The following is a 110,877-nucleotide window of genomic DNA, read 5'->3' as shown; positions in this document are numbered from 1 at the left end:
GGGCGCGGTGGAGACGGACGCGTTCGGGCACATCACTGACTTCATCGAGTCGCCGCCCTCGCCGTATCTGATCAACGCGGGCGTGTACGTGTTCTCCCCGGCCTTCACGGGGATGCTGCCGGACCGGGGCGACCACGAGCGGACGACGTTCCCCCGGCTGGCCCGTGAGCGCCGGCTGGCCGGGTACCCGCTGCCCCACGGGGCGTACTGGCGGGCCATCGACACGGCGAAGGACCTCACCGAGGCGGCCCGCGAACTGGGGGCCCAGGGCGGCGCCTGATCGCGCCCACCTCCGCGCGCCATTCCGTACGGCACTCCGTGCGGCGCACCGCGCGGCTTTCCGTACGGCTTTCCGTACGGCTTTCCGTACGGCTTTCCGTACGGAAAGCCGTACGGGAGAAGCAGGAGCAAAGAGGCGGCCCCTCCCATCCGGAGTCCGGGTGGGAGGGGCCGCCCCTCTCGTTCTGTGCCGCCGGTCAGCCGAGGAGGCCGCCGATGGGGTTGCGGCCACCGCCGGTGGAACCGCCCGGCGGGGTGTCGCCGCCGCCTCCGGAGGCGGGCGGGGCCTCGGGCTCCGAGCCGCCGCCCGTGGAGCCGTCGCCGCCGGTGGAGCCGGAGGAGGTCGGGCCCGCGCTGGTGGCGGCGGGGGGCTGCTGGGGGGTGGTCTGCTGCGGGGGCTCCTGGCCGGTGCCCTGGGTCTGGCTGGGCTGGGCCTCAGCACCGGCGGTCTGGCCGCCGCCGGAGTCGCGGGTGGCGCCGGGGGTGGTCTGGCCGGAGGCCGGGGTGGTGCTGGCCTCGCCCGAGGGGGTGGGCTCGGGGCTGCGCTCCTGCTCCTGCGGGGTGCGGGAGGCCTGGCGCTCGCCGGTGGACTCCTGGGGGAGCGGCATGCCCGGGAGGCGGTTGGTGGGGTAGTCGTTGCGGCCGGGGACGGTGACGACCTCGGCGGAGCGTACGGCACCGCCGAGGATGGAGCCGATGAGCAGGGTGAGGCCGATGACGACGGAGGCCACGACCGCGCCGCGGCGCAGGACGCGGCGGCGCAGGTCCCAGATCAGGGAGCGCGGGCCGAGGGTGCGCCAGGCCTCCCCGGCGAGCCGCCCGTCCACCGAGTAGACCGGGGCACCCGCGATGATCAGCGGGCTCCAGGCGGCCAGCAGGATGATGTCGGGGGCGTCGTAGACGGGGACCGTACGCCAGCTGACCGTCACCAGCAGGGCGGCGGAGAGCAGGGCGCCGACCGAGGCGGCCACACGCTGCCAGAGGCCGAGGACGGTGAGGACGCCGACGACGACCTGGAGGAAGGCGACGGTGAGCCCGGCGCCGACGGGGTGGGAGAGGGCGAAGTCCCGCAGCGGTTCGGCCGCGGCCCAGGGGTTGAGGGCGGTCAGCCACTTGACCATGGAGCCGCGCTCGCCGCCGTCGAAGTAGACGGGGTCGCAGAGCTTGCCCATGCCGGCGTAGATGGAGATGAAGCCGAGCAGCACCCGCATGGGGAGCAGGACGACCCCGAGGTTCATCCGGTGGCCGGGGTAGTACGCGTGCCGGACGGGGTCGTTGCCGTGGCGGCGGGCGCGGGACTCGGCGGTGTCCTCGTAGTCGTCGTCACCGTCGGGGCCGGTGGCGGTCGGCGCCTCGTCGACGGAGTCGTACGCGCCGACGGCCTGGCGCATCGGCGGCAGGAGGGGGCCGGTCCGCCCGGGCTGGTGCGGTGCCGTGAGTACGGGGTTGGGCTGGGTCTCCTCCAGGAGCGGGATGACCTGGGTGGCGCCCGCCGCGTGGCCGTCGGCCGCACCGGCGGTGAGGGCCGGGTCGAGGTGGCCGGCGGTGGAGTTGCGCACGGCCTGGAGGAGGCCGGTGGCGCCCGGGTCGCCCGGGGCCGACCTGCCGCTCCAGACGACCGGCGCCCGCCTGCGGCCGGCTCCGGCGCGTGCACCGGCTCCGACTCCTGCGGCGGCGCCGGCCCCGCTCATGGCGGGGATGCGGGCCGTGTCCGCGAGGCCCCGCAGCCGCGCGCGCTGGCCCGGGGCGAGCTGCACCCGGAAGCTGGCGTGGTTGACGATGACCTGCGCGGGGTCGCTGTCCACCTTGGTCATGCTCAGGGCGGGTTGCTCGTCGAACCGAGGCGTTCTGGTGTCCACACTCATCTAACCGAGTGATGGGTGGTTAGGACACTGCCTTGACAGCCCTGATGTGTCCGAGACCCGTCAAGATCCGGCCAAACCCGGGCATCCTGGAACCCTGTTCGGCGTTCGCGCGTCAACTCGGTGAACGGAAAGGCCCGTTACCGGGGAGATGATCACGCGAACGCCGTACGGAGACGCGCTCGCCACCGGAGCCTAGGCGCGGCGGCGCGCCACCTCGTAGAGCACGATGCCCGCCGCGACACCGGCGTTGAGCGACTCAGCACCGCCCGGCATGGAGATCCGGACGCGGTAGTCGCAGGTCTCGCCGACCAGCCGGCCGAGCCCCTTGCCCTCGCTGCCGATGACGATGACGACCGGGCCGTCCAGCGCCTCCAGGTCCTCCACCGTGTGCTCGCCGTCGGCGGCCAGGCCGACGACGGTGAGGCCCGCCTTCTGGTAGCCCTCCAGGGCGCGGGTGAGGTTGGTGACCCGGGAGACCGGGGTGCGGGCCGCCGTACCGGCCGAGGACTTCCACGCACCGGCCGTCATCCCGGCCGCGCGGCGCTCGGGGACGACGACGCCGTGGCCGCCGAAGGCGGAGACCGAGCGGACGATCGCGCCGAGGTTGCGGGGGTCGGTGACCCCGTCCAGGGCCACGATCAGCGGGTCCTCGTGGTTGTCCTGCGCGGCGACGATCAGGTCGTCCGGGTGCGCGTACTCGTACGGCGGGACCTGGAGGACGAGGCCCTGGTGGTTCAGGCCGTTCGTCATCCGGTCCAGCTCGGGGCGCGGGGCCTCCATCAGGTTGATGTTGCCGCGCTCGCCCGCGAGCTTGAGGACGTCCCGGACGCGCTCGTCGTTGTCGATGAACTGCTGGACGTACAGCGTCACGGCGGGCACGCCGTCGCGCAGGGCCTCGTAGACCGGGTTGCGGCCGACGACCATCTCCGAGGTGCCCTTCACCCCGCCGCGCCGGGGCGCGGGCCGGCGGGCGGCGGCCTGCTTGGCCTGGGCGTTGGCGACCCGGTTCTTCTTGTGCCCCTTGCGGGCGGAGGCGGGCGGGGTCGGGCCCTTGCCCTCCAGGCCACGGCGCCGGTTGCCACCGCTGCCGACCTGCGCGCCCTTCTTGTTGGACGTGCGGCGGTTCCTGCGCTGGCTGTTCCCGGCCATGATCTACCTGTTTCGTTGCTTTCAGACGTACGTACGTATAGGGAAAGTGTGCCGCCCGGAGCGCCGGGCGGCACACCCGCGGGGTGCCGCCGGAGTACTCAGCGCGGGCCGAGCGTCCACCGCGGACCGCTCGCGCTGTCCTCGATGACCAGTCCGGACTGGTTGAGCTGGTCGCGGATGGCGTCGGCGGCGGCCCAGTCCTTGCGGGCGCGGGCCGACTGCCGCTGGTCGAGGACCAGGCGTACGAGGGTGTCGACGACGCCGTGCAGGTCCTCGCCCCGGTCCCCCTCGCCCGCCCAGTGGTCGTCGAGCGGGTCGAGCCCGAGGACCCCGAGCATGGCCCGGACCTCGGCGAGGCGGGCGACGGCGGCTTCCTTGTCGTCGGCGGCGAGCGCGCTGTTGCCCTGGCGGACCGTGGTGTGGACGATCGCGAGGGCCTGCGGCACGCCCAGGTCCTCGTCCATCGCCTCGGCGAAGGCGGGCGGCACCTCGGCGGCGGGGGCGACGGTCTCCCCGGCCTTCTCGGTGACGCGCTGGACGAAGCCCTCGATCCGCGCGAACGCGGACTCGGCGTCGCGCAGGGACTCCTCGCTGTACTCGATCATCGATCGGTAGTGCGGGGTGCCCAGGTAGTAGCGCAGGACGATGGGGCGCCAGTGCTTCACCATCTCGCTGACGAGGACGGAGTTGCCGAGCGACTTGGACATCTTCTCGCCGGCCATGGTGACCCAGCCGTTGTGCACCCAGTAGTTGGCGAACTCGTCGCCGTACGCCACGGCCTGGGCGATCTCGTTCTCGTGGTGCGGGAAGATCAGGTCGATGCCGCCGCCGTGGATGTCGAAGGCCGAGCCCAGGTACTTGTGGGCCATGGCCGAGCACTCCAGGTGCCAGCCGGGACGGCCGCGGCCCCAAGGGGTCTCCCAGCTGGGCTCGCCCTCCTTGGCCGTCTTCCACATGGCGAAGTCGCGCGGGTCGCGCTTGCCGGTCTCGCCCTCGCCCGAGGGCTGGCGCAGGTCGTCCAGATCCTGGTTGGAGAGGGAGAGGTAGCCGGGGAGGGACCGGACGTCGAAGTAGACGTTGCCGTCGGCCTCGTAGGCGTGGCCGCGCTCGATCAGGCCGCGCATCATCTCGATCATCTCGGTGATGTGGCCGGTGGCACGGGGCTCGTAGGTGGGCGGCAGGCAGCCCAGCGCGTCGTAGCCGTCGTTGAACGCGCGCTCGTTCTCGTACCCGATCGACCACCAGGGGCGGCCCTGCTCGGCCGACTTCTTGATGATCTTGTCGTCGATGTCCGTGACGTTCCGGATGAACGTCACGTCGTAGCCGCGGTACGTGAACCAGCGGCGCATGATGTCGAAGTTCAGCCCGGAACGGATGTGCCCGATGTGCGGTGCCGCCTGGACGGTAGCGCCGCAGAGGTAGATCGAGACACAGCCCGGCGTGAGCGGGACGAAGTCACGGATCTGCCGGGCGCTGGTGTCGTGCAGGCGAATAGTCACGCCTCAAGGGTAGTAGGCCGACACCAGTGCCCCGCGACCCTTGGACGATCGCGGGGACAACTTTCTGATACCGGCTGGTCCGGGGCGTCTCCTGAGGGGCGGTCGGGGGGCGGTTCTGTTGGATCGGGTGCTGTTCCGGTCGGGTTCAGGGAGCGTTCCGGGCGTGTTCCGGGGGCGCTCCCGGCGTCCTCCCGGCCTTCGGGCGCGGCGCTCGCGGTTCCGGGCCGCGCCCGAAGACGCCTGCGGGGGCTGCCGGCGTCGCGCTCAGATACGCCCGACGACCTTGCGCGGGGTGATCCGGACCACGACCCGGGGCGCGTCCTCGGCGGCGTTCGCGTTGAACTCCGCGTACCGCTTGCCGGTGTACTTCAGCGACAGGTCGTCGATCAGCTCCTGGCCGCCCTCGGTGGTCAGCTCCGCGCGGCCGCGGATCTCGGCGTACACGTACGGGTTGTCGGCCGGCTGGACGACGACGGTGACGCGCGGGTCGCGGCGGAGGTTGGTCTCCTTGCGGCGGCCGACCGTGGTGGAGATCAGGACGTCGTCGCCGTCGCGCTTCACCCAGACCGGGGAGACCTGCGGGCTGCCGTCCGGCTGGATGGTGGCGATGGTGACGAAGACCGGGGTGTCGAGTAGGTCCTTGAGCTCGGTGGAGAGTGCGGCGGTCATGACGTACGTCCTCCTGATGGCCGGGGTGGTGCGGTGCTCCTACCCCCAACCCCGTACCGACTCCGTTCCTTCCCGCCGCATCCCGCCGAACGGGTGAATGAGCGGGTGCGGACGGAGGCGGTACGGGGTGCGCCGCGTGGGCTGCGCCTTCCCGCGCCGGGCGGACCGCAGCAGGACGGCAGGCGGTCAGCGGGCCCGGTAGACCAGTGCCGTCGCGATCCCCGCGAGCCCCTCGCCGCGCCCGGTGAAGCCGAGCCCGTCCGAGGTGGCGGCGGAGAGCGAGACCGGGGCGCCCACGGCGGCCGAGAGCACCTTCTGCGCCTCGTCCCGCCGCTTGCCGATCTTGGGGCGTACGCCGACGACCTGGACGGCGACGTTCCCGATCTCGTACCCCTCGGCGCGGACGATCCGGGCGGCCTCGGCGAGCAGGGTGACGCCCGCGGCGCCGGACCACTCGGGGCGGCCGGTGCCGAAGTGCTGCCCGAGGTCGCCGAGACCGGCGGCGGAGAAGAGCGCGTTGCAGGCGGCGTGGGCGACGACGTCGGCGTCGGAGTGGCCGGCCAGGCCGGGGCCCTCGCCCTCCCACTTCAGCCCCGCGCACCAGAGGTCGCGGCCCTCCTCGAAGGCGTGGATGTCGGTGCCGATCCCGACGAGCGGGACGATCGGGGCGCCGGAAGCCACGGGGGGCGCGGCCGGGGTCTCAGAAGCCATCGTGGGCCCTCCTGCGGGCGAGTACCGCTTCGGCCAGCACCAGGTCGAGCGGGCGGGTGACCTTGAACGCCTCTTCGTGGCCGGGGACGACGACGACCGGCTCACCGAGGCGTTCGACCATGCCGGCGTCGTCCGTGGCGCCCTCGCCGTCCAGCGCCACCTCGGCGTGGGCGCGGACGAGGGTCTCCCGGTCGAAGCCCTGCGGGGTCTGCACGGCGCGCAGCCTGGCCCGTACGGGGGTGGCGAGCACCGGCTCGGGCTCTCCGGCCACCACGCCGGGCTCGACCTCCTTGACGGTGTCGGCGAGGGGCACGGCCGGAACGACGGCGTGCGCCCCGTTCCGTACGGCCCCGACCACCGAGTCCACCGTCTCCACGGGCACCAGCGGGCGGGCGGCGTCGTGGACCAGGACCACGGAGACGTCCTCGGGCAGCGCGTCGAGGCCGAGGCCCACGGACTCCTGGCGGGTGTCGCCGCCGGGCACGACCAGGTAGTCGGTGTGCTCGGGCAGGGAGTGCTCGTCGAGGAGGTGCTTGACCTCGGGCGCGCCGTCCGGCGGGGCGACGACCACGACGAGGGAGACGGCCCGGGAGGCCGCCATGGCGCGTACGGCGTGGATGAGCATGGGCGTGCCGCCGAGCGCCCGGAGGGCCTTGGGGGCGCCGGGTCCGAGCCGTATGCCCCGCCCGGCCGCGGGGATCACCGCGGCGGTACGGAGGGGGCGCGGCCGATCGGGCGGGGGTGGCGTCGAGGTCATCGATTGCACTCCGAAGGTCCGAGGGTTCGGCAGGTTTGTTTCCACGGGCGACGTGGGTAGGGGCCCAGCAAGCCGGGCGCGACGCCCTCTGGCTTGACCCGGGCCCCTTCCGTGACACCCGGTCGAGCGTGGAGCGGAGTCGCGGCGGCGATCAGCGTACGGGGGTGGCCGGTGCGGGCACACCGGTGGTGGGGCGGGTACGACCGTTCCCGTTTCCCGGCACGGCCGTCGGCCGCGACCGTCCCCGGAACGGACCGGAACCCTTGCCGGAACGTCCGGGCGTGAGCCGGAGCAAGCGTGAGCCGGAAATCGGGCTTCCGGGTCTGACCGGTCCAGCTCTGCGCGGTCCGGAGACGCGGAACCTGAACGGGCCCGGAGGTGCGAGCAGATCCGGCCGTGCACCCGGGTCCGAACATGCCGCAGCACCCGACGACGCACCGTGAAAACGGCTGGTCAGCGGGCACTGCGGCACATTCTTACGACCGGTCGTCCACCATCTACCGCGTGGACCGGTCCGCGATCCGGTTCAGGACGCGAGAACCTCGTCGAGCAGGGCCTCGGCCTTGTCCTCGTTCGTGTTCTCCGCGAGAGCCAGCTCGCTCACCAGGATCTGGCGGGCCTTGGCGAGCATGCGCTTCTCTCCGGCGGAGAGACCGCGCTCGCGCTCACGACGCCACAGGTCACGCACCACTTCAGCGACCTTGATGACATCGCCCGAGGCGAGCTTCTCCAGATTTGCCTTGTAACGCCGGGACCAGTTCGTCGGCTCTTCGGCATACGGTGCGCGCAGCACCTCGAAGACCCGGTCCAGCCCCTCCTGCCCGACCACGTCGCGCACGCCCACGAACTCCGCATTGTCCGCCGGCACACGAACCGTCAAGTCGCCCTGGGCGACCTTGAGCACCAAGTAGGTCTTGTCCACGCCTTTGATCTGGCGAGTTTCGATAGCCTCGATCAGCGCGGCCCCGTGATGGGGATAGACCACGGTGTCGCCAACCTTGAACGTCATGTGACAGGTACCCCTTCCGTGGCTATCCAGAGTAACACGAGAATCGACTCCCCTGAATGGCGTTTTCGCAGGTCAGGGCATATCTCAGGGCTTGACAACAGCAACACGGACGTGCTGCGGAAGGCTTGCGGAGGACGGTATCCGCAGGTCGGAGCGGCTGCACGACCGGAAGGAAACACTCCCGTCACACGGCCCGGAAGCCCCACAGAAGAGGGCGAAAGTCCCGTTTTGTCGGGTTCGGCGGGGTGAACTTTACCTACTCCGTACGATCCTCGATCACCCGTACGGAGGTAAGTGCGCGCGCCCAATGGAATTGATCAAGCCTCGCCCCTTCTCGGCACCTTCGGGACCTCTTCCGCGGCCCCTTTCCCGGGGGAACCGGGGGAATGCGCCGCGCGAGGAGGAATTGATCACCGGGATTATGTGAACAGCGCGTGACACGTACGCCACCGATACGCCCGCCGACCTGCCACGACCGCCCGGCGCACCCCCGGGAGGCGTGCGACACCCCCGTAGAGGCGGGTCGGGTGCGGGGCGGGAGCGGCGGCTCGGTAGCCTAAGGCCGCTGACACACCCTTAGGGCGGCTTTACGTCACCCCTTCCCGGCCGTCCTCGGGGGCGCTCAGCACCCGTACGACGCCCGACGTCCGAAGTCCGCAGTCCGATCGTTCAAGGAGTTGCCGCCGCCGTGAGCCGCAGCCTTCGACACGGCGCCCTCGCCGCCACTGCCATCGCGTTCTCGATCGTCTCCCTGTCCGCCTGCGCGGCGGGCAACAACGCCGAGACGCTCAAGGTCAGGCCGGACAACGCCGCCACCTCGGTGGGCACCGTCAAGGTCCAGAACGTCAACGTGATCACGCAGGCCGACACCGAGGCCGAGGGCCCCGCCGTGGTCGCCGCGACGCTGTTCAACGACGGCACCGAGAACGAGGTCCTGGAGAGCATCACGCTGCCCGGCACCGACGTCCAGGTGAAGCTGCAGGCCGCGCAGGGCAGCGGCCCCGTCGAGGTCCCGGCCGGAGGCCGGCTCGTCCTCGGCGGCGAGGGCAACGCCTCCGCCGTGATCGCGGAGGGCCGCGAGGCCGCCCAGGACGGCAACGTCCAGCAGATCGTCTTCAAGCTGAGCCGCACCGGCGACGTCGGCCTCGGCGCGACCGTCGTCCCCGCGGAGGGCTACTACAAGGACTTCGGCCCGAGCGCGCTGCCCGCGTCCCCGGCCCCGAGCGCCACCCCGGAGGCGACCGGCTCCCCGACTCCGGGCGCTTCCGAGACCCCGGCCGGTGAGACCCCGGCCACCGGCGACTCCCCGGAGACCGCGACGGCCGGGACGACCGGCTGACGCCACCCGCGTACGTACGCGGACAGGCACGCACACGAGAGGGGCGCTTCCCGGCCGGGGAGCGCCCCTCTCGTGTCGCCTTCTCGTGCGTGTCGCCTTCTCGTGTCAACGCCGTCCCCCGACGACGCCGGCCCGCGGTCTACGGCTCGAACTTGTACCCCAGGCCCCGCACGGTGACGAGGTAGCGCGGGGCGCCCGGGTCGGGCTCGATCTTGGCGCGCAGGCGCTTGACGTGGACGTCGAGGGTCTTGGTGTCGCCCACGTAGTCCGCGCCCCAGACCCGGTCGATGAGCTGCATACGGGTCAGCACGCGCCCCGCGTTGCGCAGGAGCATCTCCAGGAGGTCGAACTCCTTGAGCGGCAGGTCGACCTTGCCGCCCGAGACGGTGACCACGTGCCGGTCCACGTCCATGCGGACGGGACCCGCCTCCAGGGCCGCCGGAGTGACCTCCTCCGGCTCCCCGCGGCGGCGCAGGACGGCACGGATACGGGCGACCAGCTCGCGCGAGGAGAAGGGCTTGGTGACGTAGTCGTCGGCTCCTATTTCGAGGCCGACGACCTTGTCGATCTCGCTGTCCTTGGCGGTGACCATGATCACCGGGACGTTGGAGCGGCTGCGGAGCTGGCGGCAGACCTCGGTACCGGGCAGGCCGGGCAGCATCAGGTCGAGCAGGACCAGGTCGGCGCCGTTGCGCTCGAACTCGTCCAGGCCGTCGGGGCCGGTCGCGGCGATGGCGACCTCGAACCCTTCCTTGCGCAGCATGTAGGACAGGGCGTCGCTGAAGGATTCCTCATCCTCGACGACAAGCACTCGGGTCACGGAAGAGCCTCCGGGGCGGGGAAGGGGTCATAGGAGTCGGTCTCGAACGGGGGGCTGTCCTTGCCGCCGACGCCGTCGACGTCGTTGACGATAAGGAGTCCGCCGGTGGTGCGCTCCCTCACGGCGCCCGATTCGGGCAGCCGGAGGGTGAAGGTGGAGCCCTGTCCCTCGGAGCTCCAGACGGTGACCTCCCCGCCGTGCGAGGCGGCCACGTGTTTGACGATGGCGAGGCCGAGACCGGTGCCACCGGTGGCCCGTGAGCGGGCGGGGTCGACGCGGTAGAACCGCTCGAAGACCCGCTCGCGGTCCTTCTCGGAGATGCCGATGCCCTGGTCGGTCACGGCGATCTCGATCAGGTCCCCGCCCGGCGAGGCCATCCGGCGGGCGGCGATGCCGACGCGGGTGTGGGCGGGGCTGTAGTTGACGGCGTTCTCGACGAGGTTGCCGAGGGCGCCGACGAGCTGGCCGCGGTTGCCCCAGACCGTGAGGCCCTCGGCTCCCGCGGAGGCCATGGTGATCTGCTTGGAGCCGGCCTGCTGGCGGCAGCGGTCGATCGCCTCGGCGACCAGCGTCTCCACCTTGACCGGCTCGGCGTCCTCCAGGGGGTCGTCGTTCTGCACCCGGGAGAGGTCGATGAGTTCCTGTACGAGGTTGGTGAGCCGGGTCGCCTCGATCTGCATCCGCCCGGCGAACCGCTCGACCGCCTCCGGGTCGTCGGAGGCGTCCATGACCGCCTCGGAGAGCAGCGAGAGCGCCCCCGTGGGGGTCTTCAGCTCATGGCTCACATTGGCGACGAAGTCACGCCGGACCGCCTCTATGCGGCGGGCCTCCGTGAGGTCCTCGACCAGGAGCAGCACCAGGCGGGAGCCGAGGGGGGCGACCCGGGCGGAGACGGCGAGGGTGTCCCCGCGGCCGGTGCCGCGCCGGGGGAGGTCCAGCTCGACCTGCCGTATCTCGCCGTCCCGCCGGGTGTCGCGGGCCATGTTGAGCATCGGCTCGACGGCGAGGCGACCGCCTCTGACCAGGCCCAGCGCATAGGCGGCGGAGCTGGCCTTGACGACGCTGTCGCTCTCGTCGAGCACGACGGCCGAGGAGCTGAGCACGGAGAGGACGGTGTCCACGCCGGGCGGCAGAGCGGCGTTGCCGTCGGGCCGCAGTGACGTACGCGTGGGCCGTTTCAGGTCGCGCTCGCTCCAGCGGAACGCCAGCATGGCGATCACACCGGTACAGAGACCGGCGATCGCTGCAGCTGCGGCGACCGCCGCGTTCACGTCCATGCTTCAAGGTTATGCGGGTGCGCCGACACTCTCCCAGCCGTCCGAGTGCCATCTCGAACACTCGTCGCCCAGAGTTCACCGAGGGGTAGGAGCCGGTTCACTTAGGGGGCCGGATACGGACGCGTTCGACCCCCACCGTGTCACCGTGGGGGTCGGTCCGAGACCCCGGCCTCAGTTGGAACTGGAGAGGGACTTCCATGCGCGACGCTTACCACGAGGAACTCGACTCGATCGGAGAAGACCTGGTCGAGATGGCACGGCTGGTCGGTTCGGCGATCGGCCGGGCGACCACGTCCATGCTCGACGCCGACCTGAAGCTCGCGGAGAGCGTGATCGCCGGCGACCAGAAGGTCGACGACCTCCAGCACGACCTGGAGGCGCGCGCGATCGCCCTCCTCGCCCGCCAGCAGCCCGTGGCGACCGATCTGCGGATCGTGGTGACCTCGCTGCGGATGAGCGCCGACCTGGAGCGCTCCGGCGACCTCGCCCAGCACGTGGCGAAGCTGGCCCGGCTCCGCTTCCCGCAGTCGGCGGTCCCGCACGACCTGCACGCCACCATCCTGGAGATGGGCCAGCTCGCGCAGCGGCTGATGGCCAAGGCGGCCGAGGTCATCATCACCAAGGACGTCGACCTGGCGCTCCAGCTGGAGCAGGACGACGACGAGATGGACCTGCTGCACCGCACGCTCTTCAAGCACCTGATGGACGACCGCTGGAAGCACGGCATCGAGACGGCCGTCGACGTGACGCTGCTGGGCCGCTACTACGAGCGGTTCGCGGACCACGCGGTCTCGGTGGCCAAGCGCGTCGTCTACCTGGTGACGGGTGAGCACGCGGACGAGATCCAGGCGACGACCCCGGTGGAGGGCTCGTAGGACCGCTGAGGACCGCTGCGGCGCCCTCATCCCGCCCTTCTCCTCCGGGACCGACGCACGGCGTCTCTCCTCCGGGACCGACGCACGGCGTCCGGGCTCGCACGGGCCCACGCGCCCCTCACGCGCTCCCGGCGCACGCGAGTCGCACATGTGTTCCTGCACGTGTGCGCCGTTGATGCGCCGGGCGGGATGGGCATGCAATGGGGCGGGGACGGCACGCGCCTGGGCCGTACGCGGTGTGCGCCGGGCGGCGACGTCCCCGGCGGCGGCGCAGCGGCGCCGGCCGCCCAGCCGTACGCCCTGAGGAGGGACCATGGCCGATTCCCCCATGACCGAACCCCAGCTGGAGACCCCGACCGAAGTGGTGCACCTGACCGTGCTCGGCGCCTGCGGCTGCGGCTCGGGCTGCGGGTGCGGCTGCCAGTCCGGTGCTCCGTGCCAGTGCGGCGGCTGCTGCGGCTGACGCCGTAGCCGGTATTCCGCCCGGGGAGCGGTCCCCGTACAGCGCGATCCCCGTACGGACGGTTCGGTCGGTACGGGGATCGCGCTGTACGGGGAGGTCATGCGGGGCGGGACCTGTACGGAACTCCTGATACGGAACGGGTCAGCCCGCGCGTTCCACGGCCGTGGCGGGGTCCGGCTCGGCCTGGTCCGGCCGGGCCTGGACGGGCACGGGGGCGGGCTCGATGACGGGCTCCTCGCTACCGGGCACCTCCTCGCGGGGCAGGTTGCGCATCAGCAGCCAGTAGCCGAAGCCCGCGACCGTACCGATCACCGCGCACGCGCCCCAGAGCCAGACGGCGCCGTAGTGGTCGATCACGAACCCGGACATCAGGGGCGCGACGAGGGCCGCCACCGACCAGGACATCGTGTACATGCCCTGATACCGGCCCCGGCCCCGGGCCGGGGAGAGCTGGACGACGAGCCCGGTCTGGGTGGGCGCGTTGACGATCTCGGCGAGGGTCCAGACGCACACCGTCAGGGCGTAGACGGCGACGGACCCGGCGAAGGCGGTCAGCCCGAAGCCGTACCCGGCGAGCAGCGAGGAGATGATCAGCAGCCGGCGCGGGTCGCGGTGCTGGATGAAGCGGGTGACCGGGATCTGGAGGGCCACGATCAGCACGCCGTTGACGGCGATCGCGGTCCCGAAGTCGGAGCTGGAGAGCCCGTCGGCCCCCATCGCCACCGGCAGCCCCACGTACCCCTGCTGGAAGATCAGCGCCACCAGGAACGACAGCCCCACGACCCCCATGAAGCGCCCGTCGCGCAGCACGGTGGTGATCCGTACGTCGTCCTTGGCCCGCCTGCCGTCGGCGGTCTTCACCGGGGCGGCCTGCGCGGGCCGCGACTCCGGCACCTTCAGGAAGACGACGACGGCGCACGCCAGCACCATCAGGGCCTCGCCGAGGAAGCCGGCGAGATAGCTGTACTCGGCGATGAACCCGGCCGCGGCGGAGGAGACGGCGAACCCGAGGTTGATGGCCCAGTAGTTCAAGGAAAAGGCCCGCACGCGGTCCTTGGGGGGCACGATGTCGGCCATCATCGCCTGGACGGCCGGGCGCGAGGCGTTGCTCGCCATCCCGACGAGGAACGCGACGGCGGCGATGGCGACGGGGTGCTCCATGAACCCGAGCACCGCCACGGAGACGGCCATCGACAGCTGCGCGATCAGCATCGTGGGCCGCCGCCCGAGCCGGTCGGTCATCACCCCGGCGCCGAGCGAGGAGATGACCCCGCCGAGCCCGTGGAGGGCGGCGACGAGACCCGCGTACGACGCCGAGTAGCCCCGGTCCAGGGTCAGATACAGGGCCATGAAGGTGGCGACGAAGCCGCCGAGCCGGTTGACGAGCGTGCTCAGCCAGAGCCACCAGAACGCGCGGGGCAGCCCGGAGACGGTCTCCCGGGCTGCTGTTCTGAGACCGGCGACGGACATGTGCTTCCCCCCACGGGACGTACGAGAAGATCGCCGCCGGTAAGAGCCCCGACGACCGTCCGAACATTACGAACCCCGACGGCTCACCCGCCACCGGATTGACGCCCGCCGTCAATCGTCAGCGCGCCGGGCACCGCCCCGGGCTCTCCCCGAAGACCTCCGTCCGCCCCGCTCATCCGCCCCCTGTCCGCCACGCGGGCGGGCGCGCGGCGGGCGCACGGGTTCGATTACGCTCGGGCTCATGGCCGACGCACCGTACAAGCTGATCCTCCTCCGCCACGGCGAGAGCGAATGGAACGCGAAGAACCTGTTCACCGGTTGGGTGGACGTCAACCTCACCGAGAAGGGTGAGAAGGAAGCAGTCCGCGGCGGTGAGCTGCTGAAGGACGCCGGTCTGCTCCCCGACGTCCTGCACACCTCCCTCCAGCGCCGCGCGATCCGCACCGCGCAGCTGGCCCTGGAGTCCGCCGACCGCCTCTGGATCCCGGTCCGCCGTTCCTGGCGCCTGAACGAGCGCCACTACGGCGCCCTCCAGGGCAAGGACAAGGCCCAGACGCTGGCCGAGTTCGGCGAGGAGCAGTTCATGCTCTGGCGCCGCTCGTACGACACCCCGCCGCCGCCGCTGGCCCGCGACGACGAGTACTCCCAGTTCGACGACCCGCGCTACGCGGCCCTCCCGCCGGAGGTGCGCCCGGACACGGAGTGCCTGAAGGACGTCGTCGTCCGGATGCTCCCGTACTGGTTCGACAGCATCGTCCCCGACCTCCTCACCGGCCGCACGGTCCTGGTCGCCGCCCACGGCAACAGCCTCCGCGCCCTGGTGAAGCACCTGGACGGCATCTCGGACGCGGACATCGCGGGCCTCAACATCCCGACCGGCATCCCGCTCTCCTACGAGCTGGACGCCGACTTCAAGCCGCTGAAGCCGGGCGGCACGTACCTCGACCCGGAGGCGGCGAAGGCGGCCATCGAGGCCGTGAAGAACCAGGGCAAGAAGAAGTAGCCCATCGCGACCGTGCCCCCGTCCCGCGCCCACCGCGCGGGGCGGGGGCTTGTCCGTGCGCGGGGGCGCGGGGGGCTGTCCGTAGGGGTGCGGGAGGGCCGTTCGTGCCCGGTGGGCGGGGTCCCGGGCGCAGGGCCCAGGGGCGCAGGTTCCCGGGGCGGTGGACCGGGGCGGTGGACCGGAGGGGGTGCCGGGTCAGTAGATGATGACCCTCCAGCGTTCGACCCACCGCAGTGCCCCGCCCGGGCCGCGGACCTCGACGCGGTCCTCCTCCACCTGCCAGGCCTCCCCGTAGAGCGTGCCCTCGGGGAGGTCGACCCGGACGGTGTCGTGGACCACCAGGTCGTCCTCGACCGGCCGGGTCCAGGTGTGCGTGCACCGGTCGCAGGCGTAGGCGACGGCGGTGACCGCGCCGACAGTTGACGGTCCTGCCGCGGGCAGCGGCGTACCGGGGCGTACGGCCTCGGTGAAGCAGCGGGGGCACGGGTCGGCCGTGTGCGGGCCTGCTGTTCGGGACATTCTCCGGTCCTCTCCCGACTCGGTCTTCTCCTGAAAGGGCTGTGGGGTCCCGGCGCGGTGAGGGCTCCCGTTCCTCCGGTTCTCCGTGCAACGATGGGCGCGGATCAGAGGACTTGGGGGATGAGCTGTGGCCAGGTGGCGAGTTTTCGACGAGAAGCCCCGCCGCTACGACGTGCTCCTCATCGCCGCCGGCTTCTGGTCGGCCGCCAGTTCCGCGTCTCCGCTCTGGGTCCGGGTCCCGATGGGGCTGATCGCCGCCTACTTCACGGTGAACAGGATCGTCCACTGCTTCCGGCAGCGGCGTGCGCGTGCCGGCGCGGCCGTCGGGCACGGCGCCTGAACGCCCGTACCGCCGACGTCTCGTTCGTACATCGGTCGGCCTCCCCGATGCCGAACTCCCGCCCGTACGCACTACGGTGACCCCGAAGGGCAGCGGGCCGGGCACGGGCGAGGGGATCGGGGAGAGCGGTCATGGGCGAGTCTCTGAAGACCTTCGTCGGCGGCACCGAGGTCGAGGTGCCCAACAGCATCCCGGGCATCCGGGCCGCGCTGCCCGAGGAGAGACGCGAGGAGTTCGACCTCGCCATCAACGAGGCCGGGGTCCACGAGATCCAGGCGGTCATGCGGCACTGGATGCTGGAGGCCGTGCCCGACCCCGAGGCCGAGCGGATCCTGGACCGGCTGGCACGGGACGAGGCCGAGAGGCGGAGCGTCGCTTGAGCTTCCGCATCTCCTACGCACCGCCCGCCGACGACACCCTGGCCAAGATGCGCGACGGCCACTCCTTCCGCGACGAGATGGCCCGCACCCTGGGCAGGGAGCCGTACGGGCACGCCTCGTCCGCCGTCAAGAGCGAGCGGGACCGGCGTGAGGCCACCGTCTCCGGGGCGATCGTCCTCTACTACGTCTCGCGGTCCGTGCTGACCGTCACCGTCGTACGGCTCGTCCCCCTGCCCTGACACCGAAGTGCCGGGGCAGGGGGCCTGGGCAGGGGGCGTACGCCGGAGCGTCGGGCCGTCAGCCGAGCTTCTTCGCCTGCGCCGCCACGACCTCCGTCGGCAGGGTGAACTTCGCGCCGCCGTCCGCACCGGCCGCCAGGTTGAAGGAGAAGAAGGTCGCCACGGTGCCCGCCTTGCGGAGCGCCACGAGCTTGAACGCGGACTTCGCCCCGTCCTGCTCCTGGACGACCGTCCAGGCCGCCGCCTCGTCACCGCCGGTGATCTTCTCCTCGTCGATCGAGACGATCTTCTGCTGGTCGCCCGCGACCGTGACGGTGAAGCCGCCCGCGCACTCCGCGGCGGCCTTCTTCACGGCGGCGTACGCGTCCGGGCCCGCCGCCCCGTCGTACGTGTTCAGCGCCACGAAGGTGGACGTCAGGTCGAAGGCGGCCTTCATGGCGTCCTCGACCTCACCCTCGGACATGTCCTCGACCGACTTCTGGGCGCCCTTCGCCGGGTCGGTGACGACCTTGCGCTTGGCGGAGGCCTTCGAGCCGTCCGCCGCCACACCGAACATGGCGTGGACGACCGGCAGGCAGGCTTCCTTGTCGGTCTTCAGGCCGTCCGCCGGGACCTCGTCGTCCGGGCCCGCCTTGGTGATCTTGTGGCCCTCGACGTCACCCTGCGCGAGCGACGCGGTCTCCAGCTCGGCCGCGCTGAGGGCCTTGGCGTCGGCCTGGGCCTTCGGGGCCTGGCTGTTCGCGTCGGCCGCGCCGGCCTTGTCGCTCTTCCCGTTCCCCGCGTCGGCGTCGGACGAGCCGCCGCAGGCCGTGACGAGCAGGGTCAAGGACACCGCGCAGGCGGCGAGGGCGGTACGGCGTACGGCAGTGGCGCGCATGGATCTTCTCTCCGGGTTCGGGGAGCGACCGCCCCTCCCCCGTGCGGCACTTCGAGGCCGTCCGGACGGGCCGTCGCAGTGATCCACACCTTACGATCGAACCTCCGGGCGAGGATCTGCCGAGCGACCCCCGCCGCGGATCGTGATTCGGCTGTGATCATCCTGTGAACGCACTGTGCGGAGGCGCCGTACAACCCTCGCCGTCCGCGTCCCGGCTCAGCCGGACGAGCGCTCGATCAGGTGGCTGAACGCGTCGAGGTTCCGCGTCGACTCCCCGCGCGACACCCGCCAGGCGTACTCCTTGCGGATCGAACTCGCGAAGCCCAGCTCCAGAAGCGTGTTGAACGAGTCGTCGGCCGCCTCCAGCACCGTACCGAGCAGCCGGTCCAGCTCCTCGGGGGTGACCACGGAGAGCGGCAGCTTGCCCGCCAGATAGATGTCACCGAGGGAGTCGATCGCGTAACTCACGCCGAAGAGCCGGAGGTTGCGCTCCAGGAGCCAGCGGTGGACCTCGGCGTCGTTCTCGTCCGGGTGGCGGACCACGAAGGCGTTGAGGGAGAGGGAGTGCCTGCCGACGACGAGCGAGCAGGTCGTCGACAGCTTGCGGGTACCGGGCAGCGTCACCACGTAGGTGCCGGGGGAAGGGCTCTCCCAGGTGAGCCCGGCGTCGTTCAGGGTCGCCTCGATGACCTGGGCCGCTGCGGATTCCTCGGGTACGTCAGCCATGCGGCGAGCGTACGTCAGGGCCGGGGCCGGCGGGCGTACGGGAGGGCCGAGGGGGCGGGCGTACGGGGCACGGCGGAGCGGCCTGCGGGACAGGGCGCGGAGGCGTGCGGGGAGGCCTCAGCCGTGGTGGGTACGCGCCCGGCGGCGGTGGTCGGCCAGGGCCGCCGTGTAGACGTCCGCCGTCGCGGAGGCCGCCGTGTCCCAGCCGAAGGACTGCGCGTGCCGGGCGGCCGCCGCCCCCATCCGCTCGACCAGCTCCGGCGCGTCCGCGAACCGTTCCAGCGCGCGGGCGTACGCCTCCGGCTCGTGCCCGGGTATGAGGAAGCCGCTGACCCCGTCCCGTACCGCGACCGGCAGCCCGCCCACCGCGGCCGCGACCACCGGCGTACCGGCCGCCTGCGCCTCGATGGCCACCAGGCCGAAGGACTCGCTGTACGACGGCATGACCAGCACCGACGCGGCCCGGAACCAGTCCGCCAGCCGGTCCTGGCCCACCGGCGGGTGGAACCGTACGACATCCGCGACACCGAGCCGGGCCGCCAGCTTCTGGAGCCCCTCGGGCTTGGCCAGCCCGCTGCCGCTCGGGCCGCCGACCACCGGCACCACGATCCGGGAGCGCAGGGACGGGTCCCGGTCCAGCAGGACGGCGACCGCGCGCAGCAGCACGTCCGGGGCCTTCAGCGGCTGGATGCGGCCCGCGAAGAGCGGGATCAGCGCGTCCTGCGGCAGGCCCAGGCGGGCCCGCGCGGCGGCGCGGCCGTCGGCCGGGCGGAAGCGGTCCAGGTTGACGCCGGGGTGCACGACGGCGACGGACGAGGGGTCGGCGTCGTAGAAGCGGACCAGCTCGTCGGCCTCCTCGGCGGTGTTGGCGATCAGCCGGTCGGAGGCGTTCACGATCTGGGTCTCACCGATGACGCGGGCGGCGGGCTCGGGGGTGTCGCCCGCGGCGAGCGCGGCGTTCTTGACCTTGGCCATGGTGTGCATGGCGTGCACGAGCGGGACGCCCCAGCGCTGGGCGGCGAGCCAGCCGACCTGGCCGGAGAGCCAGTAGTGGGAGTGGACCAGGTCGTAGTAGCCGGGGCGCTGGCCGGCCCACGCCTGCATCACACCGTGCGTGAAGGCGCAGAGCTGGGCGGGCAGGTCCTCCTTGGCGAGCCCCTCGTACGGCCCGGCGTCGACGTGCCGGACCAGGACCCCGGGGGCCAGCTCGACGGCGGGGGGCAGTGAGCCGGTGGTGGCCCGGGTGAAGACCTCGACCTCGATGTTGATCGCGGCCAGGCGCTTGGCCAGCTCGACGATGTAGACGTTCATCCCGCCCGCGTCGCCCGTGCCGGGCTGGTGGAGCGGGGAGGTGTGGACGGAGAGCATGGCGATCCGGCGCGGCTTGCGGGAGGAGCCGGGGAAGGCACCGGGAAACCGCAGCCGGGGGCCGGTCCGGGTGGAACCGAGCCGGGAGACGTACTGGCTCACCTCGTCGGTCCTCCTCACTCAGGGCATGCCGCGAAGGGGCACGGGGCCCTTCCGAAGGGCGAGAACAGTGGAATCCGCCCTTTCATTTCCGCTTTGCCAAATCATTACGGAGGTGGGAGGCCGCGGCACCCCTGCCTGGACCCGGCCGGGCGCCACCCGGCCCGTCCCCGGTGTCGCCTCCCGGCCCACCCCGGTGTCACCGCCCGACCGTTGCGTGGTGCCACCCGGACCACGGCCGTCGGGGGCACGTCCCACAGCGTTCGGGGAGACGGCCCACGGCCTTCGGGGGGGCACGGCCCACGGCCTTCGAGGGGCACGGCCCGCGCCCGCCCCCTCAGCCGCCCGGGTACCCGCCCCTCCCCGTCGCATACGCTCACCGCATGCGCCAGCGCCCCATCGGCACCGCGACCCGCGGGACCACCAACCCGAACCGGCTGCGCCGCATGGACCGCTGGATCGCCGCCGCGCACGGCCCTGCCCTGCGCCGCGCCGACGCCCCCGTGGCCGTCGACCTCGGGTACGGGGCCGCGCCCTGGACCGCCGTCGAGCTGCTGGCCCGGCTCCGCACCGCCGAGCCCCGCACCTCCGTGGCGGGCATCGAGATCGACCCGGACCGGGTCGCCGCGGCGAAGCCGTACGAGCGCGAGGGGCTCACCTTCGTCCACGGCGGCTTCGAGATCCCGCTGCCGGTGCGGCCCACGCTCATCCGGGCGGCGAACGTGCTGCGCCAGTACGACGAGGACCAGGTGGCGGAGGTCTGGGCGCGGCTCCGCTCCCGGCTGGCCCCCGACGGGCTCCTGGTGGAGGGGACCTGCGACGAGATCGGGCGCAGGCACGTGTGGGTGGCGCTGGGGCCGGAGGGGCCGCGCACGGTCACGTTCGCGACCCGGCTCGGTTCGCTGGAGCGCCCCTCCGACCTCGCGGAGCGGCTGCCGAAGGCGCTGATCCACCGCAATGTGCCGGGCGAGCCGGTCCACGGGTTCCTGCGCGACTTCGACCGGGCCTGGGCGGCGGCCTCCCCGTACGCCTCGCTCGGCGCCCGGCAGCGCTGGATCGCGGCGGTGCGGGCGGTGGCGGCCGACTGGCCGGTGGTGGACGGCGTACGGCGGTGGCGCCAGGGAGAGGTGACCGTCGACTGGGAGGCGCTGCGGCCGGACGATCACCCGAGTGGGTGAAAGTATGCTCTTTCGGGGAACGGCGTCGGCGTGTCGTTCGTCCTGGGGGTGGAGGCAGGGGTGAGGAGGCGGACGTACTGCCTCTGTCGCTTTGCGGGACGGCATGGCACCATCGCGATGTCACCTGAACGTTACTGACGGTAAGTCAGATGCTCGCTATCCGACTTCTGTTGCTTTTGTCTGGTTTTGCCTTGCCTGAATCCACCGATCCGGACCAGCTCATGGATTCAGCACGGAGGGGGAGTTCGTGAATCGACGCCACTGTGCCGCCGCAGCCATCACGCTGGTCTGTGCGCTGGGTCTGCTGACCCTTCCGGCCCAGGCCGTGGCCGCGCCGACGCCGGACTCCTCGCCGTCCCCGGCCGCTTCGGCCCCCGCCGCCCCTTCCGGCCCTTCCTCCTCCGGCCCGTCCTCCGAAAGAGACCTGGAGAAGATCCGCCAGGAGATCGAGACGCTCTACCGGAAGGCCGGGGCGGCGACGGACGCGTACAACCTGGCGGAGGAGCAGGCGAAGAAGCAGTCCGGCGAGATCGTGAAGCTGGCCAAGGCGATCGTCGACGGGCAGGCGAAGATAGCCGAGCTGAAGGACCGCGCCGGCGCCCAGGCGCGCGAGCAGTACCGCAACGGCGGCCTGCCGCCCGGCGCCCAGTTGGTGCTCAGCGACGACCCGCAGCTCTTCCTGGACGGGATCAACAAGGTCCGCACCGGCCAGCAGGCGAACAAGACGGTCCTGGCCCAGCTGACCCGCACCCAGGAGGACCTGGAGACGTACACGCAGGACGCCAGCAGCAACTGGCAGAAGCTGGAGTCGAACCGGGTCAGGCAGGCCGAGGCCAAGAAGAAGATCAACGCCCGGATAGCCGAAGCCGAGAAGCTCGAATCGCAGCTGGAGAAGAAGGAGCTCGACCGGCTCCGCCAGCTGGAGCGGGACGCCGCGGACCGGGCCCAGTCCGCCTGGCTCGCCACCCGCCCCGCGCCCGGCGTCAGCGGCGAGGCGACCGCGGCCGGGCGGGCGGCGGTGGCCTTCGCGAGCGCCCAGATAGGCAAGCCGTACGTCTGGGGGGCCACGGGCCCTGGCTCGTACGACTGCTCGGGGCTGACCTCGCAGGCCTGGGCGGCGGCGGGCCGGCCGATCCCGCGCACCTCGCAGGAGCAGTGGCGGCTGCTCCCCCGCATCGACATCAGGGACATGCGCCCCGGCGACCTGATCATCTACCACGCCGACGCCAGCCACGTCGGGATGTACGTCGGCGACGGCGCGATCGTCCACTCCCCGCGCCCCGGCCGTCACGTCACGCTGGCGGGCGCGGGCTCGATGAAGATCCTCGGCGTGGTCCGGCCGGACAAGTAGGCCTACGGGGAGCGCCTCCGCCCCTCCCGGGCGTACGCGAGCGCCTCAGGCATCCGTGAACGTCCCGGGCGTACGCCAACACCTCAGGCATCCGTGAACGCCCCGGGCGTACGCAAGCGCCTCACATGCGTCCGTGAACGTCCCGGGCCTGTCCGAACGCCCCGGGTCCGGGATCAGGTGAGCGTCCCGGGCGTCCGGGGGTGTCCCGGCCCAGGCTTCCGCGAGCGCGCCGGGTGTGCGCAGACGCCCCGGCGCACACCTCGCGCTCCCGGCGCACGTGAGCGGCGCCACCCACCCCGGGCGCGCGCGGGTGATGTTTGTCATGGCCTCCACCCCGCCCCTGGCGCGCCCCATCCCTCCGGATCCGTGCCGGGAAGCGGCTTATGACGGCGCATATGACAGGGGCCGGTCCCGGTGCGCCATTCCGTTCCCCCGCCGGAGACCGCTATCGTCCCCGACTGGCGTTCGTCGATCGGCGGAGCGCCGTGCCCTCGGGGGGAGGGGAGGACCCGAACCGATGCCCGTGCCCGCGCCCATACCCGTACCGCCGCAACGTGACGTTCCCGCCGCGGAGACCAGCCCTGCCGCCGGGCACGCGGCCGACCTGACCGTGCTGGTGATCGAGGACGACCCGGCGAGCGGCATCACGGGCCCCGAACTCTCGGCGGCGGCCGGCACCCGGGTCCGTATCCGTACCGCCCGCAACCTCACCGAGGCCGGACGGCTGCTCACGGACGACGTCGACTGCATCCTGCTGGACCTCGCCCTCCCCGTACCGACCGCAGGCACGGGCACCGGCTCCCCCTTCGCGTCCGGCGGTGGCGGGGACCACCGCCCGGAGCCCGCCCCGCACCGGGCCGAGGAGCTGGCGGTGCTGACCCACGTACTGCGGATCGCCCCGCTCCACGCCGTCCTCGTACTGACCGCGCGGGACGACGCCGAGCTGGCGGCCGAAGCGGTACGGGTCGGGGCGCAGGACTACCTCTTCCGGGGGGAGCTGGACGCGCGCGTGCTGAGCCGGGCGATCCGGTACGCCGTCGAGCGCAAGCGCGCCGACATCGCCCAGCACCAGCTGACGGAGTCCGGGCTGCGCGCCCAGGAGAACGCCCGGCTGGAGCGCGGCCTCCTGCCGACCCCGCTCCTGGAGGGCTCCGACCTGAGCTTCGCCGCCCGCTACCGGCCCGGCCGCAGCCGCGCCCTGCTCGGCGGCGACTTCTACGACACCGTGCGCACCCCGGACGGCACGGTCCACGCGATGATCGGTGACGTCTGCGGGCACGGCCCGGACGAGGCGGCGCTCGGCGTCGAGCTGCGGATCGCCTGGCGGGCGCTGACGCTGGCCGGGCTCTGCGGGGACCGCCTGCTCTCCACGCTCCAGCAGGTCCTGGAGCACGAGCGGCAGAGCGAGGAGGTCTTCGCGACGCTCTGCACGGTCGACATCGCCCCCGACGGCCGCCGCGCCGGACTCTGCCTGGCCGGCCACCCGGCGCCCCTGCTGGCCCGCCACGGCCGCCCGGCGAGGCTGCTCCCGTACGAGGACGGCGGCCCGGCGCTCGGTCTGCTGCCGCACGCGCGGTGGCCGCGCCGCCAGGTGGAGCTGGGCGGGGAGTGGAGCCTGATGATGTACACGGACGGGCTGATCGAGGGGCGCGTCGGGGCGGGCAGCAGTCAGCGGCTCGGCCAGGACGGCATGGTCGCGATGGTCAACAGCCGGCTGGAGCAGGGGCTGGCGGGCGAGGAGTTGCTGGAGGCCGCGGTCACCGAGGTGCGGGAGCGGCACGGCGGCGAGCTGACGGACGACGTGGCGGTGCTGCTGCTGGGCCGCGACCCGGAGCGGATACGCCGACGGGGCCGGAGCGCCCCGCGCCCCGGCCCCGCCTCGACCGCTTCCGTCTCCGCGAGCGCTCAGCGACCGCCGTTGTAGGGGCCGTAGGGCCCGTCACTGCTGGAGCCGCCCCGCCGGCCGCCGCCGCCCGACACCTCCTTGAGCGCGGGCCGCACGTCGACCATGAACACGATCGACGCGACGACACCCGCGAGCTGGAGGAAGAGGAAGGGGACGAACAGGTTCACGGCGACGGCGACGCCGAGAATGATCAGCCAGAAGGACTTCTTCTTCTTGTCGGCGGCACGGTAGGCGTCCTCCCGGGCGGTCGCCGCGAAGACGAAGGCGACCACGGCCAGCACGAGCATCGCCAGATAGAGCAGCTGGAGGAGTGTGCCGAATCCTGAGAGCAACATGGTGTGTACCGCCTAGTGAGTGGATGAGCGCCCTGCGGCCGAGAGGGCCAAGGTACCGGGACAACGAACCGGCCACCGGTAAAGGTGCCCGTCCCGCACCCGGGTCACGCTTCGTGGGTGCGGGACATCGGTACGGGACATCACACTCCGTACGTACGGGGCCGGGCCGCCGGGGTCACTTCCCGGCGGGCGGGGTGGTCTTCCTGGCGGCGGGCTTGCGCGGGGCGGGAGCCTTCTTGGCGGCAGGCTTCGCGGCGGCGGGCTTGGCGGGCGCCGCCTTGGGCTCGCCCGTGACCGCCGGGGCCTTGGCCCCGGACTTCGGCGCGGCGGGCGCGGCCTTCGCCTCGGTCTTCGGCGCGGCCTTCGGCTCGCTCCTGGGAGCGGCCTTGGGCTCGGCCTCCACGACGGCGGCGATCTCGACGATCTCGTCGGCCGTCTCGCCGCGCCAGGTCCGTACGGCCTGCTCGCCGTGGACGGCGACCTTCTCGTACGTCTCCCGGGCCCGGACCGCGTACTCGGCGGCGATGCCCACACTGCGCAGCGCCAGGTCCTGAGCGTTCTCGCCCAGCTTCTTCAGGTCGGCGGCGTCCAGCGCCCCGAACACCTCGGAGACCTTCGCCTGCACGGTGGCCTGCGCCTCCTTGGCCTGCGAGGTCACCTTCTCCTGCACGGCCTTGGGGTCGGTGTTCCGCACGGCCTCGATCCGCCCGGGCGCCTCGGCCCGCAGCTGCTCGATCAGCGCGGGCACCTTGAGCGCCTGCTGCACGGCGAGATCGGCCGTACCGGCGGCGAAGTAGAGGGGCGTGCGGTCGGTGAGGGTCTTGCGCAGGTCATCGGTGATGGCCATGACTGTGGTCCTCCCGGATCATCAGAACCAGCGGCTAGCTGTGAGGGTTGTCGTCTTTTCTGGCGTCTGCCTTGAGCGTCGCGTCGGCACCGACCGCGTCGTCCGTGCCGGGTCTCCCGTCGGCGCCGGGTCTTCTGTCGGCGCCGGGTCTCCCGTGCGCCTCATCGGTCCCGTCCGCATCGCCCGTCTCATGCGTCTCGTCCGTCTCGGGCACGAACCCGTTCTCGCGTCGGAAGGAGTCGTAGATCTGCAGCAGGACGTTCTTCTGCCGCTCGTTGATCGACGGATCGGCCAGGATGACCGCCCGCGTCTCCAGCTCCTCCCGCTCCCGCTCGTCGAGGATTCCCGCCCTGACGTAGAGGGTCTCGGCCGAGATCCGCAGCGCCTTGGCGACCTGCTGCAGCACGTCCGCACTGGGCTTCCGCAGGCCGCGCTCGATCTGGCTGAGATACGGGTTCGACACCCCGGCGGCATCGGCGAGCTGCCGCAGCGAGAGCTGCGCGGCCCTGCGCTGCTCCCGGAGGTAGTCACCGAGACTGCCGACGTTGAGTGATGCCATGACCCGATACTGCAACACGAGCGCTAACTATTGCAAGCGCATGCTTGCAATAGTGTCGCAGCGCACCCCGCCTACCGCTCTCCCACCCACTTTTTTGTGCGTACTGGGCAACGGCCGACGGCACGCCGATGCTGAGTGCGGCGACGCGTCACCTTCACCCGTTCGCCAGGAGAACACCGTTATCCGATGTGGGAGTTGAGCCATGCCTCTGTCGACGGAACACCACGGACACCGCGACTACGACGAGCAGTCCGCCGCTGCGGTCACCGTCATCGGGCTGGGGCCGATGGGGCGGGCTCTCGCGGGTGCGTTCCTCGATGCCGGGGTGCGGACCACCGTCTGGAACCGGACTCCGGGGCGGGACCGTGAACTCGTCGGGCGGGGGGCGGTCCGTGCGCCGTCGGCCGAGGAGGCCGTGGCCGCGAGCGGGCTGATCGTCGTGTGCGTGGTGAACTACGACGCGGCGGAGGCGATCCTGCGGCCCGACGCCGTTGCCGGTGCGCTCAAGGGCCGTACGGTGGTCAATCTGACCGCCGACACCCCGGACCGGGCCCGGGAGACCGCCGCGTGGGCGGCCGAGCACGGTGTGCGGTACCTGGACGGGGCGATCATGACACCGACCGGGACCATCGGGACCCCGAACGCCGTCCTCCTCTTCAGCGGGCCCGAGGAGCTGTACCGCGAACACCGTTCCGCGCTCGACGCGTTGGGCGGCACCCACACCCATCTCGGTGAGCGGATCTGCCGCGCGGCGGCCTACGACATCGCGCTGCTCGACATCTTCTGGACCGCCATGACCGGGTTCAACCACGCCCTCGCCGTCGCGCGGGCCGAAGGGATCTCCGCCGGGGAGCTGGCCCCCTTCGCCGCGGGGATCGGGGGCATCCTTCCGGCGATCTTCACGGAGGTCGCTGCGGAGGTGGACGCGGGGACGTTCTCGGCCGAGGGCAGCCCGGTCACCTCCACCGCTTCGACCATGGCCCATGTCGTCGAGACCTCCGAGGCCCACGGCATCGACGCGGGCGTCATGCGCGCCGCCGAGGGCCTCGCCCGCCGGGCCATCGGGCTCGGTCATGGCGCGGAGGGGTTCCACCGGGTCGTCGAACTGCTGGGGCGACAGCAGGCCTGACCCTCAACCCCCTTGCAAAATGGGGTAGTTGGCGAGGGTATTTGCGGGGGAGCCGTTGATGCGACCGACCGGAGGCGTTCTCGCCCGTACGGATTCCGGGGCCCGGCGGCGGGCGTTGGCACCCGTGTGACCAGGGGAGTTGGCCGGCTGATCACCCGGGGGGCGGCTGCTCACCGGGGGGCGGCTGATCATCGGGGGGCGGGCTCACGGGGGTGCCCGGCCCCGCTGCTGCCGCGTAGCGGGTCGCCAAGTTCCGGAAGGCTGAGGCGAGTTCAGGAGGACCGACCACCTCGATGTCGGTGTCGAACCTCCCGATGGCGGCGGCCAGTCCGGGCCACGACCAGGAGCCCAGCACCAGTCGGCAGCGGTCCGGCCCCAACTCCTCGACGACGCCCTCGCGGGTGTGGCGGAGCACCTCGGCGGCGGGGAGGCCGAGGAGCACCTCGCCCCGGCAGGGCCAGCCGCCGGGGGCACCGGGGGCGGCACCGGCGTCGATGCCCCGGAACCGGGCGGTGATGAAGGCCGCCACGCTCCCGCCGGGCACCTCACGCGGGGTGAAGCGGGGGCCGGTGGGGGTGCGCGGGGTGATGCGGTCGGCCCGGAAGGTACGCCAGTCGGCGCGGTCCAGGTCCCAGGCCACCAGATACCACCGCCGGCCCCACGTGACGAGGTGGTGGGGTTCCACCCGGCGGGGTGGAGGCGGGGGCGTGGGGGCCGTGCTCGCGGGGGCGAGGGCCTTGCCCGCAGGGGCGGAGGTCGGGGCCGTAGGGCGCAGGTCCGTGGGGGGCGCGCTCGCGGGGGGCGCGCTCGCGGGGGCCTCGCTCGAAGGCGCGGGGGGCGAATCCGTGGAGGTCGCGGGCGCGGAGGTGGCGGGCGGGGACGTCGCAGGCGCGGAAGGCACGGGCGCGGGGGTCACAGGCGCGGACGGCAGGGCCGTGAGGATCCGGGGCGCCGAGGTCGGGGCGAGAGCCGTCCCCGACACCGGGCTGTAGTCGAAGCGCAGCACCTCGCGGGCGTGGACGGCGGCGCCGATCGCCATCAGGACCCCGCTGTCCACCTGCGGGTCCGGGCGGGCCGCCGGGCGGTCGACCGCCGTGAAGCGGAGCGTGTCGACGCGGTGGCGCAGCCGGGCGGGCAGCACCTGGCGGACCGTGTTCAGGGCCCGGGCCGCCGCCTCCTCGATGCCGGCGCCCGACGTGGTCGCGATCTGGAGGGCCACCGCCAGGGCCACGGCCTGCTCGTCGTCGAAGAGGAGCGGGGGCAGCTCCGTACCCGCGTCCAGGCGGTAACCACCGTCCGGGCCCTTCGTCGCCACGACCGGATAGCCCAGTTCCCGGAGCCGGTCCACATCGCGGCGCACGGTACGCGGGGTGACGTCCAGCCGGTCGGCCAGCAGCGCGCCCGGCCAGTCCCGGCGCGCCTGGAGGAGGGAGAGCAGCGACAGCAGCCGTGCGGAAGTTTTCGGCATGGCATCCATGGTGCCTGGAGTAGCGGACATAACCTGTCCTCTTCTCTTGGGATGGTGGATCCGTGCCGAAGAACACGTCGAAAGACGCGGCCGAGGCACGCGCACACACCGTGGACCCAGCGAAAGGCCGATGACCATGACCTCCTCCCCCGAGTCCAGCCCCAGCCCCTCCCCCGCCCCCGACGGCGAGCGCGCCGACCTCCTCGCCGAGCTGGCCGAGGCCCGGGGCGCCCTGATCCGTACCGTGAAGGGGCTCGGCGACCAGCAGATCGCCGAGCGGCCGACCGTCAGCTCGCTCTGCCTCGGCGGGCTGGTCAAGCACGTCGCCTCCACCGAGGAGAGCTGGCTCCGCTTCGTGACCGAGGGCCCCTCCGCCATGACCTTCGATCTGCCCGAGGGTGTGACCTGGGAGGACTTCGCCACCGGGACCGCCCACACCTACCCGCAGTGGGCCATCGACCGCCAGAACGACTTCCAGGTGCTGCCCGGCGAGACCCTGGCCGGGATTCTCGCGCGGTACGAGGAGGTCGCCGCCCGCACCGAGCAGGTCGTCGCCGCCCTTCCGGACCTCTCCGTGACGCAGCCCCTGCCCGACGCGCCCTGGAACGAGCCCGGAGCCGTACGCAGCGCCCGCCGCGTCCTCATCCACGTCATCGCCGAGACGACCCAGCACGCCGGACACGCGGACATCCTCCGCGAGGCCATCGACGGGCAGACCTCGACGTGAGCCGTGGCAGGAGCGGGGACGCGAACGGAGGAGGGGGGCGGGGGCGTGCGCAGGCGCCCGTGCTCGACGCGCGGGCGCTCAACCGGGCCACCCTCGCTCGCCAGTTGCTGCTGGAGCGGGGCGAACTGCCCGCTCTCGACGCCGTATCGCACCTCTGCGGATTGCAGGCGCAGGAGCCCCAGGAGCCGTTCACCGGGCTCTGGTCCCGGCTGCGCGGCTTCCGACCCGGCGCGCTCTCCGACCTGCTCACCGGGCGGCAGGTCGTCCGCACCCACCTCATGCGCCGGACCGTCCACCTCGTCACCGCCGCCGACGTCCTCGCCTGGCGGGCCCGGCACAACGCCATGCTGCGGCAGCGCGTGCTCGGGGTCTACCGCCGCGAACTCGCCGGGGTCGATCTCGACGAACTCGCGTCCGCCGGGCGGGAGGTGCTGGCCGACGGCGAACCCCGCTCGATGGCCCAGCTCGCCCGCGCGGTCGCCGACCGGTGGCCCGAGCCCGGCACCCGGCCGCTCGGGGAGATGCTGGTCGCCGGAGTCCTGCCGATGGTGCAGCTGCCGCCGCGCGGGGTGTGGCGGCAGAAGGCGGGGGTGCGCAACGCGCTGGTCTCGTCCTGGCTGGGGCGCGAGATCGACCCGCTGCCCACGGAGGACGGTTCGGATCCGGTGGGGCAGGAGCTGGTACGGCGGTATCTCGCCGCGTACGGGCCCGCCGCCACCGCCGACGTACGCGCCTGGTCCGGTCTCGCCGGGCTGCCCGGTGCGGTCGCCGCCCTGCGCGGGGAGCTGGTCACCTTCCGCGACGAGCGCGGCCGGGAGCTGCTGGACCTGCCCGACGCGCCGCGCCCCGACCCCGAAACCCCCGCGCCCGTCAGGTTCCTGCCCGCCTTCGACAACGCGATCCTCGGCTACGACGACCGCACCCGGATCATCGACGACGCCGACCGGGGGCTGTCGGTCGCCGGGGCCCGGGTCGTCCTGGTCGACGGCCGCGTCGCCGCGACCTGGGACGTGGAGCCGGGGACGGGGACGGGGAACGGGAAAGGCACCCGGACCTCCCGGACCACCCAAGGCGAGCGAGGCGCCGAGGACACCGTGGTCGTCACGCCGCTGCGGGCGTTCTCCCGGAGCGAGCGGGCCGAAGTCGCGGAGGAAGGCGAGCAGTTGGCGGCCTTCCTCTCGGACGGCGAGAGCGCGCGGGTACGGGTGGACCGGGAGGGGTGAGTCAGTCGGTTCCCCGGAAGATGTGCGGATCGGGAGCGTCCAGCTCCTCACCGGCCAGCAGGCACGGCCGCACAGCCCCTGCTCCGGCCCGCTCGGCGGAGAGGACCGGGAGCCGGGGCACCGAGGCGGCGGACGACGGCGGGTGCGGCGCCCGGGCGGCGGCGGGCAGCGGCTGGGGCGGCGCGGGCAGGAGCGCCGGCGGCGCCGTCCGCGGCGTACGGTCGAGCGTGACGTGTGCCATGACGACTCCCTCGTTCATGCGGTCGCCCCGACCGGGCTCCGTACCGGCCGCGCTGCCACGCGCGCCAGGAGGCACTCCTCCAGGAACGCGCAGACCCGCAGGTGATAGGCGCGGGCCGCCCAGCCGAGGCTGATGTTGTGCCCGGCGTCGGGCTGGTGGTCCACCCGTACGGGAGCGGTCACGAAGGCCCGGGTCAGCTCCGCCACCGCCGCGTCGTCGCACCGCCACCACTGCTCCTGCACGGCGAAGGTGAACCGGACGGGAACCCGTACCCGGGCCGCCAGCCGCGGATACAGCTCCGGCCACGAGGGGCCCTGCACCGCTTCGGTCTCCGGGACCGGTGAGATGAGCGTCTGGCCCAGCCGGAAGGCGTCCGGCGGGTAGAGCCGCAGGGCGCCCCAGTGCTTGCGCCAGTCGCCCCGCCGGTCCGGGCCCGGGAGCTGGTGCGGGGCGACGGCGAGGCGGTGGCCGAGCCCGGAGATGTCCAGGCCGATCAGCAGGTCGCCGCACTCCTCGTCGTCGGCGGCCGCGGCCAGGGCGAGCTTGCCCCCGTTGCTGTGGGCGACGAGGAAGAGCCCGTCGCCCGTGTGATGGCGTGCCGCGAAGTCGGCCAGCGCCGCCCACAGGACCGGGGCGGCCTCCTCCAGCGCCAGGCCCCGGGGCAGCTTCGCGGCGGAACGACCGTAGCCGGGGCGGTCGACGGCGAGCACGGTGTAGCCGAGCTGGGCACCCAGCCTGAGCAGGGACATGCCGGGGCGGGCCCGGCTGTCGAAGTATCCGGCGCGCATTCCTCCGCCGTGCAGCGCGACGATGACCGCCCGGGGCACCGCACCCGCGGGCTCGGCGAGCAGGGCGGACAGGGTGACACCGTCGGCATCCAGGGTGATCGGGCGGATCGTGGGTGTGGCGTGGGACGACATCCGGGGCATCGGGACCCCTTTCGCGGGAGGAGTGGTGATCGGGAGGGCGCGTCCGGGGCCCCGCGCACCACGCGGGGACGGGACGGACGGGAGGGGCAAGGCCCCGCCCCGTACGAGGGGTTCAGTTCCGGCCCGCTCCGCCGGCCCGCCAGCCCCGCGGGTCCCGGTGCGGTAACGTGGGCTCCGGGCGGCGCCAGCCGGCCGTGCGGGGCGGCTCCGCCGTCTCCGCGCCGTGCGCCGCCGCTGCCAGCCTGCTCAGCAGGACCGCCGTCAGGGCGGCCAGGTCCGCTTCCGTCGGACGGCCTCTGACGATCCGGAAGCCGGTGGCCGCCTCCGGCCCGGGCCCGCTCACTGCGGCGGGTTGCCGTGCTTGCGCGACGGCAGGTCGGCGTGTTTGTTCCGCAGCATGGCCAGCGACCGGATGATGATCCTCCGGGTCTGGCGCGGATCGATCACATCGTCCACGAGCCCGCGTTCGGCCGCGTAGTAGGGGTGCATCAGCTCGACCCGGTACTCCTTGATCTTCTGCTGCCGTACCGCGTCGGGGTCGTCGGCCGCGTTGATCTCGCGGCGGAAGATGACGTTGGCCGCGCCTTCCGCGCCCATCACGGCGATCTCGTTGGAGGGCCAGGCGAGCGCGAGGTCGGTGCCGATGGACCGGGAGTCCATGACGATGTACGCGCCGCCGTACGCCTTGCGCAGGACGAGGGAGATCCGGGGGACGGTGGCGTTGCAGTACGCGTACAGCAGCTTCGCGCCCCGCCGGATGATCCCGTTGTGCTCCTGGTCCACACCCGGCAGGAAGCCCGGCACGTCGACCAGGGTGACCAGCGGGATGTTGAACGCGTCGCAGAACTGGACGAACCGCGCCGCCTTCTCCGAGGCGTCGATGTCCAGCACGCCCGCGGACGAGGCGGGCTGGTTGGCGACGATGCCCACGACCTCGCCGCCCATCCGGGCCAGGGCGCAGACGACGTTGGTGGCCCAGGCCGGGTGGACCTCGAAGGAGTCGCCGTCGTCGACGATCTCCTCGATCACGGTGCGGATGTCGTAGACCCGCTGCGGATCGTCGGGCACCAGCTCCAGCAGCCGGTCGGTGGGGCGGTCGACCGGGTCGGTGACCGGAGCGGCCGGGGGCAGGTCGCGGTTGTTGGACGGCAGCAGCGAGAGCAGGTGGCGGACGTCCTCCATGCAGGCGCGCACGTCGTCGTAGGCGACGTGCGCCACTCCGGAGACCGCGCTGTGGGTGTCGGCGCCGCCCAGACCGTCCTGGGTGATCTCCTCGCCCGTCACGGAGCGGACGACGTCCGGGCCGGTGATGAACATCTGGGCGATCCCGCGGACCATGAAGACGAAGTCGGTGAGCGCGGGCGAGTAGGCGGCGCCGCCGGCGCACGGGCCGAGCATGACGGAGATCTGCGGGATCACCCCCGACGCCTTGGTGTTGCGGAGGAAGATGCCCCCGTACCCGGCGAGCGCGGAGACGCCCTCCTGGATGCGGGCGCCCGCGCCGTCGTTGAGCGAGACCAGCGGGGCACCGGCCGCCAGGGCCATGTCCATGATCTTGTGGATCTTGGCGGCGTGGGCCTCGCCCAGGGCTCCGCCGAAGATCCGGAAGTCATGGGCGTAGAGGAAGACGGTCCGGCCGTGGACCGTGCCCCAGCCGGTGATCACCCCGTCCGTGTAGGGGCGCTTGGCCTCCAGGCCGAAGCCGGTGGCGCGGTGCCGGCGCAGGGGCTCGACCTCGGTGAACGTGCCCTCGTCCAGGAGGAGGTCGATCCGTTCACGGGCGGTCAGTTTGCCCTTGGCGTGCTGGCGTTCGGTGGCCAGGGGGTCGGGACCTCGCTGGACCTCCTCCTTGATCAGGCCCAGCTCCTCCAGGCGCTCCACGGCCGTCCAGTGACCCCGCGCCTCCGGGGGCCGGGCCGCGGTCGCCCGTGCGGTGGTCTTCTCGTCGGTCGACATGGTGCACGCTCCTCAACGTGGGCTTCGGTCGGTCGTGCCGGCGTACGCGGGCTCCGGGGCGGCCGGTCCGTCGCCGGGGCGGTGGACGGGCAGCCAGCGGACGGTGACGCGGTCGGGGCGGGCGCCGTCGACCGCGACCGCCGCCGTGTGCTCCGGCCCGGCGGGCAGATCGAGCACCGTCCAGCGGGCGGGTCGGCGCCGGAGGTCGGCGCCCAGGTAGTCGATGCGCGGATGGCGGGAGAGGCCGGTGCCCAACGCCTTCAGGTAGGCCTCTTTACGGGTCCACAGCCGCCCGAAGTACGCCTGGCGCTCCTCGGGCGGCACGGCCGCCAGCTCCGCCCGCTCCCGGGTGTGCAGTGCGCGGGCGCACGCCTCGACCGTGCCGGTGGACGGGAGCCGTTCCACATCGACGCCGATCACCCGCGGGGCGACCGCGACGGCGACCAGCCCCCGGCTGTGCGCCAGCGAGAAGTGCAGCGCCGGCGCGTCGTCGGTCTGGACCACGGCCGGGCGCCCGTGCGGCCCGGAGCAGCCGGGGCAGGGTTCCCGTACGAACGTGAGCCCGGCGGGCGGGCGGCCGAGGTATCCGCCCAGCAGCCGCCGCAGCGCCGCGTGCGCCGTCGCGTACACGTCCCCGTCACCGGCGCGCGCGAAGGAGGCCGCGCGCCGCAGTTCGGCCGCGCTGAGCCCGGAGTCGGGGGAGCTGAGGCCGGAGTCGGGGGCGCTGAGCCCGGAGTCGGCCGCGCTGAGCCCGGAGTCGAGGGAGCTGGGCCCGGAACTGGGAGTCAGGAGCCCGGAGTCGGGGGCCGGGAGACCGGAGTCGGCCGCGCTGGGCCCGGAGTCGGAGGCCGTACCGGCGTCCTCGCCGGGCGACCGGGGGACGTACCCGGGACGCGGAGGCCGGACGAACCAGACGTGTACGTCCCCGGCCGCCGGACGGGCCGGCGTACGGGAGGTGCGGGACGGGGTGAGGTCATGTGCGGGGGCTCGGGCGGGCGCGAGCGCGGAGGCGGAGGCGTGAGCGATGTCCATGGGTTCCCTGAGGTCCGTGAGCCGGGGCGGGGGCGGAGACGGGGGTGCGGAGGGCCCCGCGCGGTCAGCGCGCCGCCCGCCTCCGGGAGCCCAGCCCCGTGAGCGCGGTCAGCAGGCCCAGCCCGCCCACCGCCGCGACCAGGACCAGCGCGGGGCGGACGGTGCCGGAGGCCGGGTGGGGCCCCGCCGCGGCGGACCCGGCGAGGAGTGCGGCGACGAGGGCCACCGTGAGCGCGGCGCCCAGCTGGACGGCCGTCTGGTACAGCGCGCCGGCCGCCCCCCGCTCCTCCGGCGCCAGATGGGCGGTCGCCCGGCTGTTCAGCGCGGCGAAGGAGAGGACGAACCCGCCCCCCACGAGGAGCAGGGTGGGCAGGATCCCGGTGGCGTACGTCGAGGGCTCGGGCGTGCGCAGGAGCAGCAGGTACCCGGTGAACGGGAGCAGGGCCCCGGCGGCGATCAGTCCCGGTGCGCCGAAGCGGGCGATCAGCCGGCCGGAGAAGAGAGCCGTCACCGCCAGCGGAAGAGCGGCCGGCAGGAAGGCCAGGGCGGTCTGCCAGGGCGTCCGGTCCGCGACGGTCTGGAGGTGGTGGGTCAGGACGAACAGCAGGCCCAGGTATGAGCCGTTGAGGCAGGCGGCACCGATCGCCGAGCGGACCAGCGCGCCGTCGCGGAGCAGCGGCAGCCGGGCGAGCGGGTCGGCCGCCGCCCGTTCCCGGGCGGCGTACAGGACGAGCAGCAGCGCTCCCAGGGCCAGCGAGCCGGTGGAACGGAGGTCCGCCAGGCCGTGGACGGGTATGGAGACGATGCCTCCGACCAGGGCGAGCAGGGCGCCCAGGAAGGCCGCCGCGCTCCCGAGGCCGAAGCCGCGGGAGCCCTCGCGTGCCGGTCCCCGGTCGGCGTCCCGGCGGTCCCCGCCGCCCCTCCCCCGTACCGGGCGGTGGCTCTGGGGGCCTCCCCCCTCGTCCCCGGAGCGCGGGATCAGCCGCAGCCCCAGGACGAAGAGGACGAGCACCACCGGGGCCGGAAAGGCGAAGGTGAGCCGCCAGCTGACGCCGGCCAGCCAGCCGGAGAGCAGCAGCCCGGTGGTGAAGCCGCCGGCGCCGAAGAAGGTGTAGACGGAGAGCGCCCGGTTCCGGGCCGGGCCCTCCGGGAACGCGGTGGCGATGATCGCCAGCCCGGTGGGGGCGGTCAGCGCCGCGCAGAAGCCCTTCACCACCCGGGTGGCGGCGAGGAGCCAGGGGCCCTCGGCCAGCGCGCCCGCCAGGGAGGCGGCGGCGAAGCAGAGGAGGGCGGCGAGGTAGACCCGGCGCCGCCCCAGCAGAGCGACGGCGCGGGCGCCCAGCAGCATCAGGCCGCCGAACCCGACGGCGAATCCGGTGACCGTCCACTGGGCCGTGGTGAGGGGTGCGCCGAGGTCCGTGCCGATCGCGGGCAGCGCCACGAGCGCCACGGACACTTCGAGCGCGTCGATGAGCATGTTGCCGGCGAGCACCACCAGCAGCCCCCACAGCCGGGGGCTCCAGAGGGCGTGCGCCGGAGCGGGTGCGGTGGGAGGGGAAGTGGAGGAGCTGGTCATCGTCCGGCGCTCCGGTGGGTCGGGGGCAGGAGGGGTCAGCCGAGCAGGGTGCCGCCGCTGGCGTCGACGAACGAGCCGGTGACCCAGCGGGCGTCGTCCGAGACCAGGAAGGCGATGACGTCGGCCACGTCCTCCGGCTCGCCCACCCGGTTGAAGGTGGAGAGTCCGGCCATCGCCGTGACGGCCTCCGGGATGTCGAAGACCGGGTTGCTGTTGCGGGTGATGCCGGGCGCGACGGAGTTGATGGTGATGTTGCGCGGGCCGAGCAGCTTGGCGAAGTGCAGGGCCAGCATCTCCACCGCGCCCTTGCTCATGGCGTAGGCGATCTCGTCCGGGTTGGCGAACCGGGTGAGGCCCGAGGAGATGTTCACGATCCGGCCGCCGTCCGGGATGTTGGCCAGGGCGCGCTGGATGATGAAGAAGGGCGCCTTGGCGTTCACCGCGAAGATGCGGTCGAACTGCTCGGGGGTCGTGTCCTCGGGCTTCACCCCGCCCATCACCCCGGCGTTGTTGACCAGGATGTTCAGTTCCGTGGTGCCGGTGCGCTCCTTCAGCCCCTCCTCCAGGCCGAGGAACAGCTGGTGGACACCGCCGGCCGCACTCAGTTCGGCCTGGACGGCGAAGGCGCGGCCGCCGTCCTTCTCGATCCGCTCGACGACCTCGGCCGCCGCGTCGGTGCCGGTCGCGTAGTGGACGGCGACGAGCGCCCCCTCGCGGGCCAGCCGTTCGGCGGTGGCCCGCCCCATGCCCCGGCTCGCGCCGGTGACCAGCGCCGTCTTTCCGGTGAGCTTGCCCATGTTCTCTCTCCTGACGATGTGTGAGCCGATGTGTGACGCGGAGTGTGCGCCGGCGCCCGGGGGGCCGGTGGTGGCGCCGGAGGCGCCGGTGGTGGTGGCCGCGGGTGCCGGGGTCCTCGCGGATCCGGGGGCACGGGCACCGGTGGGCCGGACGGTCCCCGCGATCCGGGTGTCCCGCGCGAACCAGGTGGTGAGGGCCGCTTCCAGGCCGGCCGCCGACGTACCGGCCCAGGCGACATAGCCGTCCGGCCGGATCAGGACGGCGTCCGCACCGTCCGGGTACACCGCGTCCGGCATGTCCCCGGGGCCCGGCGGCGGGTCGCCGGGGGTCCCGTCCGGGTGCGCCGCGTCCCCGGGCGGGAACGCCGTCACGACGTCCACGCTCCGGCCGAAGGGGCGCGCGGTCGCCGTCAGCAGCTCCCGGCGCGCCCGCGCGTCCGCCGTCACCAGCAGCACCCCGCGGGCGTCCCGCAGCAGCGCGGCCGTGCGGACCGCGGGGTCGGCGGCGCCGGGCAAAGGCCCCGGAGGGGGCCCGGTGGGGCGGAGCCGTACGGTCAGCGGCGGCAGCCTGCGGCCCGTCCACGGGTGCGGCCCGCCGCCCGGCCGCCCCGCGTCCGGGGACGCCCCGCCGTACCGGACGTCCAGTCCGCTGACCATGCCGGCCAGCCGCTCCCGTACCGCTTCGTACGGGAGCAGTTCGCCGATCACCGCGCGCAGGCCGGTGACCTCCGGGCCGCCCAGCAGCAGCCGGGCCTGGGCGCGGATGTTGGAGAGCACCTGGCGGCCCACCTCGTGCCGCTCCCGGTGGTAGGTGTCCAGCAGTCCGGCCGGGGCGCGGCCGCCGGTCACCGCCGCCAGCTTCCAGCCCAGGTTGACCGCGTCCTGGAGGCCGAGGTTCAGGGCCTGGCCGCCGATCGGCATCTGGGCGTGGGCGGCGTCCCCGGCGAGCAGCACCCGGCCCCGCCGGTACTGCTCGGCCTGGCGGGAGACGTCCCCGAACGCGTTGACCCACAAGGGAGTTCCGGACGAAAGGTCCTCCCCGGTGACGGCCGACCAGGCCGCCACGATGTCCGCGAAGGACGCCTCGGCGGCCCGGGGTGCGCGGCCGAGCTGGTGGACCATCACCCGGGTGACACCGTCCGGCCGGCGCGCGGCGATGGCCAGTCCGCCCGGCAGCCGTTCGAAGCGGCGGGCGCGGATGTCGATGCCGTCGATGTCCGCCCGGATCAGCTCCCGTTCGGCGTCCGCCCCGGGGAACGCGATGCCGGCGAGCCGGCGCACGGTGGAGTCCTCGCCGTCGCACCCGACGACGTACGCGGCCGTGATCCGCACCGGCGCGCCCGTCGGGCCCGTCGCCTCGACCACCGCCCGGTCCGGGTGCTGCTCCAGACCGGTGACCCGGTGGCCGCGCCGGACCTCCGCGCCGAGCCGGACGGCCCAGGCGCCGAGCACCTCCTCCGTGCGGGTCTGCGGGACCTTCCACTGCCCCGGATAGGGGCCGGGCAGGGTCAGGTCCATGGGGAGTCCGCCGAAGTGGCCGCGGGGCTCGCACGGCGGGTCACCGAATCCTCCGTCGCCCGACAGGCCGCGCTGGTCCAGGAGTTCCATGGTCCGGGCGTGCAGGGTGGAGGCGCGGGACTCGGTCGTCGGTGCCGTCAGCCGGTCCAGTACGAGCACGTCCGCACCGCCGAGCCGCAGCTCCCCGGCAAGCATCAGCCCGACGGGTCCGGCGCCCACGACGACGACGTCGGTGTCCAGGACGGGCGCCCCGGAGCCGCCGGGGGCGGCCTCCCGGGGGGCGTCCGTGGTGACGGGGGCCCGCACGGCGTCAGCGCCGGGCTTCGGCGTAGTCCTTGGCGTGGCCGAGGGTGGCGCGGCTGTTGGTGCTGAGCGCCCCCTGCACGTACTCCTTCGCCTGCGCGGCGTCCGCCTCGGGGCCGAGGATCTTCCCGATGTTCTCCGCGCGGATCACGACGGTGTGCTGGGAGGTCGCCTCGACCGTGCCCGTGCCGGTCTCCCGGAAGGTCCAGACCCCGGTGTGCAGGTCCATCAGGGCGGGCAGCGTCGTCTGCTTGTAGGCGATCCGGTCGCCGTTCAGGCAGACCCGGTACGACTTCGTCGTGTGCACCGAACCGTCCTTGGCCCGGGTGTCCATCTCCAGGGTCTGGAGGCCGGGGGTGTCCTCGGTGAGCCGGACGACCGCCACGTGCGGCAGCCGCTCCGACCAGAGCCCGGCCTCGTTGATGAAGTCGTAGACGTCCTTGGCGGATCCGGCGATCTCGACGGTGTCCTCGAAGGAGAAGGTCAGCTCGGCGGCGGCCGTGACGCGTTCGACGTTGGTCTTGAGTGCCGCCAGTTCGGAGCGCGAGTTGCGGTCCACGGCCTCGTCGATCCAGGCGAGGCCGGCGGGGTCGTCGTCGACGGCGGTGTAGTCGTGCAGCAGGCGGATCCGGGACTCGGCGGCGGAGAGCGGCTCGATGATCCAGGTGCCGCCCATGGTGGCGACGGGCGGGGTCGAGACCTGCTGGCGGAAGGTGATCCGCATCGCCTCGGGGTCCAGGACGCGGCGCGAGGTCCAGTTCTTGGCCTCGCCGTTGGCGGTGGCCCAGATCCGGATCAGCTCCTCGCCGGCGGAGCGCTCGATGTGGTCGACGTAGATGGTCGGCGGGAAGATGCGGGGCCAGTTCTCCACCTCGGCGATCAGCCGGTACACCTCGGCGGCGGGGGCCGAGACCGTGATCTCGTGCTCCACCTCGCGCGGTCGGGAATCGGTCATGCGGGGTCATCTCCTCAGGTCGTCGCGCCCGGCCGTACGGGCAGGGGCGGGCGGGGTCCGGCTGGGCAGGCAGGGGCGGGCGGAGGGTCAGAAGTTGCCGAGGCCGCCGCAGACGTTGAGCGCCTGCGCGGTGATGGAGGCGGCCGTGTCCGAGGCGAGGTAGCCCACCAGGCCGGCCACCTCCTCGGGGGTGGAGTAGCGGCCGAGCGGGATCTTGGCGGTGAACTTCTGCATGATCGCGTCCTCGGAGGTGTCGTACGCGGCCGCGTACCCGGCCCGGACGCGCTGCGCCATCGGCGTCTCGACGTACCCGGGGCAGACCGCGTTCACGGTGATGCCGGTGGGGGCGAGTTCGTTGCCGAGGGCCTTGGTGAAGCCGACGACGCCGTGCTTGGAGGCGGAGTAGGGCGCCCCGAGGACGACCCCCTGCTTCCCGGCGGTGGAGGCGATGTTGATGATCCGGCCCCGGTCCTTGCCGCGCATCCCGCCGGTGTTCAGCACGGCCCGGGTGAGGCGGAAGACGCTGGTGAGGTTGGTCTCCATGACGTCGTTCCACAGCTCGTCGTCGAGGTCGGCGGTGACTCCGCCGCCGCTGCGGCCCGCGTTGTTGACCAGGACGTCGACCGTGCCGAAGCGCTCGACGGCCGCGGCGACGAAGGCCTCGACGGACTCCGGCGAGCGCACGTCGAGCACGCTCCCGTCGGCCTCCAGGCCCTCCTCGCGCAGGGACTTGACGGTGGCGGCGACGTTCTCCGCGTCCCGGGCACCGATGAAGACGCGGTGCCCCTGGGTGCCCAGCAGCCGGGCGACCGCAAGGCCGATGCCGCTGGTGGCGCCGGAGACGAGGGCGAGGGGAGGGGCGTTCCGGGGCATGGCTGCTCCTTGGGAGAGGGGTGCGAGGGGGTGGTGCGGGAGGTACGCGGACGGGTGCGGGCGCCGTCGGGGTGCGGCCTGCCGGGGCTCACGGGACAGCTCCCGGGCAGGGGGCGTACCGGGCGGGCGGCGCGTCCGCCCCCGGTGGGGTCGGCGGCGGTCAGGCCGGGGTCACCCGGTCCAGGTGCTCGTTCACGACCTCGACCATGCGGCGCGGGGTCCGGACATCGCCGACCACCGAGTCGTCGAGGGTGATGCCGTATTCGCGCTCGATCCGGCCGCAGGTCTCCAGCAGCGCCAGGGACTCGTAGCCCAGCTCCTCGAAGTCCGTGTCGAGGATGTCGCCGTCGAAGTCGACGCTCTCGTCGGCGCCGGCGCCCTCGCGGAGGATGCGCTTGAGGTTCTCCAGGGTGAAGGCCCCGGGGTGTTCGTCCGTGGTGGTCGCCGTGGCCGTACCGGTGGTGGTGTCCATGTCGTTTCCGCCTTCTGTCGGTGGTCGGCCGCGGACGGCCGTGGAGGGTGGGACGGGGGCGTGCGGGGCGGTGCGGGCGCGGTCAGAGCGCGGCGGCGACGACCGCCGAGTTGAAGCCGCCGTGCCCCCGGGCGAGCACCAGGGCGTTGCGGACCGGGAGCGTCCGCGCCTCGGTGACCAGGTCCAGTTCGTGGGCCGGGTCCGGGTCGACGTTGACCGTGGCCGGGACGAGCCCGTCCCGCATGGCGAGGAAGGCGGTCGCGACGTCGAGCGGCGCGGCCCCCGAGTAGAGCCGTCCGGTCATGGTCTTGGGGGCGGTGATGGGCACCCCGCGGGGCCCGAAGAGGGCCTTCAGGGCCTCGGCCTCCACCCGGTCCAGCTCCGGGACCGCCGCCGCGTCGGCGAAGACCACGTCGATGTCGGCCGGCGTCAGCCCGGCCTCCGCGAGGGCCAGTTCGGCGGCCCGGAGGAGTCCCGGCGGGCGTCCGCTGCCGGGGGCCGGGTCGAAGGTGGCGCCGTACCCGGCGATGTGTCCGTAGACCGTGGCGCCCCGCTCCGCCGCGGCGGCCTCGTCCTCCATGATCAGGATGGCGCCGCCCTCGCCGGGCACGTGTCCGGCGGCGGAGGCGTCGAAGGGGAGGTACGCGGAGCCCGGGTCGTCCCCGGTGGCCAGCCGCCCGCCCGCGAGCTGCGCGACCCAGCCCCAGGGGCAGATGGAGGCGTCCACCGAGCCGGAGACGACCAGCCGGGTGCCCTTGCGGATCTGGCGGCGGGCCTGGGCCAGCGCGTCGAGCCCGCCCGCCTGGTCGGAGACGACGACTCCGCTGGGACCCTTCATGCCGTTGCGGATCGAGATCTGGCCGCTGTTGACCGCGTAGAACCAGGCGAAGGACTGGTACGCGGAGACGTACTGGCTCCCCTCGGACCACAGCTTCTGCAGCTCGCCCTGGCCGAACTCGAAGCCGCCGGAGGAGCTCGCGGTGACCACGCCCATGGAGTAGGCGGGGAGTTCGTCCGGGACCACCCCGGCATCGGCCAGCGCCCAGTCGGCGGCGACGAGGGCGAGCCGCGTCATGTGGTCGGTCTGGGCCATCAGCCGGCTCGGCAGGTGCTCGGATGCGGTGAACCCCGGCACCTCCCCGGCCAGCCGGGCCGGATACCCCGAGGGGTCGAAGCGGGTGATCCGCCCGATGCCGCTCTTCCCGGACCGGGCGGCCGCCCAATAGGGCTCCGTACCCAGCCCGTTGGGGGCGGTCACGCCGATACCGGTGACCACCGCGCGGGGCGTGCTCGTCGACGGGCTCATGGCCGGTTCCTCTCCGGACGGGCGAGCACCATGGCGCTCTGGAAGCCGCCGAACCCGCTGCCGACGGTGAGGACCGTGTCCGTCCGGTGCTCGCGCGCCGTCAACGGGACGTAGTCCAGGTCGCATTCGGGGTCGGGCGTGTGCAGGTTGGCCGTCGGGGGCACCACGTGGTGCTCCATGGCGAGCACCGAGGCGGCGATCTCGATGGAGCCGATCGCCCCCAGCGAGTGGCCGACCATCGACTTGATGGACGAGACGGGGGTGCGGTACGCGTGGTCGCCGAGGCTCTTCTTCAGGGCGGCCGTCTCGTGGCGGTCGTTCTGCTTGGTGCCGGAGCCGTGCGCGTTGACGTAGTCGACGGCGTCGGGGTTCAGCCGGGCCTCGTCCAGCGCGACGGTGATGGCCTCGGCCATCTCCGCACCGTCCGTGCGCAGCCCCGTCATGTGGAAGGCGTTGCAGCGCGAGGCGTATCCGGCGATCTCGGCGTAGATGTGCGCCCCGCGGCGGCGTGCGGCCTCCAGCTCCTCCAGGACGAAGACCGCCGCCCCTTCGCCCAGCACGAACCCGTTGCGGGTGCCGTCGAAGGGGCGTGAGGCGTGCTCGGGGTCGTCGTTGCGCGGGGTGGTGGCCTTGATCGCGTCGAAGCAGGCCAGGGTGATCGGGGAGATCGGGGCGTCCGTGGCCCCGGCCACCATGACGTCGGCGGAGCCCTCGCGGATCAGCTCCACCGCGTGGCCCACCGCGTCGATGCCCGAGGTGCAGCCGGTGGAGACGACGGTGGCCGCGCCCTCCGCCCCCGCCGCCCAGGCGACCTCGGCCGCGAAGGAGCTGGGGACCAGGTAGTTGTAGAGGTGCGGGACCGCGTAGGTGTGGTCCACGTGCGTGAGCCGGCCGCCGTCGCTGACGACCCGGTACTCCTCGTCCAGGCCCATCGTCGCGCCGACGGCGCTGCCGATGGTGACGCCCGTGCGGTACGGGTCGCGGGCGGCCAGGTCCAGCCCGCTGTCGGCCAGGGCCTCGCGGGTCGTGACGACCGCCAGCTGGGCCGCGCGGTCCATCCGCCGGATCTCCTGCGGACTCAGCCCGTGCGCCTCCGGGTCGAAGTCGATCTCGGCGGCGACCCGGGAGCGGAAGGCGGAGGGGTCGAAGAAGGTGATGCCCCGGGTGGCCGTGCGGCCCTCGCTCAGCAGGCTCCAGAAGCTCTTGGTGCCGATGCCGTCGGGGGCGGTGACGCCCACCCCCGTGATCACCACGCGCCGGGCGCTCACCGCCGTCCCTCCCAGTCGTAGAAGCGGGTGGCGAGCGCGTCGGCCGGGGACCGCCAGGTCGCCGGGTCGTACGCCTCGATGAACGGCTTGAGGTCGTCGCTGATGCGCTGGAAGCGCGGGTCGGTCTTGGCGGCCTCGATCAGCTCGCCCCCGTTGTCGGCGTCGAAGTCCTGGAGGTGGAAGTAGAGGTTGCGGTAGCTGAAGAGCTGACGGCGGCGGGTGCCCATCCGATGGGGCATCTCGGTGCCGTCGAAGTCGCGGAAGAGCCGGGCGACTTCCTCGCTGGAGCCGGGGTTCATCCGGGCCACGATCAACGTGCTGTGCATGGGATCTCCGTAGAAAGGGTGGGAACGGCCCGCGAGAGGCCGGGAGAGGCGGGCGGGGAACCGGGAGAGGCCCGTGGCGGAAGGCGGGCGGGGCCGGGGCGGCGGGAGGTCAGCGCCCCGGGCCGAACCACCGCTCCAGCGCCATCGGCAGATCGGCGAAGCTGCCCGGCGCGGCCCAGGCCACATGGCCGTCGGGCCGCAGCAGCAGGGCACTGGTGTTGCCCAGGCAGCCGGCGGTCGGGCCGGGCACGGTGGCGGTGACGAGGTCGACCCGGTCCGCCCAGGGAGCGGCCCTGCGGCGCAGCTCGGCGCTGTCGCCCAGGTCCAGCAGGACCCCCCGGCCGGGGCGCAGGGCCTCGGTGCTGGAGCCCGGCTGCCCGGGGCCCTCCAGCGGCACGCGCGGCAGCCGCAGGCCGAGCAACGGGTGGGCACCGCCGTCGAGTTCGTACCGGATGTCCAGGCCGCCGACCATCGCGGCGAAGTGCTTGCTGACCTCGGGGTAGCGGATCAGTTCGTGCAGGACGTCGCGGAGCGGCTGCATCTCCGCGCCGCTGAGGAAGAGCAGCCCCTGGGCCTGGGTGTTCATCAGCAGGCGTTTGCCGACCGGGTGGCGCTCGGCGTGGTAGGAGTCCAGCAGCGTCTCGGGGGCGCGGCCCCGGACCACCGCCGCCAGCTTCCAGCCCAGGTTGACCGAGTCCTGGATGCTGGTGTTCATGCCCTGCCCGCCGGCCGGCAGGTGGATGTGGGCGGAGTCGCCGGCGAGGAAGACCCGGCCGCGCCGGTACTCGGTGGCGTGCCGGGTGGCGTCGCCGAACGAGGAGACCCAGACGGGTTCCGCGTGCGAGATGTCGTCGCCGGTCAGCCGCTGCCAGGCGGCGGCGACCTCCTCCCAGCTCGGCGGGGTCTCGCGGCGCTGCGGCGGGGTGCCGCGCTCGCAGACGATCAGCCGGGTCGTGCCGCCGGGCAGCGGGCCGACCATCACCATGCCCCCGGAGAGGGTCTCCCCGATCATGCGCGGGGCGAGGGTGATGCCCCGGACGTCGGCGAGGAACATCTCCATGGTCGCGGCGGTGCCGGGGAAGTCGAACCCGGCCGCCTTGCGGACCGTGGAGCGCCCGCCGTCACAGCCGACCAGGTAGTCGGCGCGCAGAGTGTGGACGCCCGAGGGGCCGCGCACCTCGACCTCGACACAGTCCTCCTTGTCGGTGACGGAGAGGAGTTCGTGGCTGCGCCGGATGTCGGCGCCGAGCTGGGTGGCCCACTCCTCCAGCACCGTCTCGGTCGCGGACTGCGGGATGGTCTTGGCCGCCTGGTGGGCCCCCTTCAGCACGCCGAAGTCGACGGGCAGGCCGCCGAAGTGGCCGACGTTGCTGATCTCGATCTCCCCGAACCTGGAGAGCAGGCCGCGCTGGTCGAAGATCTCCATCGTGCGGGCGGTGAAGCCCAGCCCGCGGGATTCCCCGGTGCGGGCCGCCAGCTTCTCCAGCACGATGACATCGGCGCCCGCGAGGCGCAGTTCGCCGGCGAGCATCATGCCGGCCGGGCCCGCGCCCGCGACGATCACTTGTGCGTCCATCGGTTCTCCTCGTGACATCCCGCCGACGGGCGGGGAACGGGTCCTGTGGTGCGCGTGCCGGGGGTGGTCCCTCACCTGCGGAAGCGGGCCAGCCCCTGGTTGGCCGCGTGGGCGGCCGCGGCGAGGCGCGGGTCGGGGGCGAGGGCGTGGTGGCGTACGGCGACCTCGGCGAGCTTGATGGCGTGCTCGTCGCCGATGGCGGCGGCCGTGGCGAAGACCTCGGTGAGGTCCGGGAGGCCCCGGGGTACGGCCGGGGCCGGTGGGGCGGGTGCGGAGAACCAGCCGAGCATCGAGGCGCTGACGTCCCGTGCCACCAGGTAGGAGACATGGCGCTGGGCGGCGGGCAGATGGCCGACGACGAGCCGGACGGCCGCCGGGCCGGTGATGGAGTGGATCAGCGGGACCGGGTGCCGCTGGGGTGTGGCGGCGTACGCACCCGCGTACTCGGCCACCAGTGCGTCCAGCGCGGCGGCCGCTCCCCCGTCGTCGCCGGTGTCCGGGGCGCCCTGGTCCCGCCCGGTGCGGGGGTCCTCCTCGCCCGGCCGGATTCCGTAGGTGTGGCTCGCGTACCGCGCGGCCCAGTAGCCCAGCCCCTGGGCCAGTTCGTCGCGGAGCAGCCGGTCCGCCGCGCCGTCCTCCGCCCTCGCCAGGGCCCGCACCGCGTGGGCGGTCCGGATGACCCCGTGGGTGAGGACGCCCGACATGCCGGGCAGCAGCCGGGGCCACCAGCGGGCGAGCACCTCCGGCCAGGGCGCGAGGCCGAGTTCGCGGGCGAAGAGGCCGGTCCAGTCGGCGAGCCGGGTGAAGTCGCCGAGCGCGGGGCGCCAGTCGTCCGGGTCCGCCGGGTCGATCGCCCAGCGGGGTCCGGGAGCCTCGTCGTAGGTGTGGGTCCGCAGGTTGTGCTCGACCCAGGCCGGTACGGCGTCGGCGTACCCCATGTACGCCAGCGCCTCGGCCGCCATCGGCGCGTGGTTCACGAAGCGGGGTCCGTATTCGAACCCGACGCCGCGCAGCCGCTCCAGGGCCCCGCCCACGGCGTCGGTGTAGGTGAGTGACGGCATGGGAGAGGCCCTCAGTCCTTGATCTCGCAGATGGCGGCGCCCGTGCCCACGGTCACACCGGGGGCGGGCAGCCCTCGGACGGTGCCGGAGCGGTGGGCGGTGAGGGGCTGCTCCATCTTCATGGCCTCCAGGACGACGACGAGGTCGCCCTCCTCGACCACTTGGCCCTCCTCGACCGCGACCTTGACGACGGTGCCCTGCATCGGGGAGGCGAGGGTGTCGCCGGAGACCGTCCTCGTCCGTGCGCCGCCGCGCGACCGGGACCGGACGGGGCCGGCCGGTGCGGGTGCGGGGTGGGCCAGGGCGAGGAAGGACGGAAGGACGACTTCGAGGCGCTGGCCGCCCACTTCGACGACGATCCGCTGACGGGCGGCTTCCGCGTCGGCCTCTTCGGCGGGTGTGCCGAACGGTTCGACGGTGTTGGTGAACTCGGTCTCGATCCAGCGGGTGTGGATGGTGAAGGGGTCCGTGGTGAAGGCGGGGTCGGTGACGACGGCCCGGTGGAAGGGGATGGCGGTGGCCATGCCCTCGACCCGGAACTCCGCCAGCGCACGCGCGGCACGCTGGAGGGCCTGCTCGCGGGTGGCGCCGGTGACGATCAGCTTCGCGAGGAGCGAGTCCCAGGCCGGGCCGATCACGCTGCCGGACTCGACACCCGCGTCCAGCCGGACACCCGGACCCGTCGGCGGGGCGAAGGTGGTGACGGTGCCGGGGGCGGGGAGGAAGCCCCGGCCGGGGTCCTCGCCGTTGATACGGAACTCGAAGGAGTGCCCCCGCACGGCCGGGTCCCCGTAACCGAGTTCCTCACCGTCGGCGATACGGAACATCTCCCGCACGAGATCGATCCCGGTGACCTCCTCGGTGACCGGGTGCTCGACCTGGAGGCGGGTGTTGACCTCCAGGAACGAGATCGTGCCGTCCAGGCCGACGAGGAACTCCACCGTGCCGGCCCCGACGTAGCCGGCCTCCTTCAGGATCGCCTTCGAGGCCGCGTACAGCTCCTCGTTCTGCCCCTGGGTGAGGAAGGGGGCCGGGGCCTCCTCCACCAGCTTCTGGTGACGGCGCTGCAGCGAGCAGTCACGGGTCGAGACGACGACCACGTTGCCGTGGGTGTCGGCCAGGCACTGCGTCTCCACATGCCGGGGCTTGTCCAGGTAGCGCTCCACGAAGCACTCGCCCCGCCCGAACGCCGCCACCGCCTCACGCACCGCGGAGTCGTACAGCTCCGGGATCTCCTCCAGCGTCCGGGCCACCTTCAGCCCGCGCCCGCCACCACCGAACGCGGCCTTGATCGCGATCGGCAGCCCGTGCTCCCGCGCGAACGCCACCACCTCCGCCGAACCCGCGACCGGATCCGGCGTCCCCGCCACCAGCGGGGCACCGGCACGCTGCGCGATGTGCCGGGCGGCGACCTTGTCCCCCAGATCCCGGATCGCCTGCGGCGGCGGCCCGATCCACGTCAGCCCCGCATCCAGCACCGCCTGCGCGAACTCCGCGTTCTCCGACAGGAACCCGTACCCCGGATGCACCGCGTCCGCACCCGAGTCCGCAGCGGCCCGGAGCACCTTGGCCATGTCCAGATAACTGGCGGCCGGAGTGTCACCGCCCAACGCGAACGCCTCGTCGGCCGCCCGGACATGCAACGCGTCCCGGTCCGGATCGGCGTAGACCGCCACGCTCGCGATCCCCGCATCCCGGCACGCCCGAGCAACGCGGACAGCGATTTCGCCACGGTTGGCGATGAGCACCTTGCGCATGTCAGCCGGCCCGGACCGGTGCCGTCGTCAGGCTGCCCGGCCCGGCCTGGCCGAATCGCCCGTCCAGGGACTCCAGAGGTCCGAGGGTCCCGTCGAAGAAGATCAGGGGGTCCTGGGAATCTCCGGGCGCCGCCAGCTCCAGCACCTCGCCGACCACGATGTCGTGGTCCCCTCCGGCGTGCACGGCCACCGTGGAGCAGGTGAGGTGGGCCAGGGCCTCGCTGAGCAGGGGCGGACCGTCGGGGGCGAAGTGGTGCGGGACGCCGTGGAAGCCGTCCGGACGGCGGGTGGCGAACGAGCGGGCCAGCTCCTGCTGGCTGCCCGCGAGGAAGTTGACGGCGAAGGTCTTGTGCCGGCCGATCACGGCCTGCATCCGGGACTGCTTGTGGAGACAGAAGAGAACCAGCGACGGGTCGAGCGAGACCGAGGTGAAGGAATTCACCGTCGTCCCCTCGGCCTGCCCCTCCGGGCCGGCGGTGATGACCGTCACCCCGGTCGCGAAAAGACCGCAGACACGACGGAATTCCTTCGGCACAATCGGTTTTCTCGCCTCGATGCGGCCCGGCGGGCGCACTACGGACATATGACATCCCTTTCCTGATCCGGCTGCCGGGGGTCTGTGTGTGCGCACGTTCCTAGAGGAGTTTGCGGACCTTGGCCCCGGCCTTGACGATGCCGAGCAGGAATTCCCGCCCCACGCTGTTCATCTCCGGCGGCGCCTGGACGGAAGCCCAGTAGAGGAAACGTCCCATGGTGGCGACCGACGGGTAGATGAAGCGCTTCTCCTCGTCCTTCCAGCCGAATACCGGATTGACGATGGGAGATTCGTCGAGGAGCTTGAAGATGATGTCGGCGGCCTCGTCGCCGGTGAGCGCGCCCGCCTCGTACTTCTCGCAGGTCTCCGACGTCGTCTCCAGAAGGATCTTGAACTTGTCGCTCTGCGGCCACCAGAGCCCGGGGTGGTCGTTCTGCTCCAGCTCCCGGAAGTGCCGCTGGTCCTGGTCCTTGAAGTGCTTGAGCCGGGCGCGGGTGAGCCGCATCGTGCCCGGGGTGATGAAGGAGCCCCAGACCCGGAAGACCGCGTTCCAGAGGCGGAAGTGGGAGAAGGCGATGAAGGAGCTGTTGACGATCTCGTCGTTGTACTGGAGCAGCCCCTGCTCCAGGCGCTCGACGTACTCGAAGCGCTCGGCGGAGTAGTCGCCGTCCTCGAAGGCCTCCAGCAGCCGGGAGGTGAGGGCGTCGACCACCTCCAGCGTGTTGGACAGGCCGCGGGAGAAGAGCGGGTCGAGGAAGCCGGCGGCGTGCGACATCAGGCACCAGCGGTCGCCGATGGTCTGCTTGGAGGAGTACTGGAGCCGGTCCGTCGACACCCACTCGCGGACCTTGCTGGCACCGTCGAACTGCCGCTTGACCGCGGGGTACTTGTCGAGGAAGAGCGCGAACTCCTGCTCGGGGGTGAGGTCCTTGGGCTTGGGGTAGGTGCGCTCGTCCATGGTGAGGCCGACGCTGCACAGCGGGTTGCGGGAGTCCTTGTGGTTGTCGAACGGGATGATCCAGAACCAGCCGCGCTCGATGAGGTGGTGCATGGTCCCGGTGTGCCAGTCGGCGGGCGGGCGCAGCTCCTTGGGGTGGCCGCTGACGTCGTCGAACCGCTTGACGCCCACGTAGTGCGTGAACATGGAGCGGGAGTGGTGCTTGAAGCGGGCTGGCCGGTCGCGCAGGTCGAACTTCTGGGCCAGCGGCGAGCGGAACCCGGAGGCGTCCACGACGTACTGCGCGCGGAAGGCCTCGGGCTCGGCGCCGGGGGCGCCGCTGCGGCCGGTGACCGTGACGCCGTCGTCGTCGAAGTCGACGTCGCTCGCCCGCCACCCCTGCTTGCCCACGCAGCCGTACTTGACGGCGACGTGGAACATGAAGGAGTCGCTGTCCTGCCGGAACATGTGGCTGTTCTGGTGGAAGATCTTGGGCAGCGCCAGCTGGGTGGCCTCACGCGGGTCGGGCTCCTGGCCCACTTCGTGCTTCATGAACCCGAAGTGCGCCTTGGTGCCGAAGGTCGGGGCGATGTCCCGGGTGCTCTGCTTCACGCTGGCCAGGCTCTTCAGCTCGGGGAGGTCGTGACGCTCGGCGAGGATGTGGATCCACTCGACGAGCTGCGGGGTCATCGACTCCCCGACCGCGAACCGCGGATGGGTGGTGGCGTCGACGAGCAGCACCCTCGCTCCGTGTTTGGCGAGAATGGCTCCGGTCACCGAACCGGCGATACCGGAACCGAGGATGATGACGTCGTACGTCGATTCCGCGGGTATTCCTTCGGGCCGTGCGGGCTTTTCTTCCGTCTGGGGTGCCACGGGCCTTCTCCTTCGTCAGTGGGGATGCGATCCGGTGCGAAAAGAGGGCACAAAAAAGGGCCCTTCCGGGGCCTTGAACGGCCTTGGGGAGGAGCCCGTGAAAACGGCACGACTGAACCGCTGAAGAAAGCGTGACAGGAATGGCGGGGAGGGTCAACCCTCGAAAGTAAAAGGAAGTTAAAGGGCCGTTACGGCTGCTCAGACCAGCCGGCCGGCCGCCTCGGAGACCCCGGGGTGGGCCGGTTCCAGGAGCTGTACGAGGAGGGCGCGCAGCTCGTCCTCGCCTCCGGGCCCGAGCAGTTCGGCGACGTCCGCGGCCAGCAGGTCGACGGCCTCGGCGACCTCCTTGAGCCGGGCATGGCCCAGCTCGGTCAGCTCCAGGGCGTGGCGGCGCCGGTCGTGCGGGTCGCGGCCCCGGACGACCATGCCGCCCTCGACCAGCTCGTCGACCAGCTGCGAGGTGGCGGGCCCGGTGATGGCCAGTTCCTGGGCGAGCCGCTGCTGCGGGCAGGGCCCGGAGGCGGCGAGGACGGAGAGGGGCCCGTAGTGGCGGACCCGGAGGCCGGTCCCGGCCAGCTTCTCGTCGCCCAGCCGGCGCAGCCGGTGGTGGGCCTGCTCCACCAGGTGCTCGGTCCCCTGCACCAGTTCCTGGCTGCCCTCGGGGAGCAGCCGGGCCAGCAGGGTGTTGAGGCGGCCGACCTGCTCGGCGCTGAGGGCGGCGGTGAGCCGCGCGTCCCGCTCGGCGACGGCTCGGCGGCCGGTCTCCACGGCGGCGCGGCCCTGGTCGGTGAGGGAGAGGATGTACTGGCGGCGGTTGTCCGGGTTGCGGGTGCGGAGCACCTGTCCCCGGCTCTCCAGCCGGTCGATGACGCCGACCATGATGGTCCGGTTGATGCCGAGGCGTTCGGCGAGGTCGAGCTGGGAGACCCAGTCGCCGCCGGTCAGCGCGTCCAGGACGAGGAAGTCCCGGGAGTCGTCCTCGGGGCCGTCGGCGTAGGTCGTGAACTGCGCGAAGACCCGGCGCAGGAGGTAGCCGATGAAGCCGGTGAGGGCTTCGGGGAGGACACCGGGGACCTCCGCGGTGGCCTCGGTCGCCGAAACGGGTTTCTGCGTCGCGTCGGGCTCGCCTCGCACGATCGTCATCTCCCCTTCGGAACCGGAAACCGAGTATACGGCGGCGGGCCCGGGCCGGACCGGCCCGTACCGCGGCCTTCCCCCGGGACGTGCCTGGCCCCGCCCGGAGGGGGGATGGCCCGGGCGGGGCGAGGGGGAACCGGTGGTGGCCCGCGCGGGCGGGCCGCGGCCGGTCCGTCAGAGGGACGGCTGCCGGTCCTGTGCGGCCGGCGCCTTGATGGTGCCCAGGGTCACGATCAGGGCGAGCAGGTAGATGCCGCCGCCGATGAGGAGCCCGTAGGAGTAGCCGGTGGTGAGCGCGTCGGAGCGGTCGCCGGGGAGCCGGTTCTCGGTGATGACCGAGGCGGCGGCGGCGAGCAGGGCCAGGCCGACCGCGCCGCCGATCTGCTGGCTGGTGTTGATCAGGCCCGCCGCGATGCCGGTGTCCTCGGGCGAGACGCCGCGGACGCTGATGACGGTGAGGGTGACGAAGACCAGCCCGAGGCCGAAGCCGCAGACGAGCTGGGCGGGGAGCAGGACGGCGAAGGCGTTCTGGCTGGGCTCCAGGAAGCTGAGCCAGACCATGCCGACGACGCCGATGACGAGGCCCGTGGCGATGACCGTGCGTTCGGGCATCTTGGCCAGCAGCTGCGGGCCGACGCCGCCGGCCGCGAAGCCGATGCCGATGGCGAAGGGGAGGTAGGCGAGGCCGGTGACCATCGGCTCGTACCCCTTGACGATCTGCATGTAGAGGGTGAGGAAGTAGAAGGTGGCGAACATGCCCGCGCCGACGAGGAACATGACCGCGTTGGCCCCGGCCCGGCTCCGGTCGGCGACGACCGCGCCCGGCACCATCGGCGCCCGGCTGGACCGCTGGATGGCGATGAAGGCGACGATCAGGACGACGGCGGCGGCCAGCGCGAGCAGGGTGACGGAGTCGCCGAGCCCCTTCTCGCCGGCCCGGTTGATGCCGTAGACGAGGGAGCCGAAGCCGAGGGTGGCGGCGAGCGCGCCCGGTACGTCGACCTTGCCCCGGTCGCGGTCGCCCTCCTTGAGGACGCCCGTGCCGATCAGTACGGCGATGGCGATGGGGATGTTGATGTACATGACCCAGCGCCAGCTGAGGTACTCGGTGAGCGCGCCGCCCAGGAGCAGGCCGACGACGGAGCCGAGGCCGCCCATGGCCCCGTACACGCCGAGCGCCTTGTTGCGCGCCGGGCCCGCGGGGAAGGTGGAGGCGAGCAGGGAGAGAGCGGTGGGTGCCGCGACGGCGGCGCCGACGCCCTGCAGGACGCGGGCGGCGATCAGCAGCTCACCGCTGGTCGCGAGGCCGCCGAGCAGCGAGGCGAGGGCGAAGACCACCAGTCCGGTACGGAAGACCCGGCGGCGTCCGAAGAGGTCGCCGGCCCGGCCGCCGGCCAGCAGCAGTCCGCCGAAGGCCAGGGCGTAGGCGGTGACGATCCAGCCGAGGTTGGCGTCGGAGAGGCCGAGGGCGCCCTGCATGCTCGGCAGGGCGACGGCCACGATGGTGTTGTCGAGGACCAGCATGAGCTGGGCGGCCGCGATGACCGCGAGCGCGAGGCCGAGCTTCTCGCCGCCCGGTGCCGGTGCGGCGGCGCCCGGGGGCGTCCCGCCGGCCGGCGGGGCTTCGGTTCTGTCCTGCATGGACATGGAGGTCTCCAGAGGTGAGTCGGGCAGGCGGGCCGGAAGCGCCCGGCCCCCGGAGCGGGGGCGGCCGGCCCGGGGACGGGGTCAGCGCGCCGCGGGGTCCTTGGCGGCCCAGATGTCCAGCTCCTCGTAGGCGGCACGCCACTCGGTCTCGTAGGCGGCCCGCAGCGGCGGCGGGAGCTTGCCGAGGACGGTGGCGACCCGGGCGGCGTCGATGTCGTCCAGCAGCCAGGGGAGGTAGCGGTTGGCATCGGAGCCGATGCGGTTCTTCTGTTCGACGCTGAAGGTCTGCCACTCCTCGGGGCTCATGGTGAGGTCCATGAGCGCGAGCGCCTCCCGCTCCTCGTGGTCGAGGTGGGCGCGGAGGTCGGTGCAGAGGGTGTCGACGAGACCGCCGAGGCGCTCGGCACCCGTGTCACGGTCGGCCAGTGCCGTGTCGATGTCCGCCAGCAGCGGGTCGATGACGGCGTGCTCGGCCTCCATCGCGTCCAGGAGGGCGATCTCGGACTGCGCGTCCCGCCCCTCCAGCGCCTTGTACATGGCGGGCCAGACGGTGAGGTCCTCGGAGGTGTGGTGGGCGGTGAGGAACTTCTTGAACAGCTCCCACCCCACCGCGGTGCTCAGCACGTGCCGCGGGTCCTCGTCCACCCGGGAGGTGATCCGTGCGATGCGCTCCAGTTCGCGCCGGAGCGCGTCGTGGATGGCGAACATCATGGTCATGTCGAGGTTCTTGAAGTCGCCCATCGTCTCTTCCCTCTCCCTGCATGGGTCCGGCTTGGGAAAAGACTATCGTCAATCCACCTAACTATCAATCCTAGAATCATCAGACACCAGAACGATCTATGAGGTGATCCGTCCTCCCGCCGCTCCCGCGCCCACGGCTCCCGCCGCCGCGGACCCGTCGGCGTCCTCGCCGTCGGACCGCGCCCCGGCGGGCGGCTCCTCCTCCGGCATCCCCTTGCGGAGGCGGTTGAGGACGGGCGAGGTCACGGCGGTGGTGATCAGCGCCATCAGGACGAGGATGGTGAAGAGGTCCTGGCCGATCACACCGAGGCCGAGCCCGACGTTGAGGACGATCAGCTCGGTCAGTCCGCGGCAGTTCATCAGCGTCCCGATCGACATGGCGTCCCGCCAGGACTGCCCGGCGAGCCGCGCCGCGCCCGTACCGCCGCCCCACTTGGCGAGCACCGCCACCGCCAGGACCGCACCGGCCCACAGCCACTGCACCGGGTCGGTGGCCAGCAGGCCCACATCCGCCCGCAGCCCCGTGGTGACGAAGAACAACGGCAGCAGGACGGGCACGGCGAAGGCGCGCAGCCGGGCCGTCTGGTGCTCGATGACCCGGCTCCCGCGCGGGGTGACCGCACCGAAGAGGAAGGCCCCGAACAGCGCGTGCACCCCGATCAGGTCCGTGGCCAGGGCGCTCAGGCACAACCCGCTGAAGAGCAGCACCAGGACCAGGCTGTCGGTGGAGGTCCGTCCGGCACGGTCGGTGAGCCGGGCCAGCAGGGGACGGACCGCCACGACCATGAACAGGCAGAAGGCGACGGCGGACAGCGCGGTGGTGACCGCCTCCATCGGCGAACCGGCCGTCGACACCGCGACCACGGCCGCCAGCAGGCACCAGGCGGCCACGTCGTCGAAAGCCGCACAGGCCAGCGCCAGCACCCCCACCCGCGTCCGGTACATCCCCCGGTCCGAGAGGATGCGGGCCATCACCGGGAACGCCGTGATGCTCATGGCCACCGCGATGAACAGGACGAACGGCAGCCGCTCCACCCCCTCGGGCGCGAACGCCCCGTACATCCCCAGGGCCAGCAGCGTGCCGAGGCCGAGCGGAAGGGCGATGCTCACCAGGGAGACGACCGCCGCCGTACGGGTCTGGGAGCGGAGCGAGCCCAGTTGGAGCTCGTGGCCGACGAGGAACATGAAGATGAGCAGCCCCAGATTGCCGAGCAGGCCCAGATAGGGCAGCGAGGCCGGCGGGAACAGCCACGCCTGCGCCTCGGGCCACAGCCACCCCAGGAACGAGGGGCCGAGCAGGAGGCCGACGGCTATCTCGCCGACGACCGGGGGCTGTCCGGCGCCGCGCACGAGACGCGCACCGGCCTTGCAGAGCAGGATCACCACCGGGATGGCGATCAGGAGATCGGGCAGGGGGTCAGCCGGAGCGGCCATGGGAATCAGTCCTTGGTGAGAGGTGCCGTTGCGTCACTTTCCGTACGGACGTAGGGACTTCGCATCGCGCAGGGCCCGCGCCCACCAGATCAGCTGATCGAGCATGAGCTTCGCCGCCGCCTGCGCCCCCTCGGGCTCGGCCGGGAAGGCCCCCCGAGCGTCGTAGTGGTCGAGGACACGCGGGAAGAACACCGCGTCCTTCATGGAGACGGCGTGGAACTCCCCGTATATCTGGCGCAGTTGCTCCACCGCGCGGACACCGCCCGACAGCGAGAGTCCATAGCTCACATAGCCGACGGGCTTGGCCTGCCACTCGGTCTGGAAGCTGTCGATGAACGTCTTGAGGGGGCCGGGTACGCCCCGGTTGTACTCCGGGACGATCAGGACGAACGCCTCGGCACCGGCCAGCCGGGGGGCGAGGGCCAGAGCCACCGGGTCCTGTGCGTCGAGGCTGCCGGGCAGCTCGTGGTCGGCGAGGTCGATGACGTCCAGCTCCAGGTCGTCCCGGAGCCCGGCCAGCGCGGTGAACCAGCCGGCCACATCCGGTGCCAGCCGGCCGCCGCGCACCGAGGCGACCACGACGGCCGTCCGGACCGCCGGGGACTCCACGCCGTGCCCTTCAGCCCGTCGCCGCGGACCGCGCGGCGACGGGGGTGAGGGAGAGGAACTGGTGCGCGTCGACCCGGGAGAGGATGCGGCGGGTCAGCGCGGGCATCCGGGTGGTCCCGTCGTCGGTGAAGACCACCGGATCGGTGACCGCGATCCGCCGGCCGCGCGTGGTGATCTCGCAACCCCCCGCGGCCAGCACGTTCTTGACCCAGTCCGAACCCGGCCCGTACGGCAGGGTGATGACGATGTCCTCGCCCCGCCGGAACAGCTTGACCGGCGTGGTGAAGGCGCGGCCGGACTTCCGGCCGCGGTGGTGCACCTTGCCGAAGCCGGGCATCCGGCTCAGGACGGGTCCTACGAAGTGGTTGGCGACCGCCTTGTTGAAGCGGGCGACACGTCGGTTGATCGGCATGCCTGTCTCCTGTTCGCTGCTCCGTCGTCAGGGGTCCGGCCCGGGGCCGGAGGAGAGAGGGGAGGGCGGGCCGTCCCGGGCCCGCCCTCCCCCGACAGTGGCCGGGTCAGGCCCGCTCGGCCGCCCCGCCGGGTGCACCACCGGGCGCACCGCCCAGCGCGCCACCGGGCGCACCGGACTTCGGGGTCAGCGGTCCGACCGGCTTGCCGCCGGACTTGAGGAAGCGCTCCAGGGTGAAGTTGTCCACGATGCCCCAGCGTTCGGCGATCCGGTCGCCCTCGAAGCGGAACCAGATGATGGCTTGGTGCTGGACCTGGAGACCGGTGGGCTGGATCCCGATGAAGGGGCCGGTGTGCTTGCCGTGCATCACCCAGCGGATCGCGGCCCGGTCGCCCTGCGAGATGAAGTCGAGGATCTCGTACTTGATCTCGCTGAACGCGGACTGCTGGATGCGGATGGTGTGCTTGAAGGCCTCCGGCCCCCGCATCGAGTCGTCGTGGCTGCCGTGGTTGCGGAAGTCCTCGGTCAGATAGCGGTCGGCGGCGGTGAGGTCCCCGAGGTCCAGGCCTTCGTGGAAGACCTTCTCGACGACCTCGCGCTGCTGCTCCGGCGTCAGTGTGGTGGGCATGGCGGTTCCTCCTCGGAACTCTGGTGCGGGCAGGAATGGTTGGGGATCGGTGGGGCAGGAGGCGATAAGGAAGCCGCGCGCGGAGGCGGCGGATTCAGAGGCGTCGGAGCCCGGTGACGAGGGGTCCGACGAGGGCGGGGCCCGATGGTTACGGGACCCGGTGACACGGGGCCCGGTGGCAACGGGTCCTGTTGAGGCGGGACCTGTTCAGACGGGTGCCGGTGATGACGGCACCCGGTGCCGACGGGACTCGGTGAGGCAGGTCCCGGTGGTGACGGGTGCCGGTGACGGCAGGACCCGATGAGGCGGGACCCGGTGGCGATGGGGCCCGGCATGGGCGAGACCCGGCGAGGCGGGTCCCGGCTGTCACGGGGCCCGATGAGGCGGGTCCCGGCGGTGAAGAGGGCCGGTGGTGACGACGCCTCATCGGCGGGTGTCGAGGACGTCCAGCCCCCGGGCGTCGACCTCGCCCACGCCCCCGGGGGGCGATCCGGCGCTCCACGCGATCCGGAGTCGCAGCCGGGCGAAGCGCCAGCCGTCGGCCGTACGCCGGGCGGTGCCGGTGAAACGGCCGCCGATCTGGAAGTACTCCGACGGCCGCGGCGGCACGGGCGATCCGAAGTGGACGTGCGAGGCGATCAGGCTCCAGCCGACCGCCGCCCGGTCGCCCTCCGGCTCCACGGTGGCGAGGGAGCCGTGGTGGTGCGTACGGCTCCAGCGCTCCATGATCTCGCCGAGGAAGGCGTCCGCCCCGGCCAGCCCCCGGTGGGAACCCACCGGGAAGACCAGTTCCACGTCCTCGGTGAACAGGGACGCGGCCCACTCGGCGTCGAAACCGGAGGCGGCGGGCCGGCCGTCCTCGGGGAAGCTCCTGGCCAACCGCTCGTCCAGCCCGGCCAGATAGCCGTCGATGAGCCGGTTCAGGGCCGCGATGTCGGACAACCGCGCCACCTCGGCCGCGAGTTCACCGATCCCGGAACCGATGGAGCCGATCCCGGAGCCGCTGGAGCCGGTCCCGGAACTGATGGAGCCCGCCCCGGAGCCGCTGGAGCCGATCCCGGAGCCGGTGGAGCCGGCCCGGGTGTCGAGAGAGCCGGTTCCGGGCCCCGTGGAGCCGGTCACGGCACGCGGCGGGCGTCGGTCTCGGCGTCCGTCGCGTAGATGACGGTGTCGTCGGGGCCGTGCACGACCGCCTTGCCCCGGCCGGTGAACTTGGCGTCGCCCTCCAGCCGGGCCTCGATGTCGATCTTGATGTAGGCGGCCCGGAATCCGGTGGGGCTGATCTGGGTGACGTCGGTGTTGAACTCCTCCCGAAGGAAGAACGTGAACGCCCCGTCACCGGTGACCGACCACGAACCCGTGCCGGTGCTCTTCTGCGTGACGACGACGAGCGAGCCGTCCTCCTGGAAGGTGACGGTGTAGTCGTCCACCTCACCGTCGTGCGTGACCGTACCCGTCCACTGTCCGGCGGGCGTACGGGGAGAATCAGACATCGACCACACTTCCTCTCTCGGCTGCGGACAAAAAAGAATCCGCGTCCGGCGTGGGCCGGACACGGATTCTGGTGAGAGCTGGGGCCGCCGCACCGCCCGGTTCCGCGATCGCGAAGCGATCACCGGAATCAGCGCGTGGAGCTGCCGGAAGAAGTGTGACACTCAATCTTCTGAACCGTCAACCCGCTTATGTTCTTCGGTCCCGGCGCCCGCCCCTCCCCTCGACGGGCAACATCGCCGCAGGTCAGCAGCGGTCTCACAGCGCCCCGGGCCCGGCGCCCGGCCCTTTCGCTAACTCGACCGCCTCGCTCCGGCCGACCGGCAGCGGCGCTCCGCCCTCCGTCATCGCGAGCAGTTCATCCAGGTCGTACTCGGCCCGCTGCTTCCGTCCGTAGCGGGTGATCTTGCCCCTGGAAGCCCACTTGCGGATCGTCGCCTCACTGACGCCCATGGCCAGCGCGGCCAGTTCTGTCGAGACGGTTCTGCGCCGAGAAGTCGTCACAGCGATCTCCTCGCCAACTGGCCCGCCACCGCCAGCCACTGACGCGGCGGCAGCGTGTGCCCCGCGTCGCAGGTGACCCGGTCCGGCCCGGGAGACACCCCTCCGGCCTCCCGTGCCACGGCGAGCAGCGTGCCCGTGCAGCCGGGCTCCACGCACGCCCCGAGCGGACGCTCGCTCGCGGGCGCGGGGCCGAGCACGGATCCGATCCGCCGCAGCAGACCACGTACCTCGTCGTCGAAGGAGACGGCCGCGGGGTGGCCGGCCAGCCACTCCACCTGTCCGTGCAGGAACTCGACCAACGACTCGACGTCGCAGTCCCGCAGCCCCCGCGCCCCGCGCTCCTCGACGACCAGCCGCGCCCAGGAGGCCAGGACCTCGGCGGTCTCGGTGCGCATCGCGACCGTCCGTTCGTCGAGCACCGTGCCGACGGCTCTGGTGCCGCTCACCCGTTGCCGCAGTCGGGCATGGGCCGGGGCGAGGGCGTGATCGCTCTCCCGGTAGAGGTCGAGCAGGTTGCGCAGTTCGCCCCGCAACCGCTCGACGCACTGACGGCAGACGCTCCCGCAGAGCGTCGCGCAGTCCCGGCCGACGTGGCCGACGGACAGTTCTGAGTACTGGTGCATCCGACTCCTCGAATCCTTTTCGGTGTCCATGCGTGACGACCCCGCCGCCCGGCGGGCCGGGCGGGAGGAGGGGTCGGAGAACAGGGCGCGGGGCGAGGCGGGGAGCGACCCCGGCGGACCCCGGTCCGATGCGCTGATCCGTGAAGTGACGGGTGAGGACCGCCCGGCGAGCGGTGGCCGCGATTCCGGCCACGGCGCAGCCCGCCGCGACGGCAGACAAGCGCGATCACCCCCCGACGGCCCCATGGCAGGAGGATTCGACCGCGAGCCTCCCGGGACGGAGGGCCGCGTCTGCACCAGGGCCGAGGTCAGATGAGACACCCAGTGGGGGGCACCTGGCAACCGGACCATATTGTCCGAAAGAGAACAGTCGACTACGGCTACGTTTCCGGTGGCGTCATCCTGCGCCGGGTCGCCGTGGCACCGATCCGCCAGTACAACGCGCGTATAGAAAGCGGAATCTGACAGAACGTCGACTACGGCGGTGAAAACCCCGCCCGCCCCGGAAAGCAGGGCAGATGGCTGGTACCCACCACTGGCGGACGGGGACCGGGGAGGCGTGGCCGCGCCGGGAAGTGGGGCGCGCGCGTCGGCTGCGGAGGCCGGCTCCGGCTTCGCATACGGCCGGACGGCTAGCCTATTCCCGCACGCCGGGCAATGAGATGAGAATCACAGAACGGAGGAGGTGCGGCCGGACGGTCGCTTCCGGGTGCGGATCGGCATTCCCCCGAAACGCTCACCCCTCCGGCTCCAGCCCCCTCCGCAGTTGGGCGAACGCCTCCTCGGCCGCCCGCACCGCGTCCGCGTACACCGCGTCCGCGCTCTCCCCCGCGTCGATCCGGCGCCAGTTCTCCTCGGCCAGGATGCGGAGGACGGCGATGATCTGCCCGGCCGCCAGCCGCGCGGCCACCCCGTCACCGAGAGCACGGGCGAGGGCGGCCTCGGCACGGCCCCGGTAGGCGTGGAGGCGGGCCACCAGCGCCGGGGTTCCGTACAACAGGCGGTGGAACGCCAGCACTTGGGGTACGTCACAGAGTCCGGTCACCGGGTCGCGGCGGTCCAGGCCCGCCAGGAAGTGGCGGTGCAGCGCGGCCGCCGGGCTCTCGCCCGGGCCCCGGCCGCCGACCACCCGGGCCGCCTCGTCCTCGTGGTCGGCGAACCGGTGCAGCGCCAGGTCCTCCTTGGCGGGGAAGTACCGGAACAGCGTCGGCTTGGAGATGTCCGCCGCGGCCGCCACCTCCGCCACGGAGACCTTGTCGAAGCCGCGCTCCAGGAACATCGCGATCGCGGCATCGGAGATCGCCCGGTAGGTGAGCTGCTTCTTCCGCTCCCGCAGACTGATCCGGGGCGGGGCGACCGACTCCCCACGCTCCCGGCCCTGTTCGCGGCCCTGTTCCCGAACCTGTTTCCGGCCACGCTCCCGGCCCGGCGCCCGCGTCCCTTCTCCCACCGCCCCGGCGGCGCTTCCGTTTCCGCTTCCGCCGAAGGCCGTCTCTCCGCTCATGACCATGAAGCGTACGCCCTTGACCTCGGCCGGACTTGATGTCGCGGGCACGACAGCGCCGTCCGGTCAGCCCTCCCGGACCGTCCTCCGGATCAGCGCCTCGACACCGTCCAGCAGGGTCGCCAGGCCGAAGGTGAACTCGTAGTCGGGGTCGTCCGGTTCGCTCATCACGCCGGAGGCCAGCAGCCGGTGGATCGCGGGGTGGCGGGCCGGGTCGACCAGGCGGCGGAGGGTGCGCTCGTGGCCCGCGACCACCTCCTCCGGGGAGACGCCCCGCGCGGTGACGGCGGCGGAGAGGTCGCTCATCAGCAACGCCTCGCTGCGCACGAAGTTGGAGACCAGCAGGATCACCGAGATCTTGTCGCCCTCCCCGAGCCCGCTGCCCTCCAGCGCCTGGAGCCCCTGCTCCCACCAGGCGAGCGAGTTCGGGGTGGCGGGCGGCCCGCCGATCGGGATGCGCAGGACCCAGAGGTTGGCCAGAAACCGCGCACGCTGCCCGACCGCCCACTCCGTGAGCGCGGCACGCCACCCCGCCCCGGACTCCAGGGCGGGCAGCGGGTCCGGCGGTCCGACGGCGGCCTCCTGCATCAGGACGTACAGCTCGTCCTTGGCGGAGACGTACCGGTAGAGCGACATCGTGGAGGCGCCGACCTCCTGCGCGACCCGCCCCATCGACACGGCGGCGAGCCCTTCGGCCGCCGCCACGGCCACCGCCGCCGCAACGATCCGCTCCAGGCTCAGTCCGGGCTTGGGCCCCTTCGCCGGGCGCTCCCGCAGCCCCCAGGCGGCCTCGATGGAGGCCGGGAGGTCACCGCCGCCGGTGCTGCTCTTCTCCGCCACCGCATCCCCTCGCCACGTTCCGCGCGCCCCCGTGCTCCTTGACCCCATCCTAGAGATGCGTAATCCTTACGCAATAACGCGTATGCCATACGCAGAAGGGGGCCAGGCCATGACCAGCCCGACCGCGGCGAACCCGCCCGCAGAGGACCCGTCCGCAGGGAACGCATCCACGGAGAACCGGGGCACGGGAAATCCGTCCACGGAGAACCCGGGCACGAGGAACCCGGCCACCCGGAAGACAGCCGCACGGAACCCGGCCGCGGAGAGCGGGTACGCCATCGAGGCGTACGGCCTCACCAAGTCCTACGGAAAGTCCGCCGTACGCGTCCTCGACGGCCTCGACCTCCGTGTCGGGCGCGGCGGCGTCTTCGCCCTGCTCGGCCCGAACGGGGCGGGCAAGACCACCGCCGTACGGATCCTCGCCACGCTCACCACCGCCGACTCCGGCAGCGCCCGCGTCGCCGGGTACGACGTCACCGCCGAGCGGAGCGCGGTGCGCCGGGCGATCAGCCTCACCGGCCAGTTCGCCGCCGTCGACGAGACCCAGACCGGCGAGGAGAACCTGCGGATGATGGCCCGGCTCACCGGCCTCTCCCGCACCGCCGCCCGCCGCCGGGCCGCCGAACTCCTGGAGCGCTTCCACCTCACCGGTGCGGCCCGGCGCCCCGTCGCCACGTACTCCGGAGGCATGCGCCGCCGCCTCGACCTGGCCGCCGGGCTCACCGGCTCACCGGAGCCCGGGGTCTTCTTCCTGGACGAGCCGACGACCGGGCTCGACCCGCGCAGCCGCCAGAGCCTGTGGGAGGTGGTCCGGGAGCTGGCAGGGCGCGGGGCCGGCGTCCTGCTCACCACCCAGTATCTGGAGGAGGCCGACCGCCTCGCGGACCGGATCGCCCTGCTCCACAAGGGCCGCGTGGCCGCCGAGGGCACCGCGGCCGACCTCAAGGGCGCCATCGCGGGACACCGCCTCGACCTGGTCCTGACCAGCCGCGAGGCCTACCTCCGCCTCTCCGTGCGCGCGGTCCACCACTCCCCCGAGACGCTGACCCTCGGGCTCCCCACGGACGGCAGCGCCGCCCACGTCCGCGCCCTGCTCGACGAGATCGACCCGGCGGGCACCGAGATCGACCGCTTCACCGTGCACAGCGCGACCCTCGACGACGTCTTCCTGGCCCTCACCTCGGAGGTACCCGCCCATGCCTGACACGGCCGCCCTCCGCCCGCCGGGCGCCCCCGGAACCCCCGTCCCCCCGGGCCGGGCGCCCGGCCCGCTCACCCACGCGGCCGTCCTGGCCGCCCGCAGCGTACGCATCAGCCGCCGGAACACCGACGCGCTGATCATGTCGCTGGCCCTGCCGATCATGCTGATGCTGATCTTCGTCTACTTCTTCGGCGGGGCGATCCGGACCTCGGCGCTCTACGACTCGTACGTCATGTACGTCGTCCCGGGCGTCATCCTCCTCTGCGCCGGGTTCGGGGCCGCGACCACCGCCACCGCCGTCAGCGAGGACATGAAGGGCGGCATCATCGACCGCTTCCGCTCCGTGGACGTGGGCGGGACGCCGATCCTGGCCGGCCATGTGGCGGCGAGCACCGTCCGCAACCTCTGCGCCACCGCCGTCGTCTTCGGCGTCGCCCTGCTGATCGGCTTCCGCCCGGCGGCCACCTGGGACGGCTGGCTGCTCGCCGCCACCGTCCTGGTCGCCTACATCGTGGCGCTGTCCTGGATCTCGGCCGCGATCGGGCTGCTGGCCCGCTCCCCGGAGGCGGCGAGCGGGTTCACCTTCTTCATGTCGTTCCTGCCCTACCCCAGCAGCGCGTTCGTCCAGGTCGAATCGATGCCGAGCTGGCTCCACGGCTTCGCCGAGCACCAGCCGATCACCCCGGCCATCGAGTCCCTGCGCGGGCTCCTGCTGGGCCAGGAGGTGGGCAACACCCCCTGGATCGCCTTGGCTTGGGCCGGGGGCATGCTGGCGGTGGCGCTCGGCGCCTCGGGGGTGCTGTTCCGCGTACGGGCGCGCTGAGGAACAGGGGAACGAACGGCAGGGCGGGCGTACGTACGCTGTTCAGGCGGCCGGTACGGACGCGTCGGGGCCCGCCGGGGGCCGACAGGAGCCGCCGGGGACCCTCGGGAGCCGCCGGGGCCCTCGGAAGCCGTCGGCTCAGAAGATGTCCGGGCACCAAGGGCGCCGCCCCGTACGGAACACGGCGTCCACCCGCTCCGCCGCACCGGTCCGCAGTTCGTCGGCGCGCCCCAGGTCCACCAGCCGCCGCGCCGACCCGTCGCCCAGGTACAGGGACGCCAACTCCCCCGCCCCCAGCGCCAGATCGGCGCTCCGGGTGGTCGGGGTGCAGCGCGCGCCCTCGGGCGAGGCGTCCAGCAGGAAGCGCCCCTGCGCCATGCCCCCGTCGTCCCGGACGTCGAGCACGAGCGACGCCTCGTTCCCGTAGCTCCGGGCCTCCAGCGCGCGCTCGACATCCAGCAGCCGCAGCCAGAGCCAGTCGGCGTGGGTGACGGTCCGGGCGGCCCGGGGGTCGGGCAGGAAGTCCGGGAGCAGGTCGTCGGGGGCGCGGTAGCCGGAGCGGACGGTGGTGACCCAGTCGACGGAGCAGAGGAAGTGCCACAGCGCGCGCTCGGCGGCCGGGGTGAGCGCGATCAGGTCCCGTACGGTCGCGGTGTTCAGGGGCTGCTTGCCGTCGCCCCACTTGTCGTCGGTGCCGTAGACCATCAGGCCGTCGACCTCGCCGTCCGCGGTCCGGTGGATGACGTAGAACGGCTCGGTCCACTTCTCGTGGGCCGGGAAGACCGCCGCACCCGTATGCACCTTCCACCAGCGCTCGCTGCGGCTGACGACACCGGGGCGCAGGGCCGCCAGCCGGGTGTGCAGCTCGGGGCCGTACTTGCGGACGTCGGCACCGTCCACCAGCTCGATCCGCCCGCCGCCCGCCGGCTGCCCCGAGCGGCGCGGGTCGAGTCCGGCGCGGGGGACGGCCACCTCCCACTCGGTGGTCCAGGTGGCGGGGCCGAAGCCGAACCGGCCGTAGATCGGGTACTCCGCGGCGATCAGGGTCGCGACCACCTCGCCCCGCTCCCGGGCGGCCGCGAGGTCGCCCGCCATCATCCGGCTGAGCAGCCCGCGCCGGCGGTGGGTGGGGCTCACCGTCACCCCGCTGACCGCGTCGGCCGCGACGGTGGCGCCGCCCACCACGGTGAGCCGCTGGGCGAACGAGCGGAACGTGGCCACGCACCGCCCGGCGTCGAACGCGCCCTGGAGCCGGGTGAGGTCGTTGTCGGGGTCGGCCAGGCGGTCGGCGACGTCCTCCTCGGTCGGTGAACCGGCCGTCAGGAACCCGTTCTGCACCGCCCGCAGCCAGTCGGGGTAGTCGGACGAGGTGACCGTGCGGACGTCGAGGCTCATACCGTCACGCTAGGCAGACCCGTCCCGGAATGTCGCGCGATTTTCCCCGCGAGTGCCTCACCGTCCCCCACGCGGAAGACCAGGTGGGCGCCGCGCCCGCAACCCAGAGCACCGCTCCCGTACCGGAGCACGGAACACCGCGCCGCGCGCCGTCCACCGCCCGCCGTCCGCCGCCCGAGATCCGGAGCACCGCTCACGGACCGGATCACCGCTCACGGACCAGAGCACCGCTCACGGACCGGAGCGCTGAACACCGCCACACCCCCCGCCCAACCCCCGGAGCACCGCTCCCGAACCGGAGCACGAAACACCGCCCCAACCCTCACCCGCCCCTGGAGCACCGCTCCCACCCGAGAACACCGCCCCGAACCGGAGCACCGCTCCTGACTCAGGAAACCGCCCAACCCTCGGAGCACCACTCCCGCCCGAGAGCATCACTCCCGCCCGAGAGCACCGCTCCCGGTTCAGAACGCCGCCCGAACCCGGAGCACCGCTCCCCGTTCAGAACGCCGCCCGTATCTCCCCGACCTCCGCCGCGCCGCCGAGCAGCGGCGCCCGTCCGATCCGGGCCACCACGGGGGCGTCCACGCCGAGCAGTTCCAGTGCGCGGGCCAGCACCGGGCCGAGCGCCCGGGTCGCCCCGTCGTCGATCTTGAAGGCGAGGGCCCGCCCGTCGGCCAGCGCCACCGCCTGCACGGCCTCGGCGCCCATCTTGGAGAGCGTCCCCGGGACCTCGCTCATCAGCCAGGTGTCGGGGCGCCGGGTGCCCGCCACGTACTCCGGGTGGGCGCGCATCGCGTCCGCGACCCGGCGTTCCGCGCTGCCCGGCTCGGCCAGGACGAAGGACCGGAAGGCGCGGGCGAGGCCGGTCAGCCCGATCGCCATCAGCGGGGCCCCGCAGCCGTCGGTGCCAACCGCCGCGACCGGCTCGCCCGCCGCCTCGGCCACGACCTGGCCGGCCAGCTGCTGGAGGGGGTGGGCGGGGTCGAGGTAGCTCGCGGTGTCCCAGCCGTTGCGGACGCAGACGGCGAGCATGGCGGCGTGCTTGCCGGAGCAGTTCATGGTGATCCGCTCGCGTACGTTCCCGGCGGCGAGGTAGGCCTCGGCGGCGACCGGGTCCAGCGGCAGGTCGGGCGGGGTCTGGAGGTCGTCCGGGGAGAGCCCGTGCTCGGCGAGCATCTTCCGTACGAGGTCGAGGTGGAACGGTTCGCCGGAGTGGCTCGCGGCGGCCAGCGCCAGCCGCTCCCCGGACAGCTCCAGGCCCGCCCGCAGGATCGCGGCGGCCTGCATCGGCTTGTTGGAGGAGCGGGGGAAGACCGGGGCGCCGGGGTCACCGAGCGTCCGCTCCACGCTCCCGTCGGCGGCGAGCAGGACCAGCGAACCGCGGTGGTGCCCCTCGGTGAAGCCGGACCGTACGACCTCCGCCAGCACGGGCGGGGCGGGGGCTATCGCGGCAGGGGCGGCGTCGGTGGACGTCATGGTGGCCTTCCGGGAGACGGTCGGTGCGGGCGGTACGAGGCCCGGCGCCACCGGGATCGGGACGGCGGCCGGGTGGTGACGGGGCCCGCCGCCCGGAGGTTCGGCCGGACGGGCGGGTGTGCGGGACCCGCCGCGTTCCGCGGGACCGTTCCAGGATTCCGAAGGGTCGCTTCGGGGCTCCGGAAGGCCGCTTCAGGCGAGCAGGTCGTCCACTTGGGCTTCCCCGTCACGGTACCTGCGGGCGATCTCCGCGCTGCAATCGTCCGTCGTGCGCTGCAGCTCATGGCGGCGCCGGGAGACCTGCTGCTCGTAGCGGACCAGCCGGCCCATCGCGTCGTGCAGCTCCTCGTCCGTCCGGGCGGCCAGGTCCGACAGCTCCACCTCCGCGAGGTTCTCGGCGGCAAGCTGCCGGAACTCGTCGCCGCGCGGGGTCGTCACCGTGACGTGCCGGGCGGAGGTGCGGTGCCGGGACGGGGCGTCGGCCAGGATCTCCGAGAGCCGGTCCACCACCGGGGCCTCGGGCACCGGCGCCTGCGGGTCCCGCCTGCGGGTCAGCTCGGCGCGGAGGATGTCGATCCGGCCCTGGACCAGCCGGCGTACATAGCTGAGATCGGCCTCGTCCCGCTGCGCTTCCCGGCGCAGGGTCCGCAGCTCCGGCAGCCGCAGCCCGCCGAACCCGGCCTCCCCGCCGCCCTGTTCCGGCACGGACGCGAGCCCGCCGGGCAGAATGGGCCGTACGGGTGAGCGCAGGGTGCCGGTGCTGGTGCCCGCGCCGGCACTCCTCCCGGTACCGGCGGGAATGCCGCCGGTCGGTGCGCCCGGTGCGGGCCCGGGAGATTGTCCGGCTCCATAGGTACTCATGCTGTTCCGTCCCCTCGACCGGTGCGTCGGCACACCGACATCGTGCATGGTGCCACCCTGCAAGGTGCCCCCGCAGACACTCTGTACCCGTTCAGCCCAAGATAGGTTGGTCTGTATGCGTGCAGTGGTACAGCGAGTGGACGGCGCCAGCGTCTCGGTGGCCGGGACGGGCGAGAACCCCGGGGCCGACGGTGTCGTCGGCGAGATCATCGGCGAGGGCCTGTGTGTGCTGGTCGGAGTCACCCATGACGACACCCCGGAGAAGGCGGCCCAGCTGGCCCGCAAGCTCTGGTCGGTCCGCATCCTGGAGGGCGAGAAGTCCTGTTCGGATGTGAATGCCCCCCTCCTGGTGATTTCGCAGTTCACCCTCTACGGGGACGCCCGCAAGGGCCGCCGCCCCACCTGGAACGCCGCCGCTCCCGGCGAGGTGGCCGAGCCGCTGGTCGACGAGGTGGTGGCGCGGCTGCGGGCGCTGGGCGCGCAGGTGGCGACGGGCAGGTTCGGAGCGGACATGCGCGTCTCGCTCACGAACCACGGCCCGTTCACGGTGATCATCGAGGTGTGACGGTACGACGGCGGCACCGGGCCGCAGCGTGGACGGCGGACGGCCCCCGGCCCATCCGCCTGCGGCCCGCCGCCCTATGCCCTGCGCCCTGCGGCCCGCCGCCGTACGCCTCACGGCCCGACGCTCGACGACGTACGGCCCGGCGCCCGACAGCGTGACGTGACGTACGGCCTGCGGCCCGAGCGGGAAGGCGTACGCGTACGCCCTACGGCTCGACCACCGTCTCCTGCGCCGCCGCCGTGTCCCCCGCGAGCAGCTCCGCGTCCACGGCCACGTTCCGCTTGACCAGCGCCAGGGCGATCGGGCCCAGCTCGTGGTGGCGGGCCGAGGTGGTGATGAAGCCGAGCTGGCGGCCCTCCTCGCCGTCGGCGGCCAGCCGGACGGGCGTCCCGTGGCCGGGCAGGTGCACCTCGCTGCCGTCCAGGTGCAGGAAGACCAGCCGGCGCGGCGGCTTCCCCAGGTTGTGGACGCGGGCGACGGTCTCCTGGCCCCGGTAGCACCCCTTCTGGAGGTGGACGGCGGTGCCGATCCACCCCAGCTCGTGCGGGATGGTGCGGTGGTCGGTCTCGAAGCCGACGCGCGGCCGGTGCGCCTCGACGCGCAGCGCCTCGTACGCCAGGATCCCGGCGACCGGGCCGTTGGCGGCGGCGTACGCCTCCAGGTCGGCGCGCGGCAGGAAGACGTCCCGGCCCTGCGGGGTCTCCCGTACGGTCGCCCCGTCCGGGACCTCCGCGATGGAGCCGGCCGGGAGGTGCACGACGGCGATGTCCTCGGTGCGGTCGGCGACCTCGACCCGGTAGAAGAACTTCATCGACTCCAGGTAGGCGATCAACTCGCCCTGGGTGCCGGGTTCGACGTGCATCCACACCGTCGTCCCGTCGTCGACGAGATACATGGCGTGCTCGATGTGCCCGTTGGCGGAGAGGATCAGGGCCTCGGTCGCCCGGTGCGGGGCGAGGTCGCTGACGTGCTGGGTGAGCAGCAGGTGCAGCCAGCTCAGCCGGTCGTCGCCGCTGACGGTGACGACACCGCGGTGGGAGAGGTCGACCAGGCCGGTGCCGTCCGCGAGGGCGCGTTGCTCGCGGAACAGATCGCCGTAGTGTGCGGCGACACCTTCGTCGCGGCCCTCGGCCGCGACGGCACCGGGCAGGGACAGCAGGGGGCTCTTCATACCGCCCAGCCTACGACTCGGGCTTCTCGTCCTTCGCGGCCGTACAGGCCCGGCACCGGCCGAAGATCGCGAAGTGCTTCATGTCGGTGTCGAACCCGAAGTCGGCGCGGAGCTTCTCGGTGAACTCGGTGACGACGGAGAGGTCCGCCTCGATGACCTCCTGGCAGTCCCGGCAGACCAGGTGGATGTGGTGGTGGCGGTCGGCCAGGTGGTAGGTCGGGGCGCCGTGCCCGAGGTGGGCGTGGCTGACGAGGCCCAGCTCCTCCAGGAGCTCCAGGGTCCGGTAGACCGTGGAGATGTTCACCCCGGACGCGGTCTTGCGCACCTCGCACAGGATGTCGTCCGGGGTCGCGTGCTCCAGGGCGTCGACCGCCTCCAGGACGAGCTGACGCTGCGGCGTCAGCCGGTAGCCACGCTGCCGAAGATCGGTCTTCCAGTCGGTGCTCACCACAGGCCCAGTGTAGGACGGGCGAGCAACCGGCCAGGAGGGGTCGTGCGTACAGCGCCGTACGGGGCCGCGCAGGGTCGTAAAGGGCCGTGCGGGGCCGTGCGGGGCCGTGCGGGACCTACTTGAAGAACGCGATGCCGTCGTCCGGCATGTCCGGGAGGTTCCGGGCCATCTCCGCGACCTCTTCCGGGGTGACGACCTTCTTCAGGTGCGCCGACATGTACGGCCGCAGCTCGACGTCGGGGGTCGACTTCTCCCCGACCCACATGAGGTCGCTGTTCACGTACCCGTAGAGCCGCTTGCCCCCGCTGTACGGGCCGGAGGCCGCGGTGCGGGCGACCGCGTCGGTGACCAGGTCGATCTGCGGCTTCTGGTGCGCCAGCTCGCCGTACCAGATCTCGACGACGCCCTGGTCCCGGACCATGACGATCTCGACCTTGCGGTCCTTGTCGACGCGCCAGTAGCCGGACTCGGACTCCAGCGGGCGGACCTGGTTGCCCTCGCCGTCCAGGACCCAGGTGTGGGAGACGTACTCCAGGAAGTCACGGCCGTCGTGGCTGAACGTGACCTCCTGGCCGAAGTTGCACTTCTCGGCGCCGGGGAAGTCGGAGACGCCCGCACCCGCCCACTTGCCGATGAGGAAGGCCAGCGGGACGAGGTCCGGGTGGAGGTCGGACGGGATCTCGATCATGAGCGGCTCAGACGATCTGTGAGGGAGGGGCGGAACGATCGGGTACGGCGGCGGGTCAGCGCTGGCCCTGGTACAGCTTCTTCACGGCGACGACCGTGAAGGCGAGCACGCCGACGCAGACCAGGATCAGCAGGGCGGAGAAGAATGCCTCAAGCACGGGGGCTCCTCGGAATGAGCGGTATGGCGGCAGTACAGGGCCGGGCCCCAGCCTAATGGGTGGGGCCCGGCCCCTCTCGTCCAGGGATGGGCCGAACGGCGTCACCGCCGCCCGGCCCGTCCTTCCTCCCCGGGCTGCGCGCCTCAGCCCAGCAGCTGGTTCTGCAGGATCACGGTCTGCTGGAACGGGATCCGCGCCGCCCCCGCCTTGCCGGGGCGCTCGTGGACGATCAGGGCGAGCGTGTCACCGGCGACGGCGTACGCCTGGCGCAGATGTTCTTCGCCCTGCGGGGCCTTCACGGTGAACACGTACGATGCCACCCCCTCCACCGCCCGCGTGGACTTCCAGGTCGTGTCGAACGCGACCTCTTCCGCCCCGGCCAGCGGCCAGCGCATCGTCACCCCGATGCTCAGTTCCCGCTGTACGTCGGTGACGGCACCGGCCGAGTCGAACCGGAGCAGATAGATCCGGGCGCGGGTGCCGTCGGGCATGGTCCAGCCGCGGGCCGCGATGTGGCGGGGCGGGATGTCGGTCAGGAGCTGGTCCAGCTCGTCGCGGTCCTCGGCCCGGTACTCGGCGAGGAACCGTTCCTGCTTGACCCAGCCACCGTTCAGCGCCTTGTCCGGGGTGGACCCGGCCGGTGCGGGCAGCAGCAGCTCGCGCAGGTCCGCGTGGTGGATCTGCGCCGCGTTGGCCTCGGTGAACGGGCGGGGCGAGCCGGCCGGGAGCGCGGGGAGGGAGAGCTTCGGGTACGCCCAGCGCCCGTCGCCCTCGGTGGCGAGCCCGGGGACGTCGCCCCGCTCGGCCGAGGTGATCGCCAGTGCCGTCCCCGTACCGAGCCCGCCGAACACGAGCACCGCCGCCGTCCACCGCGCCACGGCCCGCAGGGCGCGGCGGGGCGCGCGGGCGGCGGCGGGAGCCTCCGGAGCGGCCGGGGACAGGGTGGGTGCGGCGGCCTCCGCCGACGGGACGGAGGCGGGCTCCACGGTCTGCTGGTCGCTCATCTGATCGCTCATACGGACATCCCCGGGGACGTGATGTGGTCCAGCTGCTGCTTCACCAGGTCGGTGACCGTGGCCGCGCGGAGCGGCTTGGGGCCGTCCGCCTGGAAGGTCACCGATGTCCCGCCCTCGTACGCGTAGCAGGCGATGCTGTCGACCGGGTTCTCGCGGTCGTCGGGCAGGCGGTAGCAGGTGGCGTTCTTGTGGCCGTCGATCTTCGGCCCCTTGTCCAGCACGTCGAATGCCTCCAGGAGGGCGGTCTTCTGCTCGTGGAGGGTGCGGACCGTCCGTGCGTCCTCGGCCTGGGTGACCCGCACGGAGAGCACCAGGTCGCCGGAGTCGGCGGCGTACGAGCGATGGGCGACGCCCCGGACCTTGAGCTTGCCGATGAGCGCGTCGAGCCGGCGGTACTGCTTGGCACTCAGCCCGCGCCCGCCCTCCTCCTTCAGCGCGGCGACGGCGGCCTCCCCGCCGGCCTCACCGTCGTTGCTGAGGCCGGCGAGGTCCGGGCCGAGCCGGTAGCCCTCGGGCACGGGCAGCAGCAGCCTGCTCAGCTCGGTGTCCGCCCTGCCGCGGTCGGCCTTCGCCGCGGGATCGGGGCCCGGCTCCGGGGCGCCGTCGTCCCATACGGCCGTCTCGACGGTCCGGTCGGCGCCGTTCACGGCCTGGGCCGTATAGGCGGCGGCGCCGCCCGCCGCGGCGAGGACCAGCACGAGCGGCAGCACGGTGGCCACGGCCCGTCGGCGCTTCGGGGCGGAGGGCTCCGGCGCGGCGGGCGCTTCCGGAGTGGTGGACGCCTCCGGAGCGGTGGAAGTGATCTCGGCGTCGTCGCTCACAGGCGCTCCAGCTGTCGTTCGGCGAGGACGCGGATGTCCTTCTTGCTGATGGGCTTCACATCGCTGATGCCGATGTCGACCATGACGTCTCCGCGTACGGCCAGCGCCCTGGCCCGGTAGAAGGGCAGGTAGCCGGCCTCCCGCTCGACGGGGTAGAGGAAGTAGCGCCCCTGGCCGGTGCCTTCGATCGGATCCCCGGCGTTACCGGCCCCCTCCTCCGCCTCCGGCATGTAGGAGAGCTGCGTGGCGAGGTGATCGGGGGCGTAGCTGTCCAGGCCCGGCCTGAACTGGACCAGGGCGAGATGGGTGTACCGGTCCTTCTGTACCCACTCGGTCGCCGCGACCCGGCGCAGACCGCTCTCGGTGAAGTACCGGAACATGCCCTCCCCGTCCTTGAAGTACCGGGCGTACTCCGCGTAAGGCATCCATTCGCCGCCCTTGCGGGGGTAGTCCGGAGAGGCCTCCGCCCCCTTGGGCCGCTCCAGGAGCAGCTTGCGCAGGTCCCCGTCCGTCCGGACCCGCCGGTCCTCGGCGGCGGGCAGCGGGGCCGGGGCCCTGTCGGCCGCGAGCGGCTTCGCCGGGTAGGCCAGGCCGGGCTGGGAGAGGGCGGGCAGGGGCGTCGGTGGCCGCTGGGACTGGATGCCGTAGCCGACGGCGGTGCCGCCGGAGATCCCGAGCAGGGCCGCGGCGGCGATGATCAGTGCCGTGCGGCCCCGGGGTCTGCTGGTGGGCGAAACGGTGTCGTTCGGTTCCAAAAGGGGTCCCCCCGTAGCGAGTTCGAAGCGCGGCGGACGCATCCGCGCGCACAGATGACTCGCAGGTCAGGGGGGAGGTTGTCCGGTGGAGGATTACAGTTCGGTGTATGTCGAAGAAGCTCGTGATCAAGGTGACCGCCGGGCCCGAGGCCGCCGAGCGCTGCTCGCAGGCCTTCACCGTGGCGGCGGTGGCCGTGGCCAGTGGCGTGGAGGTCTCGCTCTGGCTGACCGGGGAGTCGTCGTGGTTCGCGCTGCCGGGCCGGGCCGCCGAGTTCGAGCTGCCGCACGCCGCCCCGCTGCCCGATCTGATCGACTCGATCCTGGCGGGCGGCCGGGTCACCCTCTGCACGCAGTGTGCGGCGCGGCGGGAGATCACGGAGCAGGACGTGCTGAAGGGCGTACGGATCGCGGGGGCGCAGGTCTTCGTGCAGGAGGCCATGGCGGACGGCACGCAGGCGCTCGTCTACTGACCGTCCCCCGTATCCGACCCTGGCTCAGTACCGCTTCCTGCCGTCCAGCTCGTCCCACCACTCGTCGGACTCCGGGTCGCCGGAGGGGTCGTCCCACCACCGGTCCTCCGGCCCCCGCCGGTTGGCGAGTATCGCGGCGACGGGCGGGATCACCATCGCTACCAGGCACATCGCGATGGCGGCGGGCATCGACCAGAGACGGACGACGGCCCAGGCGGAGACGAAGAGGACGACGCATCCGCCCATCAGGAGGAAGTAGTTCCGCCGGCGTCGGGCGTACATGCCTCCAGCGTAGGACGGTCGCCGGGCCTCCGTGACAGAACGACCCGGAACGGCGCGGAACAGCCCGGGAACCGCCCGGAACGGCGCGAAGGGCCGCACCCCGCGTCAGGTGGCGTCCAACCCCCTGGGGTGCGGCCCTTCGGCCGTATCGGTGCCGTCGGTCGGACGGCCGTGCCGCGGATCAGACGGCGATCGCGACCTCGGAGAGCCCGCCGGTCTGCGCGACGACCGTGCGGTCGGCGCTGCCGCCCGGAACCAGGGCGCGGAGCGTCCAGGTGCCCTCGGCCGCGTAGAAGCGGAACTGTCCGGTCGCCGAGGTCGGGACCTCGGCGGTGAACTCGCCGGTCGAGTCCAGCAGGCGGACGTAACCGGTGACGGGCTCGCCGTCGCGGGTCACGCTGCCCTGGATGGTGGTCTCACCGGGCTTGATCGTCGAAGCGTCGGGGCCGCCGGCCTTTGCTCCACACATGGTTCTGTCCTTCTGGTCGGGTCGTGCGGGTCGGTCGGGTCGGTCGGCTACTTGGCGGGGCCCAGCTCGATCGGCACGCCGACGAGGGAGCCGTACTCGGTCCAGGAACCGTCGTAGTTCTTGACGTTCTCCTGGCCCAGCAGCTCGTGCAGGACGAACCAGGTGAGCGCGGAACGCTCACCGATGCGGCAGTAGGCGATGGTGTCCTTCGCCAGGTCGACCTGCTCGGCCTCGTAGAGGGCCTTCAGCTCGTCGTCCGACTTGAAGGTGCCGTCGTCGTTGGCGTTCTTCGACCACGGGATGTTGCGGGCGCTCGGCACGTGGCCGGGGCGCTGCGACTGCTCCTGCGGGAGGTGCGCCGGGGCGAGCAGCTTGCCGCTGAACTCGTCGGGCGAGCGCACGTCGACCAGGTTCTGGCTGCCGATGGCCTTCACGACGTCGTCGCGGTAGGCACGGATCGACTCGTCCTGCGGCTTGGCCTTGTACTCGGTGGCCGGGCGCGTCGGGACGGCGTCGGTCAGGTCGCGGGAGTCCAGCTCCCACTTCTTGCGGCCGCCGTCGAGGAGCTTGACGTTCTCGTGGCCGTACAGCTTGAAGTACCAGTAGGCGTAGGACGCGAACCAGTTGTTGTTGCCGCCGTAGAGGACGACCAGCGTGTCGTTGGCGATGCCCTTCTCGCTGAGCAGCTTCTCGAAGCCGGCCTGGTCCACGAAGTCACGGCGGACCGGGTCCTGGAGGTCCTTCGTCCAGTCGATCCGGATCGCGTTCTTGATGTGGTTCTTCTCGTACGCCGAGGTGTCCTCGTCGACCTCGACGATGGCAACCTGCGGGTCGTCGAGGTGGGCCTCGACCCAGTCGGCGTCTACCAGGACGTCGCTGCGGCTCATGTTCTTCTCCTCCGGGGCAGTCTGCGGCGGGGTGGTGCGAGATGCGGAGTGCGTGGTGCGGGTGTGCGGGGTGTACACGCGGACGGACGGAGCGTGGCGCGTACGGGCACGGGGGCCGGCCCCGACAGTGCGGTCGAAGGGCCGGGAGCGGCGGGACGGACGAACGTCCCGCTCAGGAGGTGCGACAGAGCATGGCGGCGACGCGGCACAGGTCTACTGCCCGCCGCTTCGTGAGATCCGCCTGTCGCTTCATGCGTCCGATCGTAGGGAGGTACGGGCGGAGATGTCACCGTCGTGTCGCATGGTGAGACGCGATCATCCATGATGCGAGATGCGAGGGCGGCGCATGCACCCCGGAGCCGGTTCCCCGCCGCTCCCCCGCCGCCACGCATCTACGGAACGGACATCGCCGTCTCACTATGCGGAGAGGTCAGCCCGTCAGCGAGACGTCCGAGCCCTCCAGCGCGATCTCCAGGCCCTTCTCCGTGACCTGGGTCTTCCGCAGCTCCAGCCCCTTCGGCAGACCGTCGATGTCGCGCTCGAAGTCCGTCTTCTGGCGCACCAGCTGCTCCACGCCCGGAATGCCCTCGCCCGGCACCTCGTCCGCGCGCACCTTGACCGTGTCGCCGTCGACCTGGGTCACCGTGGAGAGCACGCTGCGGGAGATCGAGCGGCCGAGGACCTCGACCGTGCCGGTGACCTTCACCTTGCCGTCGCCGCCGTACGCGACGGTGACGCCGTCGTCCGCCGCGGCCGTCAGGTCCTTGTACGAGACGAGGGCGGTGCCGGTGGCACGGGCCGCCGTGGCGGTGGAGTAACCGGCGCCGAGCTTCACGTCGTACAGCTCGGCCCGGACCTCGTCGACCCGGACCGCGCGGCCGCCGGCCTCGGTCCGCATCCCGCTGAGGGAGACGTCCACCCGGTCGAGCCGGGAGGCGGCGACCTGGGTGAGGAAGGGGAAGCCCTTGATCGATATCTCGGTCTTCCCGGCGCTGCCCCCGCTGATACTGACCCGGTCCTCGGCCTCCGACTCCGCGAGATGGACGGCCACCCGGTCGACGGCGACGAAGATCCCGCCGACCACCACCAGCAGGACCAGCAGTATTCGCAGTGCGCGCATGTGTGTCGTTCCCCCACCTCAGCCGTACGGTCGGTCCCCCGGGTGATCGACGAGCGGCGCCCCCCGATCGGTTCCCGGGGCGGTTACCCCGTTGAGTACACGTCAGACCAGCGCGCGGCCGATCAGGTAGACCGCGGGGGCCGCCGCGGTGAGCGGCAGCGCCACCCCGGCCGTCATGTGGACGAAGCGCGACGGGTAGTCGTAGCTCGCCACCCGCAGCCCGACCAGCGCGCAGACGCCCGCCGCGAGGCCGAGCAGCGCGCCCTGGCCGCCGTACTCCGTGAGACCGCCCGTCGCGACACCCGCACCCGCGCCCGCGAGCAGCGCCACCACGACCGACGCGACGCCGGGGAGCGGGAGGGCCCGGGCGAGCACGGCGGCCGCGACCGCCACACCGCCGACCACCACGGCGTCCCCGGCCGCCGCGAGGTGCCCGGCGGCCAGGACCGCGAGGGCCGCCGAGACGACCGTGGCCATCAGGCCGTACAGCCGCTCGTCGGCGGCCGCGTGGCTGCGGAGCTGGAGGACCACGGTGAGCAGCACCCAGACGCCCAGCGTGCCCAGGAGCGCGGCGGGCCCGTGCTCCCGGCCCGCCGTGAGGAGCGCGACATCGGCGACGAGACCGCCGGCGAAGGCGAGCGCGATGCCCTGGCGGGCGGGCCACATGCCGTTGAGCCGGAACCACCCGGCGGCCGTCAGCGCCTGGAGCAGGACGAGCGGGACGAGCAGGGCGTACGTGCCGATGGCCGCGCCGCCCGCGAGGAGCAGGCCGAGCCCGGCGGTGAGCGCGGCGGGCTGCATCCCGGGCGCGATGATCGGGGACCGCCCCTCGGCCCTGGCCCGCTGGGCGTCGGTGATCCGGGCGTTGCCGAGGGTGGTGGGCGCGCTGTAGCCGGAGTCGTCGAGCCGGGCGGCCTGCGGCTGTGCCGGGGCCTGCGACGCGGGTGCGGGAGTGGCTGAGGCCGAGGCCTGGGCCGGGGCCTCGGGCGGCAGCGGGAGGGAGCCGGAGGCGCCCTGCGGGGGCACGTACGCGGTGTCGGCGGCGGAGGGCACCGGCTGGTGGGGCTGGTGCTCAGGCTGGGCGGCCGGGGGCTGGGGCCGGCCCTGGTGCTGAGGGTGCTGGGGCGACTGAGGCTGGTGGGGCTGGCCGTACTGCCCCTCCTGATACTGCGGCTCCCCGTACTGCGCCCGCTGCTGGGGCTCCTGGTACGGCTGGGGCGCTTGGTACGGCTGCGACGGCTGAGCCATCCCGTACGCACCCGAACCCTGCCCGCCCCCGTACGAACCGGAGCCCTGGCCTCCTCCGTACGACCCGGAGCCCTGCCCGTCGCCGTACGACCCGGAGCCCTGCCCGTCCCCGTACGCGCCCGCCCCCGCCCCGTACGCCACCGGCCGAGGCGCACCGTACGCGTCCGGCTCCGGCTGTCCGTACCCCTGAGGCGCCGCGTCCCGCCGGATCGTCGGCTGGTACTGGGTGTCCCAGGTCGGCGCCTGCCAGGTCTGGGTCGCGCCCTGGTCGAAGGAGCCCGGCTCCTGGGGCAGGGCCGACTGCCCGGCCGTCCCGTCGGGCCAGTGCTGCTGCGCGGGCTGATGCGGCTGCGGCTGCGGCTGCGGCTGCGTCACAGGCGACGTCGGAACGGACGACTGCGGCACGGACGACTGCGGCGGCACGGGCGGCTGCTGCCGGGGCTCGTACGGATACGGGTACTGCTGATCGCTGCTGCTCATGGCCTGCGGTTCATCCTCCTGCGAACGGCGGGAGCACCTCGACCGTGCCGCCCTCGGCAAGGCGTACGGTCTCATGCCCACGGGTACCGACGGGATTGCCGTCGATGAGGAACGAGCACCGCTGGAGCACCCGGCTCAGCTCGCCCGGATGCCGTTCGCGTACGGCGTCGAGCGCCTCGGCGAGGGTCGCCGCCGCGTACGGCTCCTCCGCGGTGCCCGCGGCGGCCTTGGCCGCGGCCCAGTAGCGGATCGTCCCCGCTGCCATGGCGCAACTCCTTCGGTCGGTTCGTCGGACGCGTCGTGCGTCGGCCCTCCATGATGGGTCACGCGCGCGGCGCGCCCGTCGCCCAGGCGGCGATCCGGGCCAGCAGGGCGTCGTCCGCCGCGTTCTCCGCGTGCCCCATCCCCCGCTCCAGCCACAGCTCCGCTCCACCCTCCCCCGCCGCCTCGGCCAGCATCCGGGGGTGGTCGAGCGGGAAGTAGGGGTCCCGGTCGCCGTGGACGAGGAGCAGCGGGGCCGGGGCGATGAGCGGGACCGCGGCGACCGGGGAGAGCGGCACGGGGTCCCACTCCTCGGTGGCGATCCGGGTACGGAACCCGTACCGCCCGACGAGCCGCCCCGAGGGCCGGGTGACCGCCCAGTGCAGCCGGCGCATCGGGGCCGTGCCCCGGTAGTACCAGCGGGCCGGTGCGCTGACCGAAACCACGGCGTCCGCATACGCGTCACACGGGGCCGCGACGGCGTCCGCCGCCTGCGCGCCGAAGTGCGCCCCCGAATGCTTCGCTGTGCGCCTCTCGCGCTCCGGCACACGATCGGATGCATCCGATGCCCCGGATCCACCCGGGCCGCACCCCGGACTCCGTTTCGAGGAGGGATCCGTATACAGAGCGCCGTGCCGGAGCGCCACGGAGCCGCCCATGGAGAAGCCGACCGTCACGACCCGGGAGTGCCCGAGGGCCCGCGCCCAGCCCACCGCGGCGGCCAGATCCAGCACCTCGCGGTCGCCCACCGTGGAGCGCCCGCCGGACCGTCCGTGCCCCCGGAACGAGAACGTGATCACGGCCGCACGCTGGGAGAACACCCGAGCGGCACGGCGGACGGCAGGGCGGTCGACCGAGCCGGTGAAGCCGTGCGCGACGACGATCGCGGGGATGTCGGCCACCGCCTCCGCACGGGCTCCGGGAGGCGCCCCGGGGCCCGTGCCGGAACCCGCCGTACACGGTTCGTACACCGCCTCGACCGGTACGCCGTCATCCGTCAGCAATGTGGCGAAACGCGGTACCTGCGTGAGCAAGGGAACAGAAGAACCCTGGATCGGACCCTCGGACGCGGAACTCATGTGGGCTATTCTGCTGCGAAGAGGACCTGGGCAATGCAGCCCCCGGGTCCTTTTGTGCTTTCCCGGGCGTTGTTACGCAGACGTTTCGAGAAGCTCAGCGGTCCCCGGGGCGCGGGATCGCACGTAATACCGGCTGACGTACGAAGCAGTGCCGCATACTCCCCCGGGTCCGACCCGGGAGTGCCCCTCTCGCAGGGAACGAGGAGGACCGACGTAATGGGCGAGCGAACCGTGCAACACGATCGACCGAGCCAGGCAGGTGGGCGGCGATGAGTTCACTGCTGCTTCTCACGAACGCACTCCAGCCGTCGACGGAGGTGCTCCCCGCGCTCGGGCTCCTGCTCCACAGCGTGCGGGTGGCCCCGGCCGAGGGCCCGGCCCTGGTGGACACCCCGGGCGCCGACGTGATCCTCATCGACGGGCGCCGCGACCTCCCCCAGGTCCGCTCGCTCTGTCAGCTGCTGCGCTCCACCGGGCCCGGCTGTCCGCTGATCCTCGTCGTCACCGAGGGCGGTCTCGCGGCCGTCACCGCCGACTGGGGCATCGACGACGTCCTGCTGGACACCGCGGGGCCCGCCGAGGTCGAGGCCCGGCTGCGGCTGGCCACCGGCCGCCAGCAGATCACCTCCGACGACTCCCCGATGGAGATCCGCAACGGTGATCTCTCCGTCGACGAGGCCACCTACAGCGCGAAACTCAAAGGCCGGGTCCTGGACCTGACCTTCAAGGAATTCGAACTGCTGAAATACCTGGCGCAGCACCCGGGCCGGGTGTTCACCCGCGCCCAGCTCCTCCAGGAGGTCTGGGGTTACGACTACTTCGGCGGTACGCGGACGGTCGACGTCCACGTCCGGCGGCTGCGCGCGAAGCTGGGCCCCGAGCACGAGTCGCTGATCGGGACCGTCCGCAACGTCGGCTACCGCTTCGTCGTGCCGGAGAAGGTCGAGCGCGCCGCCGAGGAGGCGAAGGAGCGGGCCGCCGGACGGCAGAAGGCCGACGACCCCGTCGCCCGTTCGGAGCAGTCCTCTTCGGCCACGGCGGAGGAAGAAGCCCCGGTCCGGGCTGCCAAGGGATAGGTCCATCCGCGTAGACTGCCGCGCGTGGCCAAGGTGACGCGGGACGATGTGGCGAGACTGGCGGGGACGTCGACCGCGGTCGTCAGCTACGTCATCAACAACGGACCCCGGCCGGTCGCCCCGGCCACGCGCGAGCGGGTGCTCGCCGCGATCAAGCAGCTGGGGTACCGGCCCGACCGGGTCGCCCAGGCCATGGCCTCGCGGCGGACCGACCTCATAGGAATGATCGTCCCGGACGCCCGGCAGCCCTTCTTCGCGGAGATGGCGCACGCGGTCGAACAGGCCGCCGCCGAGCGCGGGAAGATGGTGCTCGTCGGCAACTCCGACTACCGCGACGAGCGCGAGGTCCACTATCTGCGGGCCTTCCTCGGGATGCGCGTCTCCGGCCTGATCCTCGTCAGCCAGGGCCCCAGCGAGCGCGCGGCGGCGGAGATAGAGGCCTGGGACGCCCGGGTCGTGCTGCTGCACGAGCGCCCCGAGGCGATCGACGACGTGGCGGTCGTGACGGACGACGTCGGCGGCGCCCAGCTCGCCACCCGCCATCTGCTGGAGCACGGCCACGCGTACGTGGCGTGCCTCGGCGGCACGGAGGAGACCCCGGCGGTCGGCGACCCGGTCGCGGACCACGTCGAGGGGTGGCGCCGGGCGATGCGGGAGTCCGGCCGCTCGACGGAGGGCCGGCTCTTCCAGGCCCCGTACAACCGGTACGACGCCTATCAGGTGGCCCTCGGGCTGCTCGCCGGCCCGGACCGCCCCCCGGCGATCTTCTGCGCCACGGACGACCAGGCCATCGGGGTGCTGCGGGCCGCGCGCGAGCTGCGCATCGACGTGCCCGGCGAGCTGGCGGTGGCCGGCTTCGACGACGTGAAGGAGGCCGGGCTCACCGATCCGCCGCTGACCACGGTCTTCTCCGACCGCCCGGCGATGGCGCGGGCGGCGGTGGACCTGGTGCTGGACGACTCGCTCCGGGTCGTGGGCTCGCGCCGGGAGCGGCTGAAGCAGTTCCCCTCGGCGCTGGTGGTCCGGCGCTCGTGCGGGTGCGGGGAGCCGACTCCGTAGCACCCCGCCGACGAGGTGGCGGCCCTGGTCCTTCCAGCGGCCCTAGGCGTCCTTCCAGCGGCCCCACGCGTCTTTACAGCGGGCATACGCGCTTCTTCCGGGCTTCTCAGGACGTACTCAGGGTGCTCTCATCTTCGCTCGCGAGGCTGATGCACATGACGGAGAGCCCCCGCCCGAGCGGCGCGCAGACGACGGACCAGGACCCGACCCCGTACCCGTACCCGTACGACAGCACGGCGTACGACGGGACGACGTACAGCAGCACGGCACCCGGCGACACGGCGCCCGGCGGCGGCGCGCACGGCGGGAGCGCGCAGACCCCGGCGTACGGCTCGGCGGCGCACGGCAGCACGGCGCACGACGGCTCGGTTCACGACGGCACGGCGTACGACGGCGCGGTTCACGGCAGCACGGCGTACGACGGTGGTGCGGGCTCGGCTGCGGGCTCGGGCGGCTTCCCGCCGCCGCCCCCGTACGCCCCCACCCCCGCACCCGGTCCCGCCCCCGCCGGCCGGCGCAGGGCCAAGCGCCCGGTGGCGCTGCTGGCGGCGGTCGCGATCGCCGCCGGGGCGATCGGCGGCGGTACGGCGACCCTGATCGGCCAGCTGAACAGCGGCTCCGCCCAGGCGACCGGCTCCCCGGGCACGGTCCGGGGCACCACGGTCTCGCAGAGCAGCAAGGGCACGGTCGCGGGCGTCGCGGAGGCGGTCTCGCCCGCCATCGTCGAGATCGGGGCGGCCTCCTCGGCGGGCAAGTCCACCGGCTCCGGGGTCGTGATCACCGAGGACGGCGAGATCGTCACCAACAACCACGTGATCTCGGGCGCCCAGCAGATCGAGGTCACGCTCTCCACCGGCAAGACCTACACCGCCGATGTCGTGGGCACCGACCCCGACAAGGACCTGGCACTGATCAAGCTGCGCGGCGCGAGCGGGCTGAAGACGGCCGCGCTCGGGGACTCCTCGCAGGTCAAGGTGGGTGACGAGGTCGTGGCGATCGGCTCGCCGGAGGGGCTGACGGGCACGGTCACCAGCGGGATCATCTCGGCACTGGACCGGGACGTGACCATCGCCAAGGACGACTCCGGCAGCTCGGGCCAGGGCCAGGGCAGGCAGGGCGGCGGCCAGCAGTGGCCGTTCGAGTTCGGCGGGCAGCAGTTCAACGGCGACACCGGTGAGCAGACGACCACGTACAAGGCGCTGCAGACCGATGCCTCGCTCAACCCCGGCAACTCCGGCGGCGCGCTGATCAACATGGACGGGGAGATCATCGGGATCAACTCCGCGATGTACTCGCCCAGTTCGTCGGCGGCGGGCAGCGGTTCGTCGGCGGGCAGCGTGGGCCTCGGCTTCGCGATCCCGGTGAACACGCTCAAGGCCGACCTGGACACCCTGCGCGCGGGGAACAACGGCTGACCGTGCGAGGCTGAGAGCTCCCCGCGGACGCGGAGCGGACGGACCAGGCCGGAACGAGAAGAGGACGAGACAGCGATGAGCCCCGCCGAAGACGATCCCCAGCGCATCCTGATCGTCGACGACGAACCTGCCGTACGCGAGGCGCTGCAGCGCAGCCTGGCCTTCGAGGGGTACGGCACCCAGGTCGCGGTCGACGGGTACGACGCCCTGGCGATGGCCGAGGCGTACGGCCCCGACCTCATCGTCCTGGACATCCAGATGCCCCGGATGGACGGCCTCACCGCCGCCCGCCGCATCCGCGCCACCGGCTCCACCACGCCCATCCTCATGCTGACCGCCCGCGACACCGTCGGGGACCGGGTCACCGGCCTGGACGCGGGCGCCGACGACTACCTGGTCAAGCCGTTCGAGCTGGACGAGCTGTTCGCCCGCATCCGGGCCCTGCTGCGCCGCAGCTCGTACGCGTCGGCAGCGGCGGCGGGCGCCCAGGCCCCCGACGACGACGTGCTCTCCTTCGCGGACCTGCGGATGGACCTGGCCACCCGCGAGGTCACCCGGGGCGGCCGGCGGGTGGAGCTGACGCGCACCGAGTTCACGCTGCTGGAGATGTTCCTGTCCCACCCGCGCCAGGTGCTGACCCGGGAGCAGATCCTCAAGGCGGTCTGGGGCTTCGACTTCGAGCCGAGCTCCAACTCCCTGGACGTGTACGTGATGTACCTGCGCCGCAAGACGGAGGCGGGCGGCGAACCGCGCCTGGTCCACACCGTACGCGGGGTGGGGTACGCGCTCCGTGCGGACGGGAGCGGCGAGGCGTGAGCACGGCGGAACCTCCTCCCGCCGACCACGGAAGCGGGGCAACGGGGTCAACCGGGCGGGCCGGGTCCACCGGGTCGGCCAGGCCCGCCGGAGCAACAGGGGCAACAGGGGCAACAGGGGCAACAGGGGCAACAGGGGCCACCAGAGCAGACGGCTCCCCCTCCTCCCCCAGGAGAACCGGGCTGGTCCGCCGCTTCCGCGCCCTCCCGCTGCGCTCGCGGCTCGCGCTGCTGGTCGCCACGGCGGTGGCGGTCGCGGTCGCGGCGGTGGCGGTGGCCTGCTGGGTGACGACGCGCGACCGGCTGACCGAGCAGCTCGACACGACGCTCTCCCAGGTCAAACCGGCCGAGAAGGCGATCGTCGTGCTGACGGCGTCCTGCACGAGCGGGCTGCCCGGCGACCTCCAGATCGTGACGGGCCCGTACACGATCCAGCTGGTCTCCCCGACCGGCAACCGGCCCTGCACGCTGCCGGGCAAGCCCGCCATCCCGGTCCAGGACGAGGACCGGGCCGTCGCGGCCGGGCTGCGCGCGGACGCGACGCACACGACGAAGGCCGAGAACGGCACCGCGATGCGCGTGCACACCGCGCCCGTGCCGGACCGCCCGAACCTGGCGGTCTCCGTGGCCGTCCCGATGGCCCAGGTCACCGACCCGCTCGGCCAGCTCGCCTGGGTGCTGCTGGCGGTCTCCGGGATCGGGGTGATCGGCGCGGGGGCGGCCGGGCTGTGGGTGGCGCGGGCGGGGCTGCGTCCGGTCGACGAGCTGACGGAGGCGGTCGAGCACGTGGCGCGTACGGAGGACCTGACCGTACGGATCCCGGTCGACGGGGAGGACGAGATCGCCCGCCTGTCGAACTCGTTCAACACGATGACGGCCCAGTTGGCGTCCTCGCGGGACCGCCAGGCGCAGCTGATCGCGGACGCGGGCCATGAGCTGCGCACCCCGCTCACCTCGCTGCGGACCAATGTGGAGCTGCTGGCGCGCAGCGACGAGACGGGCCGGGTGATCCCGCCGGAGGACCGCAAGGCGCTGATGGCCTCGGTGAAGGCCCAGATGACGGAGCTGGCCGCGTTGATCGGCGACCTCCAGGAACTGGCCCGCCCCGACGCCGCCCAGCCGGGCCCGCTCCAGGTGGTGGCCCTGCACGACATCACCCGCACCGCCCTGCAACGCGCCCGCCTCCGCGGCCCCGAGCTGACGATCACCGACGACCTGGCCCCCTGGTACGTACGGGCCGAACCGGCGACCCTGGAGCGGGCGATCGTCAACGTCCTGGACAACGCGGTGAAGTTCAGCCCGCCCCGCGCCACGATCGATGTACGCCTGCACCGGGGCGAGCTGACGGTACGCGACCGGGGCCCCGGCATCCCCGCCGAGGAACTCCCCCACGTCTTCGAACGCTTCTGGCGCTCCCCCTCCGCCCGCCAGCTGCCCGGCTCGGGCCTCGGCCTCTCCATCGTGGCCCGCACGGTCCAGCAGGCGGGCGGCGAGATCGCCCTCCGCCCGGCCCCGGACGGCGGCCCGGGCACGACCGCCACGATCAGGCTGCCGGGGGCGCCGACACCGCCGCCGGGGATGTGATGGGCGGGCAGGGGCCGCGCACCCCCTGGCCGCCCGCCCCTCACCCCGCCGGGTTGTGCCGGATCAATGACTCCACCAGCCCGCCCCGCTGGTTCGGGTAGTCCATCGGGACGATGCCGAGCCCCGTCCAGTCGGCCGTCTCGGAGCGTTCGAGGAGCGAGTGCACCTGGGGGTTGAGCCGGTCGGCGTTCCAGCGGGGCGGCATCAGGGCGGCGGTGGAGACGTAGTTCATGAAGAACTTGCCGGGCTGCTGGGCCGCCTTGCGGAACTGGGCCTCGATCTTCGGGTACTTGGCGAACGGCTCCGCCATGTAGTCGTCCTGGATGTCGAAGAGGGCCTGATCGCCGTAACGCACCCCGGGCAGACCGCCGTTGTCGGCCAGCAGCACGACCTTGCCCCGGGCCCCGCCGAGCGAGGGGAGCGTGGAGTCCATGCGGAACAGGGAGCGCCATCCCCGTACGTCCAGGTAGTCGTCGAAGACCGCCCGGAACGCCGCGTCGCTCTCGGAGGAGTACTCCTGCTTGACCCGCATCAGGACGGTCTCGCTCGGCCGCGCGGCCAGGAAGTCCCGGCAGGCGATGAGGACATCGCCGAACATCATGTTCTGGAACGCGGCCCCGTGGTGGATCGCGAACGAACCGCTGGTGATCCGGCACCGTACGTCCAGGAACCGGATGCCGCTCTGCAACTGCTGGGCGATCGTGGTGTTCTGGCACTCCGCCCACGGCCCGCCGAACCGGGCGCCCGAGTCGTGCGTGCCCGGGATCGTGAGCCGCCGCAGTTCGATGGAGTCGGGCAGGCCGCCCATCCAGTCCTGGGTGCCCCGGACGGCCTTGCGGGTCGCGGCGACGGCGGGCGCGGCCCCGACGATCGCGGTGGCGGAGACGGCCAGCGCTCCGGCCAGGAACCCCCTGCGCGTACTCAAGGGCCGGTTTGCCGCAGGGGAGTTGGGGGAGATCGAGGACATGGGGGCGCCTCCAGGGGCGGTGGGGGGCAGGCCCTCGAATTCTGACGCGGACACGCCAGATCGGGAAGAGGGGGGACCCCCGGACTCCCCCGAGGGTGCCTCTCGGCCGAAGGCTCCCACCGGCCGAAGGCCCCACTCACGCGACAGCCCCGCACATCCGAAGCCCCCGGCCCCGAACCCCCCTCACCCCGCCCCCTCCGCGCCCCGTCCCTTCCTCGCCCCGCACCGCCCCTCACCTCACTGCCCCGCCCCGCCCCCGCCCCCGCCCCCGCACAGAGACTCCCCTCGCCCTCGCCCCAGAGGCCGGGGCCGGGCCGGGGTCACCTCACCCCGCGTGCCGGTACGAGGAGTAGGTGACGTACCCCGTGTCGCCGCCCTGGTAGTACGTCGCCGCGTCCTCCGTCTCCAGCGGCAGACCGCCGCGCAGCCGCTCCACCAGGTCCGGGTTGGCGATGAAGGACCGCCCGAAGCTGATCAGCTCCGCCCCCAGCCCGAGCCAGCGGTCCGCGTCCGCCCGCCCGGTCCGCGCCGGGCCCAGCGGCAGCACCGGGTTCATGATCAGAGTGCCGGGCCACGCGCGCCGCAGAGCGAGCAGCACCTCGTCGTCGGTGGTCGCCTCCAGGTGCACGTACGCCGGTTCCAGCCGTGCCAGTTCCCCCAGCAGTGCGGTGTACAGCTCCGGTACGTCCTGCTCCTCGACGCCCCAGAACGTCCCGCCCGGCGAGAGCCGGATGCCGGTCCGCTCCGCACCGACGGCGTCGATGGTCGCCTCCACCGCCTCGACCGCGAACCGCACCCGGTGGGCGATGGAACCGCCGTAACGGTCCGTCCGCAGGTTGGCGTTGGACGAGAGGAACTGGGAGATCAAGTAGCCGTTGGCGCCGTGCAGTTCGACCCCGTCGAACCCGGCTTCCACGGCCCGGCGGGCGGCGGACGCGTACGACCGGGCGTGCTCGGGCACCTCGCCGGTCTCCAGGGCGCGGGGCACAGGCGCGGCCTGCGACCCGGTCGGGGTGAACACCTCCCCGGCGGCCGGTACGGCGGACGGCCCGACCGGCACCGATCCGGTCGTGTCGGGGTGCGAGACCCGCCCGCCGTGCATGATCTGCGCGAAGATCCGTCCGCCGTTGGCGTGCACGGCGTCGGTCACCGGCCGCCAGGAGGCGACCTGCTCGTCGGTGTACAGCCCCGGCGTGCCCGGGTTCGACTGCCCGATCAGGCTCGGCTGCACCCCTTCGCTCACGATGAGCCCGGCGGTCGCCCGCTGGGCGTAGTAGGCCGCCATCGACGGCGTCGCCAGACCCCCCGCGGCCGCCCGGGCTCGGGTCATGGGGGCCATCACCACCCGGTTGGGGAGCGTGAGCCCGCCGAGCCGGTAGCCGGTGAAGAGCCCGCCCGGGCGGGTGCGGGAAGTGTCCTGGGGATGGGTCTCGATCAGGGTCATGCCGGCCGTCCTCCTCGTTCCACGGCGCCCGCGAACCGGGCACTGCGGTTACGCTAAAACCTGACATCAGTGTCAGGGGCAAGCCCGAAAGGGACCAGGCCTACAAGGACGGACGGCATGCGCATCGGAGAACTCGCGGCGGCGGGCGGCGTCAGCGTCCGGTCCCTGCGCTACTACGAGGAGCAGGGCCTGCTCACCAGCGTGCGCAGCCCCAGCGGGCAGCGGCACTTCAAGGACACCGACGTCGACCGGGTCGTCTTCATCCAGCGGCTCTACGCGGCGGGCCTCTCCAGCCGGACCATCAAGGACCTGCTGCCCTGCGTGGACGCCCCCAGCGAGGCGACCTCCGACGCCGCCATGGAACGCATGGAGCGCGAACGGGAACGCCTCACCGCCCACATCGCGGACCTGACCCGCACCCGGGACGCCCTGGACGGCCTGATGGCCACCAACCGGGCGCACCGCAGGACTCTTCGTCAGCCCGCCCGGCCCCGGTCGGCCTGAGCCGGTGAGCCCGTCAGGGGCGACCTGAGCCGACGAGCCCATCACCGCCGACCCGAACCGACGAGCCCATCACCGCCGACCCCATCACCGTCGGACCGAACCGACGAGCCCATCACTGTCGGACCGAACCGGTGCCCCCGTCACCGTCAGTCCGGGCCGATCGGCCTCCGCAGAGGGTCGATCGGCCTCCGCAGAGGGCCGATCGGCTCAGGCCCGGGGTGGGGCTGCCTACGCCACCGGCAGCCTGCCCGCGACGTACGCCTCGATGGCCGCGCGCTGGTACGCGGCCAGCCCCGGCGCGATGGCCTCGTACGCGCCCCGCCACTGCTCGTCGTCCACGCACGAGCGCCCGATCGCGCGGAACTCGTCGGCCGGGACGGGGCTCAGCCCGGTGAGCGACCGGTACTGGCCGTCGATCTCGTCGAGCACGGCGTCGGAGCCCGCGTCCTCCCCGGCGGCCATCAGCTCGGCCAGCCGGATGAGCTGAGCCGTACGCTCCCGCTGCCCGGCCTCGGCCTCGGCGGGGGTCATCCCGGCAGCCTGCCGGGCCCCCTCCGCGGCGAGCGCCGGGAAGGCACGCAGGCCGTCCTCGTACTGAGAGGGCTGGATGCCCTCGAACAGGTTCTCCGGTCGATTGATGGTGGTCATGCCTCTGCCGTCCTTCCTGGACTGCTCCAGTTCGGCGATCGTGCGGCAGACGGTCGCGGCCAGGACGTCCAGCCGGTCCCGCTCGGCGGTCAGCCTGCGGTGGTGCCCGCGCAGGGCCTCCACCTGGTCGACCTGGTCGGCCAGGATGCGGCCGATCTCGGGCAGCCCGACCCCCAACTCCCTCAGGACGAGGATCTGCTGCAGCCGCAGGAGCTGGCGCTCCCCGTAGCGGCGGTGGCCGTTGCTCCCGATCCGGGCGGGCGGCAACAGGCCGATCTCGTCGTAGTGCCGCAGGGTCCGGGCGGTCACCCCGGACATCCGCGCGACCTCCGCGATCGGCCAGTCGGCCATGGCCGCTCTCCTCTCCCCGCTCCCTCACGAACGCGCTCGACGGGTCCGGCGCCTCCGGCCCTGTTCAGGACGGTAGAAGCTGCCGCAACGGCAGCCGCAACCCCGGCACCAGGCGCTTTCAGGCGTCCATCAGCGAGATGCCGAGCATCCGGGCCCCGGTCTCCGTACGCGGCCGGTGCGTGCTCCCGGGCGCGAAGATCACGTACGTACCGGGCCCATGGCGCTCACCGCCGTCGATCACCTCGCCGCTGATGACGAAGTACCGCTCCTCGGTGTCGTGTTCGTCGACCTCCGGCCACTCCGTACCGGCGGCGAAGTCGATCAGCCAGCCCCGGGCGTAGCTGGTGGCGGGCAGCTTGCGGCGCAGAATGCCGGGGGCCACCTCGTGCGGTTCCACGTCCTCGACGTGGATGACGGTCTTGAGGGTGTTGTCCGCGCCGGTCGGTGTCTCGTTGCTCATGCCCCCACCCTGTCGCGGAACGTCCACACGGGCGAGCCGAACACGCGGCGAGACCCCGGGCGCCCTGCGCTCAACAGCCGCGGTGCCCCCTCCGGCCGCACGCCTTCCATCAGCTCGCCGTCCAGCAGCTCGTCGAGCCGGGCCCGCGCCTCGTCCCGGATGCGCTCGATCGCCTGCTCGGGCGTGGCCACGGAGTACGGCACGAAGCGGCAGGGCTCGTCGAGGTCTTCCGAGGCGCAGATGGACCGCTCGCACCCGAACGCGCGAGGGGTGGAGTTCGCGGGGTGCGGGGTCGGGGATCGGGGACGTGATCGAGCATGAACCAGCCTCCTGACGGAGCACCGGGAACGCCTCCCTCCACACAGCCGGCGTGACGAGCTGCGGGGAGGGGCCGCCCGCTGCCGGGTGTTCCTGGCCGCCTGTTCGGCACGTACGGGGTCGAACTCGATGGAGGCGACGCGGAAGAGGCCGACGCGGTGGGTGAGCCAGGCCGCGTCCACGCCGGTGCCGGAGCCCGGTTCGCGCCTCCGCCGGCCGCCGTTCAGGAGGGGGAACGGTCCGTGCCGCCCACGTGGTCCGTGGGCCCGCCGAAGGCCAGGAACAGCACCCGCCTGCTGAGGAGCCAGCGGCCGTCGACCTTGCGGAAGGTGTCCTCGTAGTGGCCGACCTGCGTCGGGGGCCTCGGCGGGACCATGCCGCCGGTGTGGCCGTCGACGCGGTAGGTCGTGAAGTAGGTGGTGGCGGTCGCCGTCGACCCGGAGGCCGGTGTCACCAGGATGTTCGTACAGATGCGGCGCGAAAGCCGGTCGGCCGGCCGGGATCCGAAGTAGGCGCGCAGTGCGTCCCGGCCTTCGATACGCCGATGCCCCTCAGGCCATTCCCAGACCCCGTCGGGCGTGAACAGCTCGGCCACGCGCCCCGGTTCACCGAGATCCAGCTCATGGACGAACGTCACGATCAGACGCTCGCAGGCGCGTTCGGCGGTCAACCGAGCCAGAGGGTCGAGCGGTTCATCAGCCATGGCCCCTTTCTAGCCGCTCGACAACCCACGGGCGAAGCAAATTCCGCCTACGGGGCGCCGCTCCCGCCGCAGTAGGGGATCCCGTCCAGTTGCCGGGCCGTCCTGACGCCGTCACGGGTCCAGTACGACCCCGGGGGCAGATCAGCGGCCCGTACCTTCGCGATGTCGAACACCTCCGCCACGCCGTACTCGGGGCCGTGGTCGATGCTCACATCAAGCGTCCTGGGCAGCTCGGACGGCCGGGCCGCCGCGCTGGTCGTGCCGTAGGCCTTCGCGTCCCAGAGGGGGAGCAGACCGCTCCGCCCCTCCTCGGTCAGCGGCCTGTCGCCGCGCCAGATGAGCCGCTCCGTGCCGCTGCCCCGGACCTCGACCCACCTCACCCGGTCCTGCGGGCACTGGCCCGCCTTGACCGTGACCGTATCCCCGTCGATCCGCATCCCCACGACTCCAGGACTGACGGGATCGGAGAGGACATTGATGAAGAACATCCAGAAACCGAGGGCCATCAGCACGACAACGACCGACGAGACGGCCAACGCAGTGACCACGACGGTGCGTTCACGCCCCCTCACCGCGTACTCACGCAGCTCGGCGGCCCTCAGCGCAGGCATGGGAGGTAGGTCCCCTCGTCGCATCCAGCGTTCGCCACCCTCCACACAGGCCACAGCACAGTCCGCGGCACGGGTCATGCACACAGTTTCGCCACATCGACGACCCGGCGCATGGTGATGTACGTCACCTCGCGCCGGTCCGGTCCGGGGGTGCGGCCCGGGACCGACCACGGCACGCGGGCGGCTCAACCGGGAGGCCACGAGGTCATGAGGCCGCGAGGTCATGAGGCCGGGGGTCATGAGGCCGGGGGTCATGAGGCCGGGGGGCATGAGGCCGCGTGGCGGCTCAGCCGCGAGGCCGCCCGGAAGCCGCCGATGCGCTGCTCCAGCAGTTCGGCCAGCTTCAGCGGGGTGCGGTCCTCGTGCATCGGCCCGATGAGCTGCACCCCGACCGGCAGCCCCTCGGGGGAACGGCCCGCCGGTACGGCGGTGGCGGGCAGCCCCGGCATGGTGGCCACCCCGGCCCAGACGAGCTGATCGAAGTACGGGTACGCGACGCCGTCGATGTCCAGCCGACGCCGCAACGGATCGGGGTAGTGGTCGTGCGGGAACGCGGGGGTGGGCGAGACAGGGCAGACGACGGCGTCGAACTCCGCGAAGAGGCGCCGCCAGCCCTGGCGGTGAACCTCGCGGAGATGGTTCGCCGCGAGCCAGTCGCGGTGGCTGAGCACCATGCCCCGCAGCCGCGCCGCGTCCAGGCTGAGGTCGTCCGCGCCCAGCCCGGCGGCGCGGGAGCGCACCTCCTCGTACGCCTCGACGGGGAAGTGGACGGTGGACCCCGAGGCGAGCAACTGCATGTACACCAGGGCGGCTTCGGCCAGGTCGGGCAGGAGCGCGCTCTGCCGCTCGACGCGGGCGCCGCCGTCGGCCAGCGCCTCCGCCACCCGCTCGACGCCCGCCCGCACGGCGTCTCCGGTCGGCAGGAGCGGATGCTCGTCGAGGACCAGGACCCGGAAGTCGCGGAGCCGGTCGTGGCGCGCGGGCGGCAGCGTCACTCCGTACGCCACGCCGAGCGTGAGCGGGTCCGGCCCGGCCATGACGTCGAGCAGCAGCCCGAGGTCGCGGGCCGAGCGCGCCATCGGGCCGACAACCGCCAGGTCCCCGTCGACCGGCAGCGCGGGCACGGTCGGCGGGACCATGCCCCGGCTCGCCGCCAGCCCGAGCGTCGGCTTGTGCGCGTAGACCCCGCAGAAGTGGGCGGGGGTGCGCAGCGAACCGGCGATGTCGGACCCGATGGACAGCGCCCCGAACCCGCACGCCAGCGCCGCCGCCGACCCGCCGGAGGAGCCGCCGGGCGTACGGCCGTGGTTCCAGGGGTTGTTGGTGGTCCCGTACACCTCGTTGAAGCTCTGCACGTCCTGCAGCCCCAGCGGCACGTTGGTCTTGCCCAGCACCACCGCACCCGCCGCCCGGAGCCGCGCCACCTGCACCGCGTCCTCGGCGGGTACGTGGTCACGGTGCTCGGGCATCCCCCAGGTCGTGGGCAGCCCGGCGATGTCGTACGACTCCTTGACCGTCACGGGGATGCCCAGCAGCGGCCGCTCCCCGCCCCGGGCGCGCGCCCGGTCGGCGGCGCGGGCGGCCTCGCGGGCGCGGTCGAAGTCCGGCACGCATATCGCGTTGATCGCCCGGTCGTCCCGCTCGATACGGGAGATGGCGGCATCGGTCAGCTCCACCGAGGTCACGTCACCGGCGCGCAAGGCGCTGAGCAGACTCTCGGCGGGCGCAAAGGTCAGGTCCATGCACGCGACCGTAGAGAGCACCGCCCGGAGCCATAAAACGCCACCGCACGCAACGGCACCACGCCCACCGAAACCCGGAACACGAGCTCCGGGCCTCGGGCCTCGGGTTCCGAGCTACGGGTTCCGAGCCTCGGGCCGGTCGGTTCACGCTTTAGGGGGTACGTGGGCGGGGGCCCGGCCCGAAGCTCGGGTCCCGGGACGCGGGCGTCGGGATGCGAGCCCCGAGACCCGAGCGCCTTCTTTAACCGGCAGGTAGAAGAAGGGGTTTGGGAAACCCTCCCGCCCTCCCCACCCAGGTCACAGCTGGGGAAGTATGACTAATCGTGACAGCTTGCGGCACGACGTCACGACTGCTTACGGTTCGAGAACTGAACGACCCCGACAGGTGCTGAGAACACCAAGCCGGGGTCTAACCACAAGATCGCTAACGATGAAGGACGATCCCATGGCTGCCCGCCAGACTAGCTCCACCCTGCAACCTCCCGCACTTTCCGCCGCGTACCCGATGGCGAACCCGGGCTACGGCAAACGGACGGCACCCGACGAACTCCCGCGCAAGGCAACAGACTTCACCACCCTCCCCACCCGTGAGCGGTACGTGGCCGGGTTCATCGACCACCTCCCCGAGGGCGCATCGATGAGCGTGAAGCAACTGGCCAAGCAACTCCCGCTCTACGGCCAGCAGGCCATCTCATCAGCGCTCACGGCCCTGTCCGTGGCAGGCCACTTACGCCGCGTCCGATGCCCGGCCGGCGCAGGCGACGAAACCCGCTGGGTCTTCCGCACCTTCTGGTCCCGCACCGCACGGGACAACGCATGGTGGACCACCCTCCTGGCAGCAGAAACGGCCACCACCCAGGCCACGGCCCCCGACACCGCACCCACCCCTCCGCTGCCCCCTCCATCGAAGGCGCCAAGTACGGAACAGACCCCCGAGCCCACCCCCGTACCGCAGCAACGCACCTCACCCCCAAGGCCCGAGACCCCGCTCGCACCCTCCACCGCCGAAACCGGCCCTTCCTCCGCCTACCTCGCCCTGGCCCGCCTGGGCCGCGCGGACCACCGCCTGACCCTCTCCGCCGCCGACTGCGCAGCCCTGGAGTCCCGGGCAACGGAATGGCTGGCCCGAGGCGTGAGCACCGACTACCTCACCAGCGCCCTCACCGCAGGCCTCCCTGCCACCATCGACTCCCCCACCGACTTCCTCCGCCACCGCCTGACGACCAAGATCCCGCCCCAACTACCGACCGAGAGAACCGAATCGGGCACCACCGCCCCGACCGCTCGCAGCCTCCTCGTCGAATGCACGGAGTGCGGCACCCCGGGACCCCCCGAAGCCCTCCCCGACGGCCTCTGCCGCCCCTGCCGGTCCGGCACGGACGTACCCCGGCAACGCACCAGGGACGACGGCCTGCCCGTACAACGCGACATCGGCGCTTACGTCAGCGAACTCCGGGGTCTGCTCAAACTCCCCTAGACAGAACCACGTCACACCTGGGCACACCAGCCCGTAAGTTCCCTGCTATTCGGGTGACTTGCTGTATCTCTCCAAGGTCGCCTTGCTGGTGGACCTGTCCACCAGCCGCAGCTCCCAGTCGCCCGTGTTCACGTCGAAGTCCTTGCCGAAACCGACCCACTTCCCCGCCATACGTCGGCCGGTGGGCTCGACCAGAAGCTGCACGGCCCCGTGGTACCGGGCCCCGTTGTAGTAGCCGTCCGCTGCCGTCTGCTCGACCCACGTGCCCGTGACCACATTGCGATCCACGGTCAGGTCCAGTGTGAGCGGACTGTCAGGATTGCTGCTCGCCCCGGGAAGGCTCTGGGCGGTCAGCCGATTCCCGTGCTGGACGATCACTACATAGTGCTTGCCCTCGTACGAGCCGTTTCGGCCCGATGAGAAGAACTCGTAGCGGCTGAGCCACACGCCCGAGAACGTCTCGTCACCCCCCGGCGTGGCAGTCCGCGCACCCAGCGCGGCGGAGCCGACGCCCTCCGCACCCGTCGCCGTCCCCATGTCGTGTCCTCCCTTCCCATCTGCGTGCGCCCGCGCCATCGGCACGGACAAGGTGAACCCCAGAGCCTCCACCGGACGGCCGGTGACCCGTTCTAAGGCTCTCGCGTACACACCCCGTGGGGTTTTGCTCGTGCCTGACTCCCAGCGCTGCACCAGACGCTTGGATGCATCGTTCGGTTCGCCCAGTTCCTCGCCTGCCCGGCGAAGCGCCTTGGCGAAGTCGTCCTGACTCAGCCGCAGGCCGATACGCACGGCTCGCAGCAGATCGTTCGGTACCGCGGCGGTCGTCGTCATGCCGTCAAAGCTAGACCGAACCTCCTTGCAATGACACCGGTTTGACGCCCCAGGAGGGTCACTGACGGCTGACCGAGTAACGCCCGGACGACGTCCGAAGCGTCGTCGTTCCGGTCGGCCGACAGCGGGACCATCGGTTCACCGATCGGACGAGACAGCGAAAGGGTCAGGCATGACGATCACCGGCACGCCGAAATCCACGCACGGCCTCATCTCCCCGGAGCTGAGGGCCCAGCTCATCACCATGGTCCGCCAGGACTCCTGGCCGGGGATGACCGATGACCAGGGCGAACGCGGCGTCGACCAGACGGCCGCCTTCCTCACGGTCGCCGCGAACACCACGGAGAGGGTCACGCCCAGTCTTCGCGTCGACCTCTTCTGGCACGCGCTCGTGCTCCACACCAGGCACTACGCCGAACTCTGCGAGGCGCTCGGCAGCGGATTCATCCACCACGTCCCCGACCGCGACACCGGACACGACCCCGCTGACGGGCGGGCCGCCATGCGTCGCACAGCCGAGATGATCCGGTCGGCCGGCTTCGCCGTGGATCCGGAGTACTGGCCGGTCGACGACGCGGCCGACTGCACCCAGAGCTACGCGGGCTGCTCCGACAGCCCCGTCGCCAAGTAGCGCCGCCTCAAGGGGAGGAACCGCCCACCGAAACTGTCGGCCGCCCGGTATCGTGCCGGGCGGCCGACATCGCGCACGAAAACGAATAAATAGGGGCATAGGTAGTGACCGACTCCCGCAGCACCGCATGGGACGCCTACTCCCAGAGCAAGCCGCAGCGGCGGCAGGCCAACGCCAGCGGCGAGACGACCTGGTTCAACTGGACCCAGTACCCGGACCACGGTCCCGGGGCCGACGTGCTCAGGCTCCGGCCGGGGGACCATGTGCTCGATCTCGGGTGCGGGTCCGGGGGGAACTCCGCTCACCTCGCGACGCTCGGCATGAAGGCGGTGGGCGTCGACCTCTCCGCCCGGCAGCTCGACAAGGCACGCGAGCGGTGGCCCGGCGTGGACGGGCTGGAACTCCATCAGGCCGACGCCCTCGCCCACCTCGGAGGTACGTCCACCGTCTTCGACGCGGTGTACAGCGTCTTCGGGGCCGCCTGGTTCACCGATCCCGCCCTCCTGCTGCCGGTCGTTCATGCCCGCCTCAGGCCCGGTGGAGTGTTCGCCTTCTCCCAACGGCCACCGGTCGAAGGGTGTTACGGCTGCCAGGCCTCGTACATCCCGCGCGGGGCGGACGAGGATCCCGCCGTCGTGAAGCGGTGGGACTTCGAGCCCGATGCGTGGGTGCTGCTCCTCAAGGAGCACGGCTATGTGGACGTATCCGCCTCCGTGGTCGGCCCCCCACCGGGAAGTCGACGCACCGGCACCCTGCTTGTCCGGGCAGCCCGAGAGTCCCGCTGAATCCGGGCTACAGCGCCTCACCGGGAATCGACAGACAGGCCTCCCGGAGGCGGTCCAGCAGCGGGTGTGCGGCGGCGAGCGCGGTGTCGTCGAGCGCTGCCAGGGGGCGGACGCCGATGCCCGCGTTCGTCGCGAAGGCGGCCGCCATCCCGTAGGCGTCCTCCAACGTCAGGTCCGCGTCGCGGTGTTCGGCGGGCGGTGTCGGGTGCTCGCGCAGCAGGGCCGTCGTCACGCCGGGCAGTACGGCGGATCGCGGCCACAGCACGGTGCCGTCGTGGTCGATGAAGCCGACGTTCCAGGTGGCGCCCTCGGTCACGTACCCGTCGCGGCCGACGAAGAGCGCGTCGTCGTACCCGGCGAGCTGCGCCGCGCGCCGGGCGTGCAGGGCGCCGAACAGCCCGGTGTGCTTGACCTGGGGGAGGTCGCGCTCGTACGTGACGCTCCTGGCCCGCAGCGGTCCAGCGCGCGGAGGACCGGCCCGGCGTACGGAGACCAGGACGCGGGGCGCGTGGGCGTCCGCCGGTCGGGCCAGGTCCACCGCCGGGTCGTGGACCGTGACGCGGACGACGCAGGGCAGCTCCCGTTCCGCCAGGGCCCGGCGGACGAAGTCCCGTACGCGGTCGGTGTCCAGGGGTGCGCCGAAGACGGTCGCGCAGTCCCGGACAAGGCGGTCCAGGTGGCGGGAGAGACCTCGGACGGTGCCGTCGGCGTCGACCCGGAAGGTCGTGAAGTGGCCCAGGTTGGTCAGGGCCAGGGGCAGCAGGTCGTCGGCCGTCACGGGTTCTCCGTCGAGTGTCGCCATGCGGCCAGCATGTCAGGGCGGCCGACGCCCCGGGGCGTGGACAGGTGCCGCACGGGGAAGGGGCGGCGGGCCTCGTCGGCCCGCCGCCCCTTCTCCGTGACGCTGCTTACTGGATGACCGTGATCCGGTCCGTCGCCGGCGGGGCCAGCGGGGACGTGGCCGAGGAGTGGGCCGCCAGGTAGGCGTTGAACAGGTCCAGGTCGGAGGCGCCGACCAGCTTGTTCGTGCCCTGGCCGAGCGCCGGGAAGCCGTCGCCGCCGCCCGCGAGGAACTCGTTCATCGCGACGCGGTACGTGCGCGCCGGGTCGATCGCCTCGCCGTTCAGCTTGATGGTGTCGGTGACCACGCGGGCCGCGCCGGTCTTCGTCAGGTCCAGGGTGTAGGTGAGGCCCTTGGAGACCTGGAGGATCTTCGGGGAGGCCTCGTTGGGCCCGCTGACCTGCTGCTGGAGCGCGGTGACCAGCTGGGCGCCGGTCAGGTCGACGACGTTCATCATGTTGGTGAACGGCTGCACGGTGAACGCCTCGCCGTACGTGACGACCCCGTCGCCCTCACTGCCGGACGCCTTGTGGACCAGGTCCGCGCGGATACCGCCCGGGTTCATGAACGCGACCTGCGCGCCGCCCTTATCGGCCGGGGCGAGCCCTTCGAGCTGGGCGTCGGCGATGACGTTGCCGAGCGGCTTCTCGGGGGCCGTGGAGCCGCGGCCGTTGATGTCGGCGCTGATGTAGCCCTGCGGCGCGTTGGCGATGGGGGCCGCGAGGCGGTTCCAGCGCTCGATCAGGCGGGTCATGTCGGTGGCCTTGGGCTGGTCCCGGCTCACGACGTGGTTCGCGGACTTCACCGACGTACGGACGATGTCCTTGGTCCGCAGGTCGTAGGTGAGCGTGGTGTCCGTGTAGAGCTTGCCGAACGACGAGGCCGAGGTGACCATGCGCGGCTTGCCCGCCGGGTCCGGAACCGTGCAGACGTACGCCTGGTGGGTGTGGCCCGTGACCAGGGCGTCCACCTTGGGCGTGATGCCCTTGGCGATGTCGACGATCGGGCCGGAGATGCCGTCGCCCGCGCCGGGGCTGTCGCAGTCGTAGTTGTACGAGGTGGAGGCCGGGGCCCCGCCCTCGTGGATCAGGGCCACGATGGACTTGACGCCCTTGCGGTCCAGCTCCTTGGCGTACTTGTTGATCGTCTTGATCTCGTCGTGGAACTTGAGGCCCTTGACGCCCTCGGCGGTGACGATGTCCGGCGTGCCCTCCAGGGTCACCCCGATGAAGCCGATCTTGACGCCGTTCTTCTTCCAGATCGTGTACGGCCTCAGCAGCGGCTTGCCGGTCTTCTCCTTGGTGACGTTGGCCGCCAGGTAGGGGAAGTCCGCGCCCTTGAACTTCTTGCCCTTCTCGTAACAGCCCTCGACCGGGTGGCAGCCGCCGTTCTGGAGGCGGGCCAGCTCCTTCGCGCCCTCGTCGAACTCGTGGTTGCCGACCGCCGAGACGTCAAGCTTCAGCTTGTTCAGCGCCTCGATCGTCGGCTCGTCGTGGAAGAGGCCCGACAGCAGCGGGCTCGCGCCGACCATGTCACCGGCGGCCGCCGTGACGGAGTACGGGTTCCCCTTGCGCGCGGTGCGCAGCGAGGTGGCCAGGTACTCGACACCGCCGGCGGGGATCGCCTCGACCGTGCCGTCCGGGTGCGTCTTGGTGACGTTGCCCGCCGAACCGGCCGGGGGCTCCAGGTTGCCGTGCAGGTCGTTGAAGGACAGCAACTGCACATCGACGGTACGGGGCTTGTGGCCGTGCCCGTGGCCAGGACCGTGCCCATGCCCCTGGCCCCGGTCGTGGGCGCCGGCCGGCATCGCGGCGACGAGAGCGCCCACGGTGGCCAGCCCGGCCGCGGCGGCGAGCACCCGCCGGGAGGCACGTTTCTTCTGCGGAGTCGCTGACATCGGTCCCCTTGTGTGTCAGTTACGTCTGTGGTGTCACTTCTGGATCCTGCGTGCCGCAGCCTAGAGTCAACGCGCGTAGCGCAACAGGTGTTCGGGGTTACGACCTGGTTGCCATCCGGCCAATTGGCTCACAGACGTACCCTCGGGCCCTCCCCCGGACCTGCCCTCGAGGCCTGCCTCTGGGCCCTCAGACGTACCCTGCCGCCCACATGGCGGGCCAGCCGAAGCGGCCGCTGCCGGCCAGAAGTCGTCCGCACGGGGGGGGTGCCGCTCAAGGCCGCGGGCCCCGGAACAGAGGTACCGGGGCCCGCGGTGAGGTGAGACGAGGTGCGAGCGGACGGTCAGACCGTCCGCAGCGTGGCCTCGTGCGAGGCCCGCTTCAGATCCTGATCACGCGACGGAGTGCCGCCGCGGAGCAGGTCGATCCAGCCGTCGTCGCGGTGGAGGTGGAGTTCCGACGCCCCTCCGAAGAGACGTCGGCGCCCCGTTACGCGGAGCTGCCGGGACAGCTCCGTCCCGATGGCGTCCGTCATCTCCCCGAGGGCAGGTGCGGCGGTCTCGAAGACCGCTCTGAAGACGGTCACGAGCGGGCTCTCGCCCAGCTCGCCACCCCAGCCGACGGTGAACGACCCGCGCTCCAGCAGCGCGCGCAGGGCGACCTCACGGTCCCACCCGAGCGGCAGGGCCAGCTCCAGATTGTCCTCGCCCTCCAGAGCCGTGCCCAGGTACCACTGGGCCTCGTCCCTGATGATCCCGGCCGGATCGGCGGCGGTCAGGAGTGCGTCGATCGCGTCGATCAGCTCCCGTTCGCGCGCCGTCGGTTCGTCCCGGGCGTTGAGCGCCGGGTCGGTGTGCAGGTAGGTCATGACGTGGGGCGTCCTTCGTCAGAAGAGGGTGATGTGCCGGGGCTTGCTGCGCCATCGCCAGCCGACGCGGAAGGTGGGCCGGTTGGCGAACCTGTTGTAGTTCCAGCCGACCTTGACCCGGCGCCCCTGGTGGTTCCAGCGCCCGGCCGCGGTGCCTAGCTGCCGGGCGTTCTTGGCCCGGCCGTAGTTCGCCACGCTGATGTTGCCGTACCGGTAACTCAGACCGCCGTAACGGCCCGAACGGAGCGCGCGGCTTGCGAACTTCGCGGTCCTGGCGAGGCGGTAGGCCCGGTACGCCGTGTAGCCGAAGCGCGCTGCCGCGATGAACTGGCCGCCGGGTGCGAAGGTCATCGCCGCCGCCCCGATGTTCCACTTGTTCTTCCAGGCCCAGCGTCCGGCCGACTTGCACCAGCCGCAACTGAACCTGCCGTCCAGGTCGTACTCGTTGAGCGGATCGGCGTTGGTGTAGTCGTACGCGTTGGCCGAACCGCCGTAGACCGGGTCCAGGGAGAGGAAGCGGCCCGTCTGCGGGTTGTACAGGCGGACGCCCATCAGGGTGAGGCCCGTGAGGGTCTCGGCGGACCGCTGCTTGGCGCCCAGCCAGTTGTACCGGGTGGCCGCCTGATCCGCGCGCCCGTTGCCGTACTCGTCGGCGTCCAGGGCGACCGGCTCCTGGGCGGCGTCCAGCGGAAGCTGCAGGGCCACGTCGCCGTGGATGCCGCTCATCTGGAGCACGGTGTCACCCGTCTTCGTGGTGGTGGCGCCCAGGTCGCCGGAGGCCGTGTCCACGTTGCGGGTGAGCGCGCCCGTCGCGGTGTCCTCCGTGATCCAGCGCGGGTTGTCGCCGTCACTGTCGTAGTGGTTGACCTTGGACTCGGTCCGCGTCCACTTCTGGCCGCTGCCTGTCTCCACCTTCCAGGAGCGGAAGCGCTGGTTCGCGTCCAGCTCCCAGGTCTGGCGCTTTCCGCCCGAGGTCTGCTGGTGGACCAGGTCGTTCGCGTAGAACCCGAATGCGGATCCGGGCAGGGCGGTGGTGCGGCCGAAGGCGTCGTAGGTGTAGCCGCTGTCGACGAGGCGGTCACCGCTGTCGTACGTGTGGCTGGTGGTGGTGCCTCCCGTGGTCGGGCAGTCCGCGCCCGGGGTTCCGGTGGCGGTGGTGCGGGACGTGCGGTTGGTGCGGATGTCGAAGGCGTACGTGCGCCTGGTGCACTGGCCGTTGTAGGTGTCCTCGGCCGAGGACAGGCGGCCCGCCGCGTCGTAGCCGTACGCCTGGTCGGACCAGCCCGCGTGCGAGGTGACCTGGCCGTGGACGGACTCCGTCACGGCGTCGGAGTACACGACCGTGCCGTCGCTGTCCCTCCTGTACGTGCGGTCCACCGGGGAGCCGGTGGAGTCCTCGGTGACGGTGAGCGTGTAGCCCCCGGGCAGCTTCTCCGAGCTGACCGACCCGTCCGCGTCGTACGTGGCGTGGAAGGCCCCGGCGACGGAGTCGGTGGTCTTCGTGGCCAGGCCCCGCGGCTCGACCGCGGTGTCGTACGTGTACGTCACCGTGGAGGGCACGCTGTCGGTCACTTTGACCGGGCGGCCCAGCAGGTCGTACTCGGTCCTCGTGGTGCCGCCGTCGGCGTCGGTGTACGAGATCTGGCGGCCGAGCCTGTCGAACACCTCGGTGATGGTCCCGCCGGTCGGGGAGGTCGCCTTGACCGCCTTGCCGGAGACCGGATCGTACTCGGTGGTGATCTCGGGCACCGCCTGCCCCACGCCGCCGGTGACCGACGTCCTGGTGACCCGGCCCGCGCCGTCATAGGTGGACGTGGTGGTGCGGGTGACGCCGTTCGCGGTGTCGGTGATCACGGACGGGTTGCCGTACCCGTCGTACTGGGTCGTGGTGACCGGTAGTTGCGCCGGGTGCGAGCCGCCGCCGGTGACCGCTCCCGCCGGGCCGGTGGAGCAGACGAGGTCCGCCCACTCCGGACGGCCCTGGCAGGTGCCCGTGCCCGTGCCCGACCAGTACCTGGTCACCCGGGTGGCGGCGTCGGTGCCACGGGCGCCGGGCAGCAACTGCTTGACGACCCGTCCCTGGGCGTCGTACTCGGTCCCCTCGGTGATCGCGAGACCGCCGGGGTCCTTGACCGTTCTGGTCGGCAGCCCCTTGGCCCAGTCGTAGACCGTCTGCGTGACGCGCGTCTCGGCGTGGACGGACGGGTGCTCGCGCACCTGGGCTCCCGTGGTCACCCTGGTGGCCACGTCCTTGACCTTCGCGGTGCCGTCCGTGGGACGGCCGGCGTCGTACTCGGTGACCGTCCAGGAGCGGGCGACCACCGGGGTACCGGCCGGGACCTGGACGGTGGAACCGGACTTGAGGTCGGAGGTGAGGTCGGCCCGGCGCAGCGGACCGAACTCCTCCAGCTCACGTGTGCCGGTGTCGTTGTACACGGACCGGGTCGCCAGCAGGTCGGCCCGCTCGGCGGAGGCGAGCCGGGCGATGCCCAGGTCCGCCTGGGCGGCCCGGTCGGCCGCGGTCAGGCCGAGGGCCGTCGCGCGGTTGGCCGCCGAGAGTTCCCGGACGGTGTTGCCGAAGCGGTCGTGCTCGGTGGTGGTGATGTGCCCGCCGGGAGAGGCGGAGTTGACCTCGCGGCCGGAGACGCCGAGGTAGTGCAGCGAGGCGCGGGAGTAGTCGCGCGACCCCAGGGAGGAGCCGCTGTGCGAGGCCGGGACCGCGTCCGCCGGGAAGACGGCGGTGGCGTCGGTCGGGGCGTCGAGCTGCCCCCAGGCCTTCACGTTCGCCGTGCCCATCGCGTGCGGGGCCGCCCCGCCGGTCAGCGGTACGTCGTACACCACCGAGGTGGCGGCGGTGCCGGACTCCGTGCCCGCGGTGCCCTGCTGGAGACCGGGGCGGGATGCCTTGAGGAGCATGCCGTCGCCGGCGGTGGCGGCGTTGCCCGCCTGGCCGTAGGTGAAGGTCCAGGGCAGCTCACCGGGCGGAGTCAGCTTGGTGACCCGGCCCGCACCGTCGTACTCGTACGTGGTCTTCAGCGCCGGGGCGACCCGGGGGTTCCAGGCCTCGCGGAGACGGCCGGAGGCGTCGTACCTGAAGGCGGCGATGTCCTGGGCAGTGGCGGCGGAGGCTCCGGGCGCGGTGGCCCACAGCCGTACGGCCTTCACCCGGCCCGTGTGGTCACCGAGGGTGCTGTCCTTGGCCGTGGTGGCCGTGGCGTACACGAACTCGGTCATGCGGCAGCCCTTGGTCGCCGGGGCGGCGGCGCAGGCGGACGCCGTGACGGCCGAGCTGGGCGCGATGATCCACTTGGGCCGGGCCAGGGCCTTGCCGTCGAGGTCGGTCTTCTCGGAGACCACGGTGGTGACGGAGTTGGCGAGGCCGTCCTCCAGCGTGCTGGAGACCTGCCAGGTGGGCACGGCCGGGTCGGGTTTGGTGAAGGTGGTCACCGTGCCCTCGTTGTCGGTGAGCGTGAACGATCCGTTCACGCTGCCGGTGAGGGTCAGGGTCTCCGCACCCGGCTCGGAGATCCAGCCGGTCTTCGCCGCGTTGGCGGTGAAGTGGGTCTCCTCACCCTCGGAGTCGATCACGGCCACAGCCGTGGCCGAGATCTTCCGCAGGTGCGAGTAGTCGGACTCGGTGAGTTCGGCGACGGTGCCGGGCACCCACTCCTTGCCGAAGACGGGCGCCTGGCCCTCCTGGGTCGCGCCCTTGTCCGGGGCGCGCGAGGAGGCGGTGCGGGTCACCGACATCCCGAACGCGGAAGCATCGGTGGCCGACAGGCCGTAGTCACCGGTGAGCAGGTTCACCGTCCCCGGTCCCACCTCGGTGGTCGCGGCGCCGGATGCGTTGCGGTCGACGGTGACGGTGAGGGGCTCGGTGGCTCCGGTGGCGTTGCCCGGGCCGGTGAAATCGGCCTTGAGCTGCACCGTGCCGTCGGGGTCGACGGTGTCGGTGGCGTTCCACACCAGCGCGGGGCTCTTGCCGGAGGCCAGGGCGACCGGCCAGGCGGTGAGCGGGGTGCCGCCGGAGGTGACGTGTGCGGCCGGGATGCGGACCCAGGGGTCGGCCTCGGAGCGGCGCCAGGAGAAGGCGACGTTGTTGTACTTGCCGGCTTCGGCCTCGGCCACCAGCGGGAGACGGCGTGCGGTGCGCTCGCCCTCGGAGGGCTGGACGAAGCCGCCGGGGCCCGCGTGGAAGGTGTGGTCGACGGCCTCGGACTTGTTGTCGGCCTTGTCGACCGCCCTCACCTGAAGGGTGTGGGTGCCGTCCTTGGGCGGGGTCACGGTGATGGTCTTGGCCGCGGTGGCACCGCCGGTGGTGACCTTGGTCCAGGTCTGGCCGTCCAGCGACCATTCCAGCCAGTTGTGGTCACTGCCCGGGGGTGGGGTGACCGTGAACGTACCGGCCTGGCCCGCTCCCTTGACCCACTTGTCCGCCGGGTAGTCGGTCGAGACGATCTTCGTGGGGGCGGAGGGGGCGGTGGTGTCGACCGTGAAGGTCTTCCACGCCGACCAGCCCAGGTTGTAGTGCGTCCCGTCGTAGGGGCTGCTGCGGAACTTGTACGTCTTGCCGTTGGCCAGCACGCCCGCGGGGACGGTCACCGGGGCGGGCTGCCCCGACGGCACGAACCCGGACCGCAGGACGTCACCGACCTGGGTGTTCGTGGCGTTGTCGAAGATCTGGTACGCGCCCTGGACCTTGTCCCCGTTGGGGTCGACGAACGTGTCGCGCAGGGTGGGGCGCACGGTGTTGACCATGTAGGCGCCGCCGTAGGAGAAGAACGGCGGACCGGCCTCCTGCTTCGTGCCCGTACGGGGACGGTAGTTGTACGTCACCGTCAGCTTGGGCGGGTTCTTCGCAGCGTTGGCGGAGTTGACCCGCTTCCACTGCGGCACCGATGTCTCGCTGGTGGCGCGCAGACCCATGTGGGACCGGGCCGCCTTGGCTGAGGCCCACTCCTGGACCAGAGTCGTGACGTTGGCGTTGATCCAGCCGTCCGGCGCCGAGGTGCAGGACGGGTTGCCCCTGGTCTCGGTGGAGGTGGCCTTCTTCGCCGTCCACGCCGGCTGGGCCGTCCAGCGCGAGGAGGTGGAGGCGGCGCCGGCCGACCAGACCTCCCACGGCTGCGGCTTGCAGTCGGTGTTGCCGGAGTGGAAGTTCCACAGGCTGAGCCTGGCGTCCGTCACCAGCGCGTCCGCGATCGGCGCCGTGTTCCAGGTGACGAACGAACGGGCCGTACGAGGCGTGCCGTTGGCGTTCTTCGTGCCCGGGTTCCCCAGGTCCAGCTCCACGTCCGTGGACCAGTCGCGGGTCTCGCCCTGCTGGACGTAGGTGTCGAAGACGTTGGAGAGCGCCGAGGTCGACGGGTCCACCGTCACCGGGTACTTGGTCTCCGGGTCCGCGAGGAACGTCGCGTCCGGGGTGACGACCAGGTCGACGCCCTCGTCGTTCCTGACGACCTTCATCGCCACCGGGACCCGGCGGGTGTGCTCACCGGAGACCTCGTCCACGGTGGCGTCCCACATCACCGGGGCGGGCATGACGGCGGTCTTCTCGTTCCTCTCGTCCGTGAACAACACACTGCCGTCGGGCTGCTGTTCGGCATCCAGGCCCTTGGCCTTCAGCGGCAGCGTGTAGGTGTACCCCTCGGCCGCCGGGCGCTGCTTGATCTCGACGTACTGCTCGAACCCGGTACGGGTCGCCTCCACAACCACATCCGCGCCCGGCACGGCGTTCACGTACTCGGCACGGGTGCCCTCCAGCTTCGGCGCGGGCAGCGCGCCCTTCCACTGGAGTGTGATCCGCTCGTCGCCCTCGCCGAGGGTGACCAGGTCAGAGGCCTTGGCCGCCCGGGCCGCCCGCAGGGAGGCGGGCGGCGTGCCGGTACGGCCCGCCAGCTTCAGCCCCTCCGGGTGCGCCTTCGGCTCCACCGAGCCGCCGTCGACCGTGACCAGGTCCAGATCGACATCGCGCCACTCACCCGTGGCCTCGTCCTCGAAACGGACCGGACCCGCCGTCAGCTCGGTGGTGAGCGAACCGTCCTTGTTCGCCCAGGTCGTAGAGGTCTCCGTACGCTCCGACAGAGCCTCCACCCGCTTGCCCGACAGCCGGGCGGCGACACGGGCGGACGGTATGTCAGCGGCCTGCGTGACAGCGGCCGGCTTCTCCGGAGCGGTGGGTTCCTGGCGCTGGCCCGCGGCCACCGCGGCGCCTCCGTCGAGCAGCGTGACGGACAGGGCCAGGACCAGACCCCCCGCCAGATGGCGAAGACTCCCCCCGGACCACAGCCGTCCGCGCTCCTCGGGTGCAGGTATATGCACCGTCATATCCCCCTCAGTCTCATCAGCACATTTTCACCACTTACGTGATGCAAGTGTGAAATGTACTGGGTAGTAAATGATTTCAAATCCCCTGGAAAGGTGATTAGTCAGACCCTGAAGTCCCGGAAGGCCACGTGATCTACGTCTCTGATGAGGACATTCGGTGAACGGCACCACGACCGACCGCCTCTTCCACCGCGTCCACCGCGCTCACGCGGCGGACACCGGGTGCGGCACCGGGAGGGAGCCCCGCGCGGTGAGCACGTACACCTGCCCTCCGACCGATGAACCGACGCCGGCCGGGAGAGAGGGAGCGGACCTCATGGGGTGGACGCGGGAGAGCGGCCGTGACCGGCGCCGGGCTCTGGCCCGGGAGCGGCGGGCGCGGCAGGACGTGCTCGCGGGCGAACTCGCCCCGGGGCCGACGCCCCTGGTGTGGGGCGCCGGGGTGGGCAGCCGGCTGCTCGCGGCCGTGTGGCTCGTGCTGCTGGTGGCGTTCGGGCCCTTCGCGTACGACCGGGATCCCGCCGCGTTCGACTGGGCGGACTGGCTCTTCCGGGGGTGGGGACTGGCCGCGGGGGTCTGGATCCACTGCCGCCTCTCCGCGTGGAAGATCACCGCGGACCGCGACGGGGTGGCGATCCCCGGCCTCTTCACGGTCGACCACATCCCCTGGGCCCAGCTCGGCACCGTCGTACCCCGGCGGGACGGATGCCTCCGCGTGGGGGACCGGATGCCCGGGCCCTTCCTCCCGCCGTTCCTGGCCCGGCTGCTGCGCCGGCCGGTGACCGTGGAGGCGGCGGCCGACCACCTCATGGTGATGGCGCGCCACCCCGGACTCCGCCCCACCGGGACGGCCGGGGCCCGCGCGTGGGGTCCGCCCTATGCCGTCTGGCTGCCCCTGCCCCTCCTCGTGATCGCGATCCCGCATCTGTTCGCGCTGGTGCGGTGAGTACGTGCAGTACGTGTAGTACGTGATCCGACGGGCGGGCATAGGGCGATGGTCCCGGCGTCCCGGCGTCCCGGTGATCCTGGTGGCCCCGGCGGTCCCGGCGTCCCAGTGATCCTGGCGGCCCTGGTGGCCCCGGCGGCCCTGGTGGTCCTGGTGGTCCCGGTGACCGCGCGGCCGCCGCCCCGCCCGTCCCCGTACGCACCCCGGCCGCGCACCCGCTCCCCCGTACGCTCGTCCCATGACGACTGACGCACCCCTTCCCTCCCCCGGGCGCGAGATCCAGGCGCTCGACGCACTCGACCCCGCACAGGCCGACGCCGTCCTCGAACTGCTCGGTGAGGCCGCCCGGTTCGACGGCAGGCAGGCGGTCTCCGAGCAGGGAAGGCTCCGGATCCGCGGCGGACACCGGGTCGGTGTCCGCCACTTCCTGCTCATCAGCGAGGGGAGCCTCGCCGGTTACGCGCAGTTGGAGGACACCGACCCGGTCGAGGCCCCGGCCGCCGAGCTGGTCGTCCACCCCGAGCGCCGCGGCACCGGCCACGGGCGGGCCCTGGGCGCTGCGCTCCTCGCCGCGACCGGCAAGCGGCTGCGGGTCTGGGCGCACGGCGGCAGTTCGGCGGCCCGGCACCTGGCCCAGGTACTCGGCCTCTCCCTCTTCCGCGAGCTGCGCCAGCTCCGCCGCGGCCTGGTCCCCCTCGACCTGGCGGAGCCCGTACTGCCCGAAGGCGTCACCGTACGGACCTTCGAGCCGGGCCGGGACGACGCCGCCTGGCTCGCCGTGAACCGCGCCGCCTTCGCCCACCACCCCGAGCAGGGCTCCCTGACCCAGCAGGACCTGGACGACCGCAAGGCCGAGCCGTGGTTCGACCCGAAGGGGTTCTTCCTGGCCGAGCGGGACGGGGAGATCGTGGGCTTCCACTGGACGAAGGTGCACGCGGAGGAGCAGCTGGGCGAGGTGTACGTCGTCGGTGTGCTCCCCGACGCCCAGGGCGGCGGCCTCGGCAAGGCGCTCACCGCGATCGGCCTGCACCACCTGGCCGCCCAGGGGCTGCCCACCGCGATGCTCTACGTCGACGCGGACAACACGGCGGCCGTGACGGTCTACGAGCGGATCGGCTTCACCACCCACGAGGTGGACCTGATGTACCGCACGGAGTCCTGAACCCCGCACCTCCGACCGAAAGAAAATCTGTCGTGGCGGGAGTAGACATCCCGCTTTTGACGGGTCTAGTGTTTCTCCTGCAGCCGGACAGCGAAGAGGGCACGGCAGTGGAGTGGTGGGGCCGGAAACGGTGGGTCCCCCCGCTGACCGCCGGGCCGGGAGGTTCCCGGGGCCACGCGACCCAGGAGCCTGGCGCCCCAGGGGGCACGCACCCCGAAGGGCGCACACCGTACTCGCCCTGTCCGGCCGATGAACCGAACCGACCGAGGTAAGGAGCAGACACCATCAGGATCGCCCGGGCGAGGCGCACACCGCCCGGGTACCGCAGGCCCCAGAACGGAAGGTGGTCCCCGGTCACGCATACGCGATCCCCGCTCCCCCGCCCTCATCGGCGGACCGGCGGAAAAAGAGGGCCGGCCGCGACGGCCGGCAGATGGTGTTGAAAGCTCGGGGCCCGAGCGCCGCACGGCGCTCGGGCCCCCCGACGTGTGCACGCCCCGAGACCGGACGTGTCCCCGAAAGAAGAGGTCTATGCCCCCTCGCAGTACCCGCCCCACCGACAACCTGGACGACGACGACTACCCCGCCTACACCATGGGCCGCGCCGCCGAGATGCTCTCCACCTCGCCCGCCTTCCTCCGCGCGCTCGGCGAGAACCGCCTGATCACCCCGCTGCGCTCCGAAGGCGGCCACCGCCGCTACTCCCGCTACCAGCTGCGCATCGCCTCCCGCGCCCGGGAACTCGTCGACCAGGGCACGAAGATCGAGGACGCCTGCCGCATCGTCATCCTCGAGGACCAGCTCGAAGAGGCCCGGCGCATCAACGAGGAACTGCGCGCCGCACGGGCGCGGTGACCCCCGACCGGTAGGTCCCGGCGAACCCGTGCAGGGGCGGCGTCACTTGACGCCGCCCCTTTTCCAGGCCACCCTTTCACTACTCAATTAGTGAAAGGGTGGTGTGCATGGCAGAATCCGCAGCGGTCGAGTTCCGCATCGACCGGCGCAGCGGCGTCGCCACCTACCTCCAGATCGTCCAGCAGACGAAGCAGGCCCTGCGCCTGGGCGTTCTGGAGCCTGGGGACCGCCTCCCCACCGCCCGCGAGGTCGTCGAAGCCACCGCCATCAACCCGAACACCGTCCTCAAGGCCTACCGGGAGCTGGAGCGCGAAGGCCTCGTCGAGGCGCGGCGCGGGCTCGGCACCTTCGTCCGCCGGAGACTCGGCGGCGCGGCCGGGGCCTCCGCCGCCGACTCGCCGCTGCGCGCCGAACTCGCCGACTGGGCCCGCCGGGCACGGTCGGCCGGGCTGGAGAAGGACGACGTCGGCGCGCTCTTCACGGCCGTCCTGGAGAGCACGTACGAGGGCGCGCACAGCGCCGGACCGTACGACGACGGCGCGCACGGCCACGGACCGTACGAG

Annotated in this window: 109 protein-coding genes and 1 pseudogene (1 of these 110 only partly in view); 31 read left to right on the top strand and 79 right to left on the bottom strand. The window is 72.5% G+C overall.

Annotated elements, in window-relative coordinates; translation table 11 throughout:
* A protein-coding gene (locus ACQ9ZG_RS18540; RefSeq protein ID WP_019762191.1) for a nucleotidyltransferase family protein crosses the window boundary here: on the top strand, positions 1-280 show its 3' portion. It extends 440 nt beyond the left edge of the window; 280 of the gene's 720 nt are visible here — the last part of the coding sequence; its start codon lies off the left edge, out of view; it ends in the stop codon at positions 278-280.
* 196 nt (positions 281-476) lie between these two features.
* Here the strand turns inward: ACQ9ZG_RS18540 and ACQ9ZG_RS18535 are convergent, their stop codons facing one another.
* The 7 genes from ACQ9ZG_RS18535 to ACQ9ZG_RS18505 all read right to left on the bottom strand — a co-directional run bounded on the left by ACQ9ZG_RS18535 (position 477) and on the right by ACQ9ZG_RS18505 (position 7,938).
* Positions 477-2,144, bottom strand: coding sequence for a DoxX family membrane protein (locus ACQ9ZG_RS18535; protein WP_232790481.1), 1,668 nt, complete (start codon positions 2,142-2,144; stop codon positions 477-479).
* A gap of 192 nt (positions 2,145-2,336) precedes the next feature.
* Entirely contained in the window at positions 2,337-3,293 is a 957-nt protein-coding gene (gene rlmB / locus ACQ9ZG_RS18530) for a 23S rRNA (guanosine(2251)-2'-O)-methyltransferase RlmB (protein ID WP_018488991.1), read from the bottom strand.
* A gap of 98 nt (positions 3,294-3,391) precedes the next feature.
* Positions 3,392-4,792 carry a cysteine--tRNA ligase gene (gene cysS, locus ACQ9ZG_RS18525; protein WP_109914554.1) on the bottom strand — a complete coding sequence of 467 codons (1,401 nt, stop codon included), beginning with the start codon at positions 4,790-4,792 and terminating at the stop codon, positions 3,392-3,394.
* A gap of 264 nt (positions 4,793-5,056) precedes the next feature.
* Entirely contained in the window at positions 5,057-5,461 is a 405-nt protein-coding gene (locus ACQ9ZG_RS18520) for a PPOX class F420-dependent oxidoreductase (RefSeq protein WP_084993374.1), read from the bottom strand.
* A 186-nt stretch (positions 5,462-5,647) separates the two neighbouring features.
* The gene (ispF, locus tag ACQ9ZG_RS18515; RefSeq protein ID WP_028419525.1) at positions 5,648-6,172 is read right to left on the bottom strand and encodes a 2-C-methyl-D-erythritol 2,4-cyclodiphosphate synthase; all 525 of its coding nucleotides are present in this window, start codon (positions 6,170-6,172) and stop codon (positions 5,648-5,650) included.
* The gene (gene ispD, locus ACQ9ZG_RS18510; protein ID WP_084993378.1) at positions 6,162-6,929 is read right to left on the bottom strand and encodes a 2-C-methyl-D-erythritol 4-phosphate cytidylyltransferase; all 768 of its coding nucleotides are present in this window, start codon (positions 6,927-6,929) and stop codon (positions 6,162-6,164) included. The genes ispF and ispD overlap by 11 nt, the downstream gene beginning before the upstream one ends.
* A 526-nt stretch (positions 6,930-7,455) precedes the next feature.
* Positions 7,456-7,938, bottom strand: a complete 483-nt coding sequence (locus ACQ9ZG_RS18505; RefSeq protein ID WP_006380568.1) for a CarD family transcriptional regulator — start codon at positions 7,936-7,938, stop codon at positions 7,456-7,458.
* Between the two features lie 688 nt (positions 7,939-8,626).
* Here ACQ9ZG_RS18505 and ACQ9ZG_RS18500 point away from each other — a divergent pair.
* Positions 8,627-9,277 (top strand): DUF461 domain-containing protein, encoded by a 651-nt coding sequence (locus tag ACQ9ZG_RS18500; RefSeq protein ID WP_109914552.1) that lies wholly within the window; start codon positions 8,627-8,629, stop codon positions 9,275-9,277.
* A 139-nt stretch (positions 9,278-9,416) separates the two neighbouring features.
* Here the strand turns inward: ACQ9ZG_RS18500 and phoP are convergent, their stop codons facing one another.
* Positions 9,417-10,088, bottom strand: coding sequence for a two-component system response regulator PhoP (gene phoP / locus ACQ9ZG_RS18495; protein WP_007446453.1), 672 nt, complete (start codon positions 10,086-10,088; stop codon positions 9,417-9,419).
* Positions 10,089-10,093: 5 nt separating this feature from the next.
* Positions 10,094-11,374: a two-component system sensor histidine kinase PhoR gene (phoR, locus tag ACQ9ZG_RS18490; RefSeq protein WP_109914551.1), complete on the bottom strand. Its 1,281-nt coding sequence runs from the start codon at positions 11,372-11,374 to the stop codon at positions 10,094-10,096.
* Between the two features lie 197 nt (positions 11,375-11,571).
* Here phoR and phoU point away from each other — a divergent pair, with 197 nt between their 5' ends.
* Positions 11,572-12,249 carry a phosphate signaling complex protein PhoU gene (gene phoU, locus ACQ9ZG_RS18485; protein WP_028419521.1) on the top strand — a complete coding sequence of 226 codons (678 nt, stop codon included), beginning with the start codon at positions 11,572-11,574 and terminating at the stop codon, positions 12,247-12,249.
* Positions 12,250-12,562: 313 nt separating this feature from the next.
* The gene (locus ACQ9ZG_RS18480) at positions 12,563-12,712 is read left to right on the top strand and encodes a hypothetical protein (RefSeq protein WP_168356857.1); all 150 of its coding nucleotides are present in this window, start codon (positions 12,563-12,565) and stop codon (positions 12,710-12,712) included.
* A gap of 141 nt (positions 12,713-12,853) precedes the next feature.
* Here ACQ9ZG_RS18480 and ACQ9ZG_RS18475 read toward each other — a convergent pair whose 3' ends face one another.
* Positions 12,854-14,182, bottom strand: a complete 1,329-nt coding sequence (locus tag ACQ9ZG_RS18475) for an MDR family MFS transporter (protein WP_109915646.1) — start codon at positions 14,180-14,182, stop codon at positions 12,854-12,856.
* Between the two features lie 241 nt (positions 14,183-14,423).
* Between ACQ9ZG_RS18475 and ACQ9ZG_RS18470 the strand changes: the two genes are divergently transcribed.
* A complete protein-coding gene (locus ACQ9ZG_RS18470; RefSeq protein ID WP_028419519.1) occupies positions 14,424-15,185 on the top strand; it encodes a phosphoglyceromutase in 762 nt (253 codons plus the stop codon).
* A 195-nt stretch (positions 15,186-15,380) separates the two neighbouring features.
* Here ACQ9ZG_RS18470 and ACQ9ZG_RS18465 read toward each other — a convergent pair whose 3' ends face one another.
* Entirely contained in the window at positions 15,381-15,704 is a 324-nt protein-coding gene (locus ACQ9ZG_RS18465; RefSeq protein ID WP_109915645.1) for a hypothetical protein, read from the bottom strand.
* Between the two features lie 127 nt (positions 15,705-15,831).
* Between ACQ9ZG_RS18465 and ACQ9ZG_RS18460 the strand changes: the two genes are divergently transcribed.
* The 3 genes from ACQ9ZG_RS18460 (at position 15,832) to ACQ9ZG_RS18450 (ending at position 16,663) form a co-directional block, all read left to right on the top strand.
* A complete protein-coding gene (locus tag ACQ9ZG_RS18460; RefSeq protein WP_084993393.1) occupies positions 15,832-16,044 on the top strand; it encodes a hypothetical protein in 213 nt (70 codons plus the stop codon).
* Positions 16,045-16,175: 131 nt separating this feature from the next.
* A complete protein-coding gene (locus tag ACQ9ZG_RS18455; protein ID WP_018488965.1) occupies positions 16,176-16,424 on the top strand; it encodes a hypothetical protein in 249 nt (82 codons plus the stop codon).
* A complete protein-coding gene (locus tag ACQ9ZG_RS18450) occupies positions 16,421-16,663 on the top strand; it encodes a hypothetical protein (protein WP_018488964.1) in 243 nt (80 codons plus the stop codon). The genes ACQ9ZG_RS18455 and ACQ9ZG_RS18450 overlap by 4 nt, the downstream gene beginning before the upstream one ends.
* Before the next feature lie 58 nt (positions 16,664-16,721).
* Here ACQ9ZG_RS18450 and ACQ9ZG_RS18445 read toward each other — a convergent pair whose 3' ends face one another.
* The 3 genes from ACQ9ZG_RS18445 to mshA all read right to left on the bottom strand — a co-directional run bounded on the left by ACQ9ZG_RS18445 (position 16,722) and on the right by mshA (position 19,736).
* A complete protein-coding gene (locus ACQ9ZG_RS18445; protein WP_084993395.1) occupies positions 16,722-17,540 on the bottom strand; it encodes a hypothetical protein in 819 nt (272 codons plus the stop codon).
* A 216-nt stretch (positions 17,541-17,756) separates the two neighbouring features.
* Positions 17,757-18,266 carry a type III secretion system chaperone family protein gene (locus tag ACQ9ZG_RS18440; RefSeq protein ID WP_109915644.1) on the bottom strand — a complete coding sequence of 170 codons (510 nt, stop codon included), beginning with the start codon at positions 18,264-18,266 and terminating at the stop codon, positions 17,757-17,759.
* 117 nt (positions 18,267-18,383) lie between these two features.
* Positions 18,384-19,736 (bottom strand): D-inositol-3-phosphate glycosyltransferase, encoded by a 1,353-nt coding sequence (gene mshA, locus ACQ9ZG_RS18435; protein WP_028419514.1) that lies wholly within the window; start codon positions 19,734-19,736, stop codon positions 18,384-18,386.
* 380 nt (positions 19,737-20,116) lie between these two features.
* On the opposite strand from mshA, the gene ACQ9ZG_RS18430 reads away from it, so the two are divergent.
* The 3 genes from ACQ9ZG_RS18430 to ACQ9ZG_RS18420 all read left to right on the top strand — a co-directional run bounded on the left by ACQ9ZG_RS18430 (position 20,117) and on the right by ACQ9ZG_RS18420 (position 24,186).
* The gene (locus ACQ9ZG_RS18430) at positions 20,117-20,911 is read left to right on the top strand and encodes a class I SAM-dependent methyltransferase (protein ID WP_499280876.1); all 795 of its coding nucleotides are present in this window, start codon (positions 20,117-20,119) and stop codon (positions 20,909-20,911) included.
* Positions 20,912-21,158: 247 nt separating this feature from the next.
* The gene (locus tag ACQ9ZG_RS18425) at positions 21,159-22,262 is read left to right on the top strand and encodes a C40 family peptidase (RefSeq protein WP_499280874.1); all 1,104 of its coding nucleotides are present in this window, start codon (positions 21,159-21,161) and stop codon (positions 22,260-22,262) included.
* Between the two features lie 517 nt (positions 22,263-22,779).
* Positions 22,780-24,186 (top strand): PP2C family protein-serine/threonine phosphatase, encoded by a 1,407-nt coding sequence (locus ACQ9ZG_RS18420; protein WP_028419510.1) that lies wholly within the window; start codon positions 22,780-22,782, stop codon positions 24,184-24,186.
* Here ACQ9ZG_RS18420 and ACQ9ZG_RS18415 read toward each other — a convergent pair.
* The 3 genes from ACQ9ZG_RS18415 to ACQ9ZG_RS18405 form a co-directional block, all read right to left on the bottom strand.
* Complete coding sequence (locus ACQ9ZG_RS18415) at positions 24,168-24,503, bottom strand: DUF2516 family protein (RefSeq protein ID WP_018488957.1); 336 nt, start codon at positions 24,501-24,503, stop codon at positions 24,168-24,170. The genes ACQ9ZG_RS18420 and ACQ9ZG_RS18415 overlap by 19 nt on opposite strands.
* 175 nt (positions 24,504-24,678) lie before the next feature.
* Positions 24,679-25,350, bottom strand: coding sequence for a hypothetical protein (locus ACQ9ZG_RS18410; RefSeq protein ID WP_499280872.1), 672 nt, complete (start codon positions 25,348-25,350; stop codon positions 24,679-24,681).
* 34 nt (positions 25,351-25,384) lie between these two features.
* Complete coding sequence (locus tag ACQ9ZG_RS18405; RefSeq protein ID WP_109914534.1) at positions 25,385-25,909, bottom strand: helix-turn-helix domain-containing protein; 525 nt, start codon at positions 25,907-25,909, stop codon at positions 25,385-25,387.
* Between the two features lie 202 nt (positions 25,910-26,111).
* Here ACQ9ZG_RS18405 and ACQ9ZG_RS18400 point away from each other — a divergent pair, with 202 nt between their 5' ends.
* A complete protein-coding gene (locus tag ACQ9ZG_RS18400; RefSeq protein ID WP_109915621.1) occupies positions 26,112-27,038 on the top strand; it encodes an NAD(P)-dependent oxidoreductase in 927 nt (308 codons plus the stop codon).
* Positions 27,039-27,189: 151 nt separating this feature from the next.
* Here ACQ9ZG_RS18400 and ACQ9ZG_RS18395 read toward each other — a convergent pair whose 3' ends face one another.
* On the bottom strand, positions 27,190-28,506 hold the full coding sequence (locus tag ACQ9ZG_RS18395) for a helix-turn-helix transcriptional regulator (protein WP_499280870.1): 1,317 nt from the start codon (positions 28,504-28,506) through the stop codon (positions 27,190-27,192).
* Between the two features lie 130 nt (positions 28,507-28,636).
* On the opposite strand from ACQ9ZG_RS18395, the gene ACQ9ZG_RS18390 reads away from it, so the two are divergent.
* Positions 28,637-29,233: a DinB family protein gene (locus ACQ9ZG_RS18390; protein WP_109917373.1), complete on the top strand. Its 597-nt coding sequence runs from the start codon at positions 28,637-28,639 to the stop codon at positions 29,231-29,233.
* A gap of 59 nt (positions 29,234-29,292) precedes the next feature.
* Positions 29,293-30,456 carry a winged helix DNA-binding domain-containing protein gene (locus tag ACQ9ZG_RS18385; RefSeq protein ID WP_109917374.1) on the top strand — a complete coding sequence of 388 codons (1,164 nt, stop codon included), beginning with the start codon at positions 29,293-29,295 and terminating at the stop codon, positions 30,454-30,456.
* A gap of 1 nt (position 30,457) precedes the next feature.
* On the opposite strand, the gene ACQ9ZG_RS18380 is transcribed toward ACQ9ZG_RS18385, so the two are convergent.
* The 31 genes from ACQ9ZG_RS18380 to ACQ9ZG_RS18230 form a co-directional block, all read right to left on the bottom strand.
* Entirely contained in the window at positions 30,458-30,697 is a 240-nt protein-coding gene (locus tag ACQ9ZG_RS18380) for a hypothetical protein (RefSeq protein ID WP_499280869.1), read from the bottom strand.
* A 14-nt stretch (positions 30,698-30,711) separates the two neighbouring features.
* Complete coding sequence (locus tag ACQ9ZG_RS18375; protein WP_109914608.1) at positions 30,712-31,626, bottom strand: alpha/beta hydrolase; 915 nt, start codon at positions 31,624-31,626, stop codon at positions 30,712-30,714.
* Positions 31,627-31,738: 112 nt separating this feature from the next.
* Entirely contained in the window at positions 31,739-31,969 is a 231-nt protein-coding gene (locus ACQ9ZG_RS18370; RefSeq protein WP_499280867.1) for an acyl-CoA carboxylase subunit epsilon, read from the bottom strand.
* On the bottom strand, positions 31,966-33,582 hold the full coding sequence (locus ACQ9ZG_RS18365; protein ID WP_028419501.1) for an acyl-CoA carboxylase subunit beta: 1,617 nt from the start codon (positions 33,580-33,582) through the stop codon (positions 31,966-31,968). The genes ACQ9ZG_RS18370 and ACQ9ZG_RS18365 overlap by 4 nt, the downstream gene beginning before the upstream one ends.
* 12 nt (positions 33,583-33,594) lie before the next feature.
* Positions 33,595-34,614, bottom strand: coding sequence for a 4'-phosphopantetheinyl transferase family protein (locus ACQ9ZG_RS18360; RefSeq protein ID WP_499280865.1), 1,020 nt, complete (start codon positions 34,612-34,614; stop codon positions 33,595-33,597).
* 64 nt (positions 34,615-34,678) lie between these two features.
* The gene (locus tag ACQ9ZG_RS18355; RefSeq protein WP_499280864.1) at positions 34,679-36,190 is read right to left on the bottom strand and encodes an MFS transporter; all 1,512 of its coding nucleotides are present in this window, start codon (positions 36,188-36,190) and stop codon (positions 34,679-34,681) included.
* Positions 36,191-36,225: 35 nt separating this feature from the next.
* A complete protein-coding gene (locus ACQ9ZG_RS18350) occupies positions 36,226-38,811 on the bottom strand; it encodes an SDR family oxidoreductase (RefSeq protein WP_499280863.1) in 2,586 nt (861 codons plus the stop codon).
* Positions 38,812-38,815: 4 nt separating this feature from the next.
* Positions 38,816-39,763 (bottom strand): aromatase/cyclase, encoded by a 948-nt coding sequence (locus ACQ9ZG_RS18345; RefSeq protein WP_109915545.1) that lies wholly within the window; start codon positions 39,761-39,763, stop codon positions 38,816-38,818.
* Positions 39,764-39,850: 87 nt separating this feature from the next.
* Complete coding sequence (gene fabG / locus ACQ9ZG_RS18340) at positions 39,851-40,636, bottom strand: 3-oxoacyl-ACP reductase FabG (RefSeq protein WP_018488942.1); 786 nt, start codon at positions 40,634-40,636, stop codon at positions 39,851-39,853.
* A 160-nt stretch (positions 40,637-40,796) separates the two neighbouring features.
* On the bottom strand, positions 40,797-41,108 hold the full coding sequence (locus ACQ9ZG_RS18335; RefSeq protein WP_018488941.1) for an acyl carrier protein: 312 nt from the start codon (positions 41,106-41,108) through the stop codon (positions 40,797-40,799).
* Positions 41,109-41,190: 82 nt separating this feature from the next.
* Positions 41,191-42,414 carry a ketosynthase chain-length factor gene (locus ACQ9ZG_RS18330; RefSeq protein WP_109915546.1) on the bottom strand — a complete coding sequence of 408 codons (1,224 nt, stop codon included), beginning with the start codon at positions 42,412-42,414 and terminating at the stop codon, positions 41,191-41,193.
* Positions 42,411-43,682 (bottom strand): beta-ketoacyl-[acyl-carrier-protein] synthase family protein, encoded by a 1,272-nt coding sequence (locus ACQ9ZG_RS18325; protein ID WP_018488939.1) that lies wholly within the window; start codon positions 43,680-43,682, stop codon positions 42,411-42,413. Before ACQ9ZG_RS18325 ends, ACQ9ZG_RS18330 begins: the two co-directional genes overlap by 4 nt.
* Complete coding sequence (locus ACQ9ZG_RS18320) at positions 43,679-44,008, bottom strand: TcmI family type II polyketide cyclase (protein WP_018488938.1); 330 nt, start codon at positions 44,006-44,008, stop codon at positions 43,679-43,681. The genes ACQ9ZG_RS18325 and ACQ9ZG_RS18320 overlap by 4 nt, the downstream gene beginning before the upstream one ends.
* Before the next feature lie 109 nt (positions 44,009-44,117).
* On the bottom strand, positions 44,118-45,584 hold the full coding sequence (locus ACQ9ZG_RS18315) for an FAD-dependent monooxygenase (protein ID WP_499280860.1): 1,467 nt from the start codon (positions 45,582-45,584) through the stop codon (positions 44,118-44,120).
* Positions 45,585-45,655: 71 nt separating this feature from the next.
* On the bottom strand, positions 45,656-46,645 hold the full coding sequence (locus ACQ9ZG_RS18310; protein WP_109917258.1) for a questin oxidase family protein: 990 nt from the start codon (positions 46,643-46,645) through the stop codon (positions 45,656-45,658).
* A gap of 11 nt (positions 46,646-46,656) precedes the next feature.
* Positions 46,657-48,402, bottom strand: a complete 1,746-nt coding sequence (locus ACQ9ZG_RS18305; RefSeq protein WP_499280858.1) for an acetyl/propionyl/methylcrotonyl-CoA carboxylase subunit alpha — start codon at positions 48,400-48,402, stop codon at positions 46,657-46,659.
* A gap of 1 nt (position 48,403) precedes the next feature.
* Positions 48,404-48,985, bottom strand: a complete 582-nt coding sequence (locus ACQ9ZG_RS18300; protein ID WP_202484727.1) for a flavin reductase family protein — start codon at positions 48,983-48,985, stop codon at positions 48,404-48,406.
* Positions 48,986-49,037: 52 nt separating this feature from the next.
* Positions 49,038-50,750: an NAD(P)/FAD-dependent oxidoreductase gene (locus ACQ9ZG_RS18295; RefSeq protein WP_018490378.1), complete on the bottom strand. Its 1,713-nt coding sequence runs from the start codon at positions 50,748-50,750 to the stop codon at positions 49,038-49,040.
* A 198-nt stretch (positions 50,751-50,948) separates the two neighbouring features.
* A complete protein-coding gene (locus ACQ9ZG_RS18290; protein ID WP_028419652.1) occupies positions 50,949-51,893 on the bottom strand; it encodes a MarR family winged helix-turn-helix transcriptional regulator in 945 nt (314 codons plus the stop codon).
* A 168-nt stretch (positions 51,894-52,061) separates the two neighbouring features.
* Complete coding sequence (locus ACQ9ZG_RS18285; RefSeq protein ID WP_019761347.1) at positions 52,062-53,534, bottom strand: MFS transporter; 1,473 nt, start codon at positions 53,532-53,534, stop codon at positions 52,062-52,064.
* 81 nt (positions 53,535-53,615) lie between these two features.
* Entirely contained in the window at positions 53,616-54,275 is a 660-nt protein-coding gene (locus ACQ9ZG_RS18280; protein WP_028419653.1) for a hemerythrin domain-containing protein, read from the bottom strand.
* A gap of 96 nt (positions 54,276-54,371) precedes the next feature.
* A complete protein-coding gene (locus ACQ9ZG_RS18275; protein ID WP_109917157.1) occupies positions 54,372-55,709 on the bottom strand; it encodes a cation:proton antiporter in 1,338 nt (445 codons plus the stop codon).
* A 33-nt stretch (positions 55,710-55,742) separates the two neighbouring features.
* A complete protein-coding gene (locus ACQ9ZG_RS18270) occupies positions 55,743-56,318 on the bottom strand; it encodes an NADPH-dependent FMN reductase (RefSeq protein WP_028419655.1) in 576 nt (191 codons plus the stop codon).
* A gap of 10 nt (positions 56,319-56,328) precedes the next feature.
* Positions 56,329-56,730, bottom strand: coding sequence for a nitroreductase family deazaflavin-dependent oxidoreductase (locus tag ACQ9ZG_RS18265; protein WP_019761349.1), 402 nt, complete (start codon positions 56,728-56,730; stop codon positions 56,329-56,331).
* 106 nt (positions 56,731-56,836) lie between these two features.
* Positions 56,837-57,358: an ester cyclase gene (locus tag ACQ9ZG_RS18260; RefSeq protein WP_499280854.1), complete on the bottom strand. Its 522-nt coding sequence runs from the start codon at positions 57,356-57,358 to the stop codon at positions 56,837-56,839.
* 423 nt (positions 57,359-57,781) lie between these two features.
* Positions 57,782-58,480: a nuclear transport factor 2 family protein gene (locus ACQ9ZG_RS18255; RefSeq protein WP_258312141.1), complete on the bottom strand. Its 699-nt coding sequence runs from the start codon at positions 58,478-58,480 to the stop codon at positions 57,782-57,784.
* Positions 58,477-58,851 carry a hypothetical protein gene (locus tag ACQ9ZG_RS18250; protein WP_019761352.1) on the bottom strand — a complete coding sequence of 125 codons (375 nt, stop codon included), beginning with the start codon at positions 58,849-58,851 and terminating at the stop codon, positions 58,477-58,479. The genes ACQ9ZG_RS18255 and ACQ9ZG_RS18250 overlap by 4 nt, the downstream gene beginning before the upstream one ends.
* 256 nt (positions 58,852-59,107) lie before the next feature.
* Entirely contained in the window at positions 59,108-59,353 is a 246-nt protein-coding gene (locus ACQ9ZG_RS18245) for a helix-turn-helix domain-containing protein (RefSeq protein WP_028419659.1), read from the bottom strand.
* Positions 59,350-59,976, bottom strand: a complete 627-nt coding sequence (locus ACQ9ZG_RS18240) for an OvmZ protein (protein WP_109915254.1) — start codon at positions 59,974-59,976, stop codon at positions 59,350-59,352. The genes ACQ9ZG_RS18245 and ACQ9ZG_RS18240 overlap by 4 nt, the downstream gene beginning before the upstream one ends.
* Positions 59,977-60,712: 736 nt before the next feature.
* The gene (locus ACQ9ZG_RS18235) at positions 60,713-61,486 is read right to left on the bottom strand and encodes a TetR family transcriptional regulator (protein ID WP_181398222.1); all 774 of its coding nucleotides are present in this window, start codon (positions 61,484-61,486) and stop codon (positions 60,713-60,715) included.
* Positions 61,487-61,546: 60 nt separating this feature from the next.
* A complete protein-coding gene (locus ACQ9ZG_RS18230) occupies positions 61,547-62,320 on the bottom strand; it encodes a TetR/AcrR family transcriptional regulator C-terminal domain-containing protein (protein WP_028419662.1) in 774 nt (257 codons plus the stop codon).
* 109 nt (positions 62,321-62,429) lie between these two features.
* On the opposite strand from ACQ9ZG_RS18230, the gene ACQ9ZG_RS18225 reads away from it, so the two are divergent.
* Together ACQ9ZG_RS18225 and ACQ9ZG_RS18220 are read left to right on the top strand one after the other, a co-directional pair.
* Entirely contained in the window at positions 62,430-63,524 is a 1,095-nt protein-coding gene (locus tag ACQ9ZG_RS18225) for an ATP-binding cassette domain-containing protein (RefSeq protein WP_258312139.1), read from the top strand.
* Positions 63,517-64,344 carry an ABC transporter permease gene (locus tag ACQ9ZG_RS18220; RefSeq protein ID WP_109915253.1) on the top strand — a complete coding sequence of 276 codons (828 nt, stop codon included), beginning with the start codon at positions 63,517-63,519 and terminating at the stop codon, positions 64,342-64,344. Before ACQ9ZG_RS18225 ends, ACQ9ZG_RS18220 begins: the two co-directional genes overlap by 8 nt.
* Positions 64,345-64,482: 138 nt before the next feature.
* Here the strand turns inward: ACQ9ZG_RS18220 and ACQ9ZG_RS18215 are convergent, their stop codons facing one another.
* From ACQ9ZG_RS18215 to ACQ9ZG_RS18205, 3 genes are all read right to left on the bottom strand, one after another.
* Complete coding sequence (locus ACQ9ZG_RS18215) at positions 64,483-65,739, bottom strand: GNAT family N-acetyltransferase (RefSeq protein ID WP_109915252.1); 1,257 nt, start codon at positions 65,737-65,739, stop codon at positions 64,483-64,485.
* A 501-nt stretch (positions 65,740-66,240) separates the two neighbouring features.
* Positions 66,241-67,218 carry an asparaginase gene (locus ACQ9ZG_RS18210; RefSeq protein ID WP_018490359.1) on the bottom strand — a complete coding sequence of 326 codons (978 nt, stop codon included), beginning with the start codon at positions 67,216-67,218 and terminating at the stop codon, positions 66,241-66,243.
* A gap of 192 nt (positions 67,219-67,410) precedes the next feature.
* Complete coding sequence (locus ACQ9ZG_RS18205) at positions 67,411-68,079, bottom strand: RsiG family protein (protein WP_258312240.1); 669 nt, start codon at positions 68,077-68,079, stop codon at positions 67,411-67,413.
* 115 nt (positions 68,080-68,194) lie between these two features.
* On the opposite strand from ACQ9ZG_RS18205, the gene dtd reads away from it, so the two are divergent.
* A complete protein-coding gene (gene dtd, locus ACQ9ZG_RS18200) occupies positions 68,195-68,644 on the top strand; it encodes a D-aminoacyl-tRNA deacylase (RefSeq protein WP_109916235.1) in 450 nt (149 codons plus the stop codon).
* Between the two features lie 205 nt (positions 68,645-68,849).
* Here the strand turns inward: dtd and ygfZ are convergent, their stop codons facing one another.
* The 6 genes from ygfZ to ACQ9ZG_RS18170 form a co-directional block, all read right to left on the bottom strand.
* Entirely contained in the window at positions 68,850-69,815 is a 966-nt protein-coding gene (gene ygfZ, locus ACQ9ZG_RS18195) for a CAF17-like 4Fe-4S cluster assembly/insertion protein YgfZ (RefSeq protein ID WP_109916236.1), read from the bottom strand.
* 10 nt (positions 69,816-69,825) lie between these two features.
* Complete coding sequence (locus tag ACQ9ZG_RS18190) at positions 69,826-70,266, bottom strand: Fur family transcriptional regulator (protein ID WP_109916237.1); 441 nt, start codon at positions 70,264-70,266, stop codon at positions 69,826-69,828.
* Between the two features lie 115 nt (positions 70,267-70,381).
* Entirely contained in the window at positions 70,382-70,954 is a 573-nt protein-coding gene (locus tag ACQ9ZG_RS18185; RefSeq protein ID WP_018490354.1) for a heme-binding beta-barrel domain-containing protein, read from the bottom strand.
* A 300-nt stretch (positions 70,955-71,254) separates the two neighbouring features.
* Positions 71,255-72,127 (bottom strand): hypothetical protein, encoded by an 873-nt coding sequence (locus tag ACQ9ZG_RS18180; RefSeq protein ID WP_499280852.1) that lies wholly within the window; start codon positions 72,125-72,127, stop codon positions 71,255-71,257.
* On the bottom strand, positions 72,124-72,948 hold the full coding sequence (locus tag ACQ9ZG_RS18175; protein WP_499280851.1) for a hypothetical protein: 825 nt from the start codon (positions 72,946-72,948) through the stop codon (positions 72,124-72,126). Before ACQ9ZG_RS18175 ends, ACQ9ZG_RS18180 begins: the two co-directional genes overlap by 4 nt.
* A complete protein-coding gene (locus ACQ9ZG_RS18170; protein ID WP_499280849.1) occupies positions 72,945-73,703 on the bottom strand; it encodes a hypothetical protein in 759 nt (252 codons plus the stop codon). Before ACQ9ZG_RS18170 ends, ACQ9ZG_RS18175 begins: the two co-directional genes overlap by 4 nt.
* Positions 73,704-73,810: 107 nt before the next feature.
* Between ACQ9ZG_RS18170 and ACQ9ZG_RS18165 the strand changes: the two genes are divergently transcribed.
* Entirely contained in the window at positions 73,811-74,173 is a 363-nt protein-coding gene (locus ACQ9ZG_RS18165) for a DsrE family protein (protein WP_018490350.1), read from the top strand.
* A 24-nt stretch (positions 74,174-74,197) separates the two neighbouring features.
* Here the strand turns inward: ACQ9ZG_RS18165 and ACQ9ZG_RS18160 are convergent, their stop codons facing one another.
* From ACQ9ZG_RS18160 to ACQ9ZG_RS18125, 8 genes are all read right to left on the bottom strand, one after another.
* A complete protein-coding gene (locus ACQ9ZG_RS18160; RefSeq protein ID WP_099218058.1) occupies positions 74,198-74,518 on the bottom strand; it encodes a DUF3099 domain-containing protein in 321 nt (106 codons plus the stop codon).
* Between the two features lie 118 nt (positions 74,519-74,636).
* Positions 74,637-74,924: a DUF1416 domain-containing protein gene (locus ACQ9ZG_RS18155; protein WP_018490348.1), complete on the bottom strand. Its 288-nt coding sequence runs from the start codon at positions 74,922-74,924 to the stop codon at positions 74,637-74,639.
* 47 nt (positions 74,925-74,971) lie between these two features.
* Positions 74,972-75,811, bottom strand: a complete 840-nt coding sequence (locus ACQ9ZG_RS18150; RefSeq protein WP_018490347.1) for a sulfurtransferase — start codon at positions 75,809-75,811, stop codon at positions 74,972-74,974.
* Positions 75,812-75,983: 172 nt separating this feature from the next.
* Entirely contained in the window at positions 75,984-76,064 is an 81-nt protein-coding gene (locus ACQ9ZG_RS18145; protein ID WP_350240574.1) for a putative leader peptide, read from the bottom strand.
* A gap of 177 nt (positions 76,065-76,241) precedes the next feature.
* Positions 76,242-76,931 carry an LmeA family phospholipid-binding protein gene (locus ACQ9ZG_RS18140; protein ID WP_028419674.1) on the bottom strand — a complete coding sequence of 230 codons (690 nt, stop codon included), beginning with the start codon at positions 76,929-76,931 and terminating at the stop codon, positions 76,242-76,244.
* A gap of 102 nt (positions 76,932-77,033) precedes the next feature.
* Positions 77,034-78,659, bottom strand: coding sequence for a hypothetical protein (locus tag ACQ9ZG_RS18135; protein WP_499280847.1), 1,626 nt, complete (start codon positions 78,657-78,659; stop codon positions 77,034-77,036).
* 10 nt (positions 78,660-78,669) lie between these two features.
* Entirely contained in the window at positions 78,670-78,924 is a 255-nt protein-coding gene (locus ACQ9ZG_RS18130; RefSeq protein ID WP_018490344.1) for a MoaD/ThiS family protein, read from the bottom strand.
* A 58-nt stretch (positions 78,925-78,982) separates the two neighbouring features.
* Positions 78,983-79,924, bottom strand: a complete 942-nt coding sequence (locus tag ACQ9ZG_RS18125) for an alpha/beta hydrolase (RefSeq protein ID WP_109916524.1) — start codon at positions 79,922-79,924, stop codon at positions 78,983-78,985.
* A gap of 344 nt (positions 79,925-80,268) precedes the next feature.
* On the opposite strand from ACQ9ZG_RS18125, the gene ACQ9ZG_RS18120 reads away from it, so the two are divergent.
* From ACQ9ZG_RS18120 to ACQ9ZG_RS18100, 5 genes are all read left to right on the top strand, one after another.
* Entirely contained in the window at positions 80,269-81,075 is an 807-nt protein-coding gene (locus ACQ9ZG_RS18120) for a response regulator transcription factor (RefSeq protein WP_018490342.1), read from the top strand.
* Between the two features lie 24 nt (positions 81,076-81,099).
* Positions 81,100-82,134 carry a LacI family DNA-binding transcriptional regulator gene (locus tag ACQ9ZG_RS18115; RefSeq protein WP_018490341.1) on the top strand — a complete coding sequence of 345 codons (1,035 nt, stop codon included), beginning with the start codon at positions 81,100-81,102 and terminating at the stop codon, positions 82,132-82,134.
* 155 nt (positions 82,135-82,289) lie between these two features.
* Positions 82,290-83,549, top strand: a complete 1,260-nt coding sequence (locus ACQ9ZG_RS18110) for a S1C family serine protease (protein WP_499280845.1) — start codon at positions 82,290-82,292, stop codon at positions 83,547-83,549.
* Positions 83,550-83,624: 75 nt separating this feature from the next.
* The gene (locus tag ACQ9ZG_RS18105) at positions 83,625-84,365 is read left to right on the top strand and encodes a response regulator transcription factor (protein ID WP_018490339.1); all 741 of its coding nucleotides are present in this window, start codon (positions 83,625-83,627) and stop codon (positions 84,363-84,365) included.
* Positions 84,366-84,547: 182 nt separating this feature from the next.
* The gene (locus tag ACQ9ZG_RS18100; protein ID WP_109916618.1) at positions 84,548-85,948 is read left to right on the top strand and encodes a HAMP domain-containing sensor histidine kinase; all 1,401 of its coding nucleotides are present in this window, start codon (positions 84,548-84,550) and stop codon (positions 85,946-85,948) included.
* Between the two features lie 40 nt (positions 85,949-85,988).
* Here the strand turns inward: ACQ9ZG_RS18100 and ACQ9ZG_RS18095 are convergent, their stop codons facing one another.
* Both ACQ9ZG_RS18095 and ACQ9ZG_RS18090 read right to left on the bottom strand, forming a co-directional pair.
* Positions 85,989-86,915 (bottom strand): phosphatidylinositol-specific phospholipase C, encoded by a 927-nt coding sequence (locus ACQ9ZG_RS18095; protein ID WP_109916617.1) that lies wholly within the window; start codon positions 86,913-86,915, stop codon positions 85,989-85,991.
* Positions 86,916-87,240: 325 nt separating this feature from the next.
* Positions 87,241-88,359 carry an alkene reductase gene (locus tag ACQ9ZG_RS18090; protein WP_109915701.1) on the bottom strand — a complete coding sequence of 373 codons (1,119 nt, stop codon included), beginning with the start codon at positions 88,357-88,359 and terminating at the stop codon, positions 87,241-87,243.
* 117 nt (positions 88,360-88,476) lie between these two features.
* On the opposite strand from ACQ9ZG_RS18090, the gene ACQ9ZG_RS18085 reads away from it, so the two are divergent.
* Positions 88,477-88,863, top strand: coding sequence for a MerR family transcriptional regulator (locus ACQ9ZG_RS18085; protein WP_018490333.1), 387 nt, complete (start codon positions 88,477-88,479; stop codon positions 88,861-88,863).
* 228 nt (positions 88,864-89,091) lie between these two features.
* Here ACQ9ZG_RS18085 and ACQ9ZG_RS18080 read toward each other — a convergent pair whose 3' ends face one another.
* From ACQ9ZG_RS18080 to ACQ9ZG_RS18055, 6 genes are all read right to left on the bottom strand, one after another.
* Positions 89,092-89,862, bottom strand: coding sequence for a MerR family transcriptional regulator (locus tag ACQ9ZG_RS18080; RefSeq protein ID WP_109915700.1), 771 nt, complete (start codon positions 89,860-89,862; stop codon positions 89,092-89,094).
* Between the two features lie 118 nt (positions 89,863-89,980).
* A complete protein-coding gene (locus ACQ9ZG_RS18075) occupies positions 89,981-90,322 on the bottom strand; it encodes a cupin domain-containing protein (protein ID WP_084993464.1) in 342 nt (113 codons plus the stop codon).
* Entirely contained in the window at positions 90,319-90,513 is a 195-nt protein-coding gene (locus ACQ9ZG_RS18070; RefSeq protein ID WP_146225727.1) for a hypothetical protein, read from the bottom strand. The genes ACQ9ZG_RS18075 and ACQ9ZG_RS18070 overlap by 4 nt, the downstream gene beginning before the upstream one ends.
* 350 nt (positions 90,514-90,863) lie before the next feature.
* Complete coding sequence (locus tag ACQ9ZG_RS18065) at positions 90,864-91,343, bottom strand: nuclear transport factor 2 family protein (RefSeq protein WP_109915698.1); 480 nt, start codon at positions 91,341-91,343, stop codon at positions 90,864-90,866.
* 47 nt (positions 91,344-91,390) lie between these two features.
* Positions 91,391-91,954: a hypothetical protein gene (locus tag ACQ9ZG_RS18060; protein ID WP_109915697.1), complete on the bottom strand. Its 564-nt coding sequence runs from the start codon at positions 91,952-91,954 to the stop codon at positions 91,391-91,393.
* Positions 91,955-92,205: 251 nt separating this feature from the next.
* The gene (locus tag ACQ9ZG_RS18055) at positions 92,206-93,696 is read right to left on the bottom strand and encodes an amidase (protein WP_499280843.1); all 1,491 of its coding nucleotides are present in this window, start codon (positions 93,694-93,696) and stop codon (positions 92,206-92,208) included.
* 445 nt (positions 93,697-94,141) lie between these two features.
* On the opposite strand from ACQ9ZG_RS18055, the gene ACQ9ZG_RS18050 reads away from it, so the two are divergent.
* A complete protein-coding gene (locus ACQ9ZG_RS18050; protein WP_109916577.1) occupies positions 94,142-95,173 on the top strand; it encodes a MarR family transcriptional regulator in 1,032 nt (343 codons plus the stop codon).
* A 45-nt stretch (positions 95,174-95,218) separates the two neighbouring features.
* On the opposite strand, the gene ACQ9ZG_RS18045 is transcribed toward ACQ9ZG_RS18050, so the two are convergent.
* Positions 95,219-96,004 carry a helix-turn-helix domain-containing protein gene (locus ACQ9ZG_RS18045; RefSeq protein ID WP_109916576.1) on the bottom strand — a complete coding sequence of 262 codons (786 nt, stop codon included), beginning with the start codon at positions 96,002-96,004 and terminating at the stop codon, positions 95,219-95,221.
* Positions 96,005-96,176: 172 nt separating this feature from the next.
* Between ACQ9ZG_RS18045 and ACQ9ZG_RS18040 the strand changes: the two genes are divergently transcribed.
* Complete coding sequence (locus ACQ9ZG_RS18040; protein ID WP_109916575.1) at positions 96,177-96,635, top strand: glycine-rich domain-containing protein; 459 nt, start codon at positions 96,177-96,179, stop codon at positions 96,633-96,635.
* Between the two features lie 104 nt (positions 96,636-96,739).
* Positions 96,740-97,420: a class I SAM-dependent methyltransferase gene (locus tag ACQ9ZG_RS18035; protein WP_109916574.1), complete on the top strand. Its 681-nt coding sequence runs from the start codon at positions 96,740-96,742 to the stop codon at positions 97,418-97,420.
* Positions 97,421-97,427: 7 nt separating this feature from the next.
* Here ACQ9ZG_RS18035 and ACQ9ZG_RS18030 read toward each other — a convergent pair whose 3' ends face one another.
* From ACQ9ZG_RS18030 to ACQ9ZG_RS18015, 4 genes are all read right to left on the bottom strand, one after another.
* Positions 97,428-98,222, bottom strand: coding sequence for an aminotransferase class IV (locus ACQ9ZG_RS18030; RefSeq protein ID WP_109916573.1), 795 nt, complete (start codon positions 98,220-98,222; stop codon positions 97,428-97,430).
* A 106-nt stretch (positions 98,223-98,328) separates the two neighbouring features.
* Positions 98,329-100,158, bottom strand: coding sequence for a bifunctional metallophosphatase/5'-nucleotidase (locus tag ACQ9ZG_RS18025; RefSeq protein WP_109916572.1), 1,830 nt, complete (start codon positions 100,156-100,158; stop codon positions 98,329-98,331).
* A 341-nt stretch (positions 100,159-100,499) separates the two neighbouring features.
* Positions 100,500-101,024 (bottom strand): hypothetical protein, encoded by a 525-nt coding sequence (locus ACQ9ZG_RS18020; RefSeq protein WP_109916571.1) that lies wholly within the window; start codon positions 101,022-101,024, stop codon positions 100,500-100,502.
* Positions 101,025-101,042: 18 nt separating this feature from the next.
* Positions 101,043-107,261, bottom strand: a complete 6,219-nt coding sequence (locus ACQ9ZG_RS18015) for a DNRLRE domain-containing protein (protein ID WP_375138345.1) — start codon at positions 107,259-107,261, stop codon at positions 101,043-101,045.
* A gap of 406 nt (positions 107,262-107,667) precedes the next feature.
* On the opposite strand from ACQ9ZG_RS18015, the gene ACQ9ZG_RS18010 reads away from it, so the two are divergent.
* The 4 genes and pseudogenes from ACQ9ZG_RS18010 to ACQ9ZG_RS17995 form a co-directional block, all read left to right on the top strand.
* A complete protein-coding gene (locus ACQ9ZG_RS18010) occupies positions 107,668-108,297 on the top strand; it encodes a hypothetical protein (protein ID WP_028419692.1) in 630 nt (209 codons plus the stop codon).
* A gap of 238 nt (positions 108,298-108,535) precedes the next feature.
* The gene (gene mshD, locus ACQ9ZG_RS18005; protein WP_028419693.1) at positions 108,536-109,459 is read left to right on the top strand and encodes a mycothiol synthase; all 924 of its coding nucleotides are present in this window, start codon (positions 108,536-108,538) and stop codon (positions 109,457-109,459) included.
* 531 nt (positions 109,460-109,990) lie between these two features.
* Entirely contained in the window at positions 109,991-110,314 is a 324-nt protein-coding gene (locus ACQ9ZG_RS18000; RefSeq protein WP_109916528.1) for a MerR family transcriptional regulator, read from the top strand.
* Between the two features lie 107 nt (positions 110,315-110,421).
* Positions 110,422-110,823 (top strand): annotated as a pseudogene (locus tag ACQ9ZG_RS17995) (GntR family transcriptional regulator); the annotation flags it as partial.
* Positions 110,824-110,877 lie beyond the last annotated feature (54 nt).

This window comes from Streptomyces araujoniae (assembly GCF_050871195.1).
Lineage (GTDB): Bacteria > Actinomycetota > Actinomycetes > Streptomycetales > Streptomycetaceae > Streptomyces > Streptomyces bacillaris.
This window is presented reverse-complemented; position numbering and strand designations above follow the sequence as displayed.

Bases quoted from the DNA above. Each gene is read 5' to 3' on its own strand.
- ACQ9ZG_RS18535 (WP_232790481.1), bottom strand. From the start codon at position 2,144: ATGAGTGTGGACACCAGAACGCCTCGGTTCGACGAGCAACCCGCCCTG.
- rlmB (WP_018488991.1), bottom strand. From the start codon at position 3,293: ATGGCCGGGAACAGCCAGCGCAGGAACCGCCGCACGTCCAACAAGAAG.
- ACQ9ZG_RS18520 (WP_084993374.1), bottom strand. From the start codon at position 5,461: ATGACCGCCGCACTCTCCACCGAGCTCAAGGACCTACTCGACACCCCG.
- ispF (WP_028419525.1), bottom strand. From the start codon at position 6,172: ATGGCTTCTGAGACCCCGGCCGCGCCCCCCGTGGCTTCCGGCGCCCCG.
- ispD (WP_084993378.1), bottom strand. From the start codon at position 6,929: ATGACCTCGACGCCACCCCCGCCCGATCGGCCGCGCCCCCTCCGTACC.
- ACQ9ZG_RS18505 (WP_006380568.1), bottom strand. From the start codon at position 7,938: ATGACGTTCAAGGTTGGCGACACCGTGGTCTATCCCCATCACGGGGCC.
- phoR (WP_109914551.1), bottom strand. From the start codon at position 11,374: ATGGACGTGAACGCGGCGGTCGCCGCAGCTGCAGCGATCGCCGGTCTC.
- phoU (WP_028419521.1), top strand. From the start codon at position 11,572: ATGCGCGACGCTTACCACGAGGAACTCGACTCGATCGGAGAAGACCTG.
- ACQ9ZG_RS18480 (WP_168356857.1), top strand. From the start codon at position 12,563: ATGGCCGATTCCCCCATGACCGAACCCCAGCTGGAGACCCCGACCGAA.
- ACQ9ZG_RS18475 (WP_109915646.1), bottom strand. From the start codon at position 14,182: ATGTCCGTCGCCGGTCTCAGAACAGCAGCCCGGGAGACCGTCTCCGGG.
- ACQ9ZG_RS18470 (WP_028419519.1), top strand. From the start codon at position 14,424: ATGGCCGACGCACCGTACAAGCTGATCCTCCTCCGCCACGGCGAGAGC.
- ACQ9ZG_RS18465 (WP_109915645.1), bottom strand. From the start codon at position 15,704: ATGTCCCGAACAGCAGGCCCGCACACGGCCGACCCGTGCCCCCGCTGC.
- ACQ9ZG_RS18455 (WP_018488965.1), top strand. From the start codon at position 16,176: ATGGGCGAGTCTCTGAAGACCTTCGTCGGCGGCACCGAGGTCGAGGTG.
- ACQ9ZG_RS18445 (WP_084993395.1), bottom strand. From the start codon at position 17,540: ATGCGCGCCACTGCCGTACGCCGTACCGCCCTCGCCGCCTGCGCGGTG.
- ACQ9ZG_RS18440 (WP_109915644.1), bottom strand. From the start codon at position 18,266: ATGGCTGACGTACCCGAGGAATCCGCAGCGGCCCAGGTCATCGAGGCG.
- ACQ9ZG_RS18430 (WP_499280876.1), top strand. From the start codon at position 20,117: ATGCGCCAGCGCCCCATCGGCACCGCGACCCGCGGGACCACCAACCCG.
- ACQ9ZG_RS18420 (WP_028419510.1), top strand. From the start codon at position 22,780: ATGCCCGTGCCCGCGCCCATACCCGTACCGCCGCAACGTGACGTTCCC.
- ACQ9ZG_RS18415 (WP_018488957.1), bottom strand. From the start codon at position 24,503: ATGTTGCTCTCAGGATTCGGCACACTCCTCCAGCTGCTCTATCTGGCG.
- ACQ9ZG_RS18410 (WP_499280872.1), bottom strand. From the start codon at position 25,350: ATGGCCATCACCGATGACCTGCGCAAGACCCTCACCGACCGCACGCCC.
- ACQ9ZG_RS18405 (WP_109914534.1), bottom strand. From the start codon at position 25,909: ATGGCATCACTCAACGTCGGCAGTCTCGGTGACTACCTCCGGGAGCAG.
- ACQ9ZG_RS18400 (WP_109915621.1), top strand. From the start codon at position 26,112: ATGCCTCTGTCGACGGAACACCACGGACACCGCGACTACGACGAGCAG.
- ACQ9ZG_RS18395 (WP_499280870.1), bottom strand. From the start codon at position 28,506: ATGCCGAAAACTTCCGCACGGCTGCTGTCGCTGCTCTCCCTCCTCCAG.
- ACQ9ZG_RS18390 (WP_109917373.1), top strand. From the start codon at position 28,637: ATGACCATGACCTCCTCCCCCGAGTCCAGCCCCAGCCCCTCCCCCGCC.
- ACQ9ZG_RS18380 (WP_499280869.1), bottom strand. From the start codon at position 30,697: ATGGCACACGTCACGCTCGACCGTACGCCGCGGACGGCGCCGCCGGCG.
- ACQ9ZG_RS18375 (WP_109914608.1), bottom strand. From the start codon at position 31,626: ATGCCCCGGATGTCGTCCCACGCCACACCCACGATCCGCCCGATCACC.
- ACQ9ZG_RS18365 (WP_028419501.1), bottom strand. From the start codon at position 33,582: ATGTCGACCGACGAGAAGACCACCGCACGGGCGACCGCGGCCCGGCCC.
- ACQ9ZG_RS18360 (WP_499280865.1), bottom strand. From the start codon at position 34,614: ATGGACATCGCTCACGCCTCCGCCTCCGCGCTCGCGCCCGCCCGAGCC.
- ACQ9ZG_RS18355 (WP_499280864.1), bottom strand. From the start codon at position 36,190: ATGACCAGCTCCTCCACTTCCCCTCCCACCGCACCCGCTCCGGCGCAC.
- ACQ9ZG_RS18345 (WP_109915545.1), bottom strand. From the start codon at position 39,763: ATGACCGATTCCCGACCGCGCGAGGTGGAGCACGAGATCACGGTCTCG.
- fabG (WP_018488942.1), bottom strand. From the start codon at position 40,636: ATGCCCCGGAACGCCCCTCCCCTCGCCCTCGTCTCCGGCGCCACCAGC.
- ACQ9ZG_RS18335 (WP_018488941.1), bottom strand. From the start codon at position 41,108: ATGGACACCACCACCGGTACGGCCACGGCGACCACCACGGACGAACAC.
- ACQ9ZG_RS18330 (WP_109915546.1), bottom strand. From the start codon at position 42,414: ATGAGCCCGTCGACGAGCACGCCCCGCGCGGTGGTCACCGGTATCGGC.
- ACQ9ZG_RS18320 (WP_018488938.1), bottom strand. From the start codon at position 44,008: ATGCACAGCACGTTGATCGTGGCCCGGATGAACCCCGGCTCCAGCGAG.
- ACQ9ZG_RS18315 (WP_499280860.1), bottom strand. From the start codon at position 45,584: ATGGACGCACAAGTGATCGTCGCGGGCGCGGGCCCGGCCGGCATGATG.
- ACQ9ZG_RS18310 (WP_109917258.1), bottom strand. From the start codon at position 46,645: ATGCCGTCACTCACCTACACCGACGCCGTGGGCGGGGCCCTGGAGCGG.
- ACQ9ZG_RS18305 (WP_499280858.1), bottom strand. From the start codon at position 48,402: ATGCGCAAGGTGCTCATCGCCAACCGTGGCGAAATCGCTGTCCGCGTT.
- ACQ9ZG_RS18300 (WP_202484727.1), bottom strand. From the start codon at position 48,985: ATGTCCGTAGTGCGCCCGCCGGGCCGCATCGAGGCGAGAAAACCGATT.
- ACQ9ZG_RS18290 (WP_028419652.1), bottom strand. From the start codon at position 51,893: ATGACGATCGTGCGAGGCGAGCCCGACGCGACGCAGAAACCCGTTTCG.
- ACQ9ZG_RS18285 (WP_019761347.1), bottom strand. From the start codon at position 53,534: ATGTCCATGCAGGACAGAACCGAAGCCCCGCCGGCCGGCGGGACGCCC.
- ACQ9ZG_RS18280 (WP_028419653.1), bottom strand. From the start codon at position 54,275: ATGGGCGACTTCAAGAACCTCGACATGACCATGATGTTCGCCATCCAC.
- ACQ9ZG_RS18275 (WP_109917157.1), bottom strand. From the start codon at position 55,709: ATGGCCGCTCCGGCTGACCCCCTGCCCGATCTCCTGATCGCCATCCCG.
- ACQ9ZG_RS18265 (WP_019761349.1), bottom strand. From the start codon at position 56,730: ATGCCGATCAACCGACGTGTCGCCCGCTTCAACAAGGCGGTCGCCAAC.
- ACQ9ZG_RS18260 (WP_499280854.1), bottom strand. From the start codon at position 57,358: ATGCCCACCACACTGACGCCGGAGCAGCAGCGCGAGGTCGTCGAGAAG.
- ACQ9ZG_RS18250 (WP_019761352.1), bottom strand. From the start codon at position 58,851: ATGTCTGATTCTCCCCGTACGCCCGCCGGACAGTGGACGGGTACGGTC.
- ACQ9ZG_RS18240 (WP_109915254.1), bottom strand. From the start codon at position 59,976: ATGCACCAGTACTCAGAACTGTCCGTCGGCCACGTCGGCCGGGACTGC.
- ACQ9ZG_RS18235 (WP_181398222.1), bottom strand. From the start codon at position 61,486: ATGGTCATGAGCGGAGAGACGGCCTTCGGCGGAAGCGGAAACGGAAGC.
- ACQ9ZG_RS18225 (WP_258312139.1), top strand. From the start codon at position 62,430: ATGACCAGCCCGACCGCGGCGAACCCGCCCGCAGAGGACCCGTCCGCA.
- ACQ9ZG_RS18220 (WP_109915253.1), top strand. From the start codon at position 63,517: ATGCCTGACACGGCCGCCCTCCGCCCGCCGGGCGCCCCCGGAACCCCC.
- ACQ9ZG_RS18215 (WP_109915252.1), bottom strand. From the start codon at position 65,739: ATGAGCCTCGACGTCCGCACGGTCACCTCGTCCGACTACCCCGACTGG.
- ACQ9ZG_RS18210 (WP_018490359.1), bottom strand. From the start codon at position 67,218: ATGACGTCCACCGACGCCGCCCCTGCCGCGATAGCCCCCGCCCCGCCC.
- ACQ9ZG_RS18205 (WP_258312240.1), bottom strand. From the start codon at position 68,079: ATGAGTACCTATGGAGCCGGACAATCTCCCGGGCCCGCACCGGGCGCA.
- dtd (WP_109916235.1), top strand. From the start codon at position 68,195: ATGCGTGCAGTGGTACAGCGAGTGGACGGCGCCAGCGTCTCGGTGGCC.
- ygfZ (WP_109916236.1), bottom strand. From the start codon at position 69,815: ATGAAGAGCCCCCTGCTGTCCCTGCCCGGTGCCGTCGCGGCCGAGGGC.
- ACQ9ZG_RS18185 (WP_018490354.1), bottom strand. From the start codon at position 70,954: ATGATCGAGATCCCGTCCGACCTCCACCCGGACCTCGTCCCGCTGGCC.
- ACQ9ZG_RS18180 (WP_499280852.1), bottom strand. From the start codon at position 72,127: ATGAGCGATCAGATGAGCGACCAGCAGACCGTGGAGCCCGCCTCCGTC.
- ACQ9ZG_RS18165 (WP_018490350.1), top strand. From the start codon at position 73,811: ATGTCGAAGAAGCTCGTGATCAAGGTGACCGCCGGGCCCGAGGCCGCC.
- ACQ9ZG_RS18155 (WP_018490348.1), bottom strand. From the start codon at position 74,924: ATGTGTGGAGCAAAGGCCGGCGGCCCCGACGCTTCGACGATCAAGCCC.
- ACQ9ZG_RS18150 (WP_018490347.1), bottom strand. From the start codon at position 75,811: ATGAGCCGCAGCGACGTCCTGGTAGACGCCGACTGGGTCGAGGCCCAC.
- ACQ9ZG_RS18145 (WP_350240574.1), bottom strand. From the start codon at position 76,064: ATGAAGCGACAGGCGGATCTCACGAAGCGGCGGGCAGTAGACCTGTGC.
- ACQ9ZG_RS18140 (WP_028419674.1), bottom strand. From the start codon at position 76,931: ATGCGCGCACTGCGAATACTGCTGGTCCTGCTGGTGGTGGTCGGCGGG.
- ACQ9ZG_RS18135 (WP_499280847.1), bottom strand. From the start codon at position 78,659: ATGAGCAGCAGCGATCAGCAGTACCCGTATCCGTACGAGCCCCGGCAG.
- ACQ9ZG_RS18130 (WP_018490344.1), bottom strand. From the start codon at position 78,924: ATGGCAGCGGGGACGATCCGCTACTGGGCCGCGGCCAAGGCCGCCGCG.
- ACQ9ZG_RS18120 (WP_018490342.1), top strand. From the start codon at position 80,269: ATGAGTTCACTGCTGCTTCTCACGAACGCACTCCAGCCGTCGACGGAG.
- ACQ9ZG_RS18110 (WP_499280845.1), top strand. From the start codon at position 82,290: ATGACGGAGAGCCCCCGCCCGAGCGGCGCGCAGACGACGGACCAGGAC.
- ACQ9ZG_RS18105 (WP_018490339.1), top strand. From the start codon at position 83,625: ATGAGCCCCGCCGAAGACGATCCCCAGCGCATCCTGATCGTCGACGAC.
- ACQ9ZG_RS18095 (WP_109916617.1), bottom strand. From the start codon at position 86,915: ATGTCCTCGATCTCCCCCAACTCCCCTGCGGCAAACCGGCCCTTGAGT.
- ACQ9ZG_RS18090 (WP_109915701.1), bottom strand. From the start codon at position 88,359: ATGACCCTGATCGAGACCCATCCCCAGGACACTTCCCGCACCCGCCCG.
- ACQ9ZG_RS18085 (WP_018490333.1), top strand. From the start codon at position 88,477: ATGCGCATCGGAGAACTCGCGGCGGCGGGCGGCGTCAGCGTCCGGTCC.
- ACQ9ZG_RS18080 (WP_109915700.1), bottom strand. From the start codon at position 89,862: ATGGCCGACTGGCCGATCGCGGAGGTCGCGCGGATGTCCGGGGTGACC.
- ACQ9ZG_RS18075 (WP_084993464.1), bottom strand. From the start codon at position 90,322: ATGAGCAACGAGACACCGACCGGCGCGGACAACACCCTCAAGACCGTC.
- ACQ9ZG_RS18065 (WP_109915698.1), bottom strand. From the start codon at position 91,343: ATGGCTGATGAACCGCTCGACCCTCTGGCTCGGTTGACCGCCGAACGC.
- ACQ9ZG_RS18060 (WP_109915697.1), bottom strand. From the start codon at position 91,954: ATGCCTGCGCTGAGGGCCGCCGAGCTGCGTGAGTACGCGGTGAGGGGG.
- ACQ9ZG_RS18055 (WP_499280843.1), bottom strand. From the start codon at position 93,696: ATGGACCTGACCTTTGCGCCCGCCGAGAGTCTGCTCAGCGCCTTGCGC.
- ACQ9ZG_RS18050 (WP_109916577.1), top strand. From the start codon at position 94,142: ATGGCTGCCCGCCAGACTAGCTCCACCCTGCAACCTCCCGCACTTTCC.
- ACQ9ZG_RS18045 (WP_109916576.1), bottom strand. From the start codon at position 96,004: ATGACGACGACCGCCGCGGTACCGAACGATCTGCTGCGAGCCGTGCGT.
- ACQ9ZG_RS18040 (WP_109916575.1), top strand. From the start codon at position 96,177: ATGACGATCACCGGCACGCCGAAATCCACGCACGGCCTCATCTCCCCG.
- ACQ9ZG_RS18030 (WP_109916573.1), bottom strand. From the start codon at position 98,222: ATGGCGACACTCGACGGAGAACCCGTGACGGCCGACGACCTGCTGCCC.
- ACQ9ZG_RS18025 (WP_109916572.1), bottom strand. From the start codon at position 100,158: ATGTCAGCGACTCCGCAGAAGAAACGTGCCTCCCGGCGGGTGCTCGCC.
- ACQ9ZG_RS18020 (WP_109916571.1), bottom strand. From the start codon at position 101,024: ATGACCTACCTGCACACCGACCCGGCGCTCAACGCCCGGGACGAACCG.
- ACQ9ZG_RS18010 (WP_028419692.1), top strand. From the start codon at position 107,668: ATGGGGTGGACGCGGGAGAGCGGCCGTGACCGGCGCCGGGCTCTGGCC.
- mshD (WP_028419693.1), top strand. From the start codon at position 108,536: ATGACGACTGACGCACCCCTTCCCTCCCCCGGGCGCGAGATCCAGGCG.
- ACQ9ZG_RS18000 (WP_109916528.1), top strand. From the start codon at position 109,991: ATGCCCCCTCGCAGTACCCGCCCCACCGACAACCTGGACGACGACGAC.